The organism is Agromyces mediolanus (genome assembly GCF_044917495.1).
GTDB lineage: Bacteria > Actinomycetota > Actinomycetes > Actinomycetales > Microbacteriaceae > Agromyces > Agromyces mediolanus_B.
In genome coordinates this window covers 112,562-225,563 of the sequence record NZ_JAVSSI010000006.1, presented here as the reverse complement: position 1 = coordinate 225,563, position 113,002 = coordinate 112,562, and the positions used below count along the sequence as shown (strand labels likewise).

Annotated in this window: 107 protein-coding genes and 1 tRNA gene (2 of these 108 cut by a window edge); 74 read left to right on the top strand and 34 right to left on the bottom strand. The window is 72.3% G+C overall.

The annotated features are described in order from the left end of the window. The 7 genes from ROT00_RS11200 to ROT00_RS11170 all read right to left on the bottom strand — a co-directional run. Positions 1-263, bottom strand: partial view of a PspA/IM30 family protein gene (locus ROT00_RS11200; protein ID WP_404774863.1) — the 5' portion only. It extends 472 nt beyond the left edge of the window; the window shows 263 of its 735 coding nt (coding positions 1-263); the start codon lies at positions 261-263; its stop codon lies beyond the left edge, outside the window. A 97-nt stretch (positions 264-360) separates the two neighbouring features. Further along, positions 361-2,400, bottom strand: a complete 2,040-nt coding sequence (locus ROT00_RS11195; protein WP_404774861.1) for a TPM domain-containing protein — start codon at positions 2,398-2,400, stop codon at positions 361-363. Between the two features lie 84 nt (positions 2,401-2,484). Beyond that, the gene (locus ROT00_RS11190; protein ID WP_404774859.1) at positions 2,485-3,297 is read right to left on the bottom strand and encodes a COG1361 family protein; all 813 of its coding nucleotides are present in this window, start codon (positions 3,295-3,297) and stop codon (positions 2,485-2,487) included. Then, positions 3,284-3,814, bottom strand: coding sequence for a sigma-70 family RNA polymerase sigma factor (locus tag ROT00_RS11185; RefSeq protein ID WP_404774858.1), 531 nt, complete (start codon positions 3,812-3,814; stop codon positions 3,284-3,286). The genes ROT00_RS11190 and ROT00_RS11185 overlap by 14 nt, the downstream gene beginning before the upstream one ends. Before the next feature lie 283 nt (positions 3,815-4,097). Then, a tRNA-Arg gene (locus tag ROT00_RS11180) sits at positions 4,098-4,170 on the bottom strand. 50 nt (positions 4,171-4,220) lie between these two features. Beyond that, complete coding sequence (locus ROT00_RS11175) at positions 4,221-5,414, bottom strand: ROK family transcriptional regulator (protein ID WP_404774856.1); 1,194 nt, start codon at positions 5,412-5,414, stop codon at positions 4,221-4,223. A gap of 38 nt (positions 5,415-5,452) precedes the next feature. Further along, positions 5,453-6,085: a DUF3558 family protein gene (locus tag ROT00_RS11170; RefSeq protein ID WP_404774854.1), complete on the bottom strand. Its 633-nt coding sequence runs from the start codon at positions 6,083-6,085 to the stop codon at positions 5,453-5,455. Positions 6,086-6,124: 39 nt separating this feature from the next. On the opposite strand from ROT00_RS11170, the gene ROT00_RS11165 reads away from it, so the two are divergent. The 9 genes from ROT00_RS11165 (at position 6,125) to ROT00_RS11125 (ending at position 18,356) form a co-directional block, all read left to right on the top strand. Next, positions 6,125-7,798 (top strand): arginine--tRNA ligase, encoded by a 1,674-nt coding sequence (locus ROT00_RS11165; RefSeq protein WP_404774852.1) that lies wholly within the window; start codon positions 6,125-6,127, stop codon positions 7,796-7,798. 10 nt (positions 7,799-7,808) lie between these two features. Further along, positions 7,809-8,621, top strand: a complete 813-nt coding sequence (locus tag ROT00_RS11160) for an LmeA family phospholipid-binding protein (RefSeq protein WP_404774850.1) — start codon at positions 7,809-7,811, stop codon at positions 8,619-8,621. A 184-nt stretch (positions 8,622-8,805) separates the two neighbouring features. Continuing rightward, complete coding sequence (gene lysA / locus ROT00_RS11155) at positions 8,806-10,239, top strand: diaminopimelate decarboxylase (protein ID WP_404774849.1); 1,434 nt, start codon at positions 8,806-8,808, stop codon at positions 10,237-10,239. Next, positions 10,236-11,546 (top strand): homoserine dehydrogenase, encoded by a 1,311-nt coding sequence (locus tag ROT00_RS11150; protein WP_404774847.1) that lies wholly within the window; start codon positions 10,236-10,238, stop codon positions 11,544-11,546. Before lysA ends, ROT00_RS11150 begins: the two co-directional genes overlap by 4 nt. Positions 11,547-11,548: 2 nt before the next feature. Further along, a complete protein-coding gene (thrC, locus tag ROT00_RS11145; RefSeq protein WP_404774883.1) occupies positions 11,549-12,640 on the top strand; it encodes a threonine synthase in 1,092 nt (363 codons plus the stop codon). 20 nt (positions 12,641-12,660) lie between these two features. Then, a complete protein-coding gene (gene thrB, locus ROT00_RS11140; RefSeq protein WP_404774881.1) occupies positions 12,661-13,602 on the top strand; it encodes a homoserine kinase in 942 nt (313 codons plus the stop codon). A 258-nt stretch (positions 13,603-13,860) separates the two neighbouring features. Further along, positions 13,861-15,981, top strand: coding sequence for a transcription termination factor Rho (gene rho, locus ROT00_RS11135; RefSeq protein ID WP_404774845.1), 2,121 nt, complete (start codon positions 13,861-13,863; stop codon positions 15,979-15,981). Between the two features lie 7 nt (positions 15,982-15,988). Next, the gene (prfA, locus tag ROT00_RS11130; RefSeq protein ID WP_404774844.1) at positions 15,989-17,065 is read left to right on the top strand and encodes a peptide chain release factor 1; all 1,077 of its coding nucleotides are present in this window, start codon (positions 15,989-15,991) and stop codon (positions 17,063-17,065) included. Between the two features lie 319 nt (positions 17,066-17,384). Next, positions 17,385-18,356, top strand: coding sequence for a hypothetical protein (locus ROT00_RS11125; protein WP_404774842.1), 972 nt, complete (start codon positions 17,385-17,387; stop codon positions 18,354-18,356). Between the two features lie 53 nt (positions 18,357-18,409). Here ROT00_RS11125 and epsC read toward each other — a convergent pair whose 3' ends face one another. Next, positions 18,410-18,994, bottom strand: a complete 585-nt coding sequence (gene epsC / locus ROT00_RS11120; RefSeq protein WP_404774879.1) for a serine O-acetyltransferase EpsC — start codon at positions 18,992-18,994, stop codon at positions 18,410-18,412. Positions 18,995-18,998: 4 nt separating this feature from the next. After that, a complete protein-coding gene (gene cysK / locus ROT00_RS11115; RefSeq protein ID WP_404774840.1) occupies positions 18,999-19,934 on the bottom strand; it encodes a cysteine synthase A in 936 nt (311 codons plus the stop codon). 111 nt (positions 19,935-20,045) lie between these two features. Between cysK and prmC the strand changes: the two genes are divergently transcribed. After that, complete coding sequence (gene prmC / locus ROT00_RS11110) at positions 20,046-20,924, top strand: peptide chain release factor N(5)-glutamine methyltransferase (RefSeq protein WP_404774838.1); 879 nt, start codon at positions 20,046-20,048, stop codon at positions 20,922-20,924. Positions 20,925-20,933: 9 nt separating this feature from the next. Here prmC and ROT00_RS11105 read toward each other — a convergent pair whose 3' ends face one another. Then, positions 20,934-21,971 (bottom strand): TetR/AcrR family transcriptional regulator C-terminal domain-containing protein, encoded by a 1,038-nt coding sequence (locus ROT00_RS11105; protein ID WP_404774836.1) that lies wholly within the window; start codon positions 21,969-21,971, stop codon positions 20,934-20,936. Positions 21,972-22,085: 114 nt separating this feature from the next. On the opposite strand from ROT00_RS11105, the gene ROT00_RS11100 reads away from it, so the two are divergent. The 15 genes from ROT00_RS11100 to ROT00_RS11030 all read left to right on the top strand — a co-directional run bounded on the left by ROT00_RS11100 (position 22,086) and on the right by ROT00_RS11030 (position 34,960). Then, positions 22,086-23,015, top strand: coding sequence for an ATP-binding cassette domain-containing protein (locus ROT00_RS11100; protein WP_404774835.1), 930 nt, complete (start codon positions 22,086-22,088; stop codon positions 23,013-23,015). Between the two features lie 25 nt (positions 23,016-23,040). Continuing rightward, the gene (locus ROT00_RS11095; RefSeq protein ID WP_404774833.1) at positions 23,041-23,868 is read left to right on the top strand and encodes an ABC transporter permease; all 828 of its coding nucleotides are present in this window, start codon (positions 23,041-23,043) and stop codon (positions 23,866-23,868) included. A 104-nt stretch (positions 23,869-23,972) separates the two neighbouring features. Next, positions 23,973-24,788, top strand: a complete 816-nt coding sequence (locus ROT00_RS11090) for an L-threonylcarbamoyladenylate synthase (protein WP_404774831.1) — start codon at positions 23,973-23,975, stop codon at positions 24,786-24,788. After that, positions 24,785-26,065, top strand: a complete 1,281-nt coding sequence (locus ROT00_RS11085) for an MraY family glycosyltransferase (protein WP_404774829.1) — start codon at positions 24,785-24,787, stop codon at positions 26,063-26,065. The genes ROT00_RS11090 and ROT00_RS11085 overlap by 4 nt, the downstream gene beginning before the upstream one ends. After that, entirely contained in the window at positions 26,062-26,535 is a 474-nt protein-coding gene (locus ROT00_RS11080) for a Cg1360 family ATP-synthase-associated protein (RefSeq protein WP_404774827.1), read from the top strand. The genes ROT00_RS11085 and ROT00_RS11080 overlap by 4 nt, the downstream gene beginning before the upstream one ends. A 197-nt stretch (positions 26,536-26,732) precedes the next feature. After that, positions 26,733-27,512: a F0F1 ATP synthase subunit A gene (gene atpB / locus ROT00_RS11075; protein WP_404774825.1), complete on the top strand. Its 780-nt coding sequence runs from the start codon at positions 26,733-26,735 to the stop codon at positions 27,510-27,512. A 45-nt stretch (positions 27,513-27,557) separates the two neighbouring features. Continuing rightward, positions 27,558-27,794, top strand: a complete 237-nt coding sequence (gene atpE / locus ROT00_RS11070; protein WP_108390493.1) for an ATP synthase F0 subunit C — start codon at positions 27,558-27,560, stop codon at positions 27,792-27,794. Between the two features lie 30 nt (positions 27,795-27,824). After that, entirely contained in the window at positions 27,825-28,385 is a 561-nt protein-coding gene (locus ROT00_RS11065) for a F0F1 ATP synthase subunit B (protein WP_243568764.1), read from the top strand. Positions 28,386-28,388: 3 nt separating this feature from the next. After that, on the top strand, positions 28,389-29,180 hold the full coding sequence (locus ROT00_RS11060) for a F0F1 ATP synthase subunit delta (protein WP_404774823.1): 792 nt from the start codon (positions 28,389-28,391) through the stop codon (positions 29,178-29,180). A gap of 87 nt (positions 29,181-29,267) precedes the next feature. Continuing rightward, positions 29,268-30,908 (top strand): F0F1 ATP synthase subunit alpha, encoded by a 1,641-nt coding sequence (gene atpA / locus ROT00_RS11055; RefSeq protein ID WP_404774821.1) that lies wholly within the window; start codon positions 29,268-29,270, stop codon positions 30,906-30,908. Positions 30,909-30,952: 44 nt separating this feature from the next. Next, a complete protein-coding gene (locus ROT00_RS11050; protein WP_251202418.1) occupies positions 30,953-31,849 on the top strand; it encodes a F0F1 ATP synthase subunit gamma in 897 nt (298 codons plus the stop codon). A gap of 22 nt (positions 31,850-31,871) precedes the next feature. Continuing rightward, positions 31,872-33,326 carry a F0F1 ATP synthase subunit beta gene (gene atpD, locus ROT00_RS11045; RefSeq protein WP_404774819.1) on the top strand — a complete coding sequence of 485 codons (1,455 nt, stop codon included), beginning with the start codon at positions 31,872-31,874 and terminating at the stop codon, positions 33,324-33,326. Between the two features lie 2 nt (positions 33,327-33,328). Continuing rightward, positions 33,329-33,589: a F0F1 ATP synthase subunit epsilon gene (locus tag ROT00_RS11040; protein WP_251202420.1), complete on the top strand. Its 261-nt coding sequence runs from the start codon at positions 33,329-33,331 to the stop codon at positions 33,587-33,589. Between the two features lie 31 nt (positions 33,590-33,620). Further along, the gene (locus ROT00_RS11035; RefSeq protein WP_404774817.1) at positions 33,621-34,193 is read left to right on the top strand and encodes a P-loop nucleotide/nucleoside kinase family protein; all 573 of its coding nucleotides are present in this window, start codon (positions 33,621-33,623) and stop codon (positions 34,191-34,193) included. Beyond that, positions 34,193-34,960 carry a YaaA family protein gene (locus ROT00_RS11030; protein ID WP_404774815.1) on the top strand — a complete coding sequence of 256 codons (768 nt, stop codon included), beginning with the start codon at positions 34,193-34,195 and terminating at the stop codon, positions 34,958-34,960. Before ROT00_RS11035 ends, ROT00_RS11030 begins: the two co-directional genes overlap by 1 nt. 91 nt (positions 34,961-35,051) lie before the next feature. Here the strand turns inward: ROT00_RS11030 and ROT00_RS11025 are convergent, their stop codons facing one another. Beyond that, on the bottom strand, positions 35,052-35,666 hold the full coding sequence (locus ROT00_RS11025) for a DNA-3-methyladenine glycosylase I (RefSeq protein ID WP_404774813.1): 615 nt from the start codon (positions 35,664-35,666) through the stop codon (positions 35,052-35,054). After that, positions 35,663-36,160: a methylated-DNA--[protein]-cysteine S-methyltransferase gene (locus tag ROT00_RS11020; RefSeq protein ID WP_404774811.1), complete on the bottom strand. Its 498-nt coding sequence runs from the start codon at positions 36,158-36,160 to the stop codon at positions 35,663-35,665. Before ROT00_RS11020 ends, ROT00_RS11025 begins: the two co-directional genes overlap by 4 nt. 213 nt (positions 36,161-36,373) lie before the next feature. Here ROT00_RS11020 and ROT00_RS11015 point away from each other — a divergent pair, with 213 nt between their 5' ends. Beyond that, complete coding sequence (locus ROT00_RS11015) at positions 36,374-37,519, top strand: DUF4192 family protein (RefSeq protein ID WP_404774809.1); 1,146 nt, start codon at positions 36,374-36,376, stop codon at positions 37,517-37,519. A 104-nt stretch (positions 37,520-37,623) separates the two neighbouring features. Here the strand turns inward: ROT00_RS11015 and ROT00_RS11010 are convergent, their stop codons facing one another. Both ROT00_RS11010 and ROT00_RS11005 read right to left on the bottom strand, forming a co-directional pair. Continuing rightward, entirely contained in the window at positions 37,624-39,012 is a 1,389-nt protein-coding gene (locus ROT00_RS11010) for an aspartate aminotransferase family protein (protein ID WP_404774807.1), read from the bottom strand. Further along, positions 39,009-39,497 (bottom strand): Lrp/AsnC family transcriptional regulator, encoded by a 489-nt coding sequence (locus tag ROT00_RS11005; protein WP_404774805.1) that lies wholly within the window; start codon positions 39,495-39,497, stop codon positions 39,009-39,011. Before ROT00_RS11005 ends, ROT00_RS11010 begins: the two co-directional genes overlap by 4 nt. A gap of 213 nt (positions 39,498-39,710) precedes the next feature. Here ROT00_RS11005 and ROT00_RS11000 point away from each other — a divergent pair, with 213 nt between their 5' ends. From ROT00_RS11000 to ROT00_RS10970, 7 genes are all read left to right on the top strand, one after another. Continuing rightward, entirely contained in the window at positions 39,711-40,505 is a 795-nt protein-coding gene (locus tag ROT00_RS11000; RefSeq protein WP_404774803.1) for a PP2C family protein-serine/threonine phosphatase, read from the top strand. A gap of 85 nt (positions 40,506-40,590) precedes the next feature. Further along, the gene (locus ROT00_RS10995; RefSeq protein ID WP_404774801.1) at positions 40,591-41,253 is read left to right on the top strand and encodes an FHA domain-containing protein; all 663 of its coding nucleotides are present in this window, start codon (positions 40,591-40,593) and stop codon (positions 41,251-41,253) included. A gap of 96 nt (positions 41,254-41,349) precedes the next feature. After that, entirely contained in the window at positions 41,350-44,223 is a 2,874-nt protein-coding gene (locus ROT00_RS10990) for an FtsK/SpoIIIE domain-containing protein (protein ID WP_404774799.1), read from the top strand. A 155-nt stretch (positions 44,224-44,378) separates the two neighbouring features. After that, positions 44,379-45,587 (top strand): ABC transporter substrate-binding protein, encoded by a 1,209-nt coding sequence (locus ROT00_RS10985; RefSeq protein WP_404774797.1) that lies wholly within the window; start codon positions 44,379-44,381, stop codon positions 45,585-45,587. 2 nt (positions 45,588-45,589) lie between these two features. After that, positions 45,590-46,786 carry an ABC transporter ATP-binding protein gene (locus tag ROT00_RS10980; protein WP_404774795.1) on the top strand — a complete coding sequence of 399 codons (1,197 nt, stop codon included), beginning with the start codon at positions 45,590-45,592 and terminating at the stop codon, positions 46,784-46,786. 1 nt (position 46,787) lies between these two features. Then, a complete protein-coding gene (locus ROT00_RS10975) occupies positions 46,788-47,699 on the top strand; it encodes an ABC transporter permease (protein ID WP_404774793.1) in 912 nt (303 codons plus the stop codon). A 149-nt stretch (positions 47,700-47,848) separates the two neighbouring features. Continuing rightward, on the top strand, positions 47,849-48,592 hold the full coding sequence (locus ROT00_RS10970; protein WP_404774877.1) for an ABC transporter permease: 744 nt from the start codon (positions 47,849-47,851) through the stop codon (positions 48,590-48,592). Between the two features lie 67 nt (positions 48,593-48,659). Here the strand turns inward: ROT00_RS10970 and ROT00_RS10965 are convergent, their stop codons facing one another. Both ROT00_RS10965 and gabT read right to left on the bottom strand, forming a co-directional pair. Beyond that, positions 48,660-49,649, bottom strand: coding sequence for an asparaginase (locus tag ROT00_RS10965; protein WP_404774791.1), 990 nt, complete (start codon positions 49,647-49,649; stop codon positions 48,660-48,662). Then, positions 49,649-51,007: a 4-aminobutyrate--2-oxoglutarate transaminase gene (gabT, locus tag ROT00_RS10960; RefSeq protein ID WP_404774789.1), complete on the bottom strand. Its 1,359-nt coding sequence runs from the start codon at positions 51,005-51,007 to the stop codon at positions 49,649-49,651. Before gabT ends, ROT00_RS10965 begins: the two co-directional genes overlap by 1 nt. 108 nt (positions 51,008-51,115) lie before the next feature. On the opposite strand from gabT, the gene ROT00_RS10955 reads away from it, so the two are divergent. Beyond that, on the top strand, positions 51,116-51,598 hold the full coding sequence (locus tag ROT00_RS10955) for an OsmC family protein (protein ID WP_404774787.1): 483 nt from the start codon (positions 51,116-51,118) through the stop codon (positions 51,596-51,598). 56 nt (positions 51,599-51,654) lie between these two features. On the opposite strand, the gene ROT00_RS10950 is transcribed toward ROT00_RS10955, so the two are convergent. Together ROT00_RS10950 and ROT00_RS10945 are read right to left on the bottom strand one after the other, a co-directional pair. After that, positions 51,655-52,572: a hypothetical protein gene (locus tag ROT00_RS10950; RefSeq protein ID WP_404774785.1), complete on the bottom strand. Its 918-nt coding sequence runs from the start codon at positions 52,570-52,572 to the stop codon at positions 51,655-51,657. Between the two features lie 103 nt (positions 52,573-52,675). Further along, a complete protein-coding gene (locus tag ROT00_RS10945) occupies positions 52,676-53,437 on the bottom strand; it encodes a lysophospholipid acyltransferase family protein (RefSeq protein ID WP_404774783.1) in 762 nt (253 codons plus the stop codon). Positions 53,438-53,522: 85 nt separating this feature from the next. On the opposite strand from ROT00_RS10945, the gene dxr reads away from it, so the two are divergent. The 5 genes from dxr to ROT00_RS10920 all read left to right on the top strand — a co-directional run bounded on the left by dxr (position 53,523) and on the right by ROT00_RS10920 (position 58,507). Beyond that, entirely contained in the window at positions 53,523-54,617 is a 1,095-nt protein-coding gene (gene dxr, locus ROT00_RS10940; RefSeq protein ID WP_404774781.1) for a 1-deoxy-D-xylulose-5-phosphate reductoisomerase, read from the top strand. Positions 54,618-54,662: 45 nt separating this feature from the next. Further along, complete coding sequence (locus ROT00_RS10935; RefSeq protein ID WP_404774780.1) at positions 54,663-55,988, top strand: M50 family metallopeptidase; 1,326 nt, start codon at positions 54,663-54,665, stop codon at positions 55,986-55,988. 146 nt (positions 55,989-56,134) lie between these two features. Beyond that, positions 56,135-57,328: a sensor histidine kinase gene (locus ROT00_RS10930; RefSeq protein WP_404774779.1), complete on the top strand. Its 1,194-nt coding sequence runs from the start codon at positions 56,135-56,137 to the stop codon at positions 57,326-57,328. Beyond that, a complete protein-coding gene (locus tag ROT00_RS10925; protein WP_404774778.1) occupies positions 57,325-58,053 on the top strand; it encodes a response regulator in 729 nt (242 codons plus the stop codon). The genes ROT00_RS10930 and ROT00_RS10925 overlap by 4 nt, the downstream gene beginning before the upstream one ends. A 151-nt stretch (positions 58,054-58,204) precedes the next feature. Continuing rightward, on the top strand, positions 58,205-58,507 hold the full coding sequence (locus ROT00_RS10920; protein ID WP_404774776.1) for an SHOCT domain-containing protein: 303 nt from the start codon (positions 58,205-58,207) through the stop codon (positions 58,505-58,507). A 39-nt stretch (positions 58,508-58,546) separates the two neighbouring features. On the opposite strand, the gene ROT00_RS10915 is transcribed toward ROT00_RS10920, so the two are convergent. Beyond that, the gene (locus ROT00_RS10915; protein ID WP_404774775.1) at positions 58,547-59,800 is read right to left on the bottom strand and encodes a low temperature requirement protein A; all 1,254 of its coding nucleotides are present in this window, start codon (positions 59,798-59,800) and stop codon (positions 58,547-58,549) included. Positions 59,801-59,924: 124 nt separating this feature from the next. Further along, complete coding sequence (locus ROT00_RS10910; protein WP_404774773.1) at positions 59,925-61,109, bottom strand: acetyl-CoA C-acetyltransferase; 1,185 nt, start codon at positions 61,107-61,109, stop codon at positions 59,925-59,927. A gap of 131 nt (positions 61,110-61,240) precedes the next feature. On the opposite strand from ROT00_RS10910, the gene ROT00_RS10905 reads away from it, so the two are divergent. The 6 genes from ROT00_RS10905 to ROT00_RS10880 all read left to right on the top strand — a co-directional run bounded on the left by ROT00_RS10905 (position 61,241) and on the right by ROT00_RS10880 (position 67,528). Further along, the gene (locus ROT00_RS10905) at positions 61,241-62,014 is read left to right on the top strand and encodes a CoA transferase subunit A (RefSeq protein ID WP_404774772.1); all 774 of its coding nucleotides are present in this window, start codon (positions 61,241-61,243) and stop codon (positions 62,012-62,014) included. Position 62,015: 1 nt separating this feature from the next. Next, on the top strand, positions 62,016-62,663 hold the full coding sequence (locus ROT00_RS10900) for a CoA transferase subunit B (protein WP_404774771.1): 648 nt from the start codon (positions 62,016-62,018) through the stop codon (positions 62,661-62,663). A 62-nt stretch (positions 62,664-62,725) separates the two neighbouring features. Continuing rightward, positions 62,726-63,721, top strand: a complete 996-nt coding sequence (locus ROT00_RS10895) for a YihY/virulence factor BrkB family protein (RefSeq protein ID WP_404774769.1) — start codon at positions 62,726-62,728, stop codon at positions 63,719-63,721. Positions 63,722-63,822: 101 nt separating this feature from the next. Next, complete coding sequence (locus ROT00_RS10890) at positions 63,823-64,527, top strand: hypothetical protein (RefSeq protein ID WP_404774768.1); 705 nt, start codon at positions 63,823-63,825, stop codon at positions 64,525-64,527. 94 nt (positions 64,528-64,621) lie between these two features. Further along, complete coding sequence (gene ispG, locus ROT00_RS10885; RefSeq protein ID WP_404774875.1) at positions 64,622-65,752, top strand: flavodoxin-dependent (E)-4-hydroxy-3-methylbut-2-enyl-diphosphate synthase; 1,131 nt, start codon at positions 64,622-64,624, stop codon at positions 65,750-65,752. Between the two features lie 243 nt (positions 65,753-65,995). After that, positions 65,996-67,528 carry a hypothetical protein gene (locus ROT00_RS10880; RefSeq protein ID WP_404774766.1) on the top strand — a complete coding sequence of 511 codons (1,533 nt, stop codon included), beginning with the start codon at positions 65,996-65,998 and terminating at the stop codon, positions 67,526-67,528. Here ROT00_RS10880 and ROT00_RS10875 read toward each other — a convergent pair. Beyond that, positions 67,494-68,957 carry an RNB domain-containing ribonuclease gene (locus tag ROT00_RS10875; RefSeq protein WP_404774764.1) on the bottom strand — a complete coding sequence of 488 codons (1,464 nt, stop codon included), beginning with the start codon at positions 68,955-68,957 and terminating at the stop codon, positions 67,494-67,496. The two genes, ROT00_RS10880 and ROT00_RS10875, sit on opposite strands and share 35 nt — an antisense overlap. Before the next feature lie 60 nt (positions 68,958-69,017). On the opposite strand from ROT00_RS10875, the gene ROT00_RS10870 reads away from it, so the two are divergent. From ROT00_RS10870 to rbfA, 6 genes are all read left to right on the top strand, one after another. Beyond that, on the top strand, positions 69,018-70,787 hold the full coding sequence (locus ROT00_RS10870; RefSeq protein WP_404774763.1) for a proline--tRNA ligase: 1,770 nt from the start codon (positions 69,018-69,020) through the stop codon (positions 70,785-70,787). Between the two features lie 109 nt (positions 70,788-70,896). Beyond that, the gene (locus ROT00_RS10865; protein WP_404774762.1) at positions 70,897-71,964 is read left to right on the top strand and encodes an LOG family protein; all 1,068 of its coding nucleotides are present in this window, start codon (positions 70,897-70,899) and stop codon (positions 71,962-71,964) included. Positions 71,965-72,127: 163 nt separating this feature from the next. Continuing rightward, positions 72,128-73,117 carry a transcription termination factor NusA gene (gene nusA, locus ROT00_RS10860; protein WP_404774760.1) on the top strand — a complete coding sequence of 330 codons (990 nt, stop codon included), beginning with the start codon at positions 72,128-72,130 and terminating at the stop codon, positions 73,115-73,117. A gap of 65 nt (positions 73,118-73,182) precedes the next feature. Next, positions 73,183-73,428: a YlxR family protein gene (locus tag ROT00_RS10855; RefSeq protein ID WP_404774759.1), complete on the top strand. Its 246-nt coding sequence runs from the start codon at positions 73,183-73,185 to the stop codon at positions 73,426-73,428. A gap of 87 nt (positions 73,429-73,515) precedes the next feature. Then, entirely contained in the window at positions 73,516-76,302 is a 2,787-nt protein-coding gene (infB, locus tag ROT00_RS10850; protein ID WP_404774757.1) for a translation initiation factor IF-2, read from the top strand. 58 nt (positions 76,303-76,360) lie between these two features. Then, positions 76,361-76,837, top strand: a complete 477-nt coding sequence (gene rbfA / locus ROT00_RS10845; RefSeq protein ID WP_404774755.1) for a 30S ribosome-binding factor RbfA — start codon at positions 76,361-76,363, stop codon at positions 76,835-76,837. 75 nt (positions 76,838-76,912) lie between these two features. Here rbfA and ROT00_RS10840 read toward each other — a convergent pair whose 3' ends face one another. Then, positions 76,913-77,797 (bottom strand): HhH-GPD family protein, encoded by an 885-nt coding sequence (locus tag ROT00_RS10840; RefSeq protein ID WP_404774753.1) that lies wholly within the window; start codon positions 77,795-77,797, stop codon positions 76,913-76,915. A 61-nt stretch (positions 77,798-77,858) separates the two neighbouring features. Here ROT00_RS10840 and ROT00_RS10835 point away from each other — a divergent pair, with 61 nt between their 5' ends. Further along, positions 77,859-78,437: a nucleoside/nucleotide kinase family protein gene (locus tag ROT00_RS10835; RefSeq protein ID WP_404774752.1), complete on the top strand. Its 579-nt coding sequence runs from the start codon at positions 77,859-77,861 to the stop codon at positions 78,435-78,437. A gap of 90 nt (positions 78,438-78,527) precedes the next feature. On the opposite strand, the gene ROT00_RS10830 is transcribed toward ROT00_RS10835, so the two are convergent. After that, on the bottom strand, positions 78,528-78,794 hold the full coding sequence (locus tag ROT00_RS10830) for a hypothetical protein (RefSeq protein ID WP_404774750.1): 267 nt from the start codon (positions 78,792-78,794) through the stop codon (positions 78,528-78,530). 269 nt (positions 78,795-79,063) lie between these two features. On the opposite strand from ROT00_RS10830, the gene ROT00_RS10825 reads away from it, so the two are divergent. Further along, positions 79,064-79,405: a hypothetical protein gene (locus ROT00_RS10825; RefSeq protein ID WP_404774749.1), complete on the top strand. Its 342-nt coding sequence runs from the start codon at positions 79,064-79,066 to the stop codon at positions 79,403-79,405. 47 nt (positions 79,406-79,452) lie between these two features. Here ROT00_RS10825 and ROT00_RS10820 read toward each other — a convergent pair whose 3' ends face one another. Next, entirely contained in the window at positions 79,453-80,448 is a 996-nt protein-coding gene (locus ROT00_RS10820; protein WP_404774748.1) for a ketopantoate reductase family protein, read from the bottom strand. Positions 80,449-80,504: 56 nt separating this feature from the next. Here ROT00_RS10820 and truB point away from each other — a divergent pair, with 56 nt between their 5' ends. The 9 genes from truB to ROT00_RS10775 all read left to right on the top strand — a co-directional run bounded on the left by truB (position 80,505) and on the right by ROT00_RS10775 (position 88,107). Continuing rightward, the gene (gene truB, locus ROT00_RS10815; RefSeq protein ID WP_404774747.1) at positions 80,505-81,398 is read left to right on the top strand and encodes a tRNA pseudouridine(55) synthase TruB; all 894 of its coding nucleotides are present in this window, start codon (positions 80,505-80,507) and stop codon (positions 81,396-81,398) included. Then, the gene (locus ROT00_RS10810) at positions 81,395-81,763 is read left to right on the top strand and encodes a hypothetical protein (protein WP_404774745.1); all 369 of its coding nucleotides are present in this window, start codon (positions 81,395-81,397) and stop codon (positions 81,761-81,763) included. The genes truB and ROT00_RS10810 overlap by 4 nt, the downstream gene beginning before the upstream one ends. A gap of 46 nt (positions 81,764-81,809) precedes the next feature. Further along, the gene (locus ROT00_RS10805) at positions 81,810-82,316 is read left to right on the top strand and encodes a hypothetical protein (RefSeq protein WP_404774743.1); all 507 of its coding nucleotides are present in this window, start codon (positions 81,810-81,812) and stop codon (positions 82,314-82,316) included. Further along, positions 82,313-83,248, top strand: a complete 936-nt coding sequence (locus tag ROT00_RS10800) for a bifunctional riboflavin kinase/FAD synthetase (RefSeq protein WP_404774742.1) — start codon at positions 82,313-82,315, stop codon at positions 83,246-83,248. The genes ROT00_RS10805 and ROT00_RS10800 overlap by 4 nt, the downstream gene beginning before the upstream one ends. Positions 83,249-83,389: 141 nt before the next feature. Beyond that, positions 83,390-84,334 (top strand): sugar-binding transcriptional regulator, encoded by a 945-nt coding sequence (locus ROT00_RS10795; protein ID WP_404774740.1) that lies wholly within the window; start codon positions 83,390-83,392, stop codon positions 84,332-84,334. A gap of 59 nt (positions 84,335-84,393) precedes the next feature. Continuing rightward, positions 84,394-85,401, top strand: a complete 1,008-nt coding sequence (gene deoC / locus ROT00_RS10790; protein ID WP_404774738.1) for a deoxyribose-phosphate aldolase — start codon at positions 84,394-84,396, stop codon at positions 85,399-85,401. A gap of 17 nt (positions 85,402-85,418) precedes the next feature. Continuing rightward, positions 85,419-86,987 (top strand): aldehyde dehydrogenase family protein, encoded by a 1,569-nt coding sequence (locus ROT00_RS10785; protein WP_404774737.1) that lies wholly within the window; start codon positions 85,419-85,421, stop codon positions 86,985-86,987. Then, entirely contained in the window at positions 86,984-87,844 is an 861-nt protein-coding gene (locus ROT00_RS10780) for an aldehyde dehydrogenase family protein (RefSeq protein ID WP_404774736.1), read from the top strand. The genes ROT00_RS10785 and ROT00_RS10780 overlap by 4 nt, the downstream gene beginning before the upstream one ends. A gap of 2 nt (positions 87,845-87,846) precedes the next feature. Continuing rightward, positions 87,847-88,107 carry a hypothetical protein gene (locus ROT00_RS10775; RefSeq protein WP_404774735.1) on the top strand — a complete coding sequence of 87 codons (261 nt, stop codon included), beginning with the start codon at positions 87,847-87,849 and terminating at the stop codon, positions 88,105-88,107. Between the two features lie 33 nt (positions 88,108-88,140). Here the strand turns inward: ROT00_RS10775 and ROT00_RS10770 are convergent, their stop codons facing one another. Beyond that, the gene (locus tag ROT00_RS10770) at positions 88,141-88,419 is read right to left on the bottom strand and encodes a metal-sensitive transcriptional regulator (RefSeq protein WP_404774734.1); all 279 of its coding nucleotides are present in this window, start codon (positions 88,417-88,419) and stop codon (positions 88,141-88,143) included. Between the two features lie 116 nt (positions 88,420-88,535). Between ROT00_RS10770 and ROT00_RS10765 the strand changes: the two genes are divergently transcribed. The 8 genes from ROT00_RS10765 to ROT00_RS10730 all read left to right on the top strand — a co-directional run bounded on the left by ROT00_RS10765 (position 88,536) and on the right by ROT00_RS10730 (position 98,470). Beyond that, positions 88,536-90,395, top strand: coding sequence for a DUF2207 domain-containing protein (locus ROT00_RS10765; protein WP_404774732.1), 1,860 nt, complete (start codon positions 88,536-88,538; stop codon positions 90,393-90,395). Positions 90,396-90,432: 37 nt separating this feature from the next. After that, entirely contained in the window at positions 90,433-91,167 is a 735-nt protein-coding gene (locus ROT00_RS10760; RefSeq protein ID WP_404774874.1) for a ZIP family metal transporter, read from the top strand. Between the two features lie 326 nt (positions 91,168-91,493). After that, a complete protein-coding gene (locus ROT00_RS10755; RefSeq protein ID WP_404774731.1) occupies positions 91,494-93,617 on the top strand; it encodes a DEAD/DEAH box helicase in 2,124 nt (707 codons plus the stop codon). Between the two features lie 150 nt (positions 93,618-93,767). Continuing rightward, the gene (locus ROT00_RS10750) at positions 93,768-94,799 is read left to right on the top strand and encodes a 6-phosphofructokinase (protein WP_404774729.1); all 1,032 of its coding nucleotides are present in this window, start codon (positions 93,768-93,770) and stop codon (positions 94,797-94,799) included. An 11-nt stretch (positions 94,800-94,810) separates the two neighbouring features. Further along, on the top strand, positions 94,811-95,293 hold the full coding sequence (locus ROT00_RS10745) for an 8-oxo-dGTP diphosphatase (RefSeq protein ID WP_404774728.1): 483 nt from the start codon (positions 94,811-94,813) through the stop codon (positions 95,291-95,293). A 108-nt stretch (positions 95,294-95,401) separates the two neighbouring features. Further along, positions 95,402-96,580 (top strand): inorganic phosphate transporter, encoded by a 1,179-nt coding sequence (locus ROT00_RS10740; protein WP_404774726.1) that lies wholly within the window; start codon positions 95,402-95,404, stop codon positions 96,578-96,580. After that, the gene (locus ROT00_RS10735) at positions 96,577-96,927 is read left to right on the top strand and encodes a peptidase (RefSeq protein WP_404774725.1); all 351 of its coding nucleotides are present in this window, start codon (positions 96,577-96,579) and stop codon (positions 96,925-96,927) included. The genes ROT00_RS10740 and ROT00_RS10735 overlap by 4 nt, the downstream gene beginning before the upstream one ends. A gap of 76 nt (positions 96,928-97,003) precedes the next feature. After that, positions 97,004-98,470: an NCS2 family permease gene (locus ROT00_RS10730; RefSeq protein ID WP_404774723.1), complete on the top strand. Its 1,467-nt coding sequence runs from the start codon at positions 97,004-97,006 to the stop codon at positions 98,468-98,470. 78 nt (positions 98,471-98,548) lie between these two features. Here the strand turns inward: ROT00_RS10730 and ROT00_RS10725 are convergent, their stop codons facing one another. From ROT00_RS10725 to ROT00_RS10710, 4 genes are all read right to left on the bottom strand, one after another. Then, complete coding sequence (locus tag ROT00_RS10725) at positions 98,549-99,835, bottom strand: uracil-xanthine permease family protein (RefSeq protein ID WP_404774721.1); 1,287 nt, start codon at positions 99,833-99,835, stop codon at positions 98,549-98,551. A 211-nt stretch (positions 99,836-100,046) separates the two neighbouring features. Next, a complete protein-coding gene (locus ROT00_RS10720; protein ID WP_404774720.1) occupies positions 100,047-101,696 on the bottom strand; it encodes a GMC family oxidoreductase in 1,650 nt (549 codons plus the stop codon). After that, positions 101,693-102,628, bottom strand: coding sequence for a YegS/Rv2252/BmrU family lipid kinase (locus ROT00_RS10715; protein WP_404774718.1), 936 nt, complete (start codon positions 102,626-102,628; stop codon positions 101,693-101,695). The genes ROT00_RS10720 and ROT00_RS10715 overlap by 4 nt, the downstream gene beginning before the upstream one ends. Beyond that, on the bottom strand, positions 102,625-104,259 hold the full coding sequence (locus ROT00_RS10710) for an FAD-binding oxidoreductase (RefSeq protein WP_404774716.1): 1,635 nt from the start codon (positions 104,257-104,259) through the stop codon (positions 102,625-102,627). Before ROT00_RS10710 ends, ROT00_RS10715 begins: the two co-directional genes overlap by 4 nt. A 20-nt stretch (positions 104,260-104,279) precedes the next feature. Between ROT00_RS10710 and ROT00_RS10705 the strand changes: the two genes are divergently transcribed. The 3 genes from ROT00_RS10705 (at position 104,280) to ROT00_RS10695 (ending at position 106,788) form a co-directional block, all read left to right on the top strand. Continuing rightward, the gene (locus tag ROT00_RS10705) at positions 104,280-104,888 is read left to right on the top strand and encodes a TetR/AcrR family transcriptional regulator (protein ID WP_404774714.1); all 609 of its coding nucleotides are present in this window, start codon (positions 104,280-104,282) and stop codon (positions 104,886-104,888) included. Beyond that, positions 104,885-106,354, top strand: a complete 1,470-nt coding sequence (locus tag ROT00_RS10700) for a glycerol-3-phosphate dehydrogenase/oxidase (RefSeq protein WP_404774712.1) — start codon at positions 104,885-104,887, stop codon at positions 106,352-106,354. Before ROT00_RS10705 ends, ROT00_RS10700 begins: the two co-directional genes overlap by 4 nt. Positions 106,355-106,443: 89 nt before the next feature. Then, positions 106,444-106,788, top strand: a complete 345-nt coding sequence (locus ROT00_RS10695; protein WP_404774710.1) for a hypothetical protein — start codon at positions 106,444-106,446, stop codon at positions 106,786-106,788. 106 nt (positions 106,789-106,894) lie between these two features. On the opposite strand, the gene ROT00_RS10690 is transcribed toward ROT00_RS10695, so the two are convergent. The 5 genes from ROT00_RS10690 to ROT00_RS10670 all read right to left on the bottom strand — a co-directional run bounded on the left by ROT00_RS10690 (position 106,895) and on the right by ROT00_RS10670 (position 112,010). Next, positions 106,895-107,629: a FadR/GntR family transcriptional regulator gene (locus tag ROT00_RS10690; protein WP_404774709.1), complete on the bottom strand. Its 735-nt coding sequence runs from the start codon at positions 107,627-107,629 to the stop codon at positions 106,895-106,897. Between the two features lie 10 nt (positions 107,630-107,639). After that, positions 107,640-108,428: a 3-oxoacyl-ACP reductase gene (locus tag ROT00_RS10685; RefSeq protein ID WP_404774707.1), complete on the bottom strand. Its 789-nt coding sequence runs from the start codon at positions 108,426-108,428 to the stop codon at positions 107,640-107,642. Between the two features lie 69 nt (positions 108,429-108,497). Beyond that, on the bottom strand, positions 108,498-109,853 hold the full coding sequence (locus ROT00_RS10680) for an aldehyde dehydrogenase family protein (RefSeq protein ID WP_404774705.1): 1,356 nt from the start codon (positions 109,851-109,853) through the stop codon (positions 108,498-108,500). Next, a complete protein-coding gene (locus ROT00_RS10675) occupies positions 109,850-110,662 on the bottom strand; it encodes a gamma-glutamyl-gamma-aminobutyrate hydrolase family protein (RefSeq protein WP_404774703.1) in 813 nt (270 codons plus the stop codon). Before ROT00_RS10675 ends, ROT00_RS10680 begins: the two co-directional genes overlap by 4 nt. Next, entirely contained in the window at positions 110,643-112,010 is a 1,368-nt protein-coding gene (locus tag ROT00_RS10670; RefSeq protein ID WP_404774701.1) for a glutamine synthetase family protein, read from the bottom strand. The genes ROT00_RS10675 and ROT00_RS10670 overlap by 20 nt, the downstream gene beginning before the upstream one ends. A gap of 222 nt (positions 112,011-112,232) precedes the next feature. On the opposite strand from ROT00_RS10670, the gene ROT00_RS10665 reads away from it, so the two are divergent. After that, positions 112,233-113,002 carry the start of an amino acid permease gene (locus ROT00_RS10665; protein WP_404774699.1) on the top strand. The gene runs 814 nt beyond the window's last position, so the window shows 770 of its 1,584 coding nt (coding positions 1-770); the start codon lies at positions 112,233-112,235; its stop codon lies beyond the right edge, outside the window.

Sequence of the window (113,002 nt, the reverse complement as noted above, 5' to 3'; positions counted from 1 at the left end):
AGCTCGTCGCCCTTGCGGCTCGCGGCGAGTGCCTTGTCGCCCCACTCGCGGGCGGCGTCGACGTCCTCGCGGTGATCGTCCTCGAGGAGACGCAGGTTGCCGATCGTCTCGGCGATCGCGGCCTCCGCGTCGGCGATGGAGTTGGTGTAGTCGCGCACCATCTGATCGAGCATCTTCTGCGGGTCCTCGGCCTCGTCGAGGAGCGCGTTGATGTTCGCGCGGACGAGCTGGGAGATACGACCGAAGATGGACTGTTTGGCCATGGCGGTTCCTTTCCTGTGGCGGGTCACCCGGTGCCGTCGGCACCGGTCGGGTCGGTGCGCCGGCCTCGGCCGGCGGTGCTGGAGTGCGCTCGGGTGGTCAGAAGCGGCCTCCGCTTCCTCGGCGGGAGCGGGTGCCCGATCCGCCGAAGCTGCCGGCCGAGCGTCGTCCGGAGCCGCCGCCGCCGAAGCCGCCGCCGCCTCGGCCGGCCGATCCGCCGCCCCAGCCGGCCGATCCGCCGCCCCAGCCGCCGCTCGAGCGGCGACCGCCCCCGCCGCCGAGGAGGTTGTCGATGAGGATGCCGCCGAGCACGGCGCCGAGCACGTCGCCTCCGGTGCTGCGCCCGGCCGGGGCCGGACCGCCGCCGAGGCCGCCGCCGAACCCGCCGTCGAATCCGCCGACGTCGGTGCGGGCGAGGGAGATCGCCTCGTCGGCGAGCCGCTCGGCCTGCTGGGCGGTCGTGAGCGCGGCGACCGGGTCTTCGGCGGCCTGGGTGCCGGCCGCGGAGACGAGTCGGCGCGCCTCGGCCACGCGGGTGCGCGCCTCGGGGCCGATCGCGCCGCGCCGGGCGACGATGTAGTCCTCCGCGGTCTGGGCCTTGGCGGATGCCGCGGCGAGCGTGCGCTGCAGCTGCGCGGCGGCCCGCTGCGTGCGCTCCGCCTGGTCGCGGGCGCCGGCGATGGCCTGGTCGATGCCCGTGTTGGCCTGCTCGAGCCGGGCGAGGAGGGCGAGCGGGTCGCGACCGGGCTCCGCGAGCGCCGCCCGGAGCGCGGCGGCCTCGCCCGCGGTGCGGTCGGCGAGTGCGGCCAGCCCGTCGCCCTGGAGGCTGCGCGCGGTCTGCACGTCCTGCTCGAGATCGGTGGCGCCCGCGGCGATCGCGGCATCGGCGGCGGCGAGCTCGGCGGCGAGCCGCTCGACGGCGGCGGCGAGCAGCTTCGCCTGATCGACGGCCTCCTCGGCCGCGCGGATCTCGACCGCGGCGGGGGCGTGCTCCCCGCGGGCGATGGCGGCCTCCGCCTCCGTCATGGCGTTCCGGGCGAAGTCGAGTCGCGCCCTGGCCTGCGCCGGGTTGTCGGCGACGGCGGCGAGGGCCGGAGCGGCGTACTGCGCCTGGAGCGAGGCGAGCCGAGCCGCCGCGGGAGCCGCGTTCGTCTCGACGGACGCAGCCGCCTGGCGCACGCGGGCGAGGGCCTCCGGCGCGGTGCGCTCGAGCTCGCGGAGGGCGTCGAAGCTCGCCGCCTGCGCGTCGAGCAGCGCGTCGGCCTCGCCGGTGACCCGGATGATCGTCGCGTACCACTCGCGGCGCTGCTCGTCGGTGTCCGGGATGTCGTCGTCGAGCTGCTGCTGGACGGCGAAGGCCTCCCTCACTTTGCCCTTCGCGGCGGCGAGGGCCTCGCGGAACGGTGCGGTCGCCTCGTCGCCGTAGGAGGCGACCGCGAAGCCGAGCTCCTCCTCGCTCGTCTTCAGCGCGTCGTCGATCTGGACGAGGGCGCCGCCGGCGGTGCGCCGGAGCTCCTCGAGGGACGGCGGCGGAGGCGTCGCGGAGCCGGGGCCGCCGCCGCGGCGGCGTCGCGAGCGGACCACGAGCACGATGACCACGACGATCGCGGCGACGACGACGAGGGCGATGAGCCATCCCCACCAGCCGCCTCCCGCCGCACCGCTGCCGCCGGCGATCGCCTCGGCCGCCGCGGTGGCCGCTGCGGCCCACTCGCCGTCACGGAGCCGGGGCTCGATCACCTGGGAGCTGATGCGGTCGAGCTCGGCGTCGGAGAGGGAGGCGTTCTGATCCGCGGAGAGGTAGTAGGCGCGACCGTCGACAGCCACGGCGAGCAGGTAGTCCTCGGCGCCCATGTTCGCGGCGACGGCGGTGTCGGCGGCCCACTCGACGGCGTCGGCGGGGTTCGTGAACTCGTCGACGTAGGCGACGAAGAGCTGACGGCCGCTGCGGTCGCCGGCCTCGACGAGGGCCTGCTCGACCTGCGGCAGCTCGTCGCCCAGCACCTGCGCCTGATCGACGACGGGGGAGCTGCCGAACGGCACCGGGTCGACCGCGTGGGCGATGCCGGCGGGCAGCGCGAGCGCGGCGGTGACGGCGGCGAGCGCCAGCAGCATCGAACCCAGACGTCGCTTCGACATGTACCAGCAGCCCTCCGCCCCGGGACCAGACGCTCCAGAGTCTATGCGGCCCCGCTGACTGCGCGCCAGCGGTCCGGGCGGTGCTCAGCCGACGGTCAGCCGGACCGCCTCGGAGACGAGCGGGAGCCCGAGCGGAGCGTCCGGCGCGGCGATCGCGACGGCGGCGCTCAGGCGGTACTCGCCCGGCGCGAGCGCCGGCAGCCGCCCGGGATCGGCGAGGCTCGCGTCGTCCGCGCCGTCGCAGCGGACGGCGCGCACCGGCGCGGTGAGCTCGACGGAGGCGCCCGGGGCGAGCGCGAGGGGCGTGCGGACCGCTTCGAGGCCGCTCGTGTGCCAGAGGGTGACGTCGTCGGCGACGGTGAGCGCGGGCCCGGCGAGCAGCTCGCCCGAGTACCCCTCGGAACCGGTGTTCGTGATCCGCACCGTGGCCTCGCCGGTCCCGCCCGGGGCGGGCGACGACACCGCGACGACCTCGATCGAGAGCCCGCTGCCCGCGGGGGCGCTCGGCCCGGCGGGCGGGGCGCCGCACCGGTTGAGCCGGTCGATCGGACGCAGCACGAGCTCCTCCTCCGGTGGCTCGTCCGCCGGGGCGACGCCCGTGGCCGGGGTCGACGGATCGGTGGCCGCACCCGCGTCGGCGTCGCCGGACTCCGAGCTCGCCGGGGCATCCGCGGTGGTCGACGCTCCGGGCAGGCCGAGCCCGCCCGCGACCGCGAGCCCGCCGACGGCGAGGGCGACGACCGCGGCGGCGGCACCGCCGACGAGGGCGGTGCGCCGGCGTCGGCGCTCCGACCGGCTGCGGGCGAGGACCGCGGGCAGGTCGAGCTCGGCGCCCTCGGCGTGCGCGGCATCCGATCGGAGCGCGCGTCGGAGCTCCTCGGGATCAGGGGTGGGCATGATCGCCTCCCGTCCTCGCGGCCGGAGCGGCCGCGTCCATCCTGGAGGAGAGCGCGTGGAGCCCGTCGCTCAGGTAGCGCTTCACCGATCCCTGCGCGATCCCGAGGATCCGGGCGATCTCGGCGACCGGCAGATCCTCGTAGTAGCGGAGCACCAGGCACGCCGACTGCCTCGGCGACAGGGTGCGGAGCCGCTCGGCGAGATCGATCCGCGCATCCACGGCATCGGCGTCGACGACGGCCCGCTCCGGCTCGACGGCGAGGTGGCGCACCCGCCGCCAGGTCTCCCGGCGCCGCGAGCGGTCGATCACGAGATTCAGGATGGCCCGTCGCACGTAGGCCTCGGCGCGCGGCAGCTCGAGCGAGAGCCGCGGCCGGCCGAAGGTGCGCACGAGGGCGTCCTGCACGAGGTCGGCGGCCTCGTCCCGATCACCGCAGAGCAGGTAGGCGTAGCGCAGGAGCGCGTCGCCGCGTTCGGCGACGAGCCGCTCCGCGACCCGGTCCCATGCGCTCGCCACGTTCGTTCCTCCCGACGACGGACGATCCGCCGTCACCCATACAGACGAACGAGTCGCCGGAACGGTTGGGGCCGCCGTCACCGCCGACGCTACTGCACGGACGACCGGGCCGACCGGCGGGGCGCCGGGGATGGGAAGGCGCATTGTGGGAGGCGCAGTCAGGGAGGGGCACTGCGGAAGTCGCCCCGCGAGCAGACGCCCCGCGAGCAGGCGCCCCGCGAGCAGACGCACGGGCCGGAAACGCGAATGACGCGGGACTCGCGTCCCGCGTCATTCGAACTCGTGCCCCCGGAGGGATTCGAACCCCCGACCTACGGTACCGGAAACCGGCGCTCTATCCCCTGAGCTACGGAGGCGCACAGCTGTCAACAGTAGCATCCCGCGGGGCCCGCTCCGAACCGTCGGCTCAGTGCACGACGAGGCTCGCGACGGTGTCGAGGAGGTCCTCGCGCACCTTCGCACGCAGGTAGGTGCGGGCCCCGCGGAGCACGGGCACCTCGCGCACCTCGGTCGCGACGACCTCGGGGTACCAGCGGCTGATCCGCCGGATCGCGGCCTGCACCACGCGGGCGAGCTCGTCGCCGCCGATCGCCGCGACCGGCCCGGCGAGGACGAGCTGGCGGGGATCGAGCGTCGCGAGGAGCGGCAGCACCGCATGGGCGACCCGCTCGCCGAACTCGGCGATGAAGCGCGCGCGGAGCTCCGGCGGCGCGGCGGCGAGCGCGGCGAGCGCCGTCGGGTGATCGGTCGCCGGCAGCCCGGCTTCGCGCACGAATCCCTCGACGGCGCGGCCGCCGACGAGGTCCTGGACCGTCTGCGCCTCCGGATCCATGGCCCGCGCCTCCGCCGACAGCGGCAGGAAGCCGATCTCGCCGGCGCCGCCGAAGCTCCCGCGGTGCAGGTCGCCGGCCACGTCGAAGGACGCGCCGACGCCGTTGCCGAGCCAGACGAGCGCGAACACCTCGCCGTCGACCCCCGCGCCGGAGTCGCGCTCGGCGACCGCGGCGAGATTCACGTCGTTCTCGATGTACACCGTGCGTCCGAGCGCCCCCTCGAGGGTCGCGCGGACGTGCAGCACCGGCCAGCCGGGCAGCGTCTCGGTGAACAGCGCGCCCTCCTCGCCCGGGTCGACGTAGCCGGCGGTGCCGACGACGATCGTGTGGACGGCGTCGGGATCGGTCCCGGCCGCGGCGCTCGCCTCCGCGATCGCGCGACGGATCTCCGCGATCGCGTCGCGTTCGGCGACGTCGGACGGCAGCGCGAACCGGGCCACGGGATGCTCGGTGCCCGCGGCGTCGACGACCGTGGCGCGCAGCTCGGCGGCGTCGACGTCGACGGCCACGCCGAGCGGGCGGTCGATCCTCGCCGCGTAGAGGGCGGCGTTGCGGCCGGGGCTGCCGGCGACGGTGCCGCGCTCCTCGATCACGCCGGCGGCGAGCAGCCGCGTCATCATGAGCGAGGCCGTCGGCTTCGAGACGCCGACGATCTCGCAGATGCGGTTCCGCGTGAGCGGTCCGTGGTCGAGCAGGGCCGAGAGGCCGACCCGGTCGTTGACCGCGCCGAGCCACGATGGCGTGCCCTTGGCAGATCGCGCCGCCATCCTGGCTCCTCTCCGCTCCGGCCGACCGGGCTCCGGCGTCACGCCGGCAGGTTCGCGAGCACCGCCTCGACGAGCTGCTGGGCGTCGCCCGGCTCGAAGAGTGCCGTCGAGTCGATGACGATCCAGTAGCCGTCCTCGGTGAAGATCTGCGCCTCGCCCGAGTTGCCGGACTGGCGGAAGTACCCCTCCACCGCCGGCGGCGTGCCGTAGGTCGGCACGGCGGTCGAGGTGGACGCCGCCTGGTTCCGGGCGGCGTCGAGCGCAGCCTCCGCCGGCGTCGCGACGCCGAGCTGGATGACCTCGCCGCTCGTCTGGTTCAGCCAGCCGCAGGCGGTGCCGCCCGCATCGACCGTCGCCGACACATCGGCGGAGCTCGGCGAGAAGCCGTCCTCCAGGCCGAAGTTCGGGTTGAACGCGTAGATCTGGTCCGGCGTGATGAGCCCGTCGCAGTCGGCGGCGAAGGGCGTCGACGTCGGCTCGGGGGTCGGCGTCGGCGAGGTGCTCGGGTCGGGTGCCTGGCTCGAGGGCGCGGGCGAACCGCTCGGCGTCCCGCTCGGGGCCGGGGACTCGGGGGCGCAGCCGGCGAGTGCGGCCGTCGCCGCGGCGGCGAGGAGGATCGCGGCCGCGGTGCTGCGAGACCGGATGACGGGGGAGCGGAACGAGCGCGACATGGGAGGAACCCTATCAATCGCGAACGATAGGATTCGTGCGTGACTCCAGCCGATCTCTCGCATGCCCTGTCCGACCTCGTCGCCGCCCTCGTGGAGCGACGTCGCGTGGCCGGCGCGGAGCTCGAGCTCACCGTCACCCCCGAGCAGATCGTCCTCGAGCGGCCGAAGCTCCGCGAGCACGGCGACTGGGCCTCGAGCGTGGCGCTCCGCATCGCGAAGCCGCTCGGCGCGAACCCCCGCGAGATCGCCGCCGAGCTCGCGGCGGGCCTCGCCGAGCTCGACGGCGTCGCGAGCGCCGAGGTGGCCGGTCCGGGCTTCATCAACATCCGGCTCGACGCGGCCGCCGCCGGCGCCCTCGCGAAGACGATCGTCGACGCCGGAGCGCAGTACGGCCACGGCACGAGCCAGGCCGGCCGCGTGATCAACATGGAGTTCGTCTCCGCGAACCCCACGGGCCCGCTGCACATCGGCCACACCCGCTGGGCCGCGCTCGGCGACTCGATCAGCCGCGTGCTCCGCGCCGCCGGGGCCGAGGTCGCGAACGAGTACTACATCAACGACGCCGGCAACCAGATGGACACCTTCGGGGCGTCCGTACTCGCCGCGGTGAAGGGAGAGCCGACGCCGGAGGGCGGCTACCCCGGTCAGTACATCGCCGACCTCGCGAAGCTCGTGCTCGAGCGCGAGCCGAAGCTGCTCGAGCTCGACGACGCCGCCGCGCTGCACACGGCCCGCGAGATCGCGTACGAGCACCAGCTCGCCGAGATCCGCGACTCGCTCGACCGCTTCAACGTGCACTTCGACGTGTGGACGAGCGAGCGCCGCCTGCACCAGAAGGACGACGACGGCGTCTCCGCGATCGACGCCGCGCTCGAGCGGCTGCGCGCCCAGGGGCACGTCTACGAGGCCGAGGACGCGGTCTGGGTGAGGACGACCGATTTCGGCGATGACAAGGACCGCGTGTTCTGCCGCTCGAACGGCGTGCCGACGTACTTCGCGGCCGATGCCGCGTACTACCTCGACAAGGGCGACCGGGGCTTCGAGCACAAGATGTACCTCCTCGGCGCCGACCACCACGGCTACGTGCACCGGCTGAAGGCGGTGGCGGGCGCAGCGGGTGAAGACCCCGAGCGCGACATCGAGATCCTCATCGGGCAGCTCGTCTCGGTGAACGGCGCCCGTCTCTCCAAGCGCGCCGGCAACATCATCGAGCTCGACGACCTGCAGGCCTGGCTCGGCACCGACGCGCTCCGCTACACGCTCGCCCGCTACCCGGCCGACTCGCCGATCGCGATCGACCCCGAGGTGCTGAAGCGGCGCACGAACGACAACCCCGTCTTCTACGTGCAGTACGCGCACGCCCGCACCGCGGCCGTGGCGCGGAACGCCGCGGCGTCCGGCGTCGACCGCTCGGAGTTCGCCCCCGAGCTGCTCGAGCACGAGACGGAGTCGGCGCTCCTCGGCGCGCTCCAGGAGTTCCCGCGGGTCGTGGCGCAGGCAGCCGAGCTGCGCGAGCCGCACCGGGTCGCCCGCTACCTGGAGGAGCTCGCCGGGCTCTACCACCGCTGGTACGACAACTGCCGTGTGCTGCCGCTCGGCGACGAGCCGGTCGCGGCGATCCACCGCACCCGGCTGTGGCTGAACGACGCCTCCGGCCAGGTGCTCCGCAACGGCCTCGACCTCCTCGGCGTCTCGGCGCCCGAGCGGATGTGACGGCACCGCGATGAGCGAGGCCGCGACCGTGCCGATCGAGCCGACGCCGGGCGCCCCGGCGCCGAAGCCGAAGTCGAAGCGGCGCGGGCTCCGCGCGCTCGTCATCGTGCTCGTGGTCGTCGTGGTGCTCGGCGTGGCCGCGGTCGTGGCCGACGGCATCGCCCGGGGCATCGCGCAGCAGCAGGTGGCGGCGAAGATCCAGGAGCGGCTCCCCGAGAGCGTCCAGGGCGACGTCGACGTCCGCATCGGCGGATTCTCCGTCATCGCCCAGTACCTCTCCGGACGCATGGACGAGGTCGAGCTCACGGCTCCGGCCCTCGAGGTGCGCGGTGCGCCGGTCGCGGTCGACCTCACGCTGCACGGGGTGCCCGTCGATCTCGAGCAGCCCGTCGGCCGACTGTCGGCGAAGGTCTCGATCGACGAGGACGCCCTGAACACCCTCATCGCGGAGTCCGGTGCCGCGGCGCCGGTCGGCGCGGTCGAGCTCGGCGACGGCACCGTCGGCTATGCGGGGCAGGCCGAGGTGCTCGGCTTCACGGTGGACTACACGGCGAGCGCGCGGCCCGAGGCCGCGGGCGACGAAGTGCTGCTCACGCCCGTCGATGTCACCGTCGGAGCGCTCGGCGGCAGCATCGACGTCTCCGGCATCGTCGAGCGCCTGCTCGGTGAGGATCCCGTCGCGGTCTGCGTGGCCCAATACCTGCCCGAGGGGCTCCGCGTCGAGCGGGTCGACGTCGCGCCGGGGACGGCGACCGCCTGGCTCGGCGCCGAGCGGTTCGTGCTCGACGGGGCGAGCCTGTCCACGACGGGCAGCTGCGACTGACGACGGGTGCGCGCGACCGGAGTCGGGGGTCCCACGGCCGTCGTCATGAATTTCAGCGGCTCCGGGTCCGTCGATAGACTCGCGATGATCCGCCGACGCGGATGACGCCGACTGGCTTCAGGAACCAATCCGGGTTCGCTCGCCGTGCAGCACCCCCAGCTCCCGCATCCCGTGAGGTTCGTACGTGGCAGGACACGCAGCAGATCGCGGCACCCTCGAGGTGCCGGCGGACCCCAACGCCCTCGCCGAGGGCGTCTGGCCCGCGAGCGCCGCGCGCGACGACGCCGGCCGGCTCGTCGTCGGCGGCGTCGACGCCGAGTCGCTCGCCGAGCGCTTCGGCACGCCGCTCTACGTGCTCGACGCGGGCGAGGTGCGGGCGCGCGCCGTCCGCACGCGCGAGGCCTTCGAACGCGCCGCCCGTCGCATCGGCACCGAGGCCACCGTCTACTACGCGGGCAAGGCCTTCCTGTCGACCGCGATCGTCCGCTGGGTGACCGAGTCGGGGCTCGCCGTCGACGTCTGCTCGGGAGGCGAGCTCGCCGTCGCGCTCGCCGCGGGCGCGGATGCCGCACGGCTCGGCTTCCACGGCAACAACAAGTCCCCGGCGGAGATCGCCGCCGCGGTCGAGGCCGGCGTCGGCGCCCTCGTCATCGACAGCGAGATCGAGATCGAGCGCGTCGCCGAGGCCGCCGCGGCGGCCGGGCGCGTGCAGCGGGTGCGGCTGCGGGTGAACAGCGGCGTGCACGCCTCGACGCACGAGTTCCTGGCCACCGCGCACGAGGACCAGAAGTTCGGGGTCACGCTCGCGCGCGCCGTCGAGCTCGGCGAGCGCATCCGCTCGCACCCCTCGCTCGAGTTCCTCGGGCTGCACTGCCACATCGGCTCGCAGATCTTCGACGCCGCCGGCTTCGCCGAGTCGGCCGCGAGGCTCCTCGCCGAGCACGCCGCGCTCCTTCGGACCGGGCCCGTGCCGGAGCTGAACCTCGGCGGCGGGTTCGGCATCGCCTACACCGCGGCCGACGACCCCGCGCCGATCGAGCGCATCGCCGACGGCATCGCGGACGCGGTCGCCGAGGGCTGCCGCAGCCTCGGCATCCCGGTGCCGAAGCTCGCCTTCGAGCCGGGCCGTTCGATCGTGGGCCCTGCGGGCATCACGCTGTACCGCGTCGGCACCGTGAAGCCCGTGCCGACCGACGAGGGCTGGCGCCACTACGTCTCCGTCGACGGGGGCATGAGCGACAACCCGCGCTTCGCGCTGTACGGCGCCGACTACTCCGCCCGGCTCGCGTCGCGTCGCTCCGACGCCCCCGCGGCGCTCGTCCGCATCGCGGGCAAGCACTGCGAGGCCGGCGACATCGTCGTCGACCGCGAGTACCTGCCGCACGACGTCGGCCCGGGCGACCTCGTCGCCGTCGCCGCGACGGGGGCGTACTGCTGGTCGCTGTCGAGCAACTACAACCACGTGCCCCGCCCTGCGGTCGTCGCCGTCGACGGCGGCGCAGCCCGGGTCATCGTCCGGGGCGAGACCATCACCGACCTCCTCGCCCGGGATGCCGGGCTCGAGGCATCCGGCCCATCGGATGCCCGCACCACCGCAGCCGAAGGGACCTCAGAATGATCGAGTACCGCTCCATCCGCGTCGCACTCCTGGGCGCCGGGTCGGTCGGATCGCAGGTCGCGAGGCTCCTCCTCGAGCACGGCGACGAACTCGCGCAGCGCATCGGCGCCCGGCTCGAGCTCGTCGGGATCGCCGTCCGCGACGTCGACGCCCGCCGCGACGTCGAGCTGCCCCGCGAGCTCCTCACGACCGATGCCGAGACGCTGATCCTCGGCGCCGACGTCGTCATCGAGCTGATGGGCGGCATCGAGCCGGCCCGCACGCTCGTGCTGCAGGCGATCGGCTCGGGCGCCGACGTCGTCACGGGGAACAAGGCGCTCATCGCGGCCCACGGGCCCGAGCTCTTCGCCGCGGCCGAGCAGGTCGGCGCGCAGCTCTCCTACGAGGCCGCCGTCGGCGGCGCGATCCCGATCATCCGCCCGCTCCGGGACTCGCTCGCCGGCGACCGGGTCGAGCGCATCCTCGGCATCGTGAACGGCACCACGAACTTCATCCTCGACCGCATGGACACGACGGGGGCGTCGCTCGAGGACGCGCTCGCCACCGCGACCGAGCTCGGCTACGCCGAGGCCGACCCGACCGCCGACATCGGCGGCTACGACGCGGCGCAGAAGGCGGCGATCCTCGCGAGCCTCGCCTTCCACACGACCGTGCCGATCGAGGACGTCCACCGCGAGGGCATCACCCAGGTGAGCGCGGAGCAGGTCGAGTCGGCCAGGAAAGCCGGCTACGTCGTGAAGCTGCTCGCGATCTGCGAGCGGATCGCGGATGCCGCGAGCGGCGAGGAGGGCGTCTCGGCCCGGGTCTATCCCGCACTCGTGCCGCGCAGCCACCCGCTCGCCGCCGTGCACGGGGCGAACAACGCGGTCTTCGTCGAGGCCGCCGCGGCCGGCCCGCTCATGTTCTACGGCGCGGGCGCCGGTGGCGTCCAGACCGCTTCGGCCGTGCTCGGCGATCTCGTCGCCATCGCCCGCCGTCACGTCATCGGCGGCCCGGGCACCGCGGAGTCGACGCACGCCGCCCTGCCGGTGCTGCCGATCGAGCGGATCACCACGCGCTACGCGATCACGCTCGAGGTCGCCGACGAGCCCGGCGTGCTCGCCACCATCGCGCACGTCTTCGCCGACCACGGCGTCTCGGTCGAGCAGCTCGAGCAGACCGTCGACGAGCGATCCGGCCGGGCTACGCTGGTCATCGGAACGCACGAGGCGAGCGAGGGCGCGCTCGCCCAGACCGTCGCCGCCCTCGCGGCGAGCCCGGTCGTCGTTTCCGTCGCGTCCGTCCTCCGAGTCGAAGGAGCCCAGTGAACCTGCCCACCCCCAAGCCGGGCTCGCGCCAGTGGCGCGGCGTCATCCGCGAGTACGCCGCACGGCTCGACGTCACCGACGCCACCCCCATCGTCACGCTCGGCGAGGGCGGTACGCCGCTCCTGCCGGCCCCCGCGCTCGGCCGTCGCACCGGCGCCGACGTCTGGGTGAAGTTCGAGGGGATGAACCCGACGGGCTCCTTCAAGGACCGCGGTATGACCATGGCGGTGACGAAGGCGGTCGAGCGCGGCGCCGAGGTCGTCATCTGCGCCTCGACGGGCAACACGTCCGCGTCGGCCGCCGCGTACGCGGCCCACGCCGGCATCACCGCGGCGGTGCTCGTGCCCGAGGGCAAGGTCGCGATGGGCAAGCTCAGCCAGGCGGTGGCCCACGGCGCGCGGATCATCCAGCTCCAGGGCACCTTCGACGACTGCCTCGACATCGCGCGCGAGCTGGCCGACGTGCACCCCGTGCACCTCGTCAACTCGGTCAACAACGACCGCATCGAGGGGCAGAAGACGGCGGCCTTCGAGGTCGTCGAGGTGCTCGGCGACGCGCCCGACTTCCACTTCGTGCCGGTCGGCAACGCCGGCAACTATACCGCGTACACCCGCGGCTACCGCGAGGACATCCAGGCGGGCAACGCCACGCGGATGCCGCGCATGTTCGGCTTCCAGGCGGCCGGATCGGCCCCGATCGTGCGCGGCGAGCCCGTGCGCGACCCGGAGACGATCGCGAGCGCCATCCGTATTGGCAATCCCGCGTCGTGGGAGCTCGCGCTCTCCGCGCGCGACGAGACCGACGGCTACTTCGGCGCCATCGCCGACGACCGCATCCTCGAGGCGCAGCGCATCCTCTCGTCCGAGGTGGGCATCTTCGTGGAACCCGCCTCCGCCATCTCGGTCGCGGGCCTGCTCGAGCGCGCGGAGGCCGGCCAGATCCCGGCCGGCTCGCGGGTGGTGCTCACCGTCACCGGCCACGGTCTGAAGGACCCGCAGTGGGCGGTGCGCCGCGCCGACGGTACGGAGGAGCAGCCGGTCGTCGTGCCGGTCGACACGGCCCAGGTCGCCTCGCTGCTGGGGCTCGGCGCGTGAGCGGCGGGACGCCCGGCGCGATGCCGGCCGCCGACCTGCCCCAGGCGCCCGGCATCGCGGGACGCTCGATCCTCGTGAAGGTCCCCGCCACCTCGGCGAACCTCGGCCCCGGCTTCGACACCCTCGGCCTCGCGCTCGCCCAGTACGACGAGCTCGAGGTGAGCGTGATCGACGCCGGCCTCGAGATCGAGGTGCACGGCGTCGGCGCGGGGGAGGTGCCGCTCGACGAGTCGCACCTCGTCGTGCGCGCCGCGGCCCACAGCTTCGCCCGCGCGGGGTACGCGCTGCCGCCCATCCGCCTCGTGGCGCGCAACACGATCCCGCACGGCCGGGGGCTCGGCTCCTCGGGCGCGGCGATCGTCGCCGGTGTGATGATCGCGAAGGGGCTGCTCGAGGGCGTCGTCGATTTCGACGCCGATCGGCTGCTCGAGCTCGCGACCGAGCTGGAGGGGCACCCGGATAACGTCGCGCCCGCGCTCTTCGGCGGGCTCACGATCGCCTGGACCACGCCCGAGGGCCCGCGGCACAAGAAGCTCATCGTGCACCGCGGGGTGTCGCCGCTCGTGCTCGTGCCCGAGCACGAGATGTCCACGGCCCTCGCCCGGTCGCTCCAGCCCGAGCAGGTGCCCCACGAGGACGCCGTGTTCAACGTCTCGCGCTCGGCGCTGCTCGTCGCCGCGCTCATTCAGAGCCCCGAGCTGCTGCTCGCGGCGACGGAGGACAAGCTGCACCAGAACTACCGTGCGCAGGCGATGCCCGAGACGGACGCGCTGATCCGGGCGCTCCGCGCCGCGGGGCATCCCGCCGTCGTGTCCGGTGCGGGACCGTCGATCCTGGTGCTCGCGAGCGACCCGGCCGAGCGCGCCGAGGCGGCCGCGCTCGTCGCGGAGCGCGCGGAGACGGCGTGGCAGGCGCTCCCGCTCGCGGTCGATTTCAAGGGCGCGACCGTCCAGGCGAGCTGAACCGGCGCCGCGCGGAGGTCTCCGTACGGATTCGCGCGTCGCGGTTCGTCCCGAGGCGGGGTCGGGTGCTAGACTCGACCCCGCACCCGACGACCGACACGCGGTTCGCGTCCGTCGCCGCATGGTGCGATTCCCGGCAATTCATTGCTCTCGCTCACGCGCACGTCTGCGCCATCGCGCGCATCGATCGCCCGCGGTCGAGCGACCAGCCCTTCCGAGCCCGCGAATCTCGCGGCCGGGGGAAAGGAACATACCCCAGTGACCAACGGAACCGACCGCGTCCAGAACGCGGCCAGCACCGCAGAACTCAAGAGCCTCAAGGTGGCCGAGCTCGTCGAGCTCGCCGGCTCCCTCGGCATCGCCGGCGCCTCGAAGCGCCGCAAGGGCGAGCTGATCGAGCTGATCGAGGCACAGCAGGCCTCGGGCAGCGTCGAGCTCGACGCGCCGGCGGAAGCTCCGGCCGAGACGGCAGCCGCCGCCGAGCCCGAGGCGCCCGCGACGGAGGCCCCGGCCGCCGCCGAGGCACCCGCTCCCGTCGACGAGCCCGCTCCGGCCGAGGCATCCGCCTCGGCCGAGGCGCCCGCGCAGGCCGAGGCATCCGCTCCGACCAAGGCACCCGCGCAGGCGGAGGCACCCGCTCGCCGTGGCCGCCAGTCGCGCCGCGTGACGAGCAGCGGCACCGCCGCCGTCCAGCACGTGAACGGCGCCGGCGCCGGCGTGACCCTCGTCCCGGGCGACGACGAGGCGGCTCGCGAGGCCGCACGCGCCGCCGTCCGCGAGGAGCTCGCGGCCGCGACCGGCGAGGGCCAGCGGCCCGCCGCCGAGGGTGAGCCCGCCGAGCCGAGCGAGCCCCGTCAGGGCCGTCGTCGCGGTCGCCGCGGCGGCGAGCGCAACGCCGACGACAAGCAGCAGAACGGCCGCGGCGAGTCGCAGACCGCCGAGGGCGAGAAGTCCCAGGGCGGCCGCAACGGCGAGTCGCGCAACGCGGAGCGCAAGAACGACAAGAACGACGGCGACAAGGCCGCCGACGGCGAGAAGAACGCCGACAAGCAGGGCCAGGGCCGCGAGAAGCAGGGCGGCCAGCAGAACCAGCAGGGCGGCCAGCAGAACCAGCAGCAGGACGGCGAGGGCGGTCGCCGCAGCCGCTACCGCGACCGCAAGCGCCGCGGTCAGGGCGGTGCCGGCGGCGACGAGGTCGAGCCGGAGATCCTGGACGACGACGTGCTGATCCCCGTTGCGGGCATCCTCGACGTCCTCGACAACTACGCCTTCGTGCGCACCACGGGCTACCTCCCCGGCCCGAGCGACGTGTACGTCTCGCTCGGTCAGGTGAAGAAGTACCACCTGCGCAAGGGCGACGCCGTGGTCGGCGCCATCAAGCAGCCGCGCGACGGCGAGGGCAACAGCCGCCAGAAGTACAACGCGCTCGTCAAGGTCGACTCGGTCAACGGGCAGAGCCCGGAGGAGGCCGCCGCGCGCGTCGACTTCCAGAAGCTCACGCCGCTGTACCCGCAGGACCGCCTCCGCCTCGAGACGGAGCCGACGAAGCTCACCCAGCGCATCATCGACCTCGTCGCCCCCATCGGCAAGGGACAGCGCGGCCTCATCGTCGCGCCGCCGAAGGCCGGCAAGACGATCGTGCTGCAGCAGATCGCGAACGCGATCTCGCAGAACAACCCCGAGGTCCACCTCATGGTCGTGCTCGTCGACGAGCGCCCCGAAGAGGTCACCGACATGGAGCGCACGGTCAAGGGCGAGGTCATCGCCTCGACCTTCGACCGCCCCGCCGAGGACCACACGACGGTCGCCGAGCTCGCCATCGAGCGTGCGAAGCGCCTCGTCGAGCTCGGTCACGACGTCGTCGTGCTCCTCGACTCGATCACCCGCCTCGGCCGTGCGTACAACCTCGCTGCGCCGACCTCGGGCCGCGTGCTCTCCGGCGGCGTCGACGCCTCGGCGCTCTACCCGCCGAAGCGCTTCTTCGGCGCCGCGCGCAACATCGAGAACGGCGGCTCGCTCACCATCCTCGCGACCGCGCTCGTCGAGACCGGCTCCAAGATGGACGAGGTCATCTTCGAGGAGTTCAAGGGCACCGGCAACAGCGAGCTGCGCCTCAGCCGCCAGCTGGCCGACAAGCGCATCTTCCCGGCGGTCGACGTGAACGCGTCGTCCACCCGCCGCGAGGAGATGCTGCTGAGCCCCGACGAGGTGAAGATCACCTGGAAGCTCCGCCGGGCGCTCGCGGGCCTCGAGCCGCAGCAGGCCCTCGAGGCGGTCCTCGGCCGGCTCAAGGAGACCCAGTCGAACACCGAGTTCCTGCTCCTCATGCAGAAGTCGGCGCCGGTCGGCGGGCACTCGAACGAGTCCGACCACCGCTGATCCGCCGATGTTCGAATCCGTCCAGCCGCTGATCGCCGAGCACGGCGCGCTCCAGCAGGAGCTCGCCGACCCGGCGCTGCACGCCGACCCCGCGCGAGCGAAGAAGGCGAACCGGCGCTACGCGGAGCTCTCGAAGATCGTCGCCGCCCACGGCACCTGGGTGCAGGCCGGCGACGATCTCGAGGCCGCCCGCGAGCTGGCGAAGGAGGACGAGGCGTTCGCCGAGGAGGTGCCCGCGCTCGAGGCATCCCTCGCCGAGGCGCAGGAGAAGCTGCGTCGACTGCTGATCCCGCGCGACCCCGACGACGGCCGTGACGTGATCATGGAGATCAAGGGCGGCGAGGGCGGCGCCGAGAGCGCACTCTTCGCCGCCGATCTGCTGCGCATGTACATCCAGTACGCGCAGTCGAAGGGCTGGAAGACGGAGCTCCTCGAGCGCAACGAATCCGATCTCGGCGGCTACAAGGACGTCCAGGTCGCGATCAAGTCGAACGCGAGCGACCCCTCGCAGGGCGTGTGGGCGCACCTCAAGTACGAGGGCGGGGTGCATCGTGTGCAGCGCGTGCCCGTCACCGAGACGCAGGGCCGCATCCACACCTCGACGACGGGCGTGCTCGTCTTCCCCGAGGTCGATGAGCCCGAAGAGGTCGACATCAACCAGAACGACCTCAAGATCGACGTGTACCGCTCGAGCGGCCCCGGCGGGCAGTCGGTGAACACCACCGACTCCGCCGTCCGCATCACGCACCTGCCGACCGGTATCGTCGTCTCGATGCAGAACGAGAAGTCGCAGCTGCAGAACCGCGAGGCGGCGATGCGCGTGCTCCGCGCCCGGCTGCTCGCGCGTCAGCAGGAGGAGCTCGCCGCGGCGGCGTCCGATGCGCGCAAGTCGCAGATCCGCTCGATGGATCGCTCCGAGCGCATCCGCACCTACAACTTCCCGGAGAACCGGATCGCCGATCACCGCACCGGCTACAAGGCGTACAACCTCGATCAGGTGATGAACGGGGCCCTCGACCCCATCATCGACTCGGCCATCCGCGCCGACGAGGAGTCGCAGCTCGCCGCGCACGGCGACGACTAGGGCGAGTTCCCGACCGCCGGCGGCTCCCGGCGCCAGCCGCGGGTGCCAGTGTCCCTCCGCACCCAGCTCGGGCGAGCGCGCCAGTTCGTGCTCGTTGCGCCACTTCGGGTGGCGCGTGGCGGGTGAAGTGGCGCGGATGCCTCGGCTGGGCGTCTGCGGGGCGCCCGAGCGCACGCTGGCGCGCCACTTCCGTGGCCGAGCGCGCGGCGTCGACGGCTGGGTCACTCGTCCCTCCTCCACATCGCGGCGCGCTGCGGCGTCCTCCACGGAACACGCCCGCGCCCCCGAACCGGATCCCGCACGGCCTGATGCTGGGGCGGTGACCAGCAGTTCCGATGACTCCTCGCCCCTGCCGATCGATCGCCATCGGCTCATCCACGCGTCCACGGTGCTGCGCACCGGGCAGCAGGCGCAGCTCCTCCGGGCGGTGCGCGCAGGCGAGGTGCAGCGCGTGCGACGGGGCGTCTACTCGCCGGTCGGCGCCGACCCGCCGCTGCGCGGCGCCGACCGTCACCTCCTGACCGCGTTCGCCGCGGCCGCGCAGCGAGATCATCCGGTCTTCGCGGGCTACACCTCCGCGCTGCTGCACGGGATGCCGGCGGTCGGTGCGATTCCCTCGCAGGTGACGCTCCTCGGGAGCGGCGCCTCCGGGCGCATCCGCAATGGCGTCATCGAACTGGGGCGTCGCGACGATACGGTCGTCGAGACGCGGGGCGGCGTCCGACTCGCCTCGCTCGCCGACTCGGTGCTCGAGGTCGGCCGCCGTTCGCCGCTCGTGACGGCGCTCGCGATGGTGGATGCGGCGATCGGTCGTCGGCTCGAGGGCGATCGGCGTCCCGTGTGCACCCTCGACGAGCTCGTGGCGATCGTCGAGCGTCGGCGCCCGTTCCGGGGGAGTCAGCGGGTTGCGGCGGTCCTCGCTCGCGCCGACCCCGCGACCGAGAGTCCGCTCGAGTCGTTGAGCAGGCTGCGGTTCGAGGAGTACGGCTTCCCCCCGCCGCGCACGCAGCACGAGATCGCGCTGGCCGACGGGCGGGTCGCCCGGCTCGATTTCGCCTGGCCGGGCCTGGGGGTCTGGGGCGAGGCCGACGGCATCGCCAAGTACGGCGGCGGCGGCCAGCGCGCGGCGACGACCGTCATCGAGGAGAAATGGAGGGAGGACGCGATTCGAGCCACGACGGGATGGCGCTGCGTGCGCTGGAGCTGGCAGGACGCGTGGCGGGGCGCACCGCTCGCGCGAGCCCTGCACGCGGCAGGCGTGCCGACGAGCGGGTTGCCGAGGCGACGGTGAAGCGGCGAGGCGCGATTTTCGAGGCGCGGCGTCGCAGATCTGCAGTGTCGGCTTCAGATCTGCCAGTGCCAGTCGTGCACGCCGCGCGCGGCGTCGGCCGCCGCGTTCGAGAGCGGGCGCACCGTGGCGGGTACGCCGACGACGAGCGAGTGGGGCGGGGCGTCCTTCGTGACGACCGCGTTCGCGCCCACCGCGCTGCCTGCGCCGATCGTGATGTCGCCGAGCACCTTCGCACCCGCCCCGACCGTGACGCCGTCCTCCAGGGTGGGGTGCCGCTTGGTCCCCGGCGGGGTGTTGCGAGGGGCCTTCCCGCCGAGCGTGACGCCGTGGTACAGCATGACGTCGTCGCCGATGATCGTGGTCTCGCCGATGACGACGCCCATGCCGTGGTCGATGAAGAAGCGCCGTCCGATCGTGGCGCCGGGGTGGATCTCGATGCCCGTCAGGAAGCGCGCGAACTGCGACACGAGCCGGGCGAGGAAGCGCCAGCGCCGGTGCCACAGCCGATGCGTCAATCGGTACGTCCAGATGGCGTGGAGTCCCGAATACACGAGGAAGACCTCGAGACCGCCCCGTGCGGCGGGATCGTGCGCACGGGCGGTCGCGAGGTCTTCCTTCAGGCGCGAGAAGATCGTCACCCGATCAGTCAAGCAGACCTTCGTACAGCACCGTGGACAGGTACCGCTCGCCGTAGCTCGCGACGATCACGACGATCGTCTTGCCGGCGTTCTCGGGCCGCTTCGCGAGTTCGAGCGCGGCGTAGACCGTGGCGCCCGAGGAGATGCCGCCGAGGATGCCCTCCTCCTGCCCGAGCCGGCGCGCGGTCGCGACGGCCTGGTCGATGTTGACGTCGATGATCTCGTCGTAGACCTCGCGGTCGAGCACGGCCGGCACGAAGTTCGCGCCGATGCCCTGGATCTTGTGCGGGCCGGGCTCGCCGCCGTTCAGGATGGGCGACTCCGCGGGCTCCACGCCCACGATCTTCACCTCGGGCTTGCGCTCCTTCAGCACCTGGCCGGTGCCGGTGAGGGTGCCGCCGGTGCCGATGCCCGACACGAAGATGTCGACGCCGCCGTCGGTGTCGGCCCAGACCTCCTCCGCGGTGGTCTTGCGGTGGATCTCGACGTTCGCCTCGTTCTCGAACTGGCGCGCGAGGATGGCGCCCGGCGTCGACGCGGCGATCTCCTCCGCCTTCGCGACGGCGCCGCGCATGCCCTCGGAGCCGGGGGTGAGCACGAGCTCGGCCCCGTAGGCCTTCAGCAGCGCCTTGCGCTCGGCGGACATGGTCTCGGGCATCGCGAGGATGACCCGGTAGCCGCGGGCCGCACCGATGAGGGCGAGCGCGATGCCGGTGTTGCCGCTCGTGCCCTCGACGATGGTGCCGCCGGGCTTCAAATCGCCGGATGCCTCGGCGGCGTCGACGATGCCGACGCCGAGCCGGTCCTTCACGCTCGCCGAGGGGTTGTAGAACTCGAGCTTCGCGAGCACCGTCGCGCCGGCGCCTTCGGTGAGCCGGTTCAGGCGCACGAGCGGGGTGCCGCCGAACGTGCGGGTGATGTCGTCGTAGATCTTGGCCATCTGGAGCCCCTCTCGGAGAGCAACGTGTCGGGCGCGCGGAGCGCGACGTGATCGGGCGATGCCAGACTACGGCGGGAGTCTCACAGCCGGGTGTGCGTTACATTCCATTGCGTGAATCAGTTCGAGCCGCCCGCCCGTTCCCTGCGTCAGCTGCGGGAGGAGACGGTCGCCCGGCTCACGGCCGCGGGGGTGCCCGATCCGGAGGTCGACGCCGAGCTCCTGCTCGGCCACGTGCTCGGGCTGAGCCGCGGCGGTGTGCAGGCGAAGCTCGTGGTCGGCGCCGAGGTGGCCGACGCGGATGCCGCGACGCTCGACGGCCTCGTGGCCCGCCGCATGCGGCGGGAGCCGCTGCAGCACCTCACCGGACGGGCGGCGTTCCGCTCGCTCGAGCTGCACGTGGGGCCGGGGGTGTTCGTGCCGCGGCCCGAGACCGAGCAGGTGACCGAGCTCGCCGTGGAGGCGCTCCGCGCGGTCGCCGCGCGGGAGCCGGTCGCCGTCGACCTCGGCAGCGGCAGCGGCGCGATCGCGATCGCGCTCGCGACCGAGGTACCGCACGCTCGTGTCTACGCGGTCGAGAAGTCGGACGACGCGATCGATTGGACGCGCCGCAACGTCGAGGAGCTGGCCGGCGGCAACCTCGCCCTGGTGCACGGCGACCTCGCCGACGCCCTCCCCGAGCTCGACGGCACCGTCGACCTCGTGATCTCGAACCCGCCCTATGTTCCCGACGAGGCGGTGCCCCGTGACCCCGAGGTCTGGCTGCACGACCCGGCGATGGCGCTCTACGGCGGCGCCGACGGCCTCGACGTCGTGCGGGTGCTCTCGCAGCGCGCGCTCCGGTTGCTGCGGCCGGGCGGCCTCCTCGTGATCGAGCACGGGGAGCTGCAGGCGGCGCCGATCGCGGCGCTCCTCGCCGGCGACGGCTGGCGGGGCATCTCGCACCACCGCGATCTGACGGCCAGGGACCGGGCGACCACGGCGCTGCGGTGAGCCCCGCGACTAGCCCTGGCGCGCAGCCTTCTGCTTCCCCTGCACCGCCTTCTCGCGCGCGTGCTGCTCGCGTTCGCGTGCCTGCTTGACCGCCTCGCGCTCGCGCTTCTGCGCCTCGCGGAGGGCCTTCTCGGCCTCGCGCACGCGCTGCTCGGCCTCCTTCCGCGCCTTCGCCGCCTCGCGGACCTTCGGATCGCGGGGGAGCGCGAGCAGGGGGTCGAGACCCTCGTCGTGCGCCGGCGGCGCTGCCGCGCCGTGCGCGTGCGTCTCGCCGTCGCTCACCCCGGACTCGATCCGATCGAGGTGGTACTGGAGTCCGTCGAGGATCCGTTCGAGGCCGAATGCGAAGTCGGTGTCGGCATCCTCCTCGGCATCGTCCGCCGGAGGCACGTAGCCGCCGGCGGCGAAGAGCGGGCTGAGCGCGGGGAAGCGCTCCGGGGTGACGAGCTCCGCGAGGGCGGCGAAGACGCCCGCGCCCGCCTCGCCCTGCGCGACCGCGGCGGCGCCGAGGTCGCGTTCCTGCGCGCTGGTGGCGCGCACGTACGCCGTCAGGAGGAGGAGTGCCGACATCTTCTCGCCGTCGCTCAGCGGGAGCTCGCGGACCTCGTGCAGGAACCAGTCGACGATGTGCAGGCTGTTCGGGGTGATCGGCGCCCCGGAGATGGGGATGTCGACGAGCCAGGGGTGTTCGCGATAGGTGGAGCGGATGCCGAGCACCCAGGCGGTGACGCCCGCGCGCCAGTCCCGAGCGAGTGACTCCGCGGGCTGCACCGGCAGGCTCGCGCCCTCCTGCATGAGGAGCACGAGGTCGTCCTTGCTCGTCACGTAGCGGTAGAGCGACATCGTCGTGAAGCCGAGCGCGGTGGCGACGCGGCTCATCGAGACGGCGGCGAGGCCCTCGGCGTCGGCGATCTCGATCGCAGCGTCCACGATCCGCTCGATCGAGAGCTCGCGCTTGGGCCCGCGCTGCGGGTGCGCGGCGACGCCCCAGGCGAGCGCGACCCCGCGGGGGAGCTCGGGGTCGGCGGTCGGCTCTGGCTGGTTCACGCGGCGCTCCTCGAATCGGCTTGACGACAGTCTAGAACTGTGTATTACTTAAACAACTGTTAGCCACATACACAGTTTGCGTCATACGCAGACACTGACCGAAAGGAACGCACCGTGGAACTCGCCATCGAAGCCCGCGGGCTGCGGAAGAGGTACGGGCGCACCGAGGTGCTCTCCGGACTCGATCTCGCAGTCCCGGCCGGCAGCGTCTTCGCACTGCTCGGCCCGAACGGCGCCGGCAAGACGACCACCATCGGCATCCTCACGACGCTCGTCCGGCCCGACGCCGGGGAGGCGACCGTCGTCGGCGCCGACGTCCGCACCGCCCCGGGGGAGGTGCAGCGCCGGATCGCGCTCACCGGCCAGTCCGCGGCGGTCGACGGGCAGCTCACCGCCGTCGAGAACCTCGTCATGCTCGGTCGGCTCTCCGGTCTCGGGCGGAGGCGCGCCAAGGCGAAGGCGACGGAGCTCCTGGAGCGCTTCGAGCTCGAGGGTGCGGCGAAGCGCCGGGTGAGCACCTTCTCCGGGGGCATGCGCCGCCGCCTCGACCTCTCCCTGAGCCTCGTCGTCGACGTGCCCGTCCTCTTCCTCGACGAGCCGACGACCGGTCTCGACACCCGCAGCCGCCAGGAGCTCTGGGCGATCATCCGCTCGCTCGCCGACGCGGGCACGACCGTCTTCCTCACCACGCAGTACCTCGAGGAGGCCGACCGCCTCGCCGACCGGATCGCCGTGCTCGACCACGGCGTCATCGCGGCGGAGGGGACCGCGGCGGAGCTGAAGGCCCGCGTCGGCGGCGAGCTCGTCGAGCTGCGCGATGCGGATGGCGCGCTCCTCCGCGAGATCCCCACCGACGGCAGCGTGCACGCCCTCCGGGCGGCCATCGACGAGCTCGACCGCAGCGCGCTCGGCTCCGTGCCGGGCGCCAGGGTCGGCATCCGCCGTCCGAGCCTCGACGACGTGTTCCTCGCGATCACGGCCGGCGGAAGCGGAGCGGCCGCGTCCCCCGGCGCTCGCGACCGCGAGCTGCTCGAGGCGAAGTGACGGACGAGGCGACGAAAGGAAGATCATGACCACCAACGCCCCAGCCCTGTCCGTGCGCGGCGGCCCCGCCGCGTCCCGTGCGCTCCGACCGCGGATCCGCGGCACGGTCGCGGAGCGGGTCTTCGTGACCCGGAGCCTCCTGCAGGAGCTCCGCGACCCCGAAGCGCTCCTCATGGCCGTCGTCCTGCCGGTGATGCTGATGCTGATGTTCACCTTCATCTTCGGTCAGGCCATCGATCCGAGCGGAGGCTACGTCGACTACGTGGTGCCCGGCATCATCCTGCTCTGCGCCGGGTTCGGCGCGTCCTCGACCGCGGTGTCCGTGTCGCGGGACATGACGACCGGCATCATCGAACGGTTCCGGACGATGCCGCTGCGCAGCGGCGCGGTGCTCACCGGGCACGTCGTCGTCAGCGTCATCCGCAACCTCCTCGCGACCGCGGTCGTCATCGGCGTGGCGCTCCTCGTCGGGTTCCGGCCGAGCGCGTCGCCGCTCGAGTGGCTCGCGATGTTCGGGGTGGTGGCCCTCTACATCCTGGCGATCACCTACCTGTTCGCGGCGATCGGCCTCGCCGCGTCGAGCCCGGAGGCGGCGAGCGGATACGGCTTCATCCTGCTGTTCCTGCCGTACGTCTCGAGCGCCTTCGTCCCGGTCGCGACCATGCCCGACTGGCTCCGGCCGGTGGCGGAGCACCAGCCGATCACTCCGGTGATCGAGACGATCCGCTCCCTGCTCCTCGGCACCCCGCTCGGGAGCTCGGGGTGGGTCGCGCTCGCCTGGTGCGTCGGGATCGTCGCCGTCGCGGCGGTCTGGGGCGCGTGGCTGTTCCGGCGTAAGGCGGGGCGCCGCTGAGCGCTGGGAGGCGGGCGGATGCCCCGGCGCGCGCCGCCGGGGCATCCGCCGCGCGCCGGCCGAGGCAGCCGTCGCCCCGGCCCGCGGTCTAGAATCGGCAGGTCATGACTGCCATCTACGACTGCTCGGTCGACGCCCAGCTCCTCACCGGAATGCGCCTCGCCAGGGGCGCCATCGGCCGGGGCGAGCTCGTGGTGCTGCCGACCGACACCGTGTACGGGCTCGCGGCCGACGCGTTCACTCCGGCCGCCGTGCAGCGCCTCCTCGATGCGAAGGGCCGCGGTCGCAGCTCGCCGCCGCCCGTGCTCGTGCCCGGCATCCCCACGCTCGACGCCCTCGCCGCCGAGGTGCCGGACGCGGTCCGCGATCTCGTCGCGGCGTTCTGGCCCGGCGGCCTCACGGTGATCCTCCGCGCGCAGCCCTCGCTGCAGTGGGACCTGGGGGAGACCCGCGGCACCGTCGCGCTCCGGATGCCGTCGCACCCGATCGCCCTCGAGCTCCTGAGCGAGACGGGGCCGCTCGCGGTGTCGTCGGCGAACCTCTCGGGGCGGCCGAGCGCCACGACCGCGGCCGAGGCCGAGGCCATGCTCGGCGATGCGGTCGCGGTGTACCTCGAGGCCGGCCCGAGCGGCGCCGGGTACGATGCGGTCGGCGAACGGCCGGGCGACCTGTCGTCGACGATCGTGGATGCCACGGCGCTCGCCTCCGGCGGGCTGCTGCGCATCGCCCGCGCCGGCGTGATCACGCGCGAGCGCCTCGCCGAGGTGGTGGGGGAGGAGCTCCTGGCTCCCGCAGGCGGTGCGGACGCGGGTTCCGGTGCGGATGCCGCCGACGAGTCCGTCGCGGACAGGGATGCCGCGGCCGACGACGCCGCGTCGGCCGACGCCGGCCCGGGGGAGACGGACGCCGCCCGCTCATGACCCTGTTCGTCGCACTCGCGCTGCTCGCCGCGCTCGTCACCTTCGGCTGCGCGGTCGTCGTCTGGCGGCTCAGCCTGAAGTTCCGGCTGTACCCGAAGATCCGCGAGCGCGACGTGCACACCCGGCCGACGCCGCGGCTCGGCGGCATCGCCATGTTCATCGGCGTGCTCGCCGCCTTCGGCGCGGCCTGGTTCGTGTCCTCGCTCGGCTCGACCCGCTTCGCGAACGTGGCGATCATCTTCCAGAACCCGGGGCAGGTGCTCGCGATCCTCGGGGCGGCGCTGCTCATCGTGCTCATCGGCGTCGCCGACGACCTCTGGGACCTCGACTGGATGACGAAGCTCGCCGGCCAGTTCATCGCCGCGGGCCTCGTCACGTGGCAGGGCGTCTCGATCGTCTCGCTGCCGATCGGCGGCATCACGGTGGGCTCCTCGTGGATGTCCGCCGCGGTGACCGTGTTCGCGATCGTCCTCGTGATGAACGCGGTGAACTTCATCGACGGGCTCGACGGGCTCGTCGCCGGCGTCTCACTCATCGCGAACGGCGTGTTCTTCGTCTACACGTACCTGCTCGTGCAGCAGACCTCGCCGACCAACTACTTCAACCTCGCATCGATCATCGCCGTGGTGCTCGTCGGCGCGTGCGCGGGCTTCCTGCCGCTGAACTGGCGCCCGGCGAAGCTCTTCATGGGCGACGCGGGCGCCCTCCTCGTCGGGCTGCTGATGGCGACCTCGGCGATCTCGGTCACGGGGCAGTTGAACCCCGGCAGCGTGGGCTTCGAGCAGCTGTTCGCGGCGTTCATCCCGATCCTGCTCCCGTTCATCGTGCTGCTCATCCCGCTGCTCGACTTCGGCCTCGCGATCGTCCGCCGGCTGCGGGCCGGGAAGTCGCCGTTCGCGGCCGACCGCAAGCACCTGCACCACCGCCTCCTCGACATGGGGCACTCCCACTTGAACGCGGTGCTCATCTTCTACGGCTGGACCGCGGTCGCGTCGGTCGGCTGCCTCCTCACCTACGTCTTCCCCGTCTACTTCGGGATCGACGTGCTGTGGGCGTTCGTCTTCCTCGGGGTGGGCTTCGTCGTCTGCACCGCGCTGACGCTCGCCCCCCTGGGGCGCCGCAAGCGGCAGACCGTCGCCGCGGAGGAGCGCCCCGTGGAAGGGCCGGTGAACGCCGTGGCCGGCGAACCCGAGGTCCCGGTGCACGCCGACGGGCTCGACGAACTCGCAGCGACGCCCTCGGTAGAATCGGGCGACCCCGGAACAGGAGCCCGATGAACGCCGACGCCCCCGCCGACCGCACGCCCACCTCGAACCCGGTGCTCCGTCGAGCCCTCAGCTGGGGGGCGCTGCTCGCCGCGGTGATCCTCGTGGTGAGCTCCGTCCTGGGGCTCGTCTTCGCGGGGGTTCCCGGCCTCGTGAGCGCGCTGATCGGCACCGTCATGGCCGTCGTGTTCATGGGCATCACCTCGGCGAGCATCCTGCTCGCGAACCGCTACGCGAACAGCGACCTCTTCGTCGGCATCTTCTTCGGCGTCGTGCTCGGCGGCTGGATCGTGAAGTTCATCCTCTTCATCGTCCTCGTCGTCGTGCTGCGGGGCGTCGACTGGCTCGATCCGACCGTGCTGTTCCTCAGCATCGTGGCCGGCGTCCTCGCCTCGCTCGTGGTCGACGTGCTCGTCGTCGCGAAGTCCCGGCTGCCGTACGCGAGCGACGTCGAGCTCCCGAAGGCCCCCTCCGAAGACTGATTCGCGACGAAATTCCCGGCCAACGCGAATTCGTATCGATGTAGAAGTATTGCTAGAGTAGACAGCGATCCCCTACGGTTTGCGCCGCTCACGCGTGTGCGAAACCGTATCCGATGTTCGTCGTCGCGAGAGCCCCGCTCCACGCCCCGAAACAGGAGAACGCGCTGCTAGCACACGCTGTGAACCTGCTGGTTCCGATGTCAACCGATGATGGTGAATTCCACGGCCCGTCGATCGGTGAATTCTTCCCGGGCCCGCTCCTGTTCGAGGACACGCCCTTCGAGATCAACCGCATCATGCTGGTGCGCTTCGTCGCCGTCGCCGCGCTGCTCCTGATCTTCTGGCTCGGCACGCGCCGCATGCGCGTCGTCCCCGGCCGGTTCCAGAGCCTCGTCGAGATGGGGCTCGACGTCGTTCGCGTCAACATCGCCGAAGACCTGCTCGGCAAGAAGGACGGCAAGCGCTTCCTGCCGATCCTCACCACGATGTTCTTCATGGTGCTGTTCATGAACATCACGGGCGTCATCCCGTTCCTGAACATCGCCGGCACCTCCGTCATCGGTGTGCCGCTCGTCCTCGCGGTCGTCTCCTACATCACCTTCATCTACGCCGGTGTGCGGAAGAGCCCGAAGAACTTCTTCAAGAACTCGCTCTTCCCCTCGGGTGTCCCGTGGCCGGTGTACATCATCGTCACGCCGATCGAGCTCATCTCGACGTTCGTCATCCGCCCCGTCACGCTGACGCTGCGACTCATGATGAACATGATCGTCGGCCACCTGCTGCTCGTGCTCTTCTTCGCAGCCACGCAGTTCTTCTTCTTCACGGCGCCCGGGCTGTTCAAGCTCATGGGCGTGGGCAGCCTCGCCTTCGGCCTGGCGTTCACCCTCTTCGAGATCCTCGTCGCCGTGCTGCAGGCCTACGTCTTCGCTCTTCTCACCGCGGTCTACATCCAGCTCGCGGTCGCGGAAGAGCACTGAGCCGGGCAACCGCCCACACCAATCCCTAAGAAAGGAAACCCCAACGTGGACGCAACCACCGTTCTCGCTGAGATCAACGGCAACATCGCGACGGTCGGCTACGGTCTCGCTGCCATCGGCCCGGCCATCGGCGTGGGCATCGTCGTCGGCAAGACGATCGAGGGCGTGGCTCGCCAGCCCGAGCTCGCCGGCCGCCTCCAGGTGCTGATGTGGATCGGTATCGCCTTCACCGAGGCGCTCGCCTTCATCGGTATCGCCACCTACTTCATCTTCACCAACTAGTCCCCTTCCGCAGCGAGTTAGGAGGCCATCGTGCTTCACGCAGTACTCAAGGCTGCGACGGAGGAGTCGACGCAGAACCCGGTGATCCCGGAGTGGTACGACATCATCTGGTCGTCGGTCTGCTTCGTCATCATCCTCGTCTTCTTCTGGAAGTACGTGCTGCCGCGCGTCCAGAAGATGCTCGACGAGCGCGGCGAAGCCATCGAAGGCAACATCGCGAAGGCCGATGAGGCTCAGCGCAAGGCCGAGGCGGCGCTCGAGGAGTACACCGCCCAGCTCGCCGACGCGCGCGCCGAGGCCGGTCGCATCCGTGAGACCGCCCGCGAGGACGGCAAGCAGATCGTCGCCGAGGCCAAGGACACCGCGGTCGCCGAGGCCGCTCGCGTCACCGCGAGCGCGCAGGCGCAGATCGAGGCCGAGCGTCAGTCGGCGCTCGTCTCGCTGCGCAGCGAGGTCGGCACCATCGCGATCGACCTCGCCTCGGGCGTGGTCGGCGAGACGCTGTCCGACGACGCGAAGGCGAAGGCGGTCGTCGACCGCTTCCTCGCCGATCTCGAGGCCGACACGGCCACCGCCGGAGGGAAGAACTAGCCCATGGGGAGCGCCACGACCCAGGCCCTGGCCGCCACGCGCACCGCACTCGGTGCGCTCGGCCCGGCCGAGCTGTCGGTCGCGAGCGAACTGCTCGCCGCCGTTCGCGTGATCGGTGCCACGCCGCAGCTGCGCACCGCACTCACCGATAACGAGGCGGATGCCGCGCAGAAGCGCGCGCTCGTCGAGTCGGTCTTCGGTGGCAAGATCTCGGCCGGCGCGGCCTCGCTCCTCGTGAGCGCCGCGTCGAGCCGCTGGTCGAGCGCCACGGACTTCCTCGCGGGCGCCGAGGAGCTGGGCTTCCGGGTCGCCGCCCGGGCGTCGGGCGACGCGCAGGTCGACGCCGAGCTGTTCGCCTTCGACCGCACGGTCGCCGGCGACTCCGAGCTCGAGCTCGCGCTCGGCTCGAAGCTCGGCGGCCCCGAGCCGAAGGCGGCGCTCGTCGACCGCCTGCTGACCGGCAAGGCCTCGCCCGCGACGGTCGTCATCGTGCGTCACCTGGTGCAGCAGCCTCGCGGCCGCCGCATCGGCGAGATGCTCCGCGGTGCCGCATCCGTGGTGGCCGACGAGCGCGGCTTCGACGTCGCGACCGTCACCTCCGCCGTTCCGCTCACCGCCGAGCAGCTCGCCCGGCTCGAGCGCGGTCTCGCCGCACAGGCCGGCCGGCCCATCCGCTTCGACACCATCGTCGACCCGGCCGTCGTCGGCGGGGTCCGCGTGCAGATCGGCGACGACGTCATCGACGGCAGCGTCGCCAGCCGCCTCAACGAGCTGCGGCAGAAGCTTGCCGGCTGACGCCGGACGACAACGACCGGCGTCCCTCGCCGCGACACATCAGTAGCTGTACCGCGGTACAGGCCAGCCCAGGAAAAGGAAATGGCAATGGCAGAACTCTCCATCAGCCCCGACGAGATCCGTTCGGCTCTCTCGGAGTTCGCCCAGGCGTACGAGCCGGGCGCGGCGCAGAAGACCGAGGTCGGGTACGTCACCGACGCGGCCGACGGCATCGCCCACGTCGAGGGCCTGCCCTCGGTCATGGCGAACGAGCTCGTCCGCTTCGCCGACGGCACCCTGGGCCTCGCGCTGAACCTCGACGAGGACGAGATCGGTGTCGTCGTGCTCGGTGAGTTCACCGGCATCGAGGAGGGCATGGAGGTGACCCGCACGGGCGAGGTCCTCTCCGTCCCCGTGGGCGAGGGCTACCTCGGCCGCGTCGTCGACCCGCTGGGCAACCCGATCGACGGCCTCGGCGAGATCACCGGCATCGAGGGCCGTCGTGCTCTCGAGCTCCAGGCGCCCGGCGTCATGCAGCGCAAGAGCGTGCACGAGCCGCTCCAGACCGGCATCAAGGCGATCGACGCCATGATCCCCGTCGGCCGCGGCCAGCGTCAGCTGATCATCGGCGACCGCCAGACCGGCAAGACCGCGATCGCGATCGACACGATCATCAACCAGAAGGCGAACTGGGAGTCGGGCGACCCGACCAAGCAGGTCCGCTGCATCTACGTCGCGATCGGCCAGAAGGGCTCGACCATCGCGAGCGTGAAGGGCGCCCTCGAGGACGCCGGCGCGATGGAGTACACCACCATCGTCGCGGCCCCGGCCTCCGACCCGGCCGGCTTCAAGTACCTCGCCCCGTACACCGGCTCGGCCATCGGCCAGCAGTGGATGTACGCCGGCAAGCACGTGCTCATCGTGTTCGACGACCTGTCGAAGCAGGCCGAGGCCTACCGCGCCGTGTCGCTGCTCCTCCGCCGTCCGCCGGGCCGTGAGGCCTACCCGGGCGACGTGTTCTACCTGCACTCGCGTCTGCTCGAGCGCTGCGCCAAGCTCTCCGACGAGCTCGGTGCCGGTTCGATGACGGGTCTGCCCATCATCGAGACCAAGGCGAACGACGTCTCGGCGTACATCCCGACCAACGTGATCTCGATCACCGACGGCCAGATCTTCCTCCAGTCCGACCTCTTCAACGCCAACCAGCGTCCGGCGGTCGACGTGGGTATCTCGGTCTCGCGAGTCGGTGGTGACGCGCAGGTGAAGTCGATCAAGTCGGTCTCCGGCACGCTCAAGCTCGAGCTCGCCCAGTACCGCTCGCTCGAGGCCTTCGCGATGTTCGCGTCCGACCTCGACGCGGCCAGCCGTCGTCAGCTCGCTCGCGGTGCGCGCCTCACCGAGCTGCTCAAGCAGCCGCAGTACTCGCCGTACCCCGTCGAGGACCAGGTCGTCTCGATCTGGGCCGGCACGAAGGGCCACCTGGACGAGGTCCCGGTCGAGGACATCCTGCGCTTCGAGGCGGAGTTCCTCGACTACGTGCGCCGCAACTCGGACGCCCTCACGGTGCTCCGCGAGTCCAACAAGCTCGAGGACGAGACCATCGCCAAGCTCGAGTCGGCGATCGCGACCTTCAAGAGCGAGTTCCAGACCGGTGAGGGCAAGCCCCTCGCCTCGGTCGGCAGCGAGCAGTTCGAGGCCATCGCCGAGGAAGACGTCAACCAGGAGAAGATCGTCAAGGGTCGCCGCTGAGGCATCCGGCGATCTAGCCAGGTCACCAGGGATACAGGAGAGACATGGGAGCGCAACTTCGGGTCTACCGGCAGAAGATCAAGTCTGCCCAGACGACGAAGAAGATCACCAAGGCGATGGAGCTCATCGCCGCCTCGCGCATCCAGAAGGCGCAGGCACGAGTGACGGCGTCGTCGCCGTACTCGCGTGCCATCACCCGTGCCGTCTCGGCCGTGGCGACGTACTCCAACGTCGACCACGTGCTGACGACCGAGCCCGAGAAGATCGAGCGAGCGGCCGTCGTGATCCTCACGAGCGACCGAGGCCTCGCCGGCGCCTTCAATTCGCAGGTCCTGCGCGAGGCGGAGGAGCTCGCCGAGCTCCTCCGCTCGCAGGGCAAAGAGGTGGTGTACTTCCTCGTCGGACGCAAGGCGGTCGGGTACTTCCAGTTCCGCCACCGCGCGTTCGAGCAGCAGTGGACGGGCAGCTCGGAGAACCCCGAGTTCGAGCTGGCGAAGGAAGTCGCCGACGCCGTGCTCGAGGCCTTCCTCCGCGACGCCGCCGACGGCGGCGTCGACGAGATCCACGTCGTCTACAACACCTTCGTCAGCATGATGACGCAGACTCCGACGGTCGTGCGGCTGCTGCCGCTCGAAGTGGTCGAGGGCGTCGAAGAGCCGGATGCCACCGTGCAGCCGCTCTACGAGTTCGAGCCCGACGTCGAGACGGTGCTCGACGCGCTGCTTCCGGTGTACATCGAGAGCCGCATCTTCAACGCGCTCCTGCAGTCGGCGGCGGCCAAGCACGCCGCGACGCAGAAGGCGATGAAGTCGGCCTCCGATAACGCCGACAAGCTGATCACCGACTACACCCGCCTTGCGAACAACGCTCGCCAGGCCGAGATCACGCAGCAGATCTCCGAGATCGTGGGCGGCGCGGACGCGCTCGTCGTCGCCAAGTAGCAATCCAGAAAGAGTGAGCAGAATGACTGACACCATCGACATGGTCGCTGACCAGGCCGTCGCGGTCGGCCGGATCGCCCGCGTGACGGGCCCGGTCGTCGACATCGAGTTCCCGCACGACTCGATCCCCGAGATCTACAACGCCCTGACCACGCAGGTCACCATCGGCGGCGAGACCTCGACCCTGACGCTCGAGGTCGCCCAGCACCTCGGCGACGACGTCGTCCGTGCGATCGCCCTGAAGCCGACGGACGGCCTCGTCCGCGGCCAGGAGGTGACCGACAGCGGTTCGCCGATCTCGGTGCCCGTGGGCGACGTGACCAAGGGCAAGGTCTTCAACGTCATCGGCGAGGTGCTGAACCTCGAGCCGGGCGAGACCATCGAGGTCTCCGAGCGCTGGCCGATCCACCGCAAGCCCCCGGCCTTCGACCAGCTCGAGTCGAAGACGCAGCTCTTCGAGACCGGCATCAAGTCGATCGACCTCCTCACCCCGTACGTGCAGGGTGGAAAGATCGGCCTCTTCGGTGGTGCGGGCGTCGGCAAGACCGTCCTCATCCAGGAGATGATCCAGCGCGTCGCGCAGGACCACGGCGGTGTGTCGGTGTTCGCCGGTGTCGGCGAGCGCACCCGTGAGGGCAACGACCTCATCCACGAGATGGAGGAGGCGGGCGTCTTCGACAAGACCGCCCTCGTCTTCGGCCAGATGGACGAGCCGCCGGGCACGCGTCTCCGCGTCGCGCTCTCGGCCCTGACCATGGCCGAGTACTTCCGCGACGTGCAGAAGCAGGACGTGCTCCTCTTCATCGACAACATCTTCCGCTTCACGCAGGCGGGCTCCGAGGTGTCGACCCTGCTCGGCCGCATGCCGTCCGCGGTGGGGTACCAGCCGAACCTGGCCGACGAGATGGGCATCCTCCAGGAGCGCATCACCTCGACGCGCGGCCACTCGATCACCTCGCTGCAGGCGATCTACGTGCCCGCCGACGACTACACCGACCCGGCCCCGGCCACCACGTTCGCGCACCTCGACGCGACGACCGAGCTCTCGCGTGAGATCGCTTCGAAGGGTCTCTACCCGGCGATCGACCCGCTGACCTCGACGTCGCGCATCATGGACCCGCGGTACCTGGGCGCCGACCACTACCGCGTCGCGACCACGGTCAAGCAGATCCTCCAGAAGAACAAGGAACTGCAGGAGATCATCGCCATCCTCGGTGTCGACGAGCTCTCCGAGGAAGACAAGATCACCGTGTCGCGCGCGCGCCGGATCCAGCAGTTCCTCTCGCAGAACACCTACATGGCGAAGAAGTTCACGGGTGTCGAGGGCTCGACGGTTCCGCTGAAGGACACCATCGAGTCGTTCGACGCCATCGCCCGCGGTGACTTCGACCACGTCGCCGAGCAGGCCTTCTTCAACGTCGGCTCCATCTCGGACGTCGAGGAGAAGTGGGCGCAGATCCAGAAGGAGAACGGCTGATCATGGCCGCCCTCAATGTGAGCGTCGTCTCGGCCGACCAGGAAGTCTGGTCGGGCGAGGCGGCGATGGTGGTCGCGAAGACCGTCGAAGGCGAGATCGGCATCCTGCCGGGTCACGAGCCCATGCTCGCGATCCTCGCCGGCGGCGAGGTCCGCGTGACGCTGGACGGAGGGGAGAAGCTCACCGCGAACGCGGAGGACGGGTTCCTCTCGGTGCAGCAGAACTCGGTGCAGATCGTGGCGTCGCGCGCCGCGCTCGTCTGAGCGACCGACCTAGCTGAGAAGGAGTTCGCGGATGCCTGGGGAGCAGCCGTTCGACCGCCAGTTCGGTGACCTCGCGGTCACCCAGCTCATCGTCATGGCGGGGCTGCCGGGTGCGGGGAAGTCGACGATCGGTGAGATCGTCGGCGCCCGCCTCGGCGCCACCGTCGTGTCGGTCGATCCGATCGAGTCCGCCGTGCTCCGTGCCGGCATCGATGCGGATCAGCCCACCGGCCTCGCCGCGTACCTCGTCGCCGAGGAGATCGCCCGCAAGGAGCTCGAGGCCGGGCGCACGGTCATCGTGGATGCCGTGAACGCGGCTGAGGCCGCGCGCCTGCAGTGGCGCGATCTCGCGGAGCGGACCGATGCCCGCCTGCGGGTCATCGAGGTCGTCTGCACCGATGAGAGCGTGCACCGGTCCCGCCTCGAGAAGCGGGAGCGCAATCTTCCGCACCTCGACGAGACGACGTGGCGGGCCGTCGAGCAGAGCCTCGAGGGCTATGCGGCCTGGAACGGCCCGTCGGCGGCGCTGCCGCGTGTGACGGTCGACTCGGTCCGCTCGCTCGGTGAGAACGTCGACGCGGCGCTCGCGTTCATCGCGTCGTAGTGCTCGTTCTTCTTCCCCCGTCCGAGACCAAGCGCGTCGGCGGCGAGCCCTCGTCGTTGCGCCTCGACCGGTTGTCGTTCCCGACGCTCGGCGCGGTGCGCGCCGACCTCGTCCCCGCGGTCGTCGAGCTGGCATCGGACCACGATGCCGCCATGCGAGCGCTGAAGCTCGGTCCGCGCTCGGCGGCCGAGGTGGAGCACGACCGTCTGCTCGAGTCGTCGCCGACGATGGCGGCCATCGACCGGTACACCGGCGTGCTCTACGACGCGCTCGACGCCCCGAGTCTGGACGCGGATGCCCGCGCCTACGCAGGCCGGCATGTCGCCGTGCACTCGGCGCTGTTCGGTCTCGTGGGTGCGCTCGACCCGATCCCGGCCTATCGCTTGTCGCATGACTCCCGGGTGCCCGGGCGCAGGCTGAAGGCGTTGTGGCGTGCGCCGATCGCGGAGACGCTCGCCGCCCACGACGGCCTCATCATCGACCTCCGTTCCGAGGGCTACGCCGAGCTCGGCCCGGCACCGGCGGGATCGATCTTCGTGCGCGTGGTCGCCGTGGATGGCACCGGTCGCCGGCGCGCGCTGAATCACTTCAACAAGCGCGCGAAGGGCGAGTTCACCCGGGAACTCCTGCGATCCCGCCCTGCGCCCTTCGCCGACCTCGACGCGCTGCTGGCGTGGGCCGGCTCGGCTGGCTTCGAGCTCAGCCTCGGCGCCGCATCGGGACCGATGGGCCCGGCGATCCGAGAGGTCGAGCTGCTCGCCGCCTAGCCCGGCGAACGATCCGTCAGGTCCTGGCCTCCTGAACCGCGGGTGCGGAGCCCGGTGTCGCGGAGCCCGATGCGCCCGGTGCTGGGGAGCCCTATACGGTGGACCCCTGCACGGTGGGGACCTGTGCGGTGGAGCGGAAGCATCCCTCGAGGTGGTCGTCGACCATTCCCGACGCCTGCATGAGCGCGTACATGGTCGTGGGGCCGACGAAGCGGAATCCACGCGCGCGGAGTGCTTTGCTGAGTGCGGTGGACTCCGGAGTCGTCGCGGGGACCTCGGCGAATGCCGCAAACGGACGGGGGCGGCGCGGGGGTGCGAACGACCAGAGGAACTCGTCGATCGGTTGCTCGAGCGCGAGGGTGGCGCGGGCGTTGCCGATCGTCGCCTCGATCTTGCCTCGATGCCGAATGATTCGCGCATCGCCGAGCAGGCGTTCGACATCGTGCTCGTCCATCGAGGCGACGCGCGCCGGATCGAAGTCGAAGAACACCTCCCGGAAGACGGGACGCCGCCTCAGGATCGTGATCCAGGAGAGCCCGGCCTGGAATCCTTCCAGGCAGAGCTTCTCGAACAGTCGCACGGGGTCGTGCGTCGGTGTGCCCCACTCTTCGTCGTGGTAGCGGGAGTACTCCGCGTCGCCCGCACCCCATGCACACCGGGTGAGGCCGTCGTCGCCGACGACGAGGTCCGGTCGGGTCGAACTCACGCGGCGAATCCGATCTGCTCGTGACCGAGCAGCCAGAGCTTCGTCGACACGCCCTTCCCGCCCGAGTAGCCCGTGACCCGGCCGTCGGATGCGAGCACCCGATGGCATCCGATGATGATCGGGATCGGGTTCGCTCCCACAGCACCGCCGATCGCGCGTCCCGAGCCGGGCTTGCCGATGGCGGCGGCGAGGGCGCCGTAGGAGGTCGCTTCGCCCCAGTGCAGGCGTGAGAGCTCCGACCACACCGCCCGTTGGAACTCGCTCCCGCCTGCGGGCTGCACGGGAACGTCGAAGTCGGTGCGCGTGCCGGCGAAGTACTCGGCCAGCTGGTCGCGAGCCTGCTCGAGGATGGGGTTCGGCCGTTCGGGCTCTCCGTCGTGGGGCAGCAACCCGTCGGCGTCCTCGATGGTCAGCGCGACGAGGTGATCGTCGTCGCCGACGAGTTCGATCCGACCGATCGGAGATTCGATGCGAAGCAGGAAGACGTTGCTCATAGCTCGAGCGTAGTTCGGCCCTCAGACACGGGCTCGCGGAAATCAGACATCTGTGGGGAACGCGGCCGGGCGCCAGCTTGTGGGGGAGGAGTGGGAGGAAAGCCGGGCGACGCATCCCGGCCCCTCCTCCCCAGAAGAGCCCGGGTCGCATCGCGTCCACAGAACGGCGACTCCCCGATGCTCGGACGTCTCGGGGCCCGCAGGCTGGGCGGCATGTCGAATCAGATCACCGTCCGCGCCGTCGGCGGACGCGAGCTCCTCGCTCTGCTGCCCGGGCTCGCGGGCACGCCGCTCCGCCGTTCACTCGTGTGCGTCGCCTTCCGAGGCAGCACGGTCATCGGCGTCCTCCGCCACGACCTCCCGCGTCGGATGGCCGACCATCCGGTGCTCGTGAGCGCGATCGTCGGCGCGGTCTGCCGAATCGAGGGTGCCGACGGGATCATCATCGTCGCGCACACGGATCGCAGCTACCCGCGGACGAACGGCACCGCGGAACGGCGTCTGATCGATCGCACCAGCGCCCGGCTCGAGGAGGCGGGCTTCGACGTCCTCGACGGCTTTCTCGTCTCCGCGACGGGGTGGGGCTCGATCAACGACCCGCTCGTGCCGCCCGGGGGTCGGGCGCTCGAACTCATCGAGGATGCTGCGGTCGAGCTGGCGCCGCTCGTCCCCGCGAGCGCAAGCGATTCGGCTCCGGCGATGGACCGAGCACGCGCGGGCCGCCTGCGTCGGCGGTTGGCATCGATTCGGAATCGAGCGGTGCCGCACTGGATGGAGGAGGAGCTTGGGACGGAAGCCGACCCGGTCGCGCTCGTCGAGCGGGTGCTGGCGGCGCGCGAGACGACCGCGTCCCAGGCCGCCTGGTTCGCCGAGCTCGCCGGCTCGGCGGTGTTCCGTGACGCGATGGTCGTGCAGATCGCGTTCGGGGCGTCCGTCGGCGAACTCGCACTGCACGGAGTCGCCGCCGAACTGAACCGTTTCGAGGGGATGTCGGACGCACTGCCGGCGAGGCCCGAGGACGCGCCGGACGGGCGAGACGAGTTCGTCTCGGAGCTGTACCTGGGGCGTACGAGACTCCGGCCCGACTCCCGCCGCATCACCACCGGCATCGGGTTCGCCGAGCAACTGCTGGTCGATCTGCCGCGCGCCTACCGGCCCGGGGTGCATTGCATCGCGGCGTGGCTGCATTGGGCGCTCGGCCGGGGCAGCCGTGCCGGGGTGCACCTCGTCGCCGCCCTGAACATCGACCCCGACCATGGGATGGCCCGCCTGCTCGAGGTGTACATCGGCTCGGGTGCTCTGCCCGAGTGGGCCTTCGTCCGCTCCGAGGCGCAGGACGCCCTGCTCGGAGACGGATGAGCGCGTCTCGGGGGCCTGAGACGCGACGAGGCCCCGGGCGGAATCGCCCAGGGCCTCGTCTGAACTTCTCCGACGCCGTACATTGTGCGGCACCGGCCGTGCACTCAGAGGCGGTTCGACGCCTCGGTCAGCACGCTGCGGAGGATCTGCTCGATCTCCTGGAACTCCGGCACGCCGATGGTGAGCGGCGGCGAGAGCTGGATGACGGGGTCGCCCCGGTCGTCAGCGCGGCAGTACAGGCCGGCGTCGAAGAGCGCGGTCGAGAGGAAGCCGCGGAGTAGGCGCTCCGACTCCTCCTCGTTGAAGGTCTCCCGGGTCGCCTTGTCCTTGACGAGCTCGACCGCGAAGAAGTACCCCTCACCGCGGACGTCGCCGACGATGGGGAGGTCGTTCAGCTTCTCGAGCTCGGAGCGGAACAGCGGGCTGTTCTCGCGAACGTGCTCGTTCAGCTTCTCCTCTTCGAAGATGTCGAGGTTCTCGAGCGCGACCGCGGCGGAGACGGGGTGCCCGGCCCAGGTGTAGCCGTGGTAGAAGGTCGTGTCGCCCTTCTTGAACGGCTCGTAGATCTTCTCGTTGATGATCGTCGCGCCCATCGGGGCGTAGCCCGAGGTCATCGCCTTCGCACAGGTGATCATGTCGGGCACGTAGCCGAGCTGGTTGCACGCGAAGTAGTCGCCGATGCGGCCGAAGGCGCAGATGACCTCGTCGGAGACGAGCAGCACGTCGTACTTGTCGCAGATCTCGCGCACGCGCTGGAAGTAGCCGGGGGGCGGCGGGAAGCAGCCACCGGAGTTCTGCACGGGCTCGAGGAAGACCGCGGCGACCGTGTCCGGGTCCTCCATCAGGATCTGCTCCTCGATGCGGTTGGCCGCCCACAGGCCGAAGGCCTCGAGGTCGTCAGCCGGGGCGCCCATGTCCGCGGCGCGGTAGAAGTTCGTGTTCGGCACGCGGAGGCCACCGGGCGTGATCGGCTCGAACGGCGCCTTGATCGGCAGGCCCGTGACCGCGAGGGCGCCCTGGGGGGTGCCGTGATAGGCGAGCGCACGGGAGATGACCTTGTACTTGGTCGGCTTGCCCATGAGCTTCCAGTAGTTCTTCGCGAGCTTGTAGGCGGTCTCGACCGCCTCGCCGCCGCCGGTCGAGAAGAACACGTGGTTCAGGTCACCGGGGGCGTACTCGGCGAGCCGGTCCGCGAGCTCGATCGCCTTGGGGTGCGCGTACGACCAGATCGGGAAGAACGCGAGCTCCTCCGCCTGCTTCGCACCGGCCTGGGCGATGCGGGCACGGCCGTGCCCGGCGTTCACCACGAAGAGGCCGGCGAGCCCGTCGATGTAGCTCTTGCCGTTGATGTCGTAGATGCGGTGGCCCTCGCCGCGGGTGATGATGGGCACGCCCTGCTCCATCGTCGACTGGCGCGCGAAGTGCATCCAGAGGTGATCCTTCGCCTGCTTCTGCAGCGTCGCATTGTCGTAGCGGACATCGGTCATGGTCATCGGTTCCTCACGGTTCCCCAGTTGTAGTGCTGCTTCTGCAGCCTCAGGTAGACGAACGTCTCGGTCTGCTGAACGCCGTGGAGGGATCGGATGCGCGAGTTGAGGAGGTCGATGAGCTCCTCGTCGTCCTCGCATACGACCTCGGCGAGCAGGTCGAAGCTGCCGGCGGTGAGCACCACGTAGTCGATCTCGGGGATCGAGGAGAGCTGCTCGGCGAGCACGCGGGTGTCGCCTTCGGCACGGATGCCGATCATCGCCTGCCTCGTGAACCCGAGCTGCATCGGATCGGTGACCGCGACGATCTGCATGACGCCGGCCTCCTGGAGTCGCTGGACGCGTTGGCGCACCGCAGCTTCGGAGAGACCGACGGCCTTGCCGATATCGGCATAGGAACGTCGCCCGTCGGTCTGGAGCTGCTCGATGATCGCCTTCGACACATCGTCGAGTTGCACCGGACGCGACGTGAGTCGTCCCGTGTTCGTCATGGCTCGATCATGACAGCGAAGAGAGGTAGAAGCAAGGGAATCAGTCGAATGGGTGCCATTTCACAACTGATTCCATGCATTTCCTGGGAGAGGGCGGGGGGTCTGCGGCGCTCGTCCGGCGCGGCATCCATGAGCCAACTCCGGCCCCGAGGCGCTACGATCGACGGGTTCCCCTCACATCCTGACGCGTCCCCCCGCAGACAGGCGAGATCCGTGACCCAGATCGGCATCGGCAATCCGCGCCACCGTGTCGTGCTGCCCGGAGGCACCGAGGTCGAGATCGCCTGGGCGGCGATGACCGATACCGGCCTCCGGCGCGAAGTGAACGAGGACAGCTTCCTCGCGCAACCGCCCGTCTTCGCCGTGGCCGACGGCATGGGCGGTCACGCCGCGGGCGATTTCGCGAGTGCCGCGGTCGTCACGCGCCTCGCCGAGTACAGCGGTCGCACGGTCGTCGGAACCCCGGACATCGACCAGGCGCTCCGGTCCGCGGTGCAGGACATGGGGCGCGGGCGCGGCGTCACCGACGAGGGCAGCGGAACCACGGTGACGGGGGTCGCGCTCGGCTCGATCTCCGGCGAGCCGGCATGGATCGTCTTCAACATCGGCGACTCCCGGGTCTACCGCCTGATCGGTGGAGTCCTCGAACAGCTCACCGTGGATCATTCGATCGTGCAGGAGCTCGTGGATGCCGGACAGATCACCCGCGAGGAGGCGGAGACCCACCCGCACTCGAACGTGATCACCCGTGCCGTCGGATTCCATGAGGCGCCGCTGCCCGACTACCGGGCGATCGCGATCGAGCCGGGCATGCGCCTGCTCATCTGCTCGGACGGGCTCACGAAGGAGATCACCGCCTACGGGTTGCGCCATTTCCTCGTCTCGAACCCGACGGCGGATGCCGCGGCCAGGCACCTCATGGATGCCGCCCTCGGCAACGGCGGCCGCGACAACGTCACCGTCGTCGTGCTGGACGTCCTCGACGTCGTCCGCCCGGCCGACGACTGAACCGCTCGCCCCTCGGAGCGCGACGACACGGAGGGCACCGGCCTCCGCGGTCCTGGGGCGTCCCGCCGCTACGCTGGAAGCGGTGATGAGGAGCGTGCACGTGAACTGCCGGATCTGCGATGCGGAGCTGCCCGAAGGGGCCATGTTCTGCGGGGAGTGCGGAAGCTCGACGAGCGCGACCCCGGAGTCCAGGCGGAAGCCCGACCCGCGCCCCGGTGACACGACGATCGTCGCTCCGCTCCAGCGCCGTAACAGCGGTGTCATCAGCATCCCGGTCGGTGGCTTCCTCGCGCCGGACGGTCGGGCGGGGTCCGAGGAGACGGTGGCCGAGGCGCCCGAGGCGTCCCGACCCCCGGTGGGCGAGACGCCCGTCGCCGGCGCGAACGGATCGCCGGGCGACGGCGACCGCGCAGCGGGGGAGTCCGATCGGTTCCGGCTCCGCTTCAGCACGGGGGAGACCCGCATCGTGTTCGGCACCGGCCTCATCGGGCGCAAGCCGCTCCCGCAGCCGGGCGAGCGGTTCGATCATCTGGTGCAGATCGCGGATCGCACGTTGTCCGTCTCGAAGACGCACCTCGAGTTCGGGTCGCACGACGGGGTGCTCTGGATCTCGGACCGCTTCTCGGGCAACGGCACGATGGTCCGGCGACCGGACGACGGAGCCGTCCGCTGCGAACCCGGCCGGCGCTACCAGGTGCCGCGCGGAAGCACGATCGAGCTCGCGCAGCAGCAGTTCATCGTCGACTAGCGCAGGCCTCCTCCACAGGGCGGCGGTCGGCACGGCGTTCCCACCGATTCGAATCCGGCGCATTCCGGATGTCGCGATCCCTGCTGTGCTGGGGTCATGGATGCGCAGATCGACCGACTCCCTCGACTGAGGCTGCCTTCGCCACCGGGCACCCGGGCGAAGGCGCCGTTCCCCATCCTCGCCACCCTGGCGCCGATCGCGACGGCAGGTGTGCTGTTCGCGCTGACGCGATCGCCGCTCGCGCTCGTCTTCGCTGCGGTCGGCCCGCTGGTCGGGATCGCCGCGATGCTCGACGGCCGGCGCGGTGCGCGCAGGGCGCAGCGCGGCGAGGCGCGCGATCGGGCGCGCGCGCAGCAGGCGCTCGACACCGAGCTCACCGATCGACACGCGGTCGAGCGGGCGGAGGCGTGGCGTCGCACGCCGCCGCTCGAACTGCTGCTGACCGAGCCCCCGGGAGCGCGCTGGTTTGGAGACGACGGACAGGAGCTCGTCCTCGGCCGCGGCACCGCCGCGAGCCTCGTCCAGCTCGAAGGCGAAGCGGTCGACGAGGCCGACCACGCGCTGCTCGCGAGGGCCGCGTCGCTTCCGGATGCACCCGTCCGTGCAGATCTGGCGGCGGGGATCGGTTTCGTCGGGCCTGAACTGCTCGCGCGCGCGGCCGCCCGGGCGACGGTGGTGCGATGGGCGTCGACCGTCAGGCCGGGCGGTCGTGCGGGCATCGCCGTCCCCACGACCGAGGCCTGGGCGTGGGCTGCGCAACTGCCGCATCGCGGAGCCGACGCGTCGCTCACCGTCGTCGACGGCGCGCTGCCGGCGGGCGCGGCGGGCGTGATCGCCGTCGCCGCCGATCGCGGAGCGCTGCCGCCGGGGCTCGGCACCGTCGTCCGCCTTCGGACGGCTCGGCAGGCCAGCGTCGAACGCCTCGGCGTGCGTCCCTGGAACGGCGAGTTCGCGCCGGATCTGCTCGGCGAGCGCCAGGCGGAGGCGGCGGCGCTTCGGCTGGCGCGAACAGCGGCGCGGAGCGGGCTCGACGAGACCTCACTGCCCCGGCGCGTCGACCTCGCCGGTCTCACGCACCCGAGGGCGGTCGGCCGGGGCTCGCTCGCCGTGACGGTCGGCGCCGGGCGCAGCGGACCGTTGGAACTGGATCTCGTTCGGCAGGGCCCGCACGCCCTCATCGGCGGAACGACCGGCAGCGGGAAGAGCGAGTTCCTCCTCACCTGGCTCGCGGCGCTCGCCGTCGCGTACTCGCCCGCACGGGTGGCGATGCTCCTCGTCGACTTCAAGGGCGGCGCGGCATTCCAACCGATCGCCGATCTCCCGCACGTGGTGGGCATCGTCACCGATCTCGACGAGGCGGAGGCGCTCCGGGCCGTGGAGAGCCTTCGAGCCGAGATCAGACGACGAGAGCAGCAGCTCCGCGCGGACGGAGCGCGCGACTTCGTCGAGCTCGATGACGGCACGGAGCTGCCGCGGTTGGTGATCGTCGTCGACGAGTACCAGGCGCTCGTCGAACGATTCGAGCCGCTCGCCCGGCTGTTCGCAGACATCGCGGCGCGAGGACGATCGCTCGGCATGCATCTCATCCTCTCCACCCAGCGCCCGAATGGCACCGTCCGCGAGCAGATCACCGCGAACTGCCGACTGCGCATCTGCTTGCGCGTGCTGCACCCCGCCGACAGCCGCGCCGTCGTCGGCGTCGATGAGGCCGCGGGGATCCCGCCCGGCGTGCCCGGTCGAGCGGTGGTGGACGACGGTACCGGTCCGCCACGACCTTTCCAATCGGCGATCGCGGACCCGCTCCAGCTGGAACTGCTCCGGGCCGGACGAGCGGCGGACACCCCAGCTCGACGGCCCTGGCTCGACCCCCTTCCCACCCGTCTGCCGATCGCCGAACTCGAGTCCGACCGCGACGGAGACGGTGGCGGTATCGGCTTCGGCCTCCTCGATGCTCCGGAGCAGCAGCGGAGGCTCGCTGCGGAGTGGCGTCCGGCGGCCGACGGCGCCCTGCTCGTATGCGGCGCGCCCGGCAGCGGTCGTACCACGACGCTCCGCACGCTCTCCGCGGCGTTCCGCGCGCGCTTCCCGACGGCATCGGTCATCGAGCTGCCAGACGAGCGGGCGGCGGCGTGGGACACGCTCATCGCCCTCGCTCGCGAGGCCGAGTCGGGAGGCTTCGAAACCGGACACCGCCTCCTGGTCATCGACCGGATCGACGTTCGCTTCCGGGGCTGGCCCGAGGAGTACCGGGTGGCCGCCGGTGACGCGCTCTCGACGATCCTGCGGCTATCGGGCGGGGGACTGCACGTCGCCGCATCGGCGATGCGGGCGGTCGGCATGCCGGCGGAGGTCCGCGACGGCTTCCAGTCCTTCGTGCTGCTGCGCCAGGCCTCCCGCGGCGAGCTCGCCCAGCTCGGCGGCGAGCCGGCGCTCTGGCACGCCGACGATGCGCCGGGCGCCGGGCAATGGCGAGGGCTCCGCCTGCAAGTCGCGATGCCCGATCCGGCCAGTGACGCATCCCCGATTGCCGGAGTGCCGGTGCGGGCAGGAGGAGCCGCGGCTGTCGCATCGCCGGCCCTGCCGCGAGTCGAGGAACTCGAGCTCCGGGCCGGGCGCAGCTACGCACTCGTCGCCCGGAACGTCCCGCTCGCGCTCGCCCGCCTCGCCGCACTTCCGCGCGTGCGCGTCGAGGTCCTGACGATCGCCGGCCAAGCCTCCGAGGCGCTCCCGCACGCCGGCGGCGATGAAGCCACGGTGTTCGTCGGGGATGTCGACGCGTGGGCGGCGGCGTGGCGCCAGTGGGGCGCGCTGAAGCACACCGCCGAAGTGCTCGTGGACGGTGGCCTGCCGGAATTCCGCGCCCTCCATCGCGTCCACGAGCTCCCGCCGCTCCTCTCACGCGGCGCCCCGCAGGGATGGCGGATCGCTCCCGACGGCACGGTTGCACGATTCGTCTGGCAGTTGAGCTGATTCGACTGAAATCGTTCCTGAACGGTGCCGTTCTCGACGGGAACCATCGCGTACGACGCGAAAACGTAACGAATCGGACATCGAGCCGTGATTCCAGCCGAGCAGTGTGGCAGGATCAATCCACCCCGCAGTGCTGCGAACCCGAGAGGAAGCCCGTGACTCGGCAACCCCCGACGGATCCACGAATCCGTTCCCTCATCGATCTCGCGCGGCGCCAGCAGCTGAGTCGACGGACCCTCCTCGCCGGTGCCGGCGCCGGGGCGACCGCGCTCGCGCTCACCGCGTGTCAGAGCGGCCCCCGCCCGAAACCGACGCCGGCGGCCGATCGTTCCGACGGCGACCCCACGGTGCGCTGGGCCAACTGGGCCGCGTACATCGACGAGGACGACGACGGCAACTACCCGACGCTCCAGGCGTTCACCGAGGCCACCGGGATCTCGGTCGACTACCAGGTCGCGGTCGACGACAACAACACCTATTACGGCAAGGTGAAGGACCAGCTCGCGCTCGGCCAGGACATCGGCGCCGACACGGTCTGCCTCACCGACTGGATGATCGCCCGTTGGATCCGCTTCGGCTACGCGCAGGAGCTCGACCACGCCAACATCCCGAACCTGGCCAACCTGAATCCTGCGCTCCGGGACCCCGACTTCGATCCCGGCCGCACCTACTCCGTGCCGTGGCAGGGCGGATTCGGCGGGATCTGCTGGAACAAGGAGGCGATCCCCGGCGGCATCACCCGGGTCTCCGACCTCTGGGACCCCTCCCTGAAGGGCCGCGTCGGCGTGCTCTCCGAGATGCGCGACACGATGGGCTGCATCATGCAGGACCTCGGCACCGACATCGCCGGCGACTGGGGCGACGACGAGTTCACGGCCGCCATCGACGTGTTCCGCGAGCAGGTCGACCGCGGCCAGGTCCGCAACATCAAGGGCAACGCGTACCTCGAAGACCTGAAGTCCGGCGACACGCTCGCCGCGATCTGCTGGTCGGGCGACATCACCGTGATCAACGCCGAGGCGGGCGACAAGTGGGAGTTCGCCCTGCCGGTCGGCGGCGGCACCCTCTGGAACGACAACTTCCTCGTCCCGGTCGGCTCGCCGCGGAAGTCCAACGCCGAGCGGCTCATCGACTTCTACTACCAGCCCGAGATCGCCGCGGAGGTCGCGGCCTGGGTGAACTACATCACGCCCGTCGAGGGCGCCAAGGAGGCGGCGATGGCCATCGACCCCGAGCTCGCCGAGAACCAGCTCATCTTCCCGAACGCCGACACGCTCGAGCAGGCCCACGTCTTCCGCGGGCTCACGGCGCGCGAGGAGCAGAAATACCAGACCCAGTTCCAGTCGATCCTGTTGGGAGTGTGACCATGGCGATGCGCGAATTCGCCGAGCGAGGCGCGGACCTCGAGCTCGTCGGTATCCACAAACGGTTCCCGGGCTTCACCGCCATCGAGGAACTCGACCTCACGATTCCGGCCGGATCCTTCTTCGCTCTCCTCGGGCCCTCGGGATGCGGCAAGACGACGACGCTGCGTCTCGTCGCCGGGCTCGACGAACCGACGAGCGGTCGGATCCTGATCGGCGGCACCGACGTCACGGCGACCCGGTCCCACGAGCGACCGGTGAACACCGTCTTCCAGAGCTACGCGCTCTTCCCGCACATGACGATCCTCGAGAACGTCGCCTTCGGCCTGCGCCGGCGCCGCATCGACGACGCAGTCGGCAAGGCGCACGAGGCGCTCCGGCTCGTCGAGCTCGACCATCTCGCCCAGCGCCGGCCGCAGCAGCTCTCGGGCGGGCAGCAGCAGCGCGTGGCCCTCGCCCGAGCGATCGTCAACCGCCCGGCGCTGCTGCTCCTCGACGAACCGCTCGGCGCGCTCGACCTGAAGCTCCGTCGTCAGATGCAGCTCGAGCTCAAGGCGATCCAGGAGGAGGTCGGTCTGACCTTCCTCCACGTCACCCACGACCAGGAGGAGGCCATGACCATGGCCGACACGGTCGCCGTGATGAACAAGGGCCGCATCGAGCAGATGGGAGCTCCGGAGGAGCTCTACGAACTGCCGAAGACGGCGTTCGTCGCGAACTTCCTCGGCCAGTCGAACCTCTTCACCGGCGACGTCGTCGGTGCGAGCGACGTCGCGATCGCCGTCGAGGCCGGAGGTGCGCGCATCGTCGTCCCCGCCGCCCGGGCGCAGCGCCACGCCGGCCAGGTGACCGTCGGCGTCCGGCCGGAGAAGGTCGAGCTGCACCGCGACCAGCCCGCCGCGGAGTCCGGGCGCAACCTGCTCGGCCCCGGCGTCGTCGTCGATGTCTCGTTCTCCGGGGTGAGCACCCAGTACATCGTGGAGGTCCCGGGAGCGGGCCGGGTGCTCGTGTTCGCGCAGAACATCGGATTCGGTCCCGCCGCGTCCGAGGGGGACCGCGTCTGGGTGAGCTGGGCGGTCGAGCACGGCTTCGGACTCGAGGACACGCCGGAGGAGAGCAGGTTCCCGGCGGATGCCTCGACGAGCGCCATCGCGGCCCAGCACCGCGACGCGCTCGTGGCGGAGCTCGAGGAGCACTGAGGTGGCCTTCGCAGCCTTCGCCACCGCCGAAGCGCAGCCGCAGGCGCCACGGAAGCGCAGCGCGATCGCCCTCGTGCTCCTCGCACCGGGCATCGCCTACCTCGTGCTGTTCTTCCTCACGCCTCTCGTCTCGCTCCTCCTCACCTCCCTGCAGGTGCAGAGTGAGTTCGGCGACATCGGCGAGTTCGACTACGCGTTCAACTGGCAGAACTACGTCGACGTCGTGACCTCGTACTGGCCGCACATCCTGCGCTCCTTCGGGTACGCACTCGTCGCGACCGTGCTCGCCCTCGTCATCAGCTACCCGATCGCCTACTTCATCGGGGTGAAGGCGCGCAGCAAGCCGCTGCTGCAGGGCATCCTGCTGGTGCTCGTGATCGCGCCCTTCTTCATCTCCTTCCTGCTGCGCACGCTCGCCTGGAAGCAGGTGTTCTCGGACGAGTCGTTCATCATCACCTCGCTGAAGGCCCTCTCCTTGATGGCCCCGGACGCGCACTTCACCGGCACCCCGTTCGCCGTCATCTTCGGCCTGACGTACAACTTCATCCCGTTCATGACGCTGCCGCTGTACACGACGCTCGAACGCCTCGATCTGCGCTACCTCGAGGCGGGCGGCGACCTGTACGCGAACCCCGCGACGGTGTTCCGCAAGGTGACCGTGCCGCTGTCGATGCCGGGCATCGTCGCCGGCACGCTGCTCACCTTCATCCCCGCCGCCGGCGACTACGTGAACGCGAGCCGGGACTTCCTCGGCGGTCCGGGCACGCAGATGATGGGCAACGTGATCGAGGCGAACTTCCTCGTGCTGCTCAACTATCCGGCGGCGGCCGCGCTCTCGATCATCCTGATGGCGGCGATCCTCATCCTCGTCGGCATCTACGTCAAGCGAAGCGGAACGGAGGACCTGCTGTGAGCGGAGAAGGACAGGCCGGAGCAGTCCTCGGCGGGCTCGCGGAAAGCGAGCAGCTCGAGCAGCGGCCGCAGCCCGCGCGGGACCGCCCACGTCGGGGACTCGGCCGGTGGCTGCTCCCGACGTACGTGACGATCGCGTTCGCGTTCCTCATGATCCCGATCGTCTACACCTTCGTCTTCAGCTTCAACGACTCGGTGAAGTCGAACATCGCCTGGCGCGGTTTCACCTTCGACAAATGGCTGAACGTCTGCAACGTCGAAGGCGGCGCGGTCTGCCAGGCCTTCGGGAACAGCATCGTCATCGGTCTCGTGGCGACGGTCCTCGCGACCACCCTCGGCACGATGATCGCGATCGCGCTCGTCCGCTACCGCTTCCGGGCCCGTTCGGCGATCAGCCTGCTGCTGTTCCTGCCGATGGCGACCCCCGAGGTCGTGCTCGGTGCCGGGCTCGCGGCCCAGTTCCTCGCGGTGGGCGTGCCGAAGGACATGGTGACGATCATCCTGGCGCACACGATGTTCTGCATCAGCTTCGTGGTCGTCACGGTGAAGGCACGGGTGGCGAGTCTCGATCCCGCGCTCGAGGAGGCGGGGCGGGATCTCTACGGCTCGCCCGCGCAGGTGTTCTGGCGGGTCACGTTCCCGTTGCTGATGCCCGGAATCCTCGCCGCGGCCCTGTTGTCGTTCGCGCTGAGCTTCGACGACTTCATCATCACGAACTTCAACTCCGGTTCGGTGTCGACGTTCCCGAAGTACATCTACATCTCGGCGGCGCGAGGCATCCCGGCCGAGGCGAACGTCATCGCATCGGCGGTGTTCCTGTTCGCGATGGTGCTGGTGATCGCCGTGCAGGTCTCCCGCGCGGCGCGCGAGAAGCGGCTCGCCAAGCTGAGTTGAACTGTGGCGGGGTGGGCGCTCCGACGAGCGCCCGCCCCGCCTCAACTGGCGGACGAGACTGGCGGCGTCAGACGGTGGCGCGGATCTCGCCGACGGGGCGGTCCCCGCCCATAACCCAGAGATCGAGCTCGGCGCGGGCGAGGTCGACGTCATCGTGATCGAGTGCGCGGGCATCGGCGAGCAGCCGGAGCGCGACGATCGTCGAGGCGCGTGAGGAACCGTCGAGTACCTTCAGCGCGACCGTCGTCCCGTTCGGGGCCGTCATCACCATGACGCCCTCGGCGCCGAACTTCGCGAAGACGCCGAGCCGTTCGATCGCCACCGTGTCGGGCTGGCCGGGGCCGGCCACGGCCCACGGGTGCGCTCGGGCGGCCTCGGCGAGCTCGGCGGCCTCCCGGTAGAGCGCGAACGGCGAGCTCGTCTGGGCGGTCGTGATCTTCTGGACGCCGCGCGCGAGCCCCGTGAGGCTGATCGCGTGCACCGGCGCGCCGCAGCCGTCGACAGCGCTCGCCGACGGACGCTCGCCGGTCAGCCGCTCCAGCACGTCGAGGATCTTCTTCTGCAGCGGATGCTCGGGGGAGAGGTACCCCTCGACCGGCCAGCCGTTCTGCACGCACGCGAGGAGCATCGCCGCGTGCTTGCCGGAGCAGGTCATGAAGATGCGCTCCGCGGAGCCGCCGCTCCGCAGCAGCTGCTCGCGTGCCGCGCGATCGCCGGGGAGCGACGGCGGGCAGCCGAGCGCGGACGCGCTGAGACCCACCCGGTCGAGCAGCCCCTTCACGAGCGCGACGTGCGCCGCCGTGCCGGAGTGGCTCGCCATCGCGATCGCCGCGTCCTCGCCGCGAAGCACGACCCCGGAGGTCATGACCGCGACCGCCTGGAACGGCTTCAGCGCCGATCTGGGGAAGACCGGGCTGCGGACGTCGCCGAGACTGCGCAGCACCTCGCCCTCCGGGGTGAGCACGATGGCGGAACCGGCGTGCCTGGACTCGATGAAACCATTGCGTTCGACCACTGCGAGTTCGACGGAATCGGCGATGCTGAAGGTGCCGGCCATCAGCCGAGCGTCGCGAAGCCGGCCTCGAGCACGCCGAGGGCGTCCTCGATGAGCTCGTCGGTCATGGCGAGGCTCGGCAGGAAGCGGAGCACGTTGCCGTAGGTGCCGGCGTTCAGCAGGAGCACGCCCTCCTGCGCGGCGTGCGCGATGAGCGCGCCGACCGCCTCCGGGTACGGCTCCTTGCTCGTCTCCCGCGTGCCGGGGCGGACGAGCTCGATCGCGATCATCGCGCCCTTGCCGCGGATGTCGCCGATCACGTCGAAGCGCTCGGCGAGCGCGCGGAGGCCCGCGGTGAGGCTCGCCTCGATGCGCCGCGCCTCCGCGAGGAGGTCGTCCTCCTCGATCGCCTCGAACACGGCGACGGCCGCCGCGCAGGCGACCGGGTTGCCGCCGAACGTGCCGCCGAGGCCGCCGGGCTGCGCCGCGTCCATGATCTCGGCGCGGCCGGTGACCGCCGCGAGCGGCAGGCCGCCCGCGATGCCCTTGGCGGAGAGCACGAGGTCGGGCTCCCAGCCGAGCTGCTCGCTCGCGAAGTAGCTGCCGCTCCGGGCCATGCCCGACTGGATCTCGTCGGCGATCATGACGACGCCGTGGTCGGTGCACCAGCGCTGCAGCGCCGGCAGGAACCCGTCGGCGGGCACCATGAAGCCGCCCTCGCCCTGGATCGGCTCGACGACGAGGCACGCGAGGTCTTCGGCGCCGACGACCTTCTCGAGGTACGCGATGGTGCGCGCCGCCGCCTGCTCGCCCGAGAGGCCGTCGCGGTAGGGGTAGGAGTTCGGGGCGTGGTAGACGTCGCCCGCGAGCGGGCCGAAGCCCGAGGCGTACGGGTGGGCCTTGTAGTTCATGGCCATGGTGAGGTTCGTGCGGCCGTGGTAGGCGTGGTCGAGGACCGCGACCCCGCGACGGCGGGTGTACTTGCGGGCGATCTTCACCCCGTTCTCGACGGCCTCCGCGCCGGAGTTCACGAGCACCGACTTCTTCGCCCAGTCGCCGGGGGTGTGCTGGGCGAGGAGCTCGGCGACCCGCACGTACTCCTCGTAGGGGGTGACCGTGAACAGCGTGTGGGTGACGTCGTGCAGCTGCGCCGTCGCCGCTTCGACGACGTGGCGCTCGGTGTGGCCGACCGTGGTCACGCCGATGCCGCCGCCGAAGTCGACGAAGCGGTTGCCGTCGACGTCGACGAGGATGGCGCCGTTCGCGCGCTCGATGTAGACCGGCAGGGCGCTCGAGACGCCCGCGGAGACCACCGCGGTACGTCGCTCGTGCAGCGCGATCGACTTCGGGCCGGGGACGGCCGTGACGAGCTGGCGCTGCTGCGGCACCGTGTACGAGGGTGCGATCTGGGTCTCAGTCATGATGCGCCCAGCTTATCCCCGAGGCAGAATCGTGTGGGCGGTCGATCCGGCCGCCCACCCGGGACGGCTGCGCCGGCGCCGGGTGCGGAGACGGGCGACGGAGGCGGGATGCTGGGCGAACACCACTACGAGGTCGAGGTCGAGTGGACGGGCAACCTCGGCACGGGGACGAGCGGCTACCGCGCGTACTCGCGCCGGCACGTCGTGAGCGCCCCGGGCAAGGAGCACGAGCTCGCGGGGTCGAGCGATCGCACCTTCCACGGCGACCGCGAGCGCTGGAACCCGGAGGAGCTCCTGCTCGCCGCGCTGAGCCAGTGCCACATGCTGTCCTACCTGCACGTCGCCACGAACCACGGGGTGGTCGTGCTCGGCTACGAGGACGCCGCGAGCGGCACGATGAGCGAGGACGGTCGCGGCGGCGGCGCCTTCGTCGCCGCGACGCTGCACCCGCGGGTGACGGTCGCGGACGCCGCGATGGCGGAGCTCGCGCAGCAGCTGCACGCCGAGGCGGCGGAGAAGTGCTTCATCGCGGCATCCGTCGCCTTCCCCGTCGGGCACGAGCCGACCGTGGAGGTCGCCGAGGCCGGCTGAGCGGGCGGCCCGGCCGAGCGGGCTGCGGACGCGGATGCCGCGCCCGCGGGCCGGGGTCAGTCCTCGAGCTTCGGCGGCGCGGTCGGGATGCCGGGCGTCGGGCAGACCTGGCCGTTCACGAGCCGGCTGCACGGCGGCAGGAAGCCCGGGTAGCGCTCGCTCGTGGGATCGCCGAACCAGCGGTTCCAGAGCAGCCAGAAGTTCAGGTTGCCCCAGGCGGAGCAGCCGTCGCCGCCCGCATCGGCGGAGACCAGCGCGGCCTCGTTCGGCTGGTACGGCGTGTAGTTGTACAGGTTCGCCGTCGCCTGGTTGCGGATCGTCACGGTGGTGCCGCCGCAGGCGGCGTCCGGGTTGTACGCGACGGGGACCGCGCCCACACGGTACTGGCGGTCGGGGTGCTGGGTGTACTGCCGGAACTGCCAGGCCGCGTTGTACACCTGGTTGAAGAAGCCGAAGTACTTCACGTCGCAGTCGGCCGTGTCGGGGCACGCGTAGCCGGTGGCCCGGGCGTAGCCGTGCTCGCTCGGCCGTGTCAGCAGCGACTGCTCCTTCTGCAGGAGCACGAGCAGCGTCTTCGGGCTCACTCCGCACGCGACGGCGGTCTTCGCGATGATGCGGCTCGCCCGCTCCTTCACGCCGCCCCGGTACTCGGCGCAGTGGCCGGGTTCGACCGCGGGCTGCGTCTCGGTGGTCTGGCGGAAGTCGGCGAGGCAGCGCACGCCCGCGTCGGGGCGGCAGGGGAGCGCCTCGAGGAAGTCCTGGATCTCGTCCTCGTCGAGCGCGGTCGCGTCGAAGAAGCTGTCGTCGCTCACGATGAGTCCCGGGTCGAAGCCCGCGGTGTCGACCTCGTCGAGCTGCTCCGGGTTCGCCCGGACGGTCGCCGCCGGGTCGACGGTCGGGGCGCAGGCGGTGAGCAGCACGACGACGCCGGTGATGAGGACGGCGAGGGCGGAGCGCGATCGGAGGCTGGTCACCCGTTCGACGCTAGCGTGCGAGCGTGCCAGGCGGCTGAGAACCGACGGCACGTCGTCGCCGGGGCGCGGCTCGGAACGGACGGCACGTCGTCGCGGGCGCGGCTCAGATCCGTTCGCGGGGGACGACGCGGTCGGCGATCCGGGCGATCGCGCTCTGCGGGGGCGTCTCGTTGTAGCGGCCGGCGAGCTCCTGACCGCTGAGCGCGTGGATCGCCGCCATGATCTCGTCGGTGGCGGCCCGGCGCGCCTTGCCCGAGTCCGCGCTGCCGTGGGCCGAGAGGTCGATCGGCTCGCCGAAGTGCACCTGCACGGGACGGACGCGCGGGAAGCGCGCTCCGACGGGCTGGATCTCCTGCGTTCCGACGAGCCCGACCGGCACGACGACCGCCCCGGTCGTGAGCGCGAGCCAGGCGACGCCGGTGCGGCCCTTGTAGAGGCGGCCGTCGAGCGAGCGGGTGCCCTCCGGATAGATCGCGAAGGCGTTGCCGCCGTCGAGGATGCGCCGGCCGAGGTCGAGCGCCTCCTGGGCCTGCGACCCGGCGCCGCGTTCGACGCTGACCGCGCCGATCGACCCGAAGAAGGTGCGGGAGACCCAGCCCTTCAGGCCGGTGCCGGTGAAGTAGTGCGACTTGGCGAGGAACTGCACGGGCCGGGGCGCGGCGAGGGGGATCACGATGCTGTCGATGAACGACAGGTGGTTCGACGCGAGGATGACGGGGCCGCGCTTCGGGACGTGCTCGCGCCCCGTGATCTTCGGCCGGTAGACGACGGCCACGAGCGGGCGCAGGATGCCTCGGACGATCGTGTACAGGGCGCTTGGGCGCCTCGGCGCTGCGGGCACGGCCTCGGCCTCGATCTCGCTCACCCGTCGAGCGTAGGGCCAGCAGTATGCGTCACGCGGCATACCGCCGACCGGCGCGTCGAACGCCCGCCCGCCGTAGGGTGGAGGCGTGCGCAGCGTGATCATCCTCGGCTCATCCGGCTCCATCGGCACCCAGGCGCTCGACGTCATCCGCGCGAATCCGCAGCGGTTCGAGGTCGTCGGCCTCGCCGTCGGCTCCGACCGGGCGACCCTCGAGCGCCAGGCCGCCGAGTTCGGCGTCGAGCACACGGCGGTCGGCATCGAGGAGGCCGTGCAGCTCGTCCGCGACGTCGACGCGGACGTCGTCCTGAACGGCATCACCGGATCGGTCGGCCTCGGACCGACGCTCGCCACGCTGAAGCGCGGCACGACGCTCGCGCTCGCGAACAAGGAGTCCCTGATCGTCGGCGGCGACCTCGTCACCGCCCTCGCCGCCCCCGGGCAGATCGTCCCCGTCGACTCGGAGCACTCCGCGCTCGCCCAGGCGCTCCGCTCGGGCACCGACGACGAGGTGCGACGGCTGGTGCTCACCGCCTCGGGCGGCCCGTTCCGCGGTCGCCGTCGCGACGAGCTCGGGGCCGTGACCCCCGCCGACGCGCTCGCGCACCCCACGTGGGACATGGGCCTCGTCGTCACGACGAACTCGGCCACCCTGGTGAACAAGGGGCTCGAGGTGATCGAGGCGCACCTCCTCTTCGACGTCGACTACGACCGCATCGACGTCGTCGTCCACCCGCAGTCGATCGTGCACTCGATGGTGGAGTTCATCGACGGGTCGACGATCGCCCAGGCCTCGCCCCCGGACATGCGGCTGCCGATCTCGCTCGGCCTCGACTGGCCGAACCGGGTCGGCGCCGTCGGCCGCCCGCTCGACTGGACCACCGCGCAGAACTGGACCTTCGAGCCCCTCGACGACGAGGCCTTCCCCGCCGTGCGGCTCGCGAAGCAGGTCGGCCGGGCGGGCGGCGAGTACCCCGCGGTCTTCAACGCGGCGAACGAGCAGGCGGTCGCCGCGTTCCACGCCGGACGCATCGGCTTCCTCGACATCGTGGACACGGTGCGCGAGGTCGTCGAGCAGCACGAGGCCGCCGGTGCGCTGACCCTCGAGTCGCTCGCCGCGGCCGAGGCATCCGCCCGCCGCGCGGCCGATGCGCGGATCGAGCGCCGCTCAGCGGATCGATAGGCCCCGCCCAGCCGCTTCGAAGCGGATCGCAGTACGCTTCACCCCGTGGAATCCGTGCTCGCCTTCGTGATCGGCGTCGTCATCATCGTGATCGGCCTCGGCCTGTCGATCGGCCTGCACGAGATCGGGCACCTCGTGCCCGCGAAGCTCTTCAAGGTCAAGGTCACCCAGTACATGATCGGCTTCGGGCCGACGATCTTCTCGCGACGCAAGGGCGAGACCGAGTACGGCGTGAAGGCGATCCCGCTGGGCGGGTACATCTCGATGATCGGGATGTTCCCGCCCGGCAAGGACGGGCATGCGAAGGCCGACTCCACGGGCTTCTTCCGCGGACTGGTGCAGGACGCGCGCGACTCGAGCGCGGAATCGATCACCCCGGGCGACGAGGATCGCGCCTTCTACCGGCTGGCGGTGTGGAAGCGCATCATCGTCATGTTCGGCGGGCCGTTCATGAACCTCCTGCTCGCGGTCGTGTTCTTCGGCATCCTCTTCATGGGGCTCGGGATGCCGCAGCCCTCGACCACCATCGGCAGCGTGAACGCCTGCGCCCTGCCCGCGACGAGCGAACGGCAGACGTGCGAGTCCGGAGACCCGCAGGCCCCCGGGGCCGAGGCGGGGCTGAAGCCCGGCGATCGCCTCGTCTCCATCGACGGCACGCCGATCACGAGCTGGACGCAGTCCACCGAGCTCATCCGGCAGCACCCGAACGAGCCGCTCGCCTTCGTGGTCGAGCGCGACGGCGGGGAGGTCGAGCTGACCGTCACCCCGATGCTCAGCGAGCGCTACGTGCTCGACGAGGAGGGGCAGGTCGTCACAGGAGCCGACGGCACGCCCGAGACGGCGTCCGCCGGCTTCGTCGGCATCGGCGCCGCCAACGTCCGCGTCGCGCAGTCGCCCGCGGCCACCCTCGAGGCGGTCGGCCAGCAGATCTCCGGGGTCGCCGGCATCATCGTGAACCTGCCGCAGCGCATGATCGACGTCGCCAACGCGGCCTTCGGTCCCGGCGAGCGCGACCCGAACGGACCGATCTCGGTCGTCGGCGTCGGCCGCGTCGCCGGCGAGATCGCGACGATCGACACCATCCCGCTCGTCGACAAGGCGGCCGGCATGATCGGCATCCTCGGCTCGCTGAACGTCGCCCTCTTCGTGTTCAACCTCATCCCGCTGCTGCCGCTCGACGGCGGGCACATCGCGGGCGCGCTGTGGGAGGCCATCCGCCGCGGCTTCGCGAAGCTGTTCCGACGCCCCGATCCCGGCCCCGTCGACCTGGCGAAGCTCATGCCGCTCACCCTCGGCGTCGTCGTCATCGTCGGGGCGATGAGCGCGCTGCTCATCTACGCCGACCTCGTGAAGCCGGTGACGCTGCTCTGAGCCGGCCGCTCCGAGGCAACCGGGTACCGCGGCCCTGCGGCGCCGCGAACCCGCGCCCGGGCGGGGAACGCCTGCTCCCCGAGGAGTACGGGGCCGCACTCCCATCGGCGGATTCCGGCGGCGGTGCACGGGGATACGATCGGGACATGCCCGTGCCCCCGTGGGATGATCCCGCCGCGCGCCGCGGCCCGCCGGCCGCGGTCGTGCTGCTCGTCCCCGTCGTGCTGAGCCTCCTCGTGCAGCTGCCTGCGGCGATCGGCATCGCCCTGTGGACCGCCACGCCACCGGCGGCGGCCGCCCTGCAGATCGGGCTCGCCGCGGCGGGCGGACTGGCGCTCCTGGCGTCCCGGCGGTGGCCGGGGCCGACCGTCGTGCTCGTCGCCGCGCTGGCGCTCGCCGCGGTGCTCACCGGCCCCGACGTCGGGCCGCCCTACCTCGCCCTCGCCTTCGCCGTCGTGCTCGCGATCGTCCGAGGCGCGGCGGTCTGGGCCGCGAGCGCCGTGGGCGTGGCCTGGGTGGCCGCGGTCGCGCTCGGCCCGGTGACCGGGCACGCCTGGTCGCCGTTCCGGATCGCCGCGGCGACGGCCGGTCTCGGGCTCTGCTTCGCGGTCGGCTGGTTCGTGCGCCGGCGCCGGGAGCGGGCGAGCGCGTTCCGCGACGCGATGGCGCGGCGTCGCCGCACCGCCGAGGAGCGGGAGCGCGTGCGCATCGCACGCGAGCTGCACGATGTGCTCGGTCACGCGCTCTCCCAGATCAACGTGCAGGCGAGCGTCGGGCTGCACCTCATGGATCGCGACCCCGAACAGGCGCGCTCGGCGCTCGCGAGCATCAAGGGCGTCTCGAAGACGGCCCTCGAGGAGGTGCGCAGCGTGCTCGGCGTGCTCCGCGAGGGCGAGGCGCCGCTCGCCCCGCAGGCCGAGCTCGCGCAGCTCCCGCGGCTCGTCGCGGAGTTCGCGGTGCCCGGCCTCGACGCCCGGATCGACGACCGGCTGGGGGAGGCGCTCCCGGCTCGGCCGACGCAGTTCGCCGCGTACCGCATCGCGCAGGAGGCGCTCACGAACGTGGCCCGCCACGCCGAGGCGACGGAGGTCGTGCTGCGGCTCGAGCGCGACGGGGACGCCTTCGTGCTGACCGTCGACGACGACGGCATCGGCCTGACGCCCGCCGTCGACGAGGCGACGACTGGCGCGGTCGCCCTCGGTGACGGACTGTCGGCCGGCCGCGGCATCCTCGGGATGCGGGAACGCGCGGCCCTCCTCGGGGGCGCCGTCGCGTTCGAGGCGTCGCCGCTCGGCGGCACGCGGATCGTCGCCCGGCTCCCCTGGGGAGCGCTGCGGTGAGCGCCGGCCCCGAGCCCGAGCCGCTTCCGGGCGATCCCGCCGGCGCACCGATCCGCGTCGCCCTCGCCGACGACCAGCTGCTCGTCCGGGCCGGATTCCGCGCGCTCCTCGATGCCGAGCCCGACGTCGAGGTCCTCGCCGAGGCCGCGAGCGGGCGGGAGCTCCTCGTGCTCCTCCGCGAGCGGCCCGTCGACGTGGTGCTGATGGACATCCGGATGCCCGACGGCGACGGGCTGTGGGCGACCGAGCAGATCGCCGCCGATCCGGCGCTCGCCGCCGTCCGCGTCGTGATCGTGACGACGTTCGAGCTCGACGAGTACGTCGCGCGCGCGGTCCGAGCGGGGGCGAGCGGGTTCCTCGTGAAGGACACCGAGCCCGTCGACCTCATCCGGGCGGTCCGGGTCGTCGCCGCCGGCGACGGGCTGCTCTCGCCGGGCGTCACCCGTCGGCTCCTGGAACGGATGTCGACCGGGCTCCGGGAGTCGCCGCGCCGCGCCGAGCTCGACGTGCTGACCGAGCGCGAGCGCGAGGTGCTGCGGCTCGTCGGCCTGGGGCTCAGCAACGAGGAGATCGCGGGGAGGCTCGTGCTCAGCCCGCTGACGGCGAAGACGCACGTGTCGCGGATCATGGCGAAGGTGCACGCCCGCGACCGGGTGCACCTCGTCGTACTCGCCTACGAGACGGGGCTCATCGCCCCGGGCTGGCAGGAGCCCGGCGGGTCCTGAGCCCGGCGAGCGCTGAGTCCGGGGCATCGGCGTGCTCCCGGGGGAGCAGGACAGGTGTCTCCCGCGGGCGGATTCGCCGGGGGCGTCCGGCGACGAGGCTCGATCCCGAGCGGCCCATCCGGGGCCGACCGGATCGAAAAGGACCTCCACCATGCTCTCCACCACCCTCGCGGCGGCCGTCGTCGCCCACGCCGGCCCCTGGGCCGCCGGATTCGGCTGGGTGTTCTTCCTCATCCCGCTGTTCTGGATCCTCGTCTTCGTGCTCGTCTTCGGTCTCCTCGGCCGCCGCTGGCGCCGCGCCGCCTGGGCGCAGGGCGGCGGATACGGCCCGCCCTGGGCCCGCGGGGGGAGCGCCGAGCAGACGCTCGCCGAGCGCTTCGCGCAGGGCGACATCGACGAGCAGGAGTACCGGGCCCGGCTCGAGGTGCTGCGCGCGAACCGGCCGAACGGATGAGACGGGGAGGGCGGGCGTCTGGCGCCCGCCCTCCGGCGCTCATCGTCCCAGCAGCTCCTCCAGGGCGGCGCGCTGGTGCCGGTGGCCGACGGTCTCGTAGCCGACGACCACGACGACCGGTGCGAGCGCGGTGACGAGGATGCCGAGCGGCAGGCTCGCCCCGGCGGACACCAGTACGACCGCGAGCGCGAGCACCGCGAGGCTGCCGAGGTACAGCCCGATGTGGAACGAGTCGAAGCGGCCCATCAGGAACGAGTAGAGGGCGAAGAGCATCGTCAGGAACACGGCCACCGGAACGACGACGGTGGCGAGCGCCGCGATCTCCGTGATGGTGACCTCGTCGGCGATGACGTTCGCGGCGACGTGGAGCCCCGCCCCGGTCGCCGCGAGCGAGCCGAACACGAGCATGTGCCCGTAGCCCCAGACGAAGGCGCGTCGGGGGAATGCGGCGAGGAGCTTGCCGGACGGCATCGTGAAGTAGCACCACCACAGCCCGAAGGCGAGGAGCACCCCGCCGAACGCCACGGCGACGGCATCGGCCGACCAGCCCTGCTCCTCCACCACCGCGGAGATGGCGAGGATCGTGCCGAGCACGATCTCGCCGAGGGTGATGATCACGAGCAGCGAGTAGCGTTCCGCGATGTGGTGCGGATGCCACGGGGTCGCGCCGCCGCGGCGCTCGGCGATGCGCGGCACGAGCATCTCGGCGACGCCGAAGACGATCATGAGCCAGATCGCGACGCCGAACGGCGGGTAGACGAGGATCTGCACGATCCAGGCGATCTGCACGACTCCGAGGAGCGCCGCGTAGTGGAGGGCGGTGCGCCGGTAGCGGGGATCGTGCCGGGCGACGCGCAGCCAGAGCGCGATCGTCGAGACGCGCATGACGACGTATCCGGCGATCATGATGCCGTTCTCGACGTGCGCGCCCTCCTCGATGGAGTGGAAGAACGGCGGCAGGCCGAGCGCGAGCACGAGGACGCCGAGCATCTGCACCATCGTGGCGACGCGCACGAACACGTCGTCGTTGTCGAATGCGCTCGCGAGCCAGGAGTAGTTGATCCACGCCCAGCAGATCGCGAAGATCGCGAGGCAGAACGCAAGGAGCGCCGGGCCGAAGCTCCCGATCCCGAGCAGGTGCGCGGCCTGGCTCCCGGCCTGGCTGAACGCGACCACGAGGGTGAGGTCGTAGAGCAGCTCGAGCGGGGTGGCCGCACGGTGCTGCTCGTCGGGGTCGCGGCCGACCATCCGGCGCAGCCGGTGGTCGAGCGGCGGATGCACGGGCGAGGTCATGCGCATATCGTCGCACGCGCCCCGGCGGCCGCGGCAGCCCCCGTCTCCGGCTCAATGGGACGCCGCGGCGGGCCCGCCGCCGGGGATCGTCAGCGGGCGAGCGGGCCGCCGCGCCGGCGGGTCGTCAGCGGGAGAGGAGGAGCGCCTCGCCCTGACCGCCCCCGCCGCACAGCGCGACGGCCGCCCGCCCGCTGCCCCGGCGCGAGAGCTCGAGCGCGGCGTGCAGCGCGAGGCGCGCACCGGAGGCGCCGATCGGGTGGCCGAGCGCGATGGCGCCGCCGTGCACGTTCACCCGGTCGAGGTCGAGCGCGAGGTCGCGGGCCGACTGCAGCGACACGGCGGCGAAGGCCTCGTTGATCTCCACCAGGTCGAGCTGCTCGGCCGACCAGCCGGCGCGGTCGAGGGCCTGCGCGATCGCGTTCGAGGGCTGCGAGTGCAGCGAGTTGTCGGGTCCGGCGACCTGCCCCGCCGCGCCGACGACGGCGAGCCAGGGCAGACCGCGCTCCTCGGCCCAGGCCCGGCTGGCGACGACGACCGCCGCCGCACCGTCGGAGAGCGGCGAGGAGTTGCCCGCCGTGATCGTGCCCTCGGCCGCGAACGCGGGGCGGAGCTTCGCGAGGACCTCGACCGAGGAGTCGGGCCGGACGCCCTCGTCGGCGGCCACGGTCACCGGCTCGCCCTTGCGCTGCGGGATGTCGATCGCCACGATCTCGTCGGCGAACACGCCCTCGGCCTGCGCCCGACCGGCGCGCACGTGCGAGGCGGCCGCGATCTCGTCCTGCTCGGGCCGGCCGATGCCGTAGCGCCCGTTCACCCGCTCGGTCGAGGCGCCCATCGACTCGTGGTCGAAGGCGTCGGTGAGTCCGTCGTGCGCGGCGTGGTCGAGGAGCTCGATGCTGCCGTAGCTGTGCCCCGCGCGCGAGCCCGGGAGCAGGTGCGGCGCCTTCGTCATCGATTCCTGGCCACCGGCGACGACCACGCTCGCCTCGCCGAGGCGGATCAGTCGCGCGGCGTCGGTGATGGCGACGAGGCCGGAGAGGCAGACCTTGTTGAGGGTCATCGCGGGGACGCTCCACGGGATCCCGGCGGCGACGGCCGACTGCCGGGCGGGATTCTGGCCGGCGCCGGCCTGCAGCACCTGACCCATGATCACGGCGTCGACGTCGTCGGCGGAGACGCCGGCGCGCTCGAGCGCGCCCCGGATCGCGGCCGTGCCGAGTTCGACGGCGCTGCGGTTCGCGAGGGCGCCGTTGATCCGGGCGAACGGGGTGCGGGCGCCGGCGATGATGACGACGTCTTCGGTGCTCATGCTGGGTGGACTCCTTCGTCGGGGCGCGGGCTTGCGCGACCTCACCATTCTACGGTTCAGTTAACCGTGATTCACCGGAATCGTGCGAACCGGCCCGATTTCCGGCGTCGACGTGACGAGGAGGTCGCGACATGACGCTCGACAAGACCGTGCCCGACGCCGCCGCGGCGGTCGCCGACATCCCCGACGGCGCCTCGCTCGCCGTCGGCGGCTTCGGCCTCTGCGGCATCCCGATGGTGCTCATCGACGCGCTGCTCGCGCGCGGCGCCCGCGAGCTGTCCGTCGTCTCGAACAACTGCGGCGTCGACGACTGGGGCCTCGGCGTCCTGCTCGCCGCCGGCCGCATCCGCAAGATGACCTCCTCCTACGTCGGGGAGAACAAGGAGTTCGAGCGGCAGTACCTCTCGGGCGAGCTGGAACTCGAGCTCACCCCGCAGGGCACGCTCGCCGAGAAGCTCCGGGCGGGCGGCGCCGGCATCGCGGCCTTCTACACCCAGACCGGCGTCGGCACGCAGGTCGCCGACGGCGGACTGCCGCAGCGCTACGCACCGGACGGCAGCATCGCCGTCGCCTCCGCGCCGAAGCCGGTGCAGCGATTCGAGGTGCGCGGGCAGTCGCGCGACTTCGTGCTCGAGGAGGCGATCACGACCGACTTCGCCCTCGTGCACGCGAGACTCGGGGACCGGCACGGCAACCTCGTCTTCGACAAGTCGGCGCGGAACTTCTCCCCGCTGGCCGCGATGGCCGGCCGGGTCTGCATCGCGGAGGTCGAGGAGCTCGTCGAACCGGGCGCGATCGATCCGGACGACGTGCACCTGCCCGGCATCTTCGTCGACCGCATCGTCGCGGTCGGGCCGGACATCGAGAAGCGCATCGAACGGCGCACCGTCCGAGAGGAGCACTGAGATGGCGCTCACGCGACTGGAGATGGCGGCGCGCGCCGCCCGCGAGCTCGCCGACGGCTCGTACGTGAACCTCGGCATCGGCCTGCCCACGCTCGTGCCGAACTACGTGCCGGAGGGGGTGACCGTCGTGCTGCAGTCGGAGAACGGCATCCTCGGGGTGGGGCCCTACCCTCGGGAGGGCGAGGTCGATCCCGACCTCATCAACGCGGGCAAGGAGACCGTCACGGTGCTCCCCGGGGCGGCGTTCTTCGACTCCGCGACGAGCTTCGGCATGATCCGCGGCGGCAAGGTCGACGCGGCGATCCTCGGCGCCATGCAGGTGTCGGGCACGGGCGACCTCGCGAACTGGATGATCCCCGGGAAGATGGTGAAGGGCCCCGGCGGTGCGATGGATCTCGTGCACGGCGCCCGCCGGAGGATCGTGCTGATGGAGCACGTCGCGAAGGACGGCTCGCCGAAGATCGTACGCGAGTGCTCCCTGCCGCTCACCGGCCGCGGGGTCGTCGATCGCATCATCACCGACCTCGCCGTGATCGACGTGACGCCGACGGGGCTCCGGCTCGTCGAGCTGGCCCCCGGGGTGAGCGCTGCCGACGTCGTCGCCGCCACCGAACCGCCGCTCGACCTGAACGGGGTCGACGGGGCATAGCCCGGATCGGTCGCCGGGGGAAGGGGCTGCACGCGATCCGGCGCTTCGGCGAGAATCGCAGGGTGGATCGTCCCGAATCGCCCGTGCAGCTGAGCCCCGAAGCCTGGCGCGTCGCCGCGCGCCGGACGACCCGCACGTTCTTCGAGGGGAACGGCATCGACCGCGCCGCAGCCCTCACCTTCTTCAGCGTGCTCGCCGTGTTCCCCGCGGTGCTCGTGACGGCATCCGTCCTCGCCCTCGCTGGGCAGGAGGGGCGGGCGCTCGGCGCCGCGATCGATCTGGCCGGCGACGTGCTGCCGCGGGAGACGGTGGCCTTCCTCCGCGAGCGGCTCGGGGAGTTCGCCGTCTCGCCCGCCGCGAGCCTCGGCGTGGTCACGGGCGCGCTCGTCGCGCTCTGGACGGCGTCGGCGTACGTGACGGCGTTCGGCCGGGCGATGAACGACGTGTACGGGGTCGCGGAGGGGCGGCCGGTCTGGAAGCTCCGCGGACTGCAGCTGCTCGTGACCGCGGGCCTGCTGGCGCTCGTCTCCGTCATCGTGCTGCTCCTCCTCCTCGGCGGCGGGATCGCGAAGGCGGTCGCCGAGCAGCTCGGCGCCGGCGAGGCGGTGCAGCTCACCTGGGCCATCGCGCGCTGGCCGCTGCTTCTCGTGGTGCTCGTCGGCCTCATCGCGCTGCTGTACCGGGCGACGCCGAACGTGCGCCAGCCGCGGTTCCGGTGGCTGAGCGTCGGCGCCGTGGTCGCGATCGCCGTGATCGCCGTCGCCTCGGCGGCATTCGTCTGGTACCTGACGGCCGTCGCCGACTACGACCGCGTCTACGGCTCGCTCGCCGGCATCGTGGTCTTCCTCGTCTGGCTCTGGCTCGTGAACGGCGGGCTGCTGATCGGCGCGGCCTTCGACGCCGAGCTCGAACGGGCGCGGGAGCTCCAATCCGGCGCGCACGCCGAGGACCGCATCCTGCTGGAGCCCCGGGACACGACGCGGATCGCGCGCATCGCGGAGCGGCTCGCCGCGGAACGCGAGCGGGCGTCCCGATTGCGTCGCGGCACCGAGCGCTGAGTCGTTACCGGATCGTATTCTCCGCTCCCTCCACGGGATCGGATGCCTCGGCCAGAATGTGAGCGAGGGGCAGGGGATGCCCGGAGAGGCATGGTGGGGGAATGCACCGGATGCGTGCGGCGATCGTGGGGGCCATCGCGGCGGCCGCGCTCGCACTGACGGGGTGCGCGGCCGAGCCCGCGCCCACTCCTGCGCCGTCACCGACGGCGACCGAGTCGACTCCGACGCCCACCTCCACGCCGAGCACCGACCCGCTCGCCTCGGTCGATGCGCTCGTCGTCCGGCCGACCGCGCTCGAACTCCGTGCGGGGGACCAGGTCGTCGAATCCCTCGACTACATGTCGGATCCCGATGCAGCGATCGCCGTGCTCACCGAGCTGTTCGGCCGCGGTCCGGAAGAGGAGCCGTACGACGGCGGCAACCACCGGCCGGACGGCGTCTACCATCACTGGGATCCGTTCGTGCTCGACGAACGCCTCTACGACGAGGAGCGGCGGCAGCGCGACGGCTACGACTGGCTCGTCTGGCCCCGCTTCGCGGTCTACTTCGACGGGCCCGCTGTCGACGGCATCCAGTTGCGATCGGTCGACGGCGCGCAGGCAGGGGAGGACTGGGCCGGACTCGCGGAGCTGCCGTCGTTCGATCCCGAGCTGTGGGTCTGCGTCGGGACCTCGATCGAAGCGGAGACCATCGATGCGCCCGACGACGCGCCCGATCGTGCGAACGTCGTCGCGGTGAAGGACGAGGACGACGGCACGGTCCGATGGATCGGCGCTCCGGAGATGGAAGCCGAGGGGTGCGCGTAGCCATCCGTGTTCGCCGCCGACGAGTTCGGCGCGCTCGGCCGCGACCCAGCGGGACGGAACTAGACTGCAAGGCGTGCCTGCAGTGAATCTCGGAATGCCGAAGGTCCCCGAAGTCCTGGCCCCGCGACGCAAGTCCCGCCAGATCAAGGTGGGCAAGGTGCTCGTCGGCGGCAACGCTCCGGTGAGCGTGCAGTCGATGACCACGACGCCCACCACGAACATCAACGCGACCCTCCAGCAGATCGCCGAGCTCACCGCCTCCGGCTGCGACATCGTGCGCGTCGCGGTGCCGAGCCGCGACGACGCCGAGGCGCTCCCGATCATCGCGAAGAAGAGCCAGATCCCCGTGATCGCGGACATCCACTTCCAGCCGAACTACGTGTTCGCCGCGATCGACGCGGGCTGCGCCGCGGTCCGGGTGAACCCCGGCAACATCCGCAAGTTCGACGATCGCGTCGGCGAGATCGCCGCGGCCGCGAAGGCGGCCGGCGTCTCCCTCCGCATCGGGGTGAACGCGGGCTCGCTCGACCCGCGACTGCTCGAGAAGTACGGCAAGGCGACGCCGGAGGCGCTCGTCGAGTCCGCCGTCTGGGAGGCGTCGCTCTTCGAGGAGCACGACTTCCACGACTTCAAGATCTCGGTGAAGCACAACGACCCCATCGTCATGGTGAAGGCCTACCGGCTCCTCGCCGAGCGGGGCGACTGGCCCCTGCACCTCGGCGTCACGGAGGCGGGACCCGCCTTCCAGGGCACGATCAAGAGCGCGACGGCCTTCGGCATCCTCCTCGGCGAGGGCATCGGGGACACCATCCGCGTCTCGCTCTCGGCGCCTCCGGTCGAGGAGGTGAAGGTCGGTCTGCAGATCCTGCAGTCGCTGAACCTCCGGGAGCGCAAGCTCGAGATCGTCTCGTGCCCGTCCTGCGGTCGCGCCCAGGTCGACGTCTACACCCTCGCGAACGACGTCACCGAGGGGTTGAAGGACGTCACCGTCCCGCTCCGCGTCGCGGTCATGGGCTGCGTCGTGAACGGCCCGGGTGAGGCTCGTGAAGCCGATCTCGGCGTCGCGAGCGGCAACGGCAAGGGGCAGATCTTCGTCAAGGGCGAGGTGATCAAGACGGTTCCGGAGGCGGAGATCGTGCAGACCCTCATCGCGGAGGCGCAGCGCATCGCCGAGGAGATGGGCGGGGACGCGCAGACCGGATCGCCGACCGTCGTCACCGTCTGACCCGTGCGCGGCCGGGATCATCGCCGGCCGGACCGACGACCCCCACTCGGGTGCCCCGAGCTGGGGGTCGCTCCGTGCGTGCCAGGGGTGGAGAATCGGGGCACTCCCTGATCTGAGAAAATCTCACAGACCAGTACCGTGATGGCGTGCACCGGGACGCCGCGCCGGTATCGCCTCCGCCCCGTTCCGGGAATCGCCGAACCCGACTGCCGCGCACGCGGCTGCACGAATGGAGCGATACCCATGTCCACCCGAATCCGCGCCCGCGCGCGGCTCGGCGCCGTCCTCGGCACCGGTGCCGCGCTCGCCGCGCTGAGCCTGCTGCTCGCGCCGCTCGCGGCGCAGGCCGAGGAGGCGGCTCCGGCCGACCCCGCGGCCGCCACCGCCTCCGCCGATCCGGCGTCCGCCCCGGACGCCGCCCCGGCATCCGCCCCCGCCGAAGACGCGCCCGACCCCGCGGTCGCATCCGATCCCGCTCCCGAACCGGCAGCGGACCCCGCACCCGAGCCGGATCCGGCCCCGGCCGCCGCCGACCCGGCCGCCGCCGACCTGGCGCCCGCGCCGGCCCCCGCTGTCGTCGTCGCCGAGCCTGGCACGACGGCGGCCGAGTCGCTCGCCGAGCCCGCGGCGGAGCCCACCGTCACGCTGTTCCCGGGGGCTGCGACCGCGAAGGCGGCGGCCGCACCGCTCGCCGCGCCGGCGCCGGGCGACCCGTGCTACCCGGCCGTATGCATCGACAACGGCACGATCCTCCTCGCCGTGAACCCGACGGGCGAGCTCAACACCCCGAACGGCGCCGGCTCCAAAGCCGGACCCGGTGACGCCGGGCTCGACTACCTGCCCACGAACAACGACGCGACCTCGCCCGGCTGCCTCTGCGAGGGCTGGGGCGTCGGCGATCCGGCGAGCGGCGTCTGGGGCGGGGCGAACCTCGACACCGAGGGCGCGGGCGGCACGAACCTCGTGCTCGAGTCGTTCGAGCACACGGCGTCCACCGCGACCTCCGTCGTCGTGATCCAGGATGCCGAGGCGCGCCCCGTGTTCCGGGTCACGCACCACTACGTGCCGTCGCCGGCGACGAAGAACCTCTACCAGGTGAACGTCACGATCGAGAACCTGACCGGGGAGACGATCGCCACGGTGAAGTACCGGCGCGTCATGGACTGGGACATCGAGCCGACCGCCTTCAGCGAGTTCGTCACGATCGACGGCGGCTCGGCGAGCGCACTCGTCTACTCGAGCGACGACGGCTTCGCCAGCCCGAACCCGCTGTCCGGCCCCAGCTCGATCAACTTCGAGGGGAACGCGGTCGACAACGGTCCCGCCGACCACGGCGCCCTGTTCGACTTCGCCTTCGGCCCGCTGGGCCCGGGCGGCTCGCTCAGCTTCGTGATCTTCTACGGGGCGGCGGCGAACGAGGCCGAGGCGAAGGCGGCGCTCGCCGCGGTCGGCGCGGAGGCGTACTCCTTCGGGCAGACGCGCGACGACCCGAGGGGCGGCACGCCGAACACGTTCATCTTCGCCTTCGGCAAGGTCGGCGGGGCGCCGATCTTCCCGAGCGAGGGCGAGCCCCCGGCTCCCGCCGTCCCCGTGCCCGCCCCGGTGGCCGCCCCCATCGCGGTCCCCGCGGCGGACGTGGTGCCGAGCGATTCGATCGGTGCCGAGCTCGCGTCGACCGGCGTCGAGTCGAGCGGCGGCCTCTGGGCCGCGGCGCTGCTCGCGCTCACCGGGCTCGGGCTCGTCACGACGGCTGCACTGCGCCGCCGCCGGGCCTGAACCCGACCGTCCCGGAGCGGATGTCGGCGTGCTCGAGCACGACCGGCATCCGCTCGCCCGGCTCCGGAGGGACGCCCGCCGGGGCGGCGCAGCTCGCCGTCACCGCCGGGTCGTCGAGCTGGACCACCACGCGGTCCTCGCCGCGCCGCTCGACCACCGTCGCCTCGAAGGCCTCGCCGATCCGGTCGGCGAGGAGCGCGGCCTCCACTCGGTCGAGCGTCGCCTGCTCCAGGCGGCTCGCGCGTGCGGCGGATGCCTGCATCAGCGCGGGCAGTTCGGGCAGGCTCGCCCGCAGCCAGTCGGGCGTGCTCCGGCCCTCCGCCGCGGCGAGGCTCGCGACGAGCCCCCAGCGGTCGACCAGGCGCCGGATCGGGGCGGTGACGTGCGCGTAGGGCGCCGCGATCGCGGCCTGCACCGGGTCGGCCGGGGGAGCGCCGTCGAAGACCGCGTACCCGGCGCCGCGGAAGAGCGAGGCCGCAGCGCGGAGCACCGGCCCGGTGCGAGGGTCCCCGCGGTCGAGCGAACGGAGGTACTCGCCGTAGGGGAGCGACTCGGGCCAGGCGAGCCCGAGCGCCTCGGTGCGCACCCGGAACGCGGCGACGGCGTCGGCATCGGGCGCAGGCATCGTTCGGAGCACCCCGACGCCGCCCGCCAGCATGAGCTCGGCCGCTGCGATGCCAGTGAGGATGGACAGCTGGGCGTTCCAGGTCTCGACCGGCAGCGGGAGCCGCCGCTCGATCCGGTACGCGCCGTGCTCGTCCCGCAGCACCTCCTCGTCGGGCAGGTCGAGGCTCGCACCGCCGCGGAGCCGCTCCTGCTCGAGCCTGGCCGCGCCGAGCGCGGGGAGTTCGGCGAGCGGGCCGTCGTGCGCGCCGGCGTCGACCGCGTGCTGGGCGGACTCGTAGTCGAGCCGGGCCTGCGAGCGGACGAGCGCCCGTTCCAGCCCGGTCGACTCGACGGCGCCGGCGTCGTCGAGCCGGAAGGTCCAGACGTAGGCGGCACGCTCCTCGCCCGGGAGGAGCGAGGCGCGGTCCACCCCGATCACGGGCGGATGCAGCGGGATCATGCCGTCGGCGGCATAGAGGCTCTGGCCCCGCCGGCGCGCCTCCTCGTCGACCGATCCGGAAGGACGGACGAACGCCGGTACGTCGGCGATCGCGTAGCGGAACAGCCATCCGCCGCCCGCCCGCCGTTCGATGAGGAACGCCTGGTCGAGGTCGCGCGCGCCCGCCGGGTCGAGGGTCGCGAACGGCAGCTCGCGCAGATCCCGCGTCGGCCGCGGCTCCGCACGCACCGCGGCCTCCGCCTCCGCGAGTACCTCGGCGTCGAACCCCGTCGGGAGCTCGAGCTCCGAGCGGAGCGCGGCGAGCGCCCCGGCGAGCTCGCTCTGCGCGGAGGACGGGGCGAGGTGGGTGCGGCGGGCCGGCATGGCCTCAGCCTACGAGGAGCGGCGCCGAGACGACCGTCCGCGCGCAACTAGACTCGACGGGTGCCCACACGTCTCTCCAACTTCTTCCTCCGCACCCTCCGTGAAGACCCCGCCGACGCAGAGGTCGCGAGCCACAAGCTGCTCGTCCGCGCCGGCTACATCCGGCGCCAGGCGCCGGGCATCTTCGCGTGGCTGCCACTGGGGCTGCGGGTGAAGGCGAAGATCGAGCGGATCATCCGCGAGGAGATGACCGCCGCCGGCGCGCACGAGGTGCACTTCCCGGCGCTGCTGCCGCGCGAGCCCTACGAGCTGACGAACCGCTGGACCGAGTACGGCGACGCCCTGTTCCGCCTCCAGGATCGCAAGGACGCCGACTACCTCCTCGCGCCGACGCACGAGGAGGTCTTCACGCTGCTCGTGAAGGACCTCTACTCCTCCTACAAGGACCTCCCGCTCACGATCTTCCAGATCCAGGACAAGTACCGCGACGAGGCGCGCCCGCGCGCCGGCCTCCTCCGCGGCCGCGAGTTCACCATGAAGGACGCCTACTCCTTCGACGTCAGCGACGCCGGGCTGGATGCCTCCTACCAGGCGCAGCGCGACGCGTACGAGCGCATCTTCAGCCGGCTCGGCCTCGAGTACGTCATCGTGCAGGCCGACGCCGGCGCGATGGGCGGCTCGAAGAGCGAGGAGTTCCTGCACCCGACGCCCGTCGGCGAGGACACCTTCGTGCGCTCCGCCGGGGGCTACGCGGCGAACGTCGAGGCGTTCACGACCGTCGTGCCCGAGCCCGTGCCGTTCGACGGTCTGCCCGCGCCCGTCGTCTTCGATTCGCCGAACACGCCGACGATCGCGACGCTCGTCGAACTGGCGAACGCCGAGGTGCCGCGCCCCGACGGCCGCGCCTGGACCGCCGCGGACACGCTGAAGAACGTGGTGCTCGCGCTGACGCAGCTCGACGGCACCCGGGAGCTCGTCGTCGTGGGGCTGCCGGGCGACCGCGAGGTCGAGATGAAGCGCGTCGAGGTCGCCTTCGCCCCGGCCGAGGTCGAGCCCGCGACCGAGGCCGACTTCGCGAAGCATCCCGGGCTCGTGAAGGGGTACATCGGCCCCTGGTCGGAGGCGGGCGCCGTCCTCGGCGAGGACTCGGCCACCGGCATCCGCTACCTGCTCGACCCGCGCGTCGTCGAGGGCACCGAGTGGATCACGGGCGCGAACGTCGACCAGAAGCACGTCTTCGGGCTCGTCGCCGGTCGCGACTTCGCGGCCGACGGCACGGTCGAGGCCTCCGACGTCCGCGACGGGGACCCGGCGCCCGACGGTTCCGGCCCGGTCGAGATCGCGCGCGGCATGGAGATCGGCCACGTCTTCCAGCTCGGCCGCAAGTACGCCGAGGCGCTCGGCCTGAAGGTGCTCGACGAGAACGGCAAGCTCGCGACCGTCACCATGGGCTCGTACGGCATCGGCGTGACGCGCATCCTCGCGATCATCGCCGAGCTGAACAACGACGACAAGGGCCTCGTCTGGCCCGCCGCCGTCGCCCCGTTCGACGTCCACGTGCTCGCGACGGGCAAGGACCAGGCCGCCTTCGAGGCGGCCGAGCGCATCGTCGCCGAACTCGAGGCGAGCGGGCGCGAGGTGCTCTACGACGACCGTCCCAAGCTCTCGCCCGGCGTGAAGTTCGCCGACGCGGAGCTCATCGGCGTGCCGAAGATCGTGATCGCCGGGCGCGGTGTCGCCGAGGGCGTCGTCGAGGTCTGGGACCGCGCGAGCGACGAGCGGGTGCAGGTGCCGCTCGACGGCGTCGTGGCGGCGCTCGACGCCGACTGAGCCGGGCCGGACGGGCGGGCTCGGGGCGGCGGCGGCGACGAACGCCGCGCCTCGTGCGACGACGGGCGCGGCGGGCGATGAATGCGCCACCGCGTGCGAGGCTGGGGGCATGAGCATCACGCCCGCAGACGCCCCGAGCCTGCCGCCCGAGCTCCAGGGCGCCGTCGACGAGCTGCTCGCCGAGGCCGGGATCTCGGCGAACCGCTCGCTGATCGAGCGCATCCTCGTGACCGGCCTGCATCTCGGCACCGACCCGACCGATCGGCTCGACCTCAAGATCACCGCCGCGGCCCTCGAGGAGATGCGCGCCGCGTTCCGCCTCTTCGCCCCCTACGCCGAGGTGCCGAAGGTGACGGTCTTCGGCTCGGCGCGCACGAAGCCGGACGACCCGGGGTACGCGCAGGCCGAGCAGGTCGCCGCGGCGCTCGCGGAGCAGGGCTGGATGGTCGTGACCGGCGCGGGACCGGGCATCATGGAGGCCGCGACGAAGGGCGCCGGGCCCCGGCGCTCGCTCGGCGTGTCGATCCGGCTGCCGTTCGAGGAGAGCCCGAACCCGGTGCTCGTCGACCCGAACCGGGTCTCGATGAAGTACTTCTTCACCCGCAAGCTCATGCTCGTGAAGGAGTCGCGCGGCTTCGTCTGCCTCCCCGGCGGCTTCGGGACGCTCGACGAGACCTTCGAGCTCCTCACACTGCAGCAGACCGGCAAGGCCGAGCCCGTGCCGATCGTGCTCCTCGACCGACCGGGCGGTCACTACTGGCGCGGCCTCGCCGAGTTCGTCGAGGCCGAGCTCGCGGCCGGCGGGTTCATCGCGCTCGACGATCTCGACCGGGTGCTGATCACGGAGGATCCGGTGCGCGCCGTCGACGAGATCGTCGGCTTCTGGCGGAACTACGACTCGCTCCGCTGGGTCGGCGACCGGCTCGTGCTCCGGCTCCGCTCCGCGCCGAGCGATGCGGAGATCGCGTCGCTGAACGAGCGCTTCGCCGGCATCCTCGCCGGGGGCCGGATCGAGCGCGTCGGCCCGTACGCCGTGGAGCGGAGCGATGCCGACCGCGTCGAGCTGCCGCGGCTCGCGCTCGAGCTGGCCCCGCGCCAGGTGGGGGAGCTGCACCGGCTGATCCGGGCGATCGACGAACTGCCGAGCGCGCCCGCCGAGCCGCCGCTCGGCGTCTGAGGCGCCGGCAGCGCCGGAGCGGCACCGCAGCGGCACCGGCCGCGGCGCGGTCGCGGCGCGGTCGCGGCGCATCGGCGCTGGAGCGGTGCTGAGCGGCCGATCGATCCGGTACCCTTGGATATCCGCCGGATCGGCGGGAAGAGCTGAATAGAGGAGGCCGGCGATGGATATCGACCTCAGCATGCTCCGCATGGTGGAGCGCGAGAAAGAGATCCCGTTCGACGAACTGGTGCAGATCATCGAGCAGGCGATCCTGATGGCCTACCTCAAGCACAGCAATCCCAGTCAGCACGGGCACGCGAACCCCAACGGCGCGCGCGCCGAGCTCGACCGGAAGAGCGGCCACGTCGCGATCTTCGTCCCCGAGCTCGACGACGAGGGCAACACCATCGGCGAGGCCGAGGACACCCCCGACGACTTCGGCCGGATCGCGGCGTACGCGGCGAAGCAGGTCATCAGCCAGCGTCTGCGCGACATCGCCGACGACGCCGTGCTGGGCGAGTTCCGCGGGCGCGAGGGCGACATCGTCGCCGGCGTCATCCAGCAGGGACCGAACCCGAAGATGGTGCACATCGATCTCGGCACGGTCGAGGCGATCCTGCCGCCCGAGGAGCAGGTGCCCGGCGAGGAGTACCCGCACGGTCAGCGCATCCGCGTCTACGTGACGAGCGTGGCGAAGGGGGCGAAGGGTCCGTCGATCACGGTCTCCCGCACGCATCCCGCGCTCGTGCGCAAGCTCTTCGCCCTCGAGGTCCCGGAGATCGCCTCCGGCGTCGTCGAGATCGTCTCGCTCGCCCGCGAGGCCGGGCACCGCACGAAGATCGCGGTGCGCGCGAACCAGCCGGGGGTGAACGCGAAGGGCGCCGCGATCGGCGAGCTCGGTCAGCGCGTCCGGGCGGTCACGGCGGAGCTCGGCAACGAGAAGATCGACATCGTCGACTTCTCCGACGACCTCGCGACCTTCGTCGCCTCGGCGCTGTCGCCGGCGAAGGTGACGCGCGCCTACGTCATCGACGAGACGCTCCGCGCGGTGCGCGCCCTCGTCCCCGACTACCAGCTCTCCCTCGCCATCGGCAAGGAGGGGCAGAACGCGCGGCTCGCGGCCAAGCTCACGGGCGCGAAGATCGACATCCAGCCGGACACGGCGGAGTAGGAGAACCGCGGTCGGGCGGCTCCGGCGCGCCCGGGCGCGTCGGAGCGAGTGGCCGGGGGTGTAAGATGGAACCCGTCAGAACGTGCATCGGTTGCCGTGCGCGTGCCCCGCGATCCTCTCTTCTGAGGGTCGTTCTCCAAGATTCCCGACTCGTCGCAGATGCGGCGGCCGTGCGTCCTGGGCGGGGTGCGTGGCTGCATCCGACGAACGAATGCTTCCTGCTCGCTGACCGGCGCCGTGCTTTCGGGCGCGCGCTCCGGTTCACGGGCGCGCTGGACACCAGCGACATACAGAACAGGCTGAACGGCTAATGGACCACTAATGAGCGGCTCGAAATGAGACCCGTCCACTAATCATGGTCTGCCCCTGTCCGGGCGCAGACCCGGAACAGGAGAGTTGTGGCTGCCAAACCACGCGTACACGAGATCGCCAGCGAGCTCGGGGTCGACACCAAGATCGCCCTGGAGAAGCTGAAGGAACTGGGCGAATACGTCAAGGGCCCGTCCTCGTCGATCGAACCCCCCGTCGCCCGCAAGCTGAAGGCGGCGCTCGAAGCCGCCGGTGCTGCCGGCACGGCGGCGCCCGCCGCTGCGCCGAAGCCCGCGGCGGCGAAGCCCGGCCCCAAGCCGGGCCCCAAGCCCCCCGCCGCTCCGGCCGCGGCGCCCGCCCCCGCTGGCGAGGCGCCCCTCACGGTCGCCGAGCGTCAGGCCCAGGCCGAGAAGGCCGCGGCCGAGAAGGCCGCTGCTGAGAAGGGTGCGGCCGCTCCGGCCGACGCCGGCCAGGCGCCCGCCGCGGCGAAGCCCGCCGACGACGCGGTGAAGCCCGGTGGCGCCCCGAAGCCCGGCGCCCCGCGCCCGGCCGGTCCGAAGCCCGCGTCCTCGCGTCCGGGCAACAACCCGTTCTCGAGCTCGCAGGGCATGGGGCAGCGTCCCGCGCAGCCCCGCCCGGGCAACAACCCGTTCTCGAGCTCGCAGGGCATGGGCCAGCGCCCGAGCCCCGGCAACATCCCGCGTCCCCAGGCCCCGCGCCCGGGTGCTCCCCGTCCTGGCGCCCCGCGTCCGGGCGCTCCGCGCCCCGGTGGCGGCGGTCGTCCCGGTGGTGGCGGCGGCTTCCGTCCCGGTGGCGCTCCCGGCGGTGCGGGCCGTCCGGGCGGTCCCGGTGCAGGCGCCGGCGGCTTCCAGCGCCCCGGCGGCGGCTTCGGCGGCCCGCGTCCCGCGGGCGGCGGCGGTCGTGGTCGTGGCCCCGGCGGCGGCACGGCCGGTGCGTTCGGTCGCGGCGGCGGCAAGAGCAAGGCGCGCAAGTCGAAGCGGACGAAGCGGGCAGAATTCGAGATGCGGGAGGCTCCGTCGCTCGGCGGCGTGAGCGTGCCCCGCGGCGACGGTTCGACCCCGATCCGTCTGCGCCGCGGCGCCTCCATCTCGGACTTCGCCGACAAGATCGACGCGAACCCCGGTTCGCTCGTGACCGTGCTGTTCCACCTCGGTGAGATGGCGACGGCGACCGAGTCGCTCGACGAGGCCACCTTCCAGGTGCTCGGCGAGGAGCTGGGCTACAAGATCCAGATCGTCTCGCCCGAGGACGAGGACCGCGAGCTCCTCGAGGGCTTCGACATCGACCTCGACCAGGAGCTCGAGGACGAGACCGACGAGGACCTGGCGCAGCGTCCCCCGGTCGTCACCGTCATGGGTCACGTCGACCACGGTAAGACGCGCCTCCTCGACGCCATCCGCAACGCGAACGTCGTCGCGGGCGAGGCCGGCGGCATCACCCAGCACATCGGTGCCTACCAGGTGCACACGCAGCACGAGGGCATCGACCGCGCGATCACCTTCATCGACACCCCGGGTCACGAGGCGTTCACCGCCATGCGTGCCCGTGGTGCGCAGGTCACCGACATCGCGATCCTCGTCGTCGCGGCCGACGACGGCATCATGCCGCAGACGGTCGAGGCGCTGAACCACGCGCAGTCGGCGAACGTGCCGATCGTGGTCGCGGTCAACAAGATCGACAAGCCCGAGGCGAACCCCGCCAAGGTGCGTCAGCAGCTGACCGAGTTCGGTCTGGTGGCCGAGGAGTACGGCGGCGACGTCATGTTCGTCGACGTCTCGGCTCGCGAGGGCATCGGCATCCAGGACCTGCTCGACGCGGTCCTGCTCACCGCCGACGCCGGGCTCGACCTGCGTGCGAACCCGAACAAGGACGCCCGCGGTGTCGCGATCGAGGCGAAGCTCGACAAGGGCCGCGGCGCGGTCGCGACCGTGCTCATCCAGTCGGGCACGCTGAAGGTCGGCGACGCGATCGTCGCGGGCACGGCCTATGGCCGCGTCCGGGCGATGAGCGACGAGAACGGCGAGCCGGTCGAGGCCGCGCTGCCGTCCCGCCCGGTCCAGGTGCAGGGTCTGTCCTCGGTGCCCCGCGCCGGCGACACCTTCCTCGTCACCGAGGACGACCGCACGGCGCGTCAGATCGCCGAGAAGCGCGAGGCCGCGCAGCGCAACGCGCAGCTGGCCAAGGCGCGCAAGCGCATCTCGCTCGAGGACTTCACCCGGGCCCTCGAGGAGGGCAAGGTCGAGGCGCTCAACCTCATCATCAAGGGCGACGTGTCGGGTGCCGTGGAGGCGCTCGAGGAGTCGCTGATGAAGATCGAGGTCGACGACTCGGTCCAGCTCCGCATCCTGCACCGCGGCGTCGGTGCGATCACGGAGTCGGACATCGACCTCGCCACCATCGACAACGCGATCGTGATCGGCTTCAACGTGCGACCCGACGTGAAGGCGCGCGAGCGCGCAGCCCGCGAGGGCGTCGACGTGCGCTTCTACTCGGTCATCTACAACGCGATCGACGACATCGAGAACTCGCTCAAGGGCATGCTCAAGCCCGAGTACGAAGAGGTCCAGTCGGGTGTCGCCGAGATCCGCGAGGTGTTCCGCTCCTCGAAGTTCGGCAACATCGCGGGTGTCATCGTCCGCTCGGGCACGATCACCCGCAACGCGAAGGCGCGCGTCATCCGCGACGGCGTCGTCATCGCGGACGGGCTCGCGATCGAGTCGCTGCGCCGGTTCAAGGACGACGTCACCGAGGTCCGCACGGACTTCGAGGCGGGTATCGGCCTCGGCAAGTACAACGACATCCAGGTCGGCGACGAGATCGAGACCGTGGAGCTGCGCGAGAAGCCTCGCGCCTGATCGAAACGGCCGGGGCGGTCCGCCGCCCCGGCCTTTCGTTCGAAAGGAGACCTGCATCATGGCTGACCCTCAGCGCGCCAGGAAGATGGCCGACCGGATCCGGGAGATCGTCGCCCGACGGCTCGAGAAGGGGCTGCGCGATCCGCGCCTCGGCTTCGTCACCATCACGGACGTCCGGGTGACGGGCGACCTGCAGCACGCGAGCATCTTCTACACGGTCTACGGCACCGAGGAGGAGCGTCGCGACTCGGCACTCGCACTCAAGGCCGCGACCGGGATGCTCCGCACCGAGGTCGGTCGGAACATCACCGCCCGCCTCACGCCCTCGCTCGAGTTCATCGCGGACGCGATCCCCGAGAACGCCGAGCACATCGAGGAGCTGCTCCGCGAGGCGCGGGAGCGCGACGCGGAGACCACTGCGCTCGCCTCGGGCGCGGACTTCGCGGGCGAGGCGGATCCCTACGTGAAGCCCCGCCTCGCGGAGGACGACGAGGACGACGCGGAGGACGCCTCGGCCTCCGCAGCTCGCGGCTAGCCCGGACCCGCCGTCCGCGCCGCCCCGTCGGGCGCGCCGGGCGGCTCCGTCCGTGCCGCGACCGCGGCCGGGGATTCAGGCCTCGGGCAGCGTGTAGCCGTCTGCTCCGGCGACGGCGAGCCCGTCGGCGACGAGCGTGCCGAGCGCACGATCGAGCTGTTCGGCGTCGGCCCAGCGCGTGCCGAGCGCCGCCCGGTCGACGGGGCGGTGCGCGGCACGCAGCTCGGCGAGCACGATGCCCCGCACCTGGCGGTCGGAGCCCTCGTAGCGGGCCTGGCGCCGTTTCGGCGTCTCGTCGGCGGGGCATCCGGCCGCGACCCAGGCGCAGCGCTGCCGCACCGGGCATCCGCCGCAGTCGGGCGTGCGCGCGGTGCAGACCGTCGCGCCGAGCTCCATCGCGGCGGCGTTGAACCGTCGCGCCGCCTCCGGGTCGAGCGGCAGCTGGGCATCCATCGCTGCGAGATCGCGCGCCGTCGACGGTGCGCCGGCGTGCGCTCGGCCCTCGATCGCCCGGGCGAGCACGCGGCGGGTGTTCGTGTCGACCACGGGATGCCGCTCGCCGAAGGCGAACGCGGCGACCGCGCGCGCCGTGTACGGGCCGATCCCCTTCAGGGCGAGCAGCTCGTCGATCGATGCGGGCACCTCGCCGCCGTGGCGCTCGACGATCTCCGTCGCGGCCTCGTGCAGCCACAGCGCGCGGCGCGGGTAGCCGAGCCGATCCCAGGCCCGGACGGCGTCGGCCGGGGGAGCGGCGGCGAGCGCGGCCGGGGTCGGCCAGCGCTCGAGCCAGGCCGTCCACCGCGGGAGCACCCGGGCCACCTGCGTCTGCTGCAGCATGAACTCGCTCACGAGCACCGCCCAGGGCGAGATCTCCGCCGCGCGCCAGGGGAGGGGGCGGGCGGCGTGCGCGAACCAGTCGTTGACGAGGTCGGCGAAGCTCGGGTCGGCGGTGCGTGGCATCCTCTCGAGCCTAGGCCGTGCCGCAGGCCCCTGCGGCGGTTAGGCTCGCAGTATGCGACTCGTGACCACCCCGCGAGTGACGTTCCTCCGCGAACTCGCCGACCTCGTCCAGCTGCGCACCGCCCGCGGTCGGGTCGTCGTCGCGGTCGACGGGCCGCTCCGCTCCGGCAAGACGGCGTTCGCCGACGATCTCGGGGCGGTCCTCGAGGAGCGCGGGGCGACGGTGTTCCGCGCCCGGATGGAGGGCTTCCACCGTTCGCGGGAGGCGCAGGCGGCCTTCGGTCCGGACACCGCGGAGCGCTACGTCGACTACGGCTTCGACGAGTCGGCGCTCCGTCGGGTGCTCGTCGAGCCGTTCCGGCTCGCCGGCTCGACCGGCTTCGTGACGCGGGTGCGGGACGTCGGACGGGATGCCTGGGTGGAGCCGAAGTGGCTCACCGGCCCCGAGGACGCGCTGCTGCTCCTCGACGGCCGGTTCCTCCTGCGCGACCGCTTGCGTCCGCTCTGGGACTTCTCGATCGCGATCGCGGGCGATCCGGTCGACCCCGCGGACGCGATCGCGTACGCGCGGTGCGATCCCCGGAGGGTGGCCGACGTGGTCGTCGACCTCGGCGAGCAGGCCCGGCCGCGCGCCGTCTGACCGTCGCGCGATGGTCGCGCCGGGTGCGGTGCTCGGGCCGGGCGCGGTGGTCGGGCCGGGCGCGGACGGGAGCCCGCACCCGGCCGGTGCTCAGCGCTTCCGCGCCTTGACGATGCCGTCCTCGGCCTTCTCGCGCTTCTGCGCGCGCTTCTCCTTCAACGAGAGCTGAGGCTGCTTCTTCGACGTGCTTGCCTTGGGTGACTTTCCGGCCATGATGAGCTCGCTTCCCTTCGTCAGCTGGCGGGCTTCCGGAAACCATAGTCCATTTTTCGCGACGGTGAGACGGCGCGCCGAGCTGCGCCGGGAATTGCCGTTCATCAGGGAATCTGCGATGATAGCCAGTTCAATCGGATTCATACGAGGAGGGCAGTCGTGATGGTTCACCCCGCCGCGGACGACGCTCGGCGCGCCCGCATCCTCGCCACGACCCGAGCGCTCCTCGCCCGGCCGCCCAGACCCTGAACCGGGACCCCGAGTTCAGCGCCACCCGGTCGTCGGCCGGGTGGCGTTCTCCGTCTCCGCCGCCCCGCATCGTCCTCGAGCGGGGCCCGCACCACCGGACGCGGCCTGCCGAGCGGAGGCGCCGCACCGATCCGAGACCGCTCGACCAGAGAAAGGACCAGACCATGACCGCCATCACCGTCGACCGCATCGGCAGCCTCGACGCCGAGCAGCTGCACCGCATCGTCGCCGCGCACGAGGCCGCGAAACGCGCCCGGTTCAGCGCCGAGTACCTCCGCGCCCGCGTCACGATCGCCGGCGCGCCCGAGTTCGCCGCGGCCTCCGCCGAGATCACCGAGGAGATCGTCGCGCTCTTCGAACGCGTCGGGTACACCGGAGGGCGGAACACCGCGCTCGCCACCATCCGTTGGACGGTGCTCGCCGACCGCTTCCGCGAGCTGCTGAGCGACGAGGAGCACCGCGCGCTCACCGCCTCCTTCGACGCGGCGGCCGTCGCGGACGTCTGACGCGACATCGCGCCGGGCCCGGCTCGCTCGCCTCGCGGCGGGCCGGGTCAGGCCGGGATCGCGGCCAGCAGCTCCGCCTCGTCGAGCGGGGCGCCCGCGCGTTCGACGCGGTGCACGAGCTCGACGAGCGCCCGGTTCACCGGGGCGTCGAGCCCCGCGAGCGCCGCCTCGCGCACGACGGCGCCGTTCAGGTGGTCGATCTCGGTCGGCTGTCCGCGGCGGAGGCTCTGCTGCGTCGAGCCGAGGTTCGGCACCCGGCCCATGCGCACGCCCATCAGCCAGGGGAGGACCTGCCCGAGCGACACCGGGAGGGCGGCGAAGCACCGCAACCGCAGGTCGCCGAGCCCCTGCAGCGCGCCGAAGCGCACGCCCCGGGCGATGCCGACGCGCACCGTCTCGCGCATCGAGCGGGCGACGACCCGGCGCGTCGGGCCGTGCCGGAGCACGTCCTGCACCGGGCGGCCGAGGATGGCGGGCACCGCGTTCACCATGTTCACGACGAGCTTCGACCACTGCGCCCCGCGGAAGTTGCCGATGGCGGTGACCGGCACCGCGTCCGACAGCAGGGCCGCGATGCGCCGGCTCTCCGCGTCCGCCGGTCCCGCGCCGCGGCCGAGGTAGCTCGTCGCGGTGGTCGTCACCCGCACGACGCCCGGCTCCGTGTAGTTCGCCGCGATGATCGACAGCACGCCGAAACACGGCGTGCGGGGGAGCGCGCGTTCGGCGACGGCGACGCCGTCGAGTCCGTTCTGCACGACGACGACGGGCAGGCCGCGGATCGTCTCGGCGTTCGCGGTGATCGCCGCCTCCGCGTCCTGCGCCTTCGTGCACACGAGCACGAGGTCGGGACGCCGGGTGAGCCGGGGGTTCGCCGCGACGCGGACGGATGCCTCGCCGTACCCACCGCTCAGCCGGATCCCGCTCGCGCGGATGACGTCGAGCCCCTGGCCGCGCGCGGTGACCTCGACGTCGTGCCCGGCGCGGGAGAGGAGCGCCGCGAAGGTGCCGCCGAGGGCGCCGGCGCCGATGATCCCGATCCGCATCATCCCAGCGTAGGGGCGCGCCGGGCGGTGTGCGCGCGACTGTTAGCCTTGACCGCGTGAACAGCGGCATCCTCCTCGTCGACAAGCCGCAGGGGATCACGAGCCACGACGTCGTCGCGCGCGTCCGCCGCCTCGCCGGCACCCGCCGGGTCGGCCACGCCGGCACGCTCGACCCGATGGCGACCGGACTCCTCCTGCTCGGCGTCGGCGGCTCCACCCGGCTGCTGCACTACCTCGTCGGCCTCGACAAGCAGTACCTCGCGACCATCCGTCTCGGCTGGGGCACGACGAGCGACGACGCCGAGGGCGAGCCGCTCGAGCGGGCGAGCGCCGCGCGGATCGCCGACATCGGCGACGAGGCGATCGCCGCGGGCATCTCCCGCCTCACCGGCCCGATCGAGCAGGTGCCGAGCTCCGTGAGCGCGGTGAAGGTCGACGGCCGGCGCGCGTACGACCGCGTCCGGGCGGGGGAGCAGGTCGAGCTCGCGGCCCGCCGGGTGACCGTGTCGGCGTTCGAGCTGCTGGGCGTCCGCCGCTCGGCGGAGGCGATCGACCTCGACGTCCGGGTCGACTGCAGCTCAGGCACCTACATCCGCGCGCTCGCCCGCGACCTCGGCTCGGGGCTCGGCGTCGGCGGCCACCTCACCGCCCTCCGGCGCACGCGGATCGGCCGGTTCCCGATCGAGGACGCCGCCGCGCTCGACGAGCTCGACGTCGCCCGCGAGATCCTCCGGCCGGCGGATGCCGCGGCGCGCGCCCTGCCGACGGTCGCCGTCGACGAGCAGGGCGCGATCGACCTCGGCCACGGCAAGCGGATCCCCGCGGGCGATGCGCCGTCGAAGCAGCCCATCGCGGCGGTCGGGCCGGGCGAGCGGCTCGTTGCGATCGTCGAGCGGCGCGGCGAGGAGCTCAAGGTCGTCGCCGGATTCCCGAACGAGGAGACGCCGTGATCGAGTGGTACGCCTGGACCCAGCTGGCCGTCGCGGTGGCGGCCGGCCTCCTCTGCCTCGTGCTCGGCCTCGCGGGGCGACGGCCGAGCGACCTCACCCTCGGCGCCCTCGCGCTCGTCGAGCTCCTCCTCCTCGCCCAGCTCGTCGTCGCGCTCCTCGCCCCGGCGTTCGGCAACGCGGCGACCGGGAGCGTGCTGGAGTTCTACACCTATCTCGTGAGCGCGCTGCTGATCCCGCCCGCGGCCGCGCTCTGGGCGCTCCTCGAGCGCACCCGCTGGTCGACGGTGGTGCTCGGCGTCGCCGCCTTCGCCGTCGGCGTCATGGTGTACCGGATGCTGCAGATCTGGACCGTCCAGGGCGTCTGACGCCCGTGCGCCGCAGGCGCGGCGCGTCTGAGAGAATCGAAGCGACATGAACAGCGCACCCCAGAGTCCGGCCGAGCCCGTCGCGCGCCGGCGGATGAGCGGCATCGGCCGCGTCCTCGTCGCCGTCTACGGCGTGCTCGCCCTCGCCGCCCTCGGCCGCTCCTTCGTGCAGATCGTGCAGAAGTTCGACGAGGCGCCGCTCGCCTACGCGCTGTCTGCGCTCGCCGCGGTCGTGTATGTGGTGGCGACGATCGCGCTCGTCCGCTCCGGCCGGGGCTGGTACCGCGTCGCCTGGGCCACGATCGTCTTCGAGTTCACCGGCGTGATCGTCGTCGGCACCCTGAGCGTCGTCCTGCCGGGGCTGTTCCCGCACGACACCGTGTGGTCGTGGTTCGGCCGCGGCTACCTCTTCATCCCGCTCGTGCTGCCCGTGCTCGGCATGTGGTGGCTCGCGAAGCACCGCCCGGCCGAGTCCGGCGCGGCGGAGAGCGGCGCGGCCGAGTCCGACGCGGCGGGGGCCCGGCCCGCCGCCGCCGAACGGCCGACCCCGTGAGAGTCTTCGACGACCTCGCCGGCGTCCCGGCGGGGTTCGGCCCCGCTGCCGTCACGATCGGCAAGTTCGACGGCGTCCACATCGGGCACCGCGCGGTCATCGGCCGGCTGCGCGAGATCGCCGCGGAGCGCGAGCTCGCGGCGGTCGCGGTGACGTTCGACCGCAACCCGCTCGCCCTCCTCGCCCCGGACAAGTGCCCCGCCTCGCTCGTGAGCACCCGGCAGAAGCTCGAGCTGCTCGCCACGACGGGACTCGACGCCACCCTGCTGCTGCACTTCGACCGCGTGCTCGCCTCGGTCCCCGCCGAGGAGTTCGTCGAGCGCATCCTCGTGGGCGCGCTCGGCGCGAAGGCGCTGCTCGTGGGCGACGACTTCCGCTTCGGCGCCCGGGGGGCCGGCGACGTCGCGCTGTTGCAGCGGCTCGGCGAGCGGTACGGCTTCACCGTCGAGGTGCTCGGAGACATCCGCCCCGACGGCGAGCGCCGGGTGTCCTCGACCTGGGTGCGCGAGCTCCTCGACCAGGGCGACGTGGCCCGGGCCGCCGAACTCCTCGGCGGCCACCGTCCGACGGTGAGCGGCGTCGTCGTCCACGGCGCGGCGCGCGGGCGCGAGCTCGGCTTCCCGACGGCGAACCTCTCGCCCGAGTCGGAGGGGCTGATCCCGAGCGACGGGGTCTACGCGGGCTGGCTCACCGACGCGGGCGTGCGCTACCCCGCCGCGATCTCGGTGGGCGACAACCCGACGTTCGAGGGCGTGCCGAAGAAGCAGGTCGAGGCGTACGTGCTCGATCGCGAGCTCGACCTCTACGACCACCTCGTCGACGTGGAGTTCGTCGAGCGGATCCGCGGCATGGTCGCGTTTACGACGATCCCCGACCTCATCGCGACCATCCAGGACGACGTCGACCGCATCCGCGAGCTCCTGCTCGGCTGAGCGTCGACCCTCCCGTAGCGGCCCGCGCGGCCGCTCGCTCGCGTGCGCCATCCGCTCGCGCTGCTCATCTGAGCAGAACATGCTGCGAGTGTTGCTGGCGGCCGTCCGCGTGCCTACCCTGGGACGAGGGGAAGGAGACGGATGGACGAGACCGATGAGCTGCTGTCGATCCGGGCCGCTGAGCTCTACTACGAAGAGAACAAGACCCAGGACGAGATCGGCCAGGCGCTGCGCCTCACCCGGTGGAAGGTGGGCCGACTGCTCGCACAGGCGAAGCAGCGCGGCTTCATCCGCATCGAGATCCTGCACCCGCGCGCCCGCCGGCTCCCCATCGAGCGCCGCCTCCGCGAGGAGCGCGGGCTCGCCGACGCCATCGTCGTGTCCTCCGCGGGCGTCGCCGGCGCCGAGGAGCTGCAGGCGCGCACCGCGCAGGCCGCGGCCGATTACCTGACCGCGCTCCGCCCCGTCCCGCGCACCCTCGGCGTGAGCTGGGGGCGCACGCTGTACGAGATCTCGCAGCACCTCCGCAACGGCTGGGCGACGGGCGTCAACGTCGTGCAGATCAACGGCGGCGTGAGCCTCAACCGCCGCCCGGGCACCGCTGCGGCGACCGCCGTCGCCATCGCCCAGAAGGGCGGCGGCCAGGCGACGCTCCTGCCGAGCCCGGCGATCCTCGAGCGGCTCGAGACGAAGCAGGCGATCGAGTCCGACCGCGTCGTGGCCGGCGTCATCGAGCTCGCCCGCTCCGCCGACGCGTACCTCTTCAGCGCCGGCGCCGCGGACGAGACCTCCGTGCACGTCGAGAGCGGCTACCTCTCGGTGTCCGATGTCGAGCTGCTCGTCGCCAAGGGCGCCGTCGGCGACGTCGTCGGCCGCTACCTCGACTCCGACGGCAACATCGTCGACCCGGCCCTCGACGCGCGCACCGTCGGACTCACGCTCGACGAGCTGCGCCAGGCGCCGCTCGCGATCGCCGTCATCGCCGGCCGGGCGAAGCATCCGGTCGCCGACGCCGTCGTCCGCAGCGGCCTCTGCACCGTGCTCGTCACCGACGAGGCCACCGCGCTCCACCTCCTCGACGGCTGAACGCCGATCGACGCCGAACCACGAACACGCCACAACAGCCGGAAGGCAGGTCACCCAGAATGACTGGCACCACCCTCGTCGCCGCGCGCGAGCGCGCACTCGCCGTGCTCGGCGGTGACCCCGACGACGCGACGCTCCGCCGCTATCTGCACGGCATCCCCGGCGTCGACGCCGTCGGTCTCGAGCAGCGGGCCGCCGGCCTCGGCACCCGCTCGATCAAGACCAGCTCGAAGGCCTGGGCCCTCGACCGCATCATCTCGCTCATCGACCTGACGACGCTCGAGGGCGCCGACACACCCGGCAAGGTGCGCTCGCTCGTCGCGAAGGCGCAGAACCCCGACCCCGCGAACGCCGGCACGCCCCGCGTCGCCGCCGTCTGCGTGTACGGCGACATGGTGCCGTACGCCGTCGAGGCGCTCGGCGCCGCGCACGGCGACCCCGACGACGGCGGCATCTCGGTCGCGGCGGTCGCGACGGCGTTCCCCTCCGGGCGCTCCTCGCTCGACATCAAGCTGGCCGACACCGCGGAGGCCGTCGCGGCCGGCGCCGACGAGATCGACATGGTGATCGACCGCGGCGCCTTCCTCGCCGGGCGGTACGGGCTCGTCTTCGACCAGATCGCGGCCGTGAAGGAGGCCTGCCGCCGCGCCGACGGCACGAGCGCGAGCCTCAAGGTGATCCTCGAGACCGGCGAACTCGTGACCTACGACAACGTGCGCCGCGCCTCCTGGCTCTCCATCCTCGCCGGCGGCGACTTCATCAAGACCTCTACGGGCAAGGTGCAGCCGGCCGCGACGCTGCCCGTCACCCTCCTGATGCTCGAGGTCGTCCGCGACTGGCACCGCCTCACCGGGCACCGGGTCGGCGTGAAGCCGGCCGGCGGCATCCGCGCCTCGAAGGACGCCATCAAGTACCTCGTCACCGTCGCCGAGACCGTGGGAGAGGAGTGGCTCGTGCCGCACCTCTTCCGCTTCGGCGCGTCGAGCCTCCTGAACGACGTGCTGCTGCAGCGCCAGAAGCTCGCGAGCGGGCACTACTCCGGCGCCGACTACGTGACCATCGACTGACCGAGACGAGACGTGAGATGAGCTTCCTCGAATACGCACCGGCCCCCGAGTCCCGGGCCATCCTGTCGCTGCGCGACCGCTACGGCCTCTTCATCGACGGCGAGTTCGTCGACGGCCGCGGCACCCCCTTCCAGACGATCTCGCCCGCGAACGAGGAGCGGATCGCCGAGATCGCCTCCGCGAACGCCGAGGACGTGGCCGACGCCGTGGCCGCGGCCCGCCGCGCCTACGAGCGCGTCTGGTCGAAGATGAGCGGCCGCGACCGCGGCAAGTACCTCTTCCGCATCGCCCGGCTCGTGCAGGAACGGGCCCGCGAGCTCGCCGTCGCCGAGTCGCTCGACAACGGCAAGCCGATCAAGGAGTCCCGCGACGTCGACGTGCCGCTCGTCGCCGCCTGGTTCTTCTACTACGCGGGCTGGGCCGACAAGCTCGACCACGCCGGTCTCGGCGCCGACCCGCGCGCCCTCGGCGTCGCCGGCCAGGTCATCCCGTGGAACTTCCCGCTGCTCATGCTCGCGTGGAAGATCGCGCCGGCGCTCGCCGCGGGCAACACCGTCGTGCTGAAGCCGGCCGAGACGACGCCGCTCACGGCGCTCCTCTTCGCCGAGATCCTGCAGCAGGCCGAGCTGCCCGCCGGCGTCGTGAACATCGTCACCGGTGCGGGCGAGACGGGCGCGGCGCTCGTCGCCGCCGACGTCGACAAGGTCGCGTTCACCGGTTCGACGGGCGTCGGCCGGGCGATCGCGAAGCAGGTCGCCGGCACGCAGAAGAAGCTCACGCTCGAGCTCGGCGGCAAGGCCGCGAACATCGTCTTCGACGACGCGCCGATCGACCAGGCCATCGAGGGCATCGTCAACGGCATCTTCTTCAACCAGGGGCACGTGTGCTGCGCCGGCAGCCGGCTGCTCGTGCAGGAGAACATCCACGACGAGGTCGTCGACCGGCTGAAGCAGCGCCTGTCGACCCTGCGCCTCGGCGACCCCCTCGACAAGAACACCGACATCGGGGCGATCAACTCCGCAGCTCAGCTCGCGCGCATCCGCGAGCTCAGCGAGGTCGGCGTCGCCGAGGGCGCCGAGCGCTGGAGCGCGCCGTGCGAGATCCCCGCCGAGGGGTTCTGGTTCGCCCCGACGATCTTCACCGGGGTCGAGACGAGCCACCGGATCGCCCGCGAGGAGATCTTCGGGCCGGTGCTCTCGGTGCTGAGCTTCCGCACTCCGCAGGAGGCGATCGCGAAGGCGAACAACACGCCCTACGGCCTCTCGGCCGGCATCTGGAGCGACAAGGGCAGCCGCATCCTCGCGGTCGCCGACCAGCTCCGCGCCGGCGTCATCTGGGCGAACACCTTCAACCGCTTCGACCCGGCGAGCCCCTTCGGCGGCTACAAGGAGTCGGGCTACGGCCGCGAGGGCGGCCGGCACGGGCTCGGCGCGTACCTCGCGCCGGCCGCGAGCCGCACCGCCCGCGGGGCGCGTGCCGTCGAGGCATCCGCCGCGCCCGCCGCGAAGGCGAGCGCCCCGGCGAAGGCGCCCGCGAAGCCGGGCCGCCGAACCGCCAAGTCCGCTGCGAAGGGAGCCGCGAAGTGAGCCGCCTCACCGTGCCCAAGACCTACAAGCTGTTCATCGGCGGGGCCTTCCCCCGGAGCGAGTCGGGCCGCACCTACGAAGTGGCGGCCGCCGACGGCGGCTTCCTCGCGAACGCGGCGAAGGCCTCGCGCAAGGACGCCAGGGACGCGGTCGTCGCGGCCCGTGGCGCCGTCGCCGGCTGGGCCGGGGCCACGGCCTACAACCGCGGCCAGGTGCTGTACCGCATCGCCGAGCTGCTCGAGGGCCGCCGGGCGCAGTTCGTCGCCGAGATCGAAGAGGCCGAGGGCGTGTCGCGCGCGGTCGCCGGCGCCCAGGTCGACGAGGCGATCGACCGCTGGGTCTGGTACGCGGGCTGGGCCGACAAGTTCGCCCAGGTCGCGGGCAACGCGAACCCCGTCGCCGGGCCGTACTTCAACCTCTCGGTGCCGGAGCCGACGGGCGTCGTCGCGATCGTCGCCCCGCAGGACTCCTCGCTCCTCGGCCTGGTCTCGGCCGTCGCCCCGGCGCTCGTCGCGGGCAACGCGGTCGTCGTCGTGGCGAGCGAGCGCTTCCCGCTCTCGGCGATCTCGCTCGCCGAGGTGCTCGCCACGAGCGATGTGCCGAAGGGCGTCGTGAACGTGCTCACGGGATCGCCCGCGGAGATCGCGCCGTGGCTCGCGAGCCACGCCGACGTCAACGCGCTCGATCTCGTGGGCGCCGGTGCGCTCGACTGGATCGACCTCGAGATCGCCGCGGCCGACACGCTGAAGCGGGTGCACCGTCCCGAGCAGGGCGCGGATGCCGCGGCGCCGAGCCTCGAGCGGATCGTCGGGTTCACCGAGACGAAGACGGTCTGGCACACGAAGAGCCTGCGCTGAGCGTGGCCGGTCGCCGGGGCGCGTCCGACGAGCGCGGTCGTCTGCAGGACGACCCGTTCGCGTGGCGCGCGACGGCGGCCGGTCAGCTGCTCGTCTCCCGCGGCGGCCGCCACGTCGTGACCGTCGGGGGAGCGGATGCGGCGCGCCTCCTCGCGCGCCTGGAGGATGCCGAGGCGAAGGACGACGAGCTCGCCGTGCAGCATCTCCTCGCCCGGGCGACCGGGAACTACCGCCGGGGCACCGAGCGCCGGGCCGGGCGCTGAGGCCCGGCCGCGTCCGCGACGGCTGGGCGCGGCTCAGCTGCGGTTGTTCGACAGCTCGAAGATGCGGATGAGCTCGGCCACCGCGGCCTCGCGCTGCTCGCCGCCGGCCTCGTACTGGTGGGTGACGTGCGTGCGCAGGTGGTTCTCCACGAGGAGCTTGTTCAGCGACCCCAGCGACTTCTGCACGGCGAGCGACAGCGTGATGATGTCGACGCAGTAGTCTTCGTTCTCGATCATCTTTTCGATGCCGCGCAGCTGGCCCTCGATGATCTTCGTGCGGTGCAGTGCCCGCTTCTTGATGTCCTCGATCACCTAGTCAGGATAGCCCCTCCGCATCCGGTACCCTCCGGGGTATCTGCGCCGGCGGGCGGGAGGCGTCGCGGCCGGGTGGGGCGCCGCGCCGGCCACCGGTTCGCTACGGTGGCAGCATGAGCCGCCGGATGCCCCGCCCCGCCGCCGCCCTCGCGGCCCTCCTGCTCGCGGGCGCCGGGCTCGTGCTCGCGGCGGCGCCCGCCGTCGCGGCCGCAGGATCGCCCGCGGCCCGCACCGGCCAGCACGTCGAGGCGGCGCCGGCGGCGAGGCCCGCCGCCGTCTCCGTGGTGCCGGCGGGCACCGACGACTTCGTGTTCGACTCCTTCGACGCCGTGTACGAGCTCGGCACCGACGCCGACGGGCGATCCGTGCTCGACACCACCGAGACGCTCGTCGCCGTGTTCCCCGACTTCGATCAGAACCGCGGCATCCGCCGGGCCATCCCGCTCTCCTACGACGGCCACCCGGTCGACCTCGAGGTGCGCTCGGTCACGGACGAGACGGGCGCCCCGCGCGAGTACTCGACCGAACCGGACGACGACGACGAGTTCCTGCTCGTCTCGATCGCGGGCGACGGCTACGTGCACGGCCGCCAGAGCTACGTCATCGAGTACCGGCAGCACAACGTCACGCACGTCCCCGACGACCGGCCCATCGACGAGTTCTACTGGGACGTGAACGGCACCGGCTGGGCGCAGCCCTTCGCGCGCGTGAGCGCCGAGGTGCGCCTCACGGGGGCTGCGGCCGAGGGCTTCGCGGACGAGGGGGCCTGCTACCAGGGGCCGTCCGGCTCGAACACGCCGTGCACCTCGCTCGAGCTCGGAACCTCGGGCGCCACCGCGACGGCGGAGGCGGTCGGCCCGTACGAGAACCTGACCGTCGCGCTCGCCTTCGAGCCCGGCACCTTCGTGCCGCGCGACGACGCCTTCACCTCCTCGCCCGCCGCGCTCGCCGGCGCCGGGGGAGCGCTGCTCGCGATCGGCGCGGCCGGCGCGGCGATCGGCGCCCGCGCCACCCGCTGGCGCGACCACCCGGGCCGCGGCACGATCATCGCCCAGTACGAGCCGCCGCCCGGGCTCAGCGTCATGGAGGCCGCCGAGCTCGCCGGGCAGCCGGGCAAGGGCGTCACGGCGACGATCCTGCAGCTCGCCGTGCTGCATCGGCTCCGCGTCGTCGAGCTCGGTCCCAAGCGCTTCGCCGTCGAGTACGGCGGCGGCGAGGGCCCCGACCCCGATGCCGACCAGCTGCTGCGCGAGCTCTTCGCCACGAGCGGTCGACGCGAGCTGAAGCAGCAGGACACCGCCCTCGGCAAGAAGCTGCTGGCCCTCCGCACCGCCGTGCGCGGCCGTGTCGTGACGGAAGGACTGCGCCGCACCCCGCCGGCCGGCCCGCGGGTGCTGCTCGGCCTCGTCGCCCTCCTCGGCGGCATCGCGGCCGTCGTGTTCGGCATCATCGCGCTCGATCAGGCGATGGGCGGCGGATGGCCCGTGCTCGGCCTCGTGGTCGGCATCCTCGCGGTCCTCACCGCCGCCTTCGCGGTGATCGACGTCCGCCCGCTCACCGAGCGCGGTCGCGCGGCGAAGGATCACCTCGCCGGGCTCAAGGTCTACCTCGAGCTCGCGGAGGCCGACCGCATCCGGATGCTGCAGAGCCCCGACGGCGCGCTCCGCACCGGCGGGCCGGACGCCGTGCTGAAGCTGCACGAGAAGCTGCTGCCGTACGCCGTGATCTTCGGCATCGAGCGGGAGTGGAGCCGCGTCCTCGCCGCGGAGTACGCGGAGCGGAACGCCCAGCCCGAGTGGTACGCCGGACGCGGGCCGTTCGACGCCGTCGCGTTCAGCGCGGGGGTCTCCGCCTTCTCGACGACGTCGTCGAGCTCCTGGTCGGGCTCGAGCTCGAGCTCCTCCTCGAGCGGATCCGGGGGCGGCGGCTCCTCGGGCGGCGGCGGTGGCGGCGGCGGGGGCGGCGGGCTGTGAGCGCCGTGCGCGCCGCGGCTCGGAGGAGGCGGCCGTGATCCCGGAGTGGATCGCCCCGGGCGTCGCCGGACTCCTCGCAGGCGCCGCGCTCCTCGTCGGGTCGCTCGTCGCCTGGTACCTCGAGGTGCCGAAGCGGATCGTCGCCGGCATCATGGCGTTCGGCGCCGGCGTGCTCGTCTCCGCGCTCGCCTTCGACCTCGTCCTCGAGGCGCAGGAGCAGGGCGGGCTCTGGCCGACCGTCCTCGGGTTCGCCGGCGGCGCGGTCGTCTACGTCGTGCTGAACCAGCTGCTCGATCGGCTCGACCAGCGCAACCGCCGGGGGAGCGGCGAGGACCCGGGCACCGGGACGGGCATCGCGGTCGGAGCGCTCCTCGACGGCGTGCCCGAGTCGGCCGTGCTCGGGCTCAGCATGGTCGGCGGCGCGGGCGTCAGCGTGCCCGTCTTCGTCGCCATCCTCATCTCCAACCTCCCCGAGGGGCTCTCCAGCACCGCCGAGCTGAAGGCCGCGGGCCGCAGCCGCCGCTACGTGCTCCTGCTCTGGACGGGCATCGCGCTCGCGAGCTCGGTGTCGGCGATCGCCGGGTTCGTGCTGCTCGACGACGCGAGCGGCGAGACGACCGCGATCGTCACCGCCATCGCCGCCGGGGCCATCCTCGCGATGATCTGCGACACGATGATCCCCGAGGCCTTCCGCACGGCGCACGCCGCGACGGGCCTGCTCGCGACCGCCGGGTTCCTGCTCAGCTACACGGTGCACGTCCTCGGCGGCTGAGCGCGGGCTGCGCCTGGGCTGAGCGCGGGCTCGGCGCCGGCGTGCACCGAGCCCGTCAGCGCCGCCGCGCGCCGCGCCGATCGGCGGGAACTCGCCTGTTCGGCGCGATTCCCGCTAGAATGAAGGTTGCGCCGGGCGATTCCGCTCACGGGGCAGGCGGTGCGATCCGCACCGAGCCGTCCCAGATGCCGCCCTGCAGTCGACGATCGACACCGCACAGTCCGCGGTTCCCGGTCGTGCGGCATCCGTCCGCCGGAGGCCGCGAGGGGGAGTCGTCGTTCCGAACGGAGCGACGCCCGGCGCGACGGCCAAGAGACCGGAGGACCATGGCCCAGACCAGGCAGCGCACGCGCACGCGCTCCCGCGACGACGACGCGCCCATCATCCCGATCCTCGCCCGCAAGGTGCGAGAGGTGGAGCAGAAGGCGCAGAAGAACAAGCTCGGCCCGACGAACCGGACCAAGTTCCAGGTGATCGCGCTCCTCATGCGCGAGGAGCGCGCCCGCGTCAAGGCCGACGGCGAGCTCAGCGACGCTCAGCGCGCCGAGCTCCTGAAGCGCCTCGACGGCATCGCGCAGATCCTCGCGAAGACCGCCGCCCGCGACACGAGCCTCATCACCCTGCTCGAACCGGACGCCTCGATCTCCACCGTCGCGCAGCGCTTTCGCCGCGACTGGCTGCTCGAGTCCGGCGCCGAGCTCAGCGCCGACGAACTCATCATCACGCGCGAGCCGGAGCCCGCCCCGCAGCTCGCCGAGAACCAGGTCGTGCCGCGCTCGGTGAAGTCGCGGCAGCTCGCGAGCCCGTTCCTCGCCCCCGACTTCTCGCACCAGCCGCAGCCGGCCGTGCCGGCCCGCCGACTCGCGAACTGGGAGCTGCTGAGCCCGCTGTTCAAGGCGTTCGAGCTCGGATCGGGCGGCCAGTCGGCGACGATGCCGCTGCCCGATGCGCCGAAGATCGACCGGGTGACCCCGCGCGGCCTCGAGCTCATGAACCACCAGGCGCGCTTCGTCGAGGCGGCCCGGCTCGGGCACCGCACCTTCCTCCTCGCCGACGAGCCCGGTCTCGGCAAGACGGCGCAGTCGGTGCTCGCGGCATCCGTCGCCGACGCCTACCCGCTCCTCGCGGTCGTGCCGAACGTCGTGAAGATGAACTGGGCCCGCGAGGTCGAGCGCTGGACGCCGCAGCGACGCGCCACCGTCATCCACGGCGACGGGCAGACCGTCGACGCCTTCGCCGACGTCGTCGTCGTGAACTACGACGTGCTCGACCGGCACATGTCGTGGCTGTCGACCCTCGGCTTCCGCGGCATGGTCGTCGACGAGGCGCACTTCATCAAGAACCTGAGCTCGCAGCGGTCGAAGAACGTGCTCGCCCTGGCTGAACGCATCCGCCGCAGCGCCCCCGGCGGCGACCCGCTGCTCCTCGCGCTCACGGGCACGCCGCTCATCAACGACGTCGACGACTTCCGCGCGATCTGGCAGTTCCTCGGCTGGATCGACGGCGACAAGCCGGCCCCGCAGCTCCTCGCGGAGCTCGAGCGGATCGGGCTCACCCCGGCCGACCACGGCTTCTACGCCGAGGCCCGCCGCGCCGTCATCGACCTCGGCATCGTGCGCCGCCGCAAGGTCGACGTCGCCGCCGACCTGCCCGCGAAGCGCATCGCCGACCTCCCCGTCGAACTCGACGACGAGCTCGGCCGCTCCGTCCGCGCGGCCGAGCGCGAGCTCGGCAACCGCCTCGTGCAGCGCTTCCGGGCGCTCGTCGAGGCGCGCGACCTCCGCGTCGGCGACCTCGACGAGGACACCCGCGACCAGTTCATCCGGGCGGTCGCGAGCGCCGAGCTCGAGGAGTCGAAGCAGGCGAAGTCCGGCGAGAACGTCTTCACGATGGTCCGTCGCATCGGCCAGGCGAAGGCCGGGCTCGCGGCGGACTACGCCGCGCAGCTCGCCCGCTCGGTCGGCAAGGTGGTCTTCTTCGCGAAGCACATCGACGTCATGGACCAGGCGGAGGCGGCCTTCGCGGCGCGCGAGATCCGCACCGTCTCCCTCCGCGGCGACCAATCGGCCCTCGCCCGCCAGGCGGCGATCGACGCGTTCAACTCCGACCCCGAGGTGCACGTCGCGGTCTGCTCGCTCACGGCGGCCGGCGTCGGCGTGAACCTGCAGGCGGCGTCGAACGTCGTCCTCGCCGAGCTCAGCTGGACGAGCGCCGAGCAGACCCAGGCGATCGACCGGGTGCACCGCATCGGCCAGGACGAGCCCGTGACCGCGTGGCGGATCATCGCGGCGCACACGATCGACGCCCGCATCGCGGAGCTCATCGACCAGAAGCAGGGGCTCGCCGCACGGGCGCTCGACGGCCAGGACGTCGAGCCCGGCTCGGCCGACTCCGTCCAGCTCGACGCGCTGCAGCACCTGCTGCGGCAGGCGCTCGACGGCGCGCTCTGACGCATTCCGAGGATGGCGGGGCCGGGGCGACGCCCCGGCCCCGCCGTCGTCTCCGGACGGCTCCGGCGACCGTATAGACTGCGGATTCGACCCCGCCGACGTGGTCATGCACCCTTCCCGCCTTCCCACTTCCCCAGGAGACGTGCACCTATGAAGATCGGCCTGCTCACCTCAGGCGGCGACTGCCCCGGCCTCAACGCGGTCATCCGCGGCGCCGTGCTCAAGGGCGTCATCTCACACGACACCGAGTTCGTCGGCTTCCGCTGGGGCTGGCGCGGCGTCGTGGAGCGCGACATCGTCCCGATCACCCGGCACGACGTGCGCGGCCTCGCCCGCCAGGGCGGCACGATCCTGCACTCGAGCCGCACCAACCCCTTCGAGGGCGAGCTCGGCGGCCCCGAGAACATCCAGCGCACCCTCGACGAGCACGGCATCGACGCCATCATCGCGATCGGCGGCGAGGGCACGCTCACGGCCGCGCGCCGGCTCTACGACGAGGGCGGCATCAAGGTCGTCGGCGTGCCGAAGACGATCGACAACGACCTCGCGGCGACCGACTACTCCTTCGGCTTCGACACCGCCGTGGAGATCGCCACGGAGGCGATCGACCGGCTGCGCACGACGGCCGACTCGCACGGCCGCTGCATGGTGCTCGAGGTCATGGGCCGCCACGTCGGCTGGATCGCGCTGCACTCCGGCATGGCCGGCGGCGCCCACGCCATCCTGATCCCCGAGCAGCCGCAGTCGATCGAGCAGATCTGCGAGTGGGTCGAGTCGGTGCGCGAGCGCGGCCGCGCCCCGCTCGTGGTCGTCGCCGAGGGCTTCACCCTCCCCGGCATGGACGAGCCGCACTCGCACAAGGGGCTCGACGCCTTCAACCGGCCGCGCCTCGGCGGCATCGCCGACGTGCTCGCGCCGATGATCGAGGAGCGCACGGGCATCGAGTCCCGCGCGACCGTGCTCGGCCACATCCAGCGCGGCGGCGAGCCGAGCGCGTACGACCGCGTGCTCGCCACCCGCCTCGGCATGGCGGCCGTGGAGGCCGTCTACGACCAGGCGTGGGGCTCGATGGTCACGCTCCGCGGCACCGACATCCGCACCGTGTCGATCGCCGAGGCCACCGGCAGCCTGAACGTCGTGCCGCAGTCGCGCTACGACGAGGCGAAGATCCTCTTCGGCTGAGCGGGCGACGGATGCCGCACCCCGAGGTCTGCGTCTGCTACCTGCTCCGCGAGCGGGCGGGGCGCTGGGAGGTGCTCCTCGGCCGGAAGAAGCACGGGCTCGGCGCGGGCCGGCTCGTCGCCCCCGGCGGCAAGCTCGAGCCGGGGGAGAGCCCCGAGGCCGCGTGCATCCGCGAGGTCGAGGAGGAGGTTGGGCTCGTGGTGGCCGCCGGAGCGCTCGAGCGCCGGGGCGTCATCGACTACCGCTTCCCGAGCCGGGAGGCGTGGAGCCAGCGCTCGCACGTGTTCGTCTGCCGCGACTGGCGGGGCGATCCGCGCGGCTCCGACGAGCTCGATCCCGAGTGGTTCGCGGTCGACGAGGTGCCGCTCGAACGCATGTGGGACGACGCGTCCCGCTGGCTCCCCGGGGTCCTCGCGGGCGGTCGTGTCGAACGTGCGTTCGTGTTCGGCGACGATCTCGCGACCGTGGTGGAACCGGGCCCGTCCGTCGCGTAGGATCGACGGGTGCGCGGCCTCCCCGGGGGCCGCAAGTGTTACCCCATGAACTTCTGGTGAACGTCTTCACCGATCACAAGAGGCAGCGTCCACTACAGAAAGGCGCCGGTGGATCTCACCCTCATCGTCGTGCTGGTCATCGCACTGGCGCTGTTCTTCGACTTCACGAACGGCTTCCACGACACCGCGAACGCCATGGCGACACCGATCGCCACCGGGGCCCTCCGGCCGAAGACCGCGGTCACGCTCGCCGCGATCCTGAACCTGGTCGGCGCGTTCCTCTCGACGGAGGTCGCGAAGACGATCTCGGGCGGCATCATCCGCGAGGGCGACGGCGGGGTGCTGATCACCCCGGAGCTCGTCTTCGCGGGCCTCATCGGCGCCGTCGTGTGGAACATGATCACCTGGCTGATGGGGCTGCCGTCCTCGTCGAGCCACGCCCTCTTCGGCGGCCTCATCGGCGCCGCCATCGTCGGAGCCGGGCTCGGCGCGATCGACTTCCCGGTCGTCGTGTCGAAGGTGATCCTGCCGGCGCTCCTCGCGCCCCTCACCGCCGGGCTCGTCGCCTACGTCGCGACGAAGCTCGCCTACGCCATCACGAGGCGCTACGACGGCAAGCCCGACGGCCGCGACGGCTTCCGCCACGCGCAGATCTTCTCCTCCTCCCTCGTCGCGCTCGCGCACGGCACGAACGACGCGCAGAAGACGATGGGCGTCATCACCCTCACCCTCGTCGCCGCGAACCTGCAGTCGCCGGGCAGCGACGTGCAGTGGTGGGTCATCGTGACCTGCGCGGTCGCGATCGCCCTCGGCACCTACATGGGCGGCTGGCGCATCATCAAGACGCTCGGCACCGGGCTCACCGACGTGAAGCCCGCGCAGGGCTTCGCGGCCGAGACCGCGACGGCCGCGACGATCCTCGCCTCGAGCCACGTCGGCTTCGCCCTCTCCACCACGCAGGTCGCCTCCGGCTCGGTCATCGGCTCCGGCCTCGGCCGCCGCGGGTCGAAGGTGCGCTGGCGCACCGCGGGGCGCATCGGCGTCGGCTGGCTGCTGACCCTGCCCGCCGCGGGCGCCGTCGGGGCGCTCGCCGCGCTCGTCGCGCACCTCGGCGTGGGCGGCGTCATCATCGACGCGGTGGTCGGCGTGATCGTGATCATCGGCATCTTCGTCTGGTCGCGCCGCAGCGAGGTCTCGCACCACAACGTCGTCTCGGAGGTCGCCGACTCCGGCCGCGCCGTGAAGATCAAGCGCAACCCGAAGCCCAAGCGGAAGGCGAAGAAGTGATCGACTGGGGTGCATTCCTGATCGTCCTGCTCTCCGCGCTCGTCGGGGCATCCGTCGTCGTCAGCGCGTACGCGCTCGGCATCCGCCTGCTCACGCTGTCGGGCCGCACCCCGCTCGTGACGCCGGCCGAGTTCACCGACGCCATCACCATCGTCACGCCCGCCGAGATCAAAGCCGCAGCGAAGCGCGCGGCGAAGGCGGCCAAGAAGAGTCCGCTCACGGAAGGCCAGAAGCGACTCGCGCTCTTCGGAGCGTGGGCGTGCTTCGCGCTGAGCGCGATCGCCGTGCTCGTCGGGATCTACCTGATCCTCGGCGAGCACCTCACGCGGCTCTTCGGCGGGGCCTGACGCCCGAGTCGCTGCACCACCCTTCGGTTTCCCCACCTCCGCGCGCGAGCGCGGCGACCCCAGTGAAGGCGCAGCCATGACGACCACCACCCCGACTGCGGACGCTCCGCAGCACCCGGCCCCGAAGAACGCGTTCGACCGCTTCTTCGAGATCACCGCCCGCGGCTCGACCGTCGGCACCGAGATCCGCGGCGGCATCGTCACCTTCGTGACGATGGCGTACATCGTGATCCTGAACCCGATCATCCTGTCTTCCGGCGTCGACGTCGACGGCAACCAGCTCGGCTTCGCCCAGCTGTCCGCCGTGACCGGCCTCACCGCGGGCGTCATGACGATCCTCTTCGGCCTCGTCGCCCGGCTGCCGTTCGGCTTCGCCGCGGGTCTCGGCATCAACTCCTTCCTCGCGGTGTCCGTCGTCGGCCAGGTCACCTGGCCGGAGGCGATGGGCCTCGTCATCGTGAACGGCCTCGTGATCGTGCTCCTCGCGGCCACCGGCCTCCGGCGCATGATCTTCACGGCCGTGCCGATGCAGCTGAAGCTCGCGATCACGGTCGGCATCGGCCTGTTCATCGCGTTCATCGGCTTCGTCGACGCCGGCTTCGTCACCGCGACCGGGGTCGCCTCCCCGCCCGTCGGCCTCGGCGCAGGCGGATCCGTCGCGACCGTGCCGAGCCTCGTGTTCATCCTCACGCTCCTCATCACCGGCGTGCTCGTCGCGCGCAAGGTGAAGGGCGGCATCCTCATCGGCCTCGTCTCCGGCACGGTGCTCGCCGTCGTCATCGAGGCGATCTGGAACCTCGGCCCGAAGATCGCGAACGGCGAGCTTGTGAACCCGAACGGGTGGGGCCTCTCGGTGCCCGAGCTCTCGGGATCGCCCGTGAGCCTCCCCGACCTCTCGCTCGTCGGACAGGTCTCGTTCGGCTCCTTCGAGCGCATCGGCGTGCTGGCCGCGCTCATGCTCGTCTTCACGCTCGTCTTCACGAACTTCTTCGACGCCATGGGCACGATGACCGGCCTGTCGAAGGAGGCCGACCTCGCCGACGCGAAGGGCGACTTCCCGCGCATCAAGTCGGCGCTCGTCGTCGAGGGCGTCGGCGCCGTCGCCGGTGGATTCACCTCGGGCTCCTCGAACACGGTGTTCATCGAGTCGGGCGCCGGCATCGGCGAGGGCGCGCGCACCGGATTCGCGAACCTCGTGACGGGTGCGCTGTTCCTGCTGGCGATGTTCTTCACGCCGCTCGTGTCGATCGTGCCGACCGAGGTCGCGGCCGCGGCGCTCGTCATCGTCGGTGCGCTCATGATGGCGCAGATCAAGTACATCGACTTCAGCGACTTCTCGGTGCTGCTGCCGGTGTTCCTCGCGGTGACGGTCATGCCGCTCACCTACTCGATCGCGAACGGCATCGGCGCGGGCTTCATCGCCTGGGTCGTGGTGCGCTCGCTCGCCGGCAAGGCGCGGGAGATCAGCCCGTTGCTGTGGATCGTGGCCGCCGGCTTCCTGCTGTACTTCGCGCGCGGGCCGGTGGAGGCGCTCTTCGCCTGATCCGGCTCCCGTGGAACGACGGATGCCCCGGGCAGCTGCTGCTGCCCGGGGCATCCGTCGTTCGTGCGGGAGGCTCGCCTACGCGGTGCCGCGCGCCTTTCCGATCGCGTTCATGGCGTGGTAGACGACGATCGCGGCGACGGTGCCGAGCGCGATGCCGTTGAAGACGACGGTGCCGAACTCGATCGTGAAGTTCGCGATGCCGATGATGAGCGCCGTCGCCGCGGTGAACTGGTTCACCGGGCGGGAGAAGTCGACCTTGTTGTCGACCCAGATCTTCACGCCGATGATGCCGATGAGGCCGTACAGCGCCACCGTCGCACCGCCGAGCACGCCCGCCGGGATGGTGTTCACGAGCGCGCCGAACTTCGGCGAGAGGCCGAGGAGGATCGCGACGAAGCCCGCCACCCAGTACGCCGCGGTCGAGTACACGCGGGTCGCGGCCATGACGCCGATGTTCTCGCCGTACGTCGTCGTGCCCGAGCCGCCGAAGAAGCCCGCGATCGTCGTCGCGATGCCGTCGGCGAAGAGCGCCCGGCCGGTCTGCCGGTTGACCGAGGGGTCGGTCATCTGGGCGACGCCGCGGACGTGCCCGACGTTCTCGGCGATGAGCACGAGCACGATCGGCAGGAAGGCGGGCAGGAGCCCCCAGAGCGCGGTGTCGGCGAAGGGGTTGCCCGCGAGGTGGAACTCGGGAAGCCCGACCCACGCCGCCTGATCGATCTTCGTGAAGTCGACCTCGTTCTGCACGACGGCGGCGACGTAGCCGACGGCGACGCCGATGAGGATCGAGATCCGGCCCAGGATGCCGCGGAACAGCACGGTCGTGAGCAGCACCGCTCCGAGCGTGATGAGCGCGGTCACCGGTGCCTGGTCGAAGTTGAACTTCGCCGCCGGGGCGAGGTTCAGACCGATGAGCGCGACGATCGCACCGGCCACGATGGGCGGCATGAGCGCGTCGATCCAGCCCGTGCCGGTCCAGATCACGAGCCCGCCGATGAGGGCGAGCATCACCCCGACGGCGACGATGCCGAAGAGCGCGGCGCCCATCGGGTCGGCCGCCTGCTCGGAGGCGAGCGCGGCCGTCACCGGGGCGATGAACGCGAACGAGGACCCGAGGTAGCTGGGGAGCCGGTTCTGGGTGAGGAGGAGGAAGAGGATCGTGCCGATGCCGGAGAAGAGCACCGTCGTCGCCGGCGGGAAGCCGGTGAGCAGCGGGACGAGGAAGGTCGCGCCGAACATCGCGACGACGTGCTGCGCGCCGAGTCCGATCGTGCGCGGCCAGCTCAGGCGTTCGCCGGGGGCGACGACCTCGCCCGGTGCGACGGTCTTGCCGTCGCCGTGAAGGGTCCAGGGGAGTGCCATGGGGCTCCGATCGCATCGTGGGGGTGCCCGTCGTCGCGGATCGCGCGACGGAGCTGGGGCGGGCGGGGCGTGCGGCCGGGGCCGTGCGCTGCATCGGAGCATAGCGAAGCGGAGGGCCCTGTGTCGCTCATTCGATCGGCGGAGTGGCGCGCCACGGCGGTACGCCGCGCGCGCGGCGGGCGGAGGCGGTCCGCTCGCGCGGCGCGGCGGCTCAGCGGGCGAGTAGCTCGTCCTGGCTCGGCCGTTCGTCGCCCGCCCCGGCCCGCGGCCAGTGCGAGAGCGCGCGCTCGGCGAGCGCGGTGATCGTGAGCGAGGGGTTCACGCCCGGGTTCGCGGGCACCGCCGCGCCGTCGACGACCGAGAGCCCGGGATGCCCCCACACCCGGTGGTACGCGTCGACGACGCCGTCGGCGGGTGCCGCGGAGATCGGCGCGCCGCCGAGGAAGTGCGCCGTCAGCGGGATGCCGAACACCTCCGGCCAGGATCCCCGCGCCTCGGCGGGCACGCCGCCCGCCTCGCTCATCCGGGCCGCGATGGCCTCGGCCGCGCGGTGCGCCTCCGGGAGATGACTCGGGTTCGGCTCGCCGTGGCCCTGCGCGCTCGTGAGCCGCAGCCGTCCGAAGCGGCGGCGGAGCGAGAGGGTCAGCGAGTTGTCGGCGGTCTGCATGACGAGGGCGATGATGCCCCGCTCGCTCCAGCGGTGGAGCGACGCGAGCCGGAACTGGCGGAGCGGCGAGCGCAGGAGCAGCCCCGCGGCCCGTCCGAGCCGACGCCCGAGCGGCAGTTCGCCCGGCACCATGACCGTAGCGAGCGCGCCCATCAGGTTCGAGCCGGGGCCGTAGCGCACGTTCTCGACGTGGGTGCGCTCGTCGACGTGGAAAGACGTCGTGATCGCGACGCCGTGCGCGAGCCCGAGCGAGCCGGGCACCGCCGTCGCCACCGCGCCGTCGAGGGCCTCGGAGTTCGTCCGCGTGAGCCGGCCCACGGCGTCGGAGATACGAGGGAGCGCGCCGGAGTGCTTCATCCGGTGCAGGAGCTGCTGCGTGCCCCAGGTGCCGGCGGCGAGCACGACCCGTTCGGCCGTCGCGGTGCGCGTCGCGGGGCGGATCCGTGCGCCGGTGCGCCGGGTGGTCACGGCGAAGCCGCCGCCCGGCAGCTCGCGCACCTCGCTGACGGTGCGGAGCGCTTCGATGACGACGCCGCGGCGCTCGGCGAGCGCCAGGTAGTTCTTCATCAGGGTGTTCTTCGCGCCGACCCGGCAGCCGACCATGCAGTTGCCGCAGAGGGTGCAGCCGGTGCGATCCGGCCCCTCGCCGCCGAAGAACGGGTCGGCCGTGCGCTCGCCGGGGCGCCCGAACCAGACGCCGACCGGGGCCCGCCGGAAGGTGTCGCCGACGCCGAGGTCGGCGGCCGCGCCGGCCATGATCCGTTCGACCGGCCCCGTGTGCGGGTAGCGCTCGACGACGCCGAGCATCCGCTTCGCGGTGGCGTAGTGCGGCGCGAGCTCCGCGCCCCAGTCCGCGAGCCCGCGCCACTGCGGGTCGGCGAAGAAGCCGGGCCCCGGCTCGTAGAGGGTGTTGGCGTAGTTCAGCGAGCCGCCGCCGACCCCGGCGCCGGCGAGGATCATCACGTGCGGCAGCCGGTGGATGCGCTGCACGCCGTAGCAGCCGAGCGCGGGCGCCCAGAGATAGCGGCGCAGGTTCCAGCTCGTCTTCGCGAAGTCCGCGTCCTCGAAGCGCCGGCCGGCCTCGTAGACGCGGACGCGATAGCCCTTCTCCGCCAGCCGGAGCGCGGCGACCGAGCCGCCGAAGCCCGAGCCGACCACGACGACGTCCTCGTCGAAGGTGCGCTCCGCCGTCATCCCCGGCCTCCCTCGTCTCCGGCGAGCCCGCGCTCGTCCGGCACCATGATGCGCAGCGCGCCGGCGCGCGAGACGATCTCGCAGTCGCCGCTGCCGACGCGCTCGCCGTCCGCGTAGACGGTGAGCCCCGGGGCCGAGACGCGCACCTCGCGGCCGCGTCGATGGGTCACCTCGGGCCGCCGGTCGTGGCGGCCGCGGAGGAGCAGGGGGAACAGCCGGACGAGACGGAGCCTCGTGAGCGGGGCCACGTGCACCACGTCGAGGAGCCCGTCGTCGGGCAGGGCGCCGACGCACACCGGCATCCCGCCGCCGTAGCTCTCGGTGTTCCCGACGGCCACGAGCGTGCCCGGCGCGTGGGTCGCGTCCTCGCCGTCGATCCGGATCGTGAAGTCCATCGGGCGCAACCGGACGAGCTCGATCGCGAGCGCGAGGTAATACCGGAGCGCGCCGTGCGGCCAGCGCAGCCGGTTCGTGCGGTCGCTGACCTTCGCGTCGAAGCCGAGCGCGGCGACCGTGAGGAAGGGCCGGGACCGGCCGCCGCTGCGCACCTCGCCGACGTCGATCACCCGCGCGGTGCCGGTGAGCGCGAGCGCGGCGGCGGCCGCGGCGTCGTCGCGGGGGAGTCGCAGGGCCCGGGCGAGGTCGTTGCCGGTGCCCGCCGGTACGAGGACGACGGGCGTCTCGGCGAGGAGCAGCAGCTCGAGGATGCCGGAGAGGGTGCCGTCGCCGCCGACGACCACGAGGGCCGTCGGCGCCTCCTCGAGCGCCCGGGCGGCGAGCGCCGCGGTGTCGGCCGCCGAGCCGCCCTCGTAGCTGCGCACCTCGGCCCCGCGCGCACGGAGCCCGGCGATCGCCGTCGCGGCGGCCGCTCGTCCGCGCCCCTTCCCGGCGAACGGGTTGGCCAGCACCGCGATGTGCCCGCCCACCGTCATCCCGCCCGGCTCGGTTCGGGACCCGGCTGGATGACCGCGCCGGGGTTGAGGACGGCGTTCGGGTCGAGTTCGCGCTTGATCGCCCGGAGGATGCGGATGCCGGTGTCGCCGATCTCGTCGGGCAGCCACGGCGCGTGGTCGCGACCGACCGCGTGGTGGTGGCTGATGGTGCCCCCGGCGGCGAGGATGGCGTCGTTCACGGCGGCCTTCACCCGGTCCCACACCGCGAGCGGCTCGTCGCGGATGCCCGCGAGGACGGTGAAGTAGAGCGAGGCGCCGGTCGGGTAGACGTGCGAGACGTGGCACATGACGTACGACTTCGCGCCGGCCGCGGCGAGCCCGTCGCGGAGGGTGCGTTCGACGGCCTCGCGCAGCGCCGGCAGCCTCGCCCAGGTGGTCGCCGTCTCGAGCGTCTCGCAGAACACCCCGGCGTCGAGCAGCGCGTCGCGCAGGTACGGGCCGTCGAACCGACCCTCCAGCCAGTCGGATGCCGCCCCGGCGCCGGAGGAGCTGCCGCCCGCGGCGCGGAGCAGCTCGGCGGTGCGGGCGCGCCGATGCTCGAGATCGTCGCCCTCGTAGACGGTGACGGCGCTCGCGCCCTTCGCGAGCACCTTGCCGATCTTGCCGAGCTGGGCGAGGCTCACCGCCGTCTCCGCCTCGTCGGACAGGCGGATGACGGTGGGGCCCCCGCCGCGCTGGGCGACGTGTCGGAGCCCCTCCGCGCCCGACGCGAAGTCGGGGAACGTCCAGGCCTCGAAGACGCGCTCGCTCGGGGTCCGGTGCACGCGCAGCCGGACCTCGGTGATGATGCCGAAAATGCCCTCCGAGCCGAGGAACACGCGGACGAGGTCGGGCCCGGCGGCGGAGCCGGGGGAGCGGCCGAGTTCGAGCTCGCCGGTCGGCGTCGCGACGCGGAGGCCGGTGACCATGGCGTCGAAACGGCCGTAGCCGGCGGAGTTCTGGCCGGAGGAGCGGGCTGCGGCGAATCCGCCGATGGTCGCGTAGCGGAAGCTCTGCGGGTAGTGGCCGAGCTCGAAGCCGTGCGCCGCGAGGAGCGCCTCGGCCTCGGGTCCCGTGGTGCCCGCGGCGAGCACCGCCTCGCCGCTCAGCTCGTCGAGGGCGAGGAGCCCCGAGAGCCGGCGGAGGTCGAGGCTCACGACCGCGCGGTGCGTCCCGCGCTCGGGGTCGAGGGCGCCGACGACGCTCGTGCCGCCGCCGAAGGGGATGACCGCGAGCCCCCGTTCGCTCGCGAGCCGCAGGCAGGCGAGCACCTCCTCGTGGCTTCCGGGCCGGACGACCGCGTCCGGCGCGAGCTGCTCGGCGGCGCGGCGGCGCAGGAGGTCCGGCGTCGACCGGCCGCCCGCGTGCCTGAGGCGGGCCTCCTGCGAGCCGTCGACGTGGGCGTCCCCGACGGCCAGGCGCAGGGCGGCGAGATCGTCGGCGGTGAGGGCCGGCGCGGCGAGACGGACGGCGTCGATCGGCACGGCGGGCTCGGGGCGCCGCACCCGTCCGAGCAGGAGCGGGAGCAGCGCGCGGACGGCGAGCGGGAGCTCCTTCGCCTTGGCGGGGTCGCCCCAGCCGTTCCACCGCATCGGCGGGTCGGCGTCGACCCTGTCGAACTGATCGTCCATGCGTTACAGTGTGACAGATCATGGAAGAACGTCAAGCAGTCGACGCCTCGTTCGACCGGGAACCGCCGGCCTGGGACGCGACGCAGTCGCGCGTGCTCGACGCCGCCGACGAGCTCATCCGCCGCCGCGGTGTCGGCGGGGTGACGATCGCCGAGCTCTCCCGCCGCTCGGGGCTCAGCCGGCCGACCGTCTACCGCAGCTGGAGCGACGCCGACGACGTGGTGCGTTCGGCCCTGCTGCGCCGGGTCATCCGCATCCTGGACGCCTTCGAGACGCCCGCGACGACGCGCGCGGGCCTCGTCGACGACGTGCTGCGCTTCTCCGCCCGCTTCCGCGCCGACGCGGTCTACGGCCGGCTGCTCGACGACGAGCCCGAGGCGTTCACGAGGTACACCCTGCAGCGCGTCGGCTCGAGCCAGCGGCGGATCCTGGGCTGGCTCGCCAGGGCGATCGCGGCCGCGCAGGACGACGGCACCGTGCGCCGGGGCGACCCGCAGGAGATCGCGGTGATGCTGCTGCTCATCGCGCAGTCCGCGGTGCTCTCGCACGGCACCGTCACGGAGCTCATCGACGAGGACGCCTGGGAGCGCGAGCTCCGCGCGGCGCTCGACGGGCACCTGCGGCCATGACCGGGTCGAACGCCCGGCTCGACGCCCGGCGCCGTCGCCGCGAGCTCGGTCGGGCCGCCGAGGAGACCGCCGACCTCCTCGTCGTCGGCGGGGGCATCACCGGCACGGGGGTCGCCCTCGACGCGGCCTCGCGCGGGCTCCGGGTCGTCCTCGTCGAAGCCGAGGACCTCGCCTTCGGCACGAGCCGCTGGAGCTCGAAGCTCGTGCACGGCGGCCTCCGCTACCTCGCGACGGGCGACGTCGCCACGGCCCGAGAGAGCGCCGCCGAACGGCACTTCCTGATGACCGCCATCGCGCCGCACCTCATCCGCCCGCTGCCGCAGCTCCTGCCGTTCCTGCCGGGCGTCACGCACCGCCAGCGCACGGCCGGCGCGGTCGGCCTGGGGCTCGGCGACCTCCTCCGCCTCCAGGCGCGCACGCCCCGCGCCGTCCTGCCCCCGCCGAGGCTCGTCACGCCGCGCAGCGCGCGCCGACTCGTGCCCGCGCTCGAGCGCCGGGGGCTCCGGGGCGGCATGCTCTCCTTCGACGGCCAGCTCGTCGACGATGCGAAGCTCGTCGTCACCGTGGCCCGCACGGCCGCCGCGCACGGGGCGCGGATCCTCACCCGGGTCCGCGCGCTCGAGCTCCGCGCCGACGGCGCCGCCGTGCAGGACGGACTGAGCGGCGAGCGCTTCGAGCTCCGCGCGCGGGCCGTGGTGAACGCCACCGGCGTCTGGGCGGGCGGGCTCGACGGCGCGATCGCCGTGCGGCCGAGCCGGGGCACTCACCTGGTGCTCGACGGCGCGGTGCTCGGACATCCGGAGGCGGCGCTGACCATCCCGCACGAGGGCTCGATCAGCCGCTACGTGTTCGCGCTACCGCAGCGCGACGGGCGCGTCATCGTCGGACTCACCGACGAGGACGCCCCCGGCCCGGTGCCGGAGGTGCCGACGCCCACGGAGCCGGAGATCGCCTTCCTCCTCGCGAGCCTGAACCGCGTCGTCGCGACGCCCGTGCGGCGCGAGCAGGTGCTCGGCGCGTTCGCCGGGCTCCGGCCGCTCATCGACAGCGGGGCCGATCGCACCGCCGACATCTCGCGCCGTCACCTCGTCGCGGTCGCGGACGCCGGCTTCGTCTCCGTGCTCGGCGGCAAGCTGACGACCTACCGGCGGATGGCGGAGGACGCCGTCGACCTCGTCGTCGCCACCCGGGGCCTTGCGGCATCCCCGAGCCGGACGGCCGGCCTCCGCCTCGTCGCCGTCGACGACGCGCTCGCGCACTCGGCGCTGCGCGATGCCGCCGAGCCCATCGCCGACGGGGTCGGCGTGACCCGTGCCGACGTCGAGTACGCGGTCCGCGCCGAGGGGGCGCTCACCGCCGCCGACGTCCTCGATCGACGGACGCGGATCGGGCTCGTCCCGGCCGACCGCGCGCGCTGCCTGCCCGCGGTCGAGGAGCTCGTCGCGGCGACGCTCGCGGAGGGGTGAACCCGCACCGCTCGCTCGGGTCGCTCTCAGGGAAGAACCGGGGGATATCCCCATACCGCAGGCCCCGGCCGATCCGTAGCGTGGATGCCATGACCACCACCATCGATCCCACCGTCAGCCCCGTCCACCCGGCGGGCGCGGCCCAGCAGGCCGCCCCGGCACAGTCCCAGGCGCCCGCCGCCGAGACGAACGGGTTCTCGATCGCCAGCCTCGTGCTCGGCCTCGTGTCGATCGTCGCCGGATTCACTTTCCTGGTGCCGGTCGGCGGCCTCATCCTCGGCATCGTCGGCCTGCAGCGCGAGCCCGCATCGCGCACGATGGCCATCTGGGGCATCGTGCTGAACGCCGTCATGCTCGTCGGCACCGTGCTCGTCGGCTTCGGGATGCTCGCCTTCGGAGCGCTCGCCCTGCCGTTCCTGCCGTTCGCCTTCTGAGCGACCACCACCGGAGGGGCGCGCCGCACGGCGCGCCCCTCCGGTGCGTCCGGCCGAGGCGGCCCCGGTGGGCCGAGGCGGGCCCCGGTGGGCCGAGCGGCCGAGCTCAGCCGTAGAAGCCGCGGAGCAGCGCCTCGGTGCCGATGAGGTGCTCGGCCATCGCCTGGGCCGCCTCGTCGGCGCTGCCTTGCAGGATCGCCGAGACGATGGCCCCGTGCTGCTCGTCCGAGTGCGCGATGTTCGGCGCGAGCAGGGGGATGCCGTCGAGCAGTTCATTGATCCGCATCCGCACCTCGGCGACAAGCGGGGTCACCGACTCGGCGCCGACGACCTCGGCGATGACGAGGTGCAGACGGGAGTCCGCCACCCGGTAGCCCGCCTCGTCCGCCTGCCCGCAGGCGAGGTGCGCTTGCCAGAGGCGCTCCCGGTCGACCGCGCTGAGCTCGCTCTCCGCGGCCCGGCGCGCGACGCCGACCTCCACCACCGCACGGAGCGCGAGGGTGTCGTCGAGGCGCTGCCGGTCGATCGGCCGGGGAACGCCGGGACCGGGCTCGGGCAACGGGTCGGAGACGAAGGTGCCGCCGTAGCGACCGCGCCGGGCGACGACCCAGCCGGCTTCGGCGAGCGAGCCGATCGCCTCGCGCAGGGTGTCGCGGCTCACCTCGAGGGTCGCCGCGAGCTCGCGCTCGGCGGGCAGGCGTTCGCCGGGCGCGATGAGCCCGAGCCGGATCGTCTGCAGCAGCCGCTGCACGGTCTCCTCGAACGCGTTCGCCGGCCGCGCGGGTCGGAGGAGCAGGCCGGCATCGAGCATGCCGGCCGGCTCCTCACCCTGGCGTTCCATGTCCTCGAGCCTAGAGGGGAGTGACGTACGCGGCGCTGATGCCGCCGTCGACGAGGAAGGTCGAGCCCGTGATGAACGAGGCGTCGTCGCTCGCGAGGAAGGCGACCGCCGCGGCGAGCTCCTCCGGGTTCGCGAAGCGCCCGACGGGGACGTGCACGAGGCGGCGCTGCGCGCGCTCCGGGTCCTTCGCGAACAGCTCCTGCAGGAGCGGCGTGTTCACGGGGCCGGGGCAGAGGGCGTTCACCCGGATGCCCTGCCGGGCGAACTGCACGCCGAGCTCGCGGCTCATCGCCAGCACGCCGCCCTTCGACGCCGTGTACGAGATCTGCGAGGTCGCCGAGCCGAGCACCGCGACGAAGGAGGCGGTGTTGATGATCGAGCCCCGGCCCTGGGCGACCATGTGCCGGAGTGCGGCGCGCGAGCACAGGTACACGCTCTTGAGATTGACGTCCTGCACCTTCTCCCAGGCCGGCAGCTCGGTGGTCTCGATGGAGTCGTCGTCGGGCGGGGAGATGCCGGCGTTGTTGAAGGCGATGTCGACCGAGCCGTACACGCGGGCGGCCTCGTCGAAGAGGTGGTTCACCTGGGCCTCGTCGGTCACGTCGACCTGCACGAAGAGTCCCTCGACCTCGGCGGCCGCTGCGGCGCCGCTCCCCGGGTCGAGGTCGCCGATGACGACCTTCGCGCCCTCGGCGGCGAGTCGGCGGGCGGTGGCGAGGCCGATGCCGGAGGCGCCGCCGGTGATGACGGCGACCCGCCCGGCGAGGCGCTGGGCGAGGTCGATCGGGGTGACGGTCATGGTGCTCCCTGGGGTGTGCGGTGGTCGAACGGTGGTGCGGTGCGCGTGGGGCGGCTCGGTCGTGGTCGGTCAGTCGACGGCGATGAAGACGTTCTTCGTCTCCGTGAAGGCGGCGGGCGCGTCCGGCCCCAGTTCGCGGCCGAGTCCGGATTGCTTGAAGCCGCCGAACGGGGTCGAGTAGCGCACCGAGGAGTGCGAGTTCACGGAGAGGTTCCCCGATTCGACGCCGCGGGCGACGCGGATGCCCCGGCCGATGTCGCGGGTCCAGATCGAGCCGGAGAGGCCGAAGCGGCTCGCGTTCGCGAAGGAGACCGCGTCGGCCTCGTCGTCGAAGGGGAAGACGGAGACGACCGGGCCGAAGATCTCCTCGGTCGCGGTGCGGGCGTCCCGAGCGGGGGTGAGCACGGTCGGCGGGTACCAGAAGCCCGGTCCGTCGGGCGCCGTGCCGCGGAACGCGACCTCCCGATCGTCGGGGACGAACTCGCGCACCCGGTCGCGGTGCGCGGCCGCGACGAGCGGCCCCATCTCGGTGGCCTCGTCGCGGGGATCGCCGACCTTCACGCCCTGCACCGCCGGCTCGAGCAGTTCGAGGAAGCGCTCGTAGACGCTCCGCTCGACGAGGATGCGGCTGCGGGCGCAGCAGTCCTGCCCGGCGTTCTCGAAGACGCCGTACGGCGCGGTGGCCGCGGCCCGTTCGAGGTCGGCGTCGGCGAAGACGATGTTCGCGCTCTTGCCGCCGAGCTCGAGGGTCACCCGCTTCACCTGCGCCGCGCAGCCGGCCATGATCCGCTGCCCGACCTCGGTCGAGCCGGTGAAGACGACCTTCCGCACGGTCTCGTTCGTCACGAAGCGCTCGCCGACGACCGATCCCTTGCCGGGGATCACCTGGAAGAGTCCCTCAGGGAGCCCCGACTCGAGTGCGATCTCGGCGAGCCGGAGGCTCGTGAGCGGGGTCCACTCGGCGGGCTTCAGCACGACGGCGTTCCCGGCGGCGAGCGCCGGGGCGAAGCCCCAGGAGGCGATCGTCATGGGGAAGTTCCAGGGCGTGATCACGCCGACGACGCCGAGCGGCTCCTGGAACGTGACGTCGAGGCCGCCCGCGACCGGGATCTGCCGCCCGAAGAGGCGCTCGGGGGCCGCCGAGTAGTACTCGAGGACGTCGCGGACGTGCCCGGCCTCCCAGCGGGCCTGGCCGATCGGATGCCCCGAGTTCCGCACCTCGATGGCGGCGAGCTCCTCCACGGCGCCGTCGACGGCCTCGGCGAAGCGGCGGAGGGCGCGGGCCCGGTCGGCGGGGGCCGCAGCGGCCCAGTCGCGCTGTGCGCGGGCGGCGGCCGCGATCGCGGCATCCGTCTGCGCCTCGTCGGCACCCTCGACGGTCGTGACGAACTGCTCGTCGGCGGGGTTCACGATGGTGTGCGTCATGGCGCGGTCCTCTCGGTGGCGGGGGCGGCGGCCGGGCCGCCGCGCGCGGCCCGGTGCGCGCGGGCGGCGTCGACGAGTCCGGCGAAGAGCCGTCGGTCGCGGGCGTTCTCCTCGGGGTGCCACTGCACGGCCACGCCGAAGGGCGCAGCGGGCAGCTCGACCGCCTCGATGACGCCGTCGTCGCTCGTGGCGGTGACGACGAGCCCCTCGGCGACCCGGTCGAGCGCCTGGTGGTGGTAGACGTGCACCGGCAGCTCCTCGGTCACGCCGACGAGGCCGGCGAGTCGGGAGCCGGGCTCCACCCGCACGGTCGTCTCCCCGAACACGGCGGGTGCGGGCTGGTACGCCTCGGTGCCGACGACGTCGGGCAGATGCTGGTGCAGGGTGCCGCCGAGGGCGACGTTCAGCATCTGCGCGCCGCGGCAGATGCCGAGGAACGGCACGCCGTCGGCGATGGCCGCCGTGAGCAGCGCATCCTCCCAGTCGTCGCGGTCGGTGCGGGGTGCTCCGGTGCGCTCGTGCGCCGGCTGTCCGTAGCGGGCGGGATCGACGTCGGCGCCGCCCGACACGATGAGCCCGTCGATCGCGGCCAGCACGGCGTGCGCGACCTCACTGCCCGCGGGCTGGGGCGGCAGCAGCACGGCGATGCCGCCCGCGTCCGTCACGGCGTCGAGGTAGACCTTCGGCAGGAAGGATGCTGGCACGTCCCACACGCCGGTCCGGGCCTGCTCGAGGTAGGTGGTGATGCCGATCACGGGCGCCGCGCTCGCCGCGGGGCCGCCGGCCGGCTCAGAGACGTTCGAAGCCACGCACCCGCTCCCAGTCCGTGACGGCCGCGTCGTAGGCGGCGAGCTCGACGCGCGCGTTGTTCAGGTAGTGCTCGACGACCTCGTCGCCGAAGGCCTCGCGCGCGATCGCCGAGGAGGCGAAGAGCTCCGCGGACTCGCGGAGCGTCGCCGGCACGCGCGCGACGTCCGACTCGTAGGCGTTGCCGGCGAACAGCTCGTCGGGCTCGAGCTCCTGCTCGATGCCGTGCAGCCCGGCCGCGATGAGCGCGGCGACCGCGAGGTACTGGTTCACATCGCCGCCGGGGACGCGGTTCTCGACCCGCATGCCGTGCCCGTGCCCGACGACGCGGAGCGCGCAGGTGCGGTTGTCGAGGCCCCAGGCGATGGCGGTCGGCGCGAAGCTGCCCGCGACGTAGCGCTTGTAGGAGTTGATGTTCGGCGCCGAGAACAGGGTGAGCTCGCGCATCGCGGCGAGCTGGCCCGCGAGGAAGTGCCGGAACAGCTTCGACATCCCGTGCGGTGCCGACTCGTCGGCGAAGACCGCTGCACCGTCGGCGCCGCGGAGCGAGATGTGGATGTGGCAGCTGTTCCCCTCGCGTTCGTCGTACTTCGCCATGAAGGTGAGCGCCTTGCCGTGCCGGTCGGCGATCTCCTTCGCGCCGTTCTTGTAGAGCGAGTGGTTGTCGCAGGTGGTGAGCGCGTCGGCGTAGCGGAAGGCGATCTCCTGCTGGCCGAAGTTGCACTCGCCCTTCACGCCCTCGCAGTACATCCCGGCGCCCTCCATCGAGCGGCGGATGTCGTGCAGGAGCGGTTCCATGCGCGTGGACGCGAGGAGCGCGTAGTCGATGTTGTAGTCGCTCGCGGGCGTGAGCTCGCGGTAGCCCTTGCGCCAGGCCTCGCGGTAGGAGTCGTCGAAGACGATGAACTCGAGCTCGGTGCCGACGAAGGCGGTGAGCCCGCGCTCGGCGAGCCGCTCGAGCTGGCGCTGCAGGATGCGTCGGGGCGAGGGCTCGACGGGGGAGCCGTCGAGCCACCGGAGATCGGCGGTGACGATCGCCGTCTGCTGGAGCCACGGCGCCATCCGGAGCGTCGCGAAGTCGGGGATGAGCGCCATGTCCCCGTAGCCGCGCTCCCAGCTCGACATCGCGTAGCCGTCGACGGTGTTCATCTCCACGTCGACGGCGAGGAGGTAGTTGCACGCCTCGACGCCGTGCGCGGCGGCGTCCTCCAGGAACAGCCGGGCCGAGACCCGCTTGCCGACGAGCCGGCCCTGCATGTCGGTGAACGAGACGATGATCGTGTCGACGTGGTCGTCGGCGATCGCCTGGCGCAGCTGATCGAGCGTGAGGTGTCCCGTTGGTGCCGACATTCGATGCTCCTCCTCGAGTGGAATGGTCGGTTGTGGCGACCATTACATCATGAGCTGGCGTAGCTGGGAATGGATGCCTCGCAGTCGATCTGGATGTTTCCAGGATATTTCTTCGCAAAAGGTCTGTACGGCCGACCATTGACGCCCCTATCATCGTGGCCAACACACCGCACCCCCGCGCTCGCCCCCGAACGGCGCGCGCCATGAATGCAAGGGAGCACCATGGCCAAGGACACGCTCAAGGTGTCGGGCGTCACGTACTCGACGGCCGACGAGGGGTACTTCGAGAAGCGCAGGCTCAAGCGCTCGGCGGGCGTCTGGGGCCTCTGGGGCCTCGCCGTCGCCGCCGTCATCTCGGGCGACTTCTCGGGCTGGAACTTCGGTATCGACTTCGCCGGCTTCGGCGGCATGCTCATCGCCTTCGCCGTGCTCATCGTCATGTACTACGGCCTCATCTTCTCCATCGGGGAGATGAGCTCGGCGATGCCCCACACGGGCGGCGCCTACTCCTTCTCGCGCGCTGCGATGGGGCCGTGGGGCGGCTTCATCACGGGCCTCGCCGAGACGATCGAGTACGTGGCCACCACCGCCGTCATCGTCTACTTCTCGGCGGCCTACGCCGACGGCATCACGAGCGAGCTGCTCGGCTTCTCGATGCCAGCACCCATCTGGTGGGCCATCCTCTACCTCGCGTTCATCGCACTGAACGCGGCCGGGGCGAACATCTCGTTCAAGTTCGCGATCGTCGTCTCGATCATCTCGATCGCGATCATCCTCGTCTTCTCGGCGATGGCGCTCTTCTCCGGGCAGTTCTCCTGGGACGCGCTCTGGGACATCGCCCCCGACGCGGGCCAGACCGCCTTCCTGCCGCACGGCGTGCTGCCGATCCTCTTCGCCCTGCCCTTCGCGATGTGGTTCTTCCTCGGCATCGAGGAGCTGCCGCTCGCGGCCGAGGAGTCCCACAACCCCGTCCGCGACATCCCGCGGGCCGG

Bases quoted from the DNA above. Each gene is read 5' to 3' on its own strand.
- ROT00_RS11170 (WP_404774854.1), bottom strand. From the start codon at position 6,085: ATGTCGCGCTCGTTCCGCTCCCCCGTCATCCGGTCTCGCAGCACCGCG.
- ROT00_RS10990 (WP_404774799.1), top strand. From the start codon at position 41,350: ATGGATGCGCAGATCGACCGACTCCCTCGACTGAGGCTGCCTTCGCCA.
- ROT00_RS11080 (WP_404774827.1), top strand. From the start codon at position 26,062: ATGAACGCCGACGCCCCCGCCGACCGCACGCCCACCTCGAACCCGGTG.
- ROT00_RS10695 (WP_404774710.1), top strand. From the start codon at position 106,444: ATGACCACCACCATCGATCCCACCGTCAGCCCCGTCCACCCGGCGGGC.
- ROT00_RS11020 (WP_404774811.1), bottom strand. From the start codon at position 36,160: ATGAGCAACGTCTTCCTGCTTCGCATCGAATCTCCGATCGGTCGGATC.
- ROT00_RS10670 (WP_404774701.1), bottom strand. From the start codon at position 112,010: ATGTCGGCACCAACGGGACACCTCACGCTCGATCAGCTGCGCCAGGCG.
- ROT00_RS11095 (WP_404774833.1), top strand. From the start codon at position 23,041: ATGACCACCAACGCCCCAGCCCTGTCCGTGCGCGGCGGCCCCGCCGCG.
- ROT00_RS10920 (WP_404774776.1), top strand. From the start codon at position 58,205: ATGCTCTCCACCACCCTCGCGGCGGCCGTCGTCGCCCACGCCGGCCCC.
- ROT00_RS11160 (WP_404774850.1), top strand. From the start codon at position 7,809: ATGAGCGAGGCCGCGACCGTGCCGATCGAGCCGACGCCGGGCGCCCCG.
- ROT00_RS10705 (WP_404774714.1), top strand. From the start codon at position 104,280: ATGGAAGAACGTCAAGCAGTCGACGCCTCGTTCGACCGGGAACCGCCG.
- ROT00_RS10700 (WP_404774712.1), top strand. From the start codon at position 104,885: ATGACCGGGTCGAACGCCCGGCTCGACGCCCGGCGCCGTCGCCGCGAG.
- ROT00_RS10855 (WP_404774759.1), top strand. From the start codon at position 73,183: ATGGAACCCGTCAGAACGTGCATCGGTTGCCGTGCGCGTGCCCCGCGA.
- atpD (WP_404774819.1), top strand. From the start codon at position 31,872: ATGACTGACACCATCGACATGGTCGCTGACCAGGCCGTCGCGGTCGGC.
- cysK (WP_404774840.1), bottom strand. From the start codon at position 19,934: ATGGCCAAGATCTACGACGACATCACCCGCACGTTCGGCGGCACCCCG.
- ROT00_RS10980 (WP_404774795.1), top strand. From the start codon at position 45,590: ATGGCGATGCGCGAATTCGCCGAGCGAGGCGCGGACCTCGAGCTCGTC.
- ROT00_RS11015 (WP_404774809.1), top strand. From the start codon at position 36,374: ATGTCGAATCAGATCACCGTCCGCGCCGTCGGCGGACGCGAGCTCCTC.
- ROT00_RS11010 (WP_404774807.1), bottom strand. From the start codon at position 39,012: ATGACCATGACCGATGTCCGCTACGACAATGCGACGCTGCAGAAGCAG.
- ROT00_RS11050 (WP_251202418.1), top strand. From the start codon at position 30,953: ATGGGAGCGCAACTTCGGGTCTACCGGCAGAAGATCAAGTCTGCCCAG.
- ROT00_RS10820 (WP_404774748.1), bottom strand. From the start codon at position 80,448: ATGCGGATCGGGATCATCGGCGCCGGCGCCCTCGGCGGCACCTTCGCG.
- nusA (WP_404774760.1), top strand. From the start codon at position 72,128: ATGGATATCGACCTCAGCATGCTCCGCATGGTGGAGCGCGAGAAAGAG.
- ROT00_RS11175 (WP_404774856.1), bottom strand. From the start codon at position 5,414: ATGGCGGCGCGATCTGCCAAGGGCACGCCATCGTGGCTCGGCGCGGTC.
- ROT00_RS10890 (WP_404774768.1), top strand. From the start codon at position 63,823: ATGCACCGGATGCGTGCGGCGATCGTGGGGGCCATCGCGGCGGCCGCG.
- deoC (WP_404774738.1), top strand. From the start codon at position 84,394: ATGACTGGCACCACCCTCGTCGCCGCGCGCGAGCGCGCACTCGCCGTG.
- ROT00_RS10995 (WP_404774801.1), top strand. From the start codon at position 40,591: ATGAGGAGCGTGCACGTGAACTGCCGGATCTGCGATGCGGAGCTGCCC.
- atpB (WP_404774825.1), top strand. From the start codon at position 26,733: ATGTCAACCGATGATGGTGAATTCCACGGCCCGTCGATCGGTGAATTC.
- ROT00_RS10910 (WP_404774773.1), bottom strand. From the start codon at position 61,109: ATGAGCACCGAAGACGTCGTCATCATCGCCGGCGCCCGCACCCCGTTC.
- ROT00_RS11085 (WP_404774829.1), top strand. From the start codon at position 24,785: ATGACCCTGTTCGTCGCACTCGCGCTGCTCGCCGCGCTCGTCACCTTC.
- ROT00_RS10865 (WP_404774762.1), top strand. From the start codon at position 70,897: ATGAGCATCACGCCCGCAGACGCCCCGAGCCTGCCGCCCGAGCTCCAG.
- ROT00_RS11060 (WP_404774823.1), top strand. From the start codon at position 28,389: ATGGGGAGCGCCACGACCCAGGCCCTGGCCGCCACGCGCACCGCACTC.
- ROT00_RS10905 (WP_404774772.1), top strand. From the start codon at position 61,241: ATGACGCTCGACAAGACCGTGCCCGACGCCGCCGCGGCGGTCGCCGAC.
- ROT00_RS10725 (WP_404774721.1), bottom strand. From the start codon at position 99,835: ATGGCACTCCCCTGGACCCTTCACGGCGACGGCAAGACCGTCGCACCG.
- ROT00_RS11040 (WP_251202420.1), top strand. From the start codon at position 33,329: ATGGCCGCCCTCAATGTGAGCGTCGTCTCGGCCGACCAGGAAGTCTGG.
- ROT00_RS10745 (WP_404774728.1), top strand. From the start codon at position 94,811: ATGCCGCACCCCGAGGTCTGCGTCTGCTACCTGCTCCGCGAGCGGGCG.
- ROT00_RS10730 (WP_404774723.1), top strand. From the start codon at position 97,004: ATGACGACCACCACCCCGACTGCGGACGCTCCGCAGCACCCGGCCCCG.
- ROT00_RS10690 (WP_404774709.1), bottom strand. From the start codon at position 107,629: ATGGAACGCCAGGGTGAGGAGCCGGCCGGCATGCTCGATGCCGGCCTG.
- ROT00_RS10680 (WP_404774705.1), bottom strand. From the start codon at position 109,853: ATGACGCACACCATCGTGAACCCCGCCGACGAGCAGTTCGTCACGACC.
- ROT00_RS10840 (WP_404774753.1), bottom strand. From the start codon at position 77,797: ATGCCACGCACCGCCGACCCGAGCTTCGCCGACCTCGTCAACGACTGG.
- atpA (WP_404774821.1), top strand. From the start codon at position 29,268: ATGGCAGAACTCTCCATCAGCCCCGACGAGATCCGTTCGGCTCTCTCG.
- ROT00_RS10750 (WP_404774729.1), top strand. From the start codon at position 93,768: ATGAAGATCGGCCTGCTCACCTCAGGCGGCGACTGCCCCGGCCTCAAC.
- ROT00_RS11090 (WP_404774831.1), top strand. From the start codon at position 23,973: ATGACTGCCATCTACGACTGCTCGGTCGACGCCCAGCTCCTCACCGGA.
- ROT00_RS10685 (WP_404774707.1), bottom strand. From the start codon at position 108,428: ATGACCGTCACCCCGATCGACCTCGCCCAGCGCCTCGCCGGGCGGGTC.
- ROT00_RS11195 (WP_404774861.1), bottom strand. From the start codon at position 2,400: ATGTCGAAGCGACGTCTGGGTTCGATGCTGCTGGCGCTCGCCGCCGTC.
- ROT00_RS10830 (WP_404774750.1), bottom strand. From the start codon at position 78,794: ATGAATCCGATTGAACTGGCTATCATCGCAGATTCCCTGATGAACGGC.
- ROT00_RS11035 (WP_404774817.1), top strand. From the start codon at position 33,621: ATGCCTGGGGAGCAGCCGTTCGACCGCCAGTTCGGTGACCTCGCGGTC.
- prfA (WP_404774844.1), top strand. From the start codon at position 15,989: ATGTTCGAATCCGTCCAGCCGCTGATCGCCGAGCACGGCGCGCTCCAG.
- ROT00_RS10720 (WP_404774720.1), bottom strand. From the start codon at position 101,696: ATGACGGCGGAGCGCACCTTCGACGAGGACGTCGTCGTGGTCGGCTCG.
- ROT00_RS10785 (WP_404774737.1), top strand. From the start codon at position 85,419: ATGAGCTTCCTCGAATACGCACCGGCCCCCGAGTCCCGGGCCATCCTG.
- ROT00_RS10825 (WP_404774749.1), top strand. From the start codon at position 79,064: ATGACCGCCATCACCGTCGACCGCATCGGCAGCCTCGACGCCGAGCAG.
- ROT00_RS11005 (WP_404774805.1), bottom strand. From the start codon at position 39,497: ATGACGAACACGGGACGACTCACGTCGCGTCCGGTGCAACTCGACGAT.
- ispG (WP_404774875.1), top strand. From the start codon at position 64,622: ATGCCGAAGGTCCCCGAAGTCCTGGCCCCGCGACGCAAGTCCCGCCAG.
- ROT00_RS10710 (WP_404774716.1), bottom strand. From the start codon at position 104,259: ATGGACGATCAGTTCGACAGGGTCGACGCCGACCCGCCGATGCGGTGG.
- ROT00_RS10875 (WP_404774764.1), bottom strand. From the start codon at position 68,957: ATGCCGGCCCGCCGCACCCACCTCGCCCCGTCCTCCGCGCAGAGCGAG.
- ROT00_RS10795 (WP_404774740.1), top strand. From the start codon at position 83,390: ATGGACGAGACCGATGAGCTGCTGTCGATCCGGGCCGCTGAGCTCTAC.
- ROT00_RS10880 (WP_404774766.1), top strand. From the start codon at position 65,996: ATGTCCACCCGAATCCGCGCCCGCGCGCGGCTCGGCGCCGTCCTCGGC.
- ROT00_RS10900 (WP_404774771.1), top strand. From the start codon at position 62,016: ATGGCGCTCACGCGACTGGAGATGGCGGCGCGCGCCGCCCGCGAGCTC.
- ROT00_RS10955 (WP_404774787.1), top strand. From the start codon at position 51,116: ATGCTGGGCGAACACCACTACGAGGTCGAGGTCGAGTGGACGGGCAAC.
- ROT00_RS10755 (WP_404774731.1), top strand. From the start codon at position 91,494: ATGGCCCAGACCAGGCAGCGCACGCGCACGCGCTCCCGCGACGACGAC.
- ROT00_RS10765 (WP_404774732.1), top strand. From the start codon at position 88,536: ATGAGCCGCCGGATGCCCCGCCCCGCCGCCGCCCTCGCGGCCCTCCTG.
- ROT00_RS10805 (WP_404774743.1), top strand. From the start codon at position 81,810: ATGAACAGCGCACCCCAGAGTCCGGCCGAGCCCGTCGCGCGCCGGCGG.
- ROT00_RS10965 (WP_404774791.1), bottom strand. From the start codon at position 49,649: ATGGCCGGCACCTTCAGCATCGCCGATTCCGTCGAACTCGCAGTGGTC.
- gabT (WP_404774789.1), bottom strand. From the start codon at position 51,007: ATGACTGAGACCCAGATCGCACCCTCGTACACGGTGCCGCAGCAGCGC.
- ROT00_RS10970 (WP_404774877.1), top strand. From the start codon at position 47,849: ATGATCCCGATCGTCTACACCTTCGTCTTCAGCTTCAACGACTCGGTG.
- rbfA (WP_404774755.1), top strand. From the start codon at position 76,361: ATGGCTGACCCTCAGCGCGCCAGGAAGATGGCCGACCGGATCCGGGAG.
- ROT00_RS10915 (WP_404774775.1), bottom strand. From the start codon at position 59,800: ATGACCTCGCCCGTGCATCCGCCGCTCGACCACCGGCTGCGCCGGATG.
- ROT00_RS10715 (WP_404774718.1), bottom strand. From the start codon at position 102,628: ATGACGGTGGGCGGGCACATCGCGGTGCTGGCCAACCCGTTCGCCGGG.
- ROT00_RS10930 (WP_404774779.1), top strand. From the start codon at position 56,135: ATGCCCGTGCCCCCGTGGGATGATCCCGCCGCGCGCCGCGGCCCGCCG.
- ROT00_RS11150 (WP_404774847.1), top strand. From the start codon at position 10,236: ATGATCGAGTACCGCTCCATCCGCGTCGCACTCCTGGGCGCCGGGTCG.
- thrB (WP_404774881.1), top strand. From the start codon at position 12,661: ATGCCGGCCGCCGACCTGCCCCAGGCGCCCGGCATCGCGGGACGCTCG.
- ROT00_RS11190 (WP_404774859.1), bottom strand. From the start codon at position 3,297: ATGCCCACCCCTGATCCCGAGGAGCTCCGACGCGCGCTCCGATCGGAT.